This window comes from Spartinivicinus ruber, assembly GCF_011009015.1.
Classification (GTDB): Bacteria; Pseudomonadota; Gammaproteobacteria; order Pseudomonadales; family Zooshikellaceae; genus Spartinivicinus; species Spartinivicinus ruber.
Genome location: NZ_CP048878.1, coordinates 1 through 115343, shown reverse-complemented (window position 1 = coordinate 115343; position 115343 = coordinate 1). Strand labels below are relative to the sequence as shown.

At 39.5% G+C, this 115343-nt stretch carries 117 protein-coding genes (1 of these 117 running past the window's edge); 82 read left to right on the top strand and 35 right to left on the bottom strand.

Going from position 1 to position 115343, the window contains the following annotated elements; translation table 11 throughout:
- Positions 1–213: the 5' portion of a helix-turn-helix transcriptional regulator gene (locus tag G4Y78_RS00585; protein WP_163830756.1), read on the bottom strand. Its footprint begins 228 nt before the window's first position; 213 of the gene's 441 nt are visible here — the first part of the coding sequence; it begins with the start codon at positions 211–213; the stop codon falls past the left edge of the window.
- A gap of 245 nt (positions 214–458) precedes the next feature.
- Positions 459–878, bottom strand: a complete 420-nt coding sequence (locus tag G4Y78_RS00580) for a helix-turn-helix transcriptional regulator (protein WP_163830755.1) — start codon at positions 876–878, stop codon at positions 459–461.
- 590 nt (positions 879–1468) lie between these two features.
- Between G4Y78_RS00580 and G4Y78_RS00575 the strand changes: the two genes are divergently transcribed.
- From G4Y78_RS00575 to G4Y78_RS00505, 15 genes are all read left to right on the top strand, one after another.
- Positions 1469–1999 carry a helix-turn-helix domain-containing protein gene (locus G4Y78_RS00575; protein WP_163830754.1) on the top strand — a complete coding sequence of 177 codons (531 nt, stop codon included), beginning with the start codon at positions 1469–1471 and terminating at the stop codon, positions 1997–1999.
- Positions 2000–2003: 4 nt separating this feature from the next.
- Complete coding sequence (locus G4Y78_RS00570; protein WP_163830753.1) at positions 2004–2315, top strand: DnaT-like ssDNA-binding domain-containing protein; 312 nt, start codon at positions 2004–2006, stop codon at positions 2313–2315.
- Positions 2316–2317: 2 nt separating this feature from the next.
- Positions 2318–3046 carry a replication protein P gene (locus G4Y78_RS00565; RefSeq protein WP_163830752.1) on the top strand — a complete coding sequence of 243 codons (729 nt, stop codon included), beginning with the start codon at positions 2318–2320 and terminating at the stop codon, positions 3044–3046.
- Positions 3047–3170: 124 nt separating this feature from the next.
- On the top strand, positions 3171–3581 hold the full coding sequence (locus G4Y78_RS00560) for a hypothetical protein (RefSeq protein WP_163830751.1): 411 nt from the start codon (positions 3171–3173) through the stop codon (positions 3579–3581).
- Positions 3582–3729: 148 nt separating this feature from the next.
- Positions 3730–4365 carry a hypothetical protein gene (locus G4Y78_RS00555; RefSeq protein ID WP_178124445.1) on the top strand — a complete coding sequence of 212 codons (636 nt, stop codon included), beginning with the start codon at positions 3730–3732 and terminating at the stop codon, positions 4363–4365.
- Positions 4366–4725 carry a Ref family recombination enhancement nuclease gene (locus G4Y78_RS00550; RefSeq protein WP_163830750.1) on the top strand — a complete coding sequence of 120 codons (360 nt, stop codon included), beginning with the start codon at positions 4366–4368 and terminating at the stop codon, positions 4723–4725.
- On the top strand, positions 4722–4985 hold the full coding sequence (locus tag G4Y78_RS00545; protein WP_163830749.1) for a hypothetical protein: 264 nt from the start codon (positions 4722–4724) through the stop codon (positions 4983–4985). The genes G4Y78_RS00550 and G4Y78_RS00545 overlap by 4 nt, the downstream gene beginning before the upstream one ends.
- Before the next feature lie 139 nt (positions 4986–5124).
- The gene (locus G4Y78_RS00540; protein ID WP_222937614.1) at positions 5125–5478 is read left to right on the top strand and encodes an endonuclease domain-containing protein; all 354 of its coding nucleotides are present in this window, start codon (positions 5125–5127) and stop codon (positions 5476–5478) included.
- A 239-nt stretch (positions 5479–5717) separates the two neighbouring features.
- Complete coding sequence (locus G4Y78_RS00535; protein WP_163830748.1) at positions 5718–6275, top strand: hypothetical protein; 558 nt, start codon at positions 5718–5720, stop codon at positions 6273–6275.
- A 95-nt stretch (positions 6276–6370) separates the two neighbouring features.
- Positions 6371–6760, top strand: coding sequence for a type II toxin-antitoxin system RelE/ParE family toxin (locus G4Y78_RS00530; RefSeq protein WP_163830747.1), 390 nt, complete (start codon positions 6371–6373; stop codon positions 6758–6760).
- A 153-nt stretch (positions 6761–6913) separates the two neighbouring features.
- On the top strand, positions 6914–7234 hold the full coding sequence (locus tag G4Y78_RS00525) for a helix-turn-helix domain-containing protein (protein WP_163830746.1): 321 nt from the start codon (positions 6914–6916) through the stop codon (positions 7232–7234).
- Between the two features lie 174 nt (positions 7235–7408).
- Positions 7409–7582 carry a YodC family protein gene (locus G4Y78_RS00520; protein WP_163830745.1) on the top strand — a complete coding sequence of 58 codons (174 nt, stop codon included), beginning with the start codon at positions 7409–7411 and terminating at the stop codon, positions 7580–7582.
- A 2-nt stretch (positions 7583–7584) separates the two neighbouring features.
- Complete coding sequence (locus G4Y78_RS00515; RefSeq protein ID WP_163830744.1) at positions 7585–8007, top strand: N-acetylmuramoyl-L-alanine amidase; 423 nt, start codon at positions 7585–7587, stop codon at positions 8005–8007.
- Positions 7991–8170: a hypothetical protein gene (locus G4Y78_RS00510; RefSeq protein WP_163830743.1), complete on the top strand. Its 180-nt coding sequence runs from the start codon at positions 7991–7993 to the stop codon at positions 8168–8170. The genes G4Y78_RS00515 and G4Y78_RS00510 overlap by 17 nt, the downstream gene beginning before the upstream one ends.
- Positions 8139–8531: a hypothetical protein gene (locus G4Y78_RS00505; RefSeq protein ID WP_163830742.1), complete on the top strand. Its 393-nt coding sequence runs from the start codon at positions 8139–8141 to the stop codon at positions 8529–8531. Before G4Y78_RS00510 ends, G4Y78_RS00505 begins: the two co-directional genes overlap by 32 nt.
- Positions 8532–8602: 71 nt before the next feature.
- Here G4Y78_RS00505 and G4Y78_RS00500 read toward each other — a convergent pair whose 3' ends face one another.
- The gene (locus G4Y78_RS00500) at positions 8603–9760 is read right to left on the bottom strand and encodes a reprolysin-like metallopeptidase (protein WP_163830741.1); all 1158 of its coding nucleotides are present in this window, start codon (positions 9758–9760) and stop codon (positions 8603–8605) included.
- A 316-nt stretch (positions 9761–10076) separates the two neighbouring features.
- Here G4Y78_RS00500 and G4Y78_RS00495 point away from each other — a divergent pair, with 316 nt between their 5' ends.
- The 8 genes from G4Y78_RS00495 (at position 10077) to G4Y78_RS00460 (ending at position 16993) form a co-directional block, all read left to right on the top strand.
- The gene (locus G4Y78_RS00495) at positions 10077–10298 is read left to right on the top strand and encodes a phage holin (RefSeq protein WP_163830740.1); all 222 of its coding nucleotides are present in this window, start codon (positions 10077–10079) and stop codon (positions 10296–10298) included.
- A 71-nt stretch (positions 10299–10369) separates the two neighbouring features.
- Positions 10370–11104 carry a phage antirepressor gene (locus G4Y78_RS00490; protein ID WP_163830739.1) on the top strand — a complete coding sequence of 245 codons (735 nt, stop codon included), beginning with the start codon at positions 10370–10372 and terminating at the stop codon, positions 11102–11104.
- A 154-nt stretch (positions 11105–11258) separates the two neighbouring features.
- Positions 11259–11624, top strand: a complete 366-nt coding sequence (locus tag G4Y78_RS00485) for an HNH endonuclease (RefSeq protein WP_163830738.1) — start codon at positions 11259–11261, stop codon at positions 11622–11624.
- Positions 11625–11785: 161 nt separating this feature from the next.
- Entirely contained in the window at positions 11786–12244 is a 459-nt protein-coding gene (locus G4Y78_RS00480; RefSeq protein WP_163830737.1) for a phage terminase small subunit P27 family, read from the top strand.
- Positions 12241–13935 (top strand): terminase large subunit, encoded by a 1695-nt coding sequence (locus G4Y78_RS00475; RefSeq protein ID WP_163830736.1) that lies wholly within the window; start codon positions 12241–12243, stop codon positions 13933–13935. The genes G4Y78_RS00480 and G4Y78_RS00475 overlap by 4 nt, the downstream gene beginning before the upstream one ends.
- Entirely contained in the window at positions 13932–15140 is a 1209-nt protein-coding gene (locus G4Y78_RS00470; RefSeq protein ID WP_163830735.1) for a phage portal protein, read from the top strand. The genes G4Y78_RS00475 and G4Y78_RS00470 overlap by 4 nt, the downstream gene beginning before the upstream one ends.
- Entirely contained in the window at positions 15127–15777 is a 651-nt protein-coding gene (locus G4Y78_RS00465; protein ID WP_163830734.1) for an HK97 family phage prohead protease, read from the top strand. Before G4Y78_RS00470 ends, G4Y78_RS00465 begins: the two co-directional genes overlap by 14 nt.
- 4 nt (positions 15778–15781) lie before the next feature.
- Positions 15782–16993, top strand: a complete 1212-nt coding sequence (locus tag G4Y78_RS00460) for a phage major capsid protein (protein WP_163830733.1) — start codon at positions 15782–15784, stop codon at positions 16991–16993.
- A 46-nt stretch (positions 16994–17039) separates the two neighbouring features.
- Here G4Y78_RS00460 and G4Y78_RS00455 read toward each other — a convergent pair whose 3' ends face one another.
- A complete protein-coding gene (locus G4Y78_RS00455) occupies positions 17040–17231 on the bottom strand; it encodes a hypothetical protein (protein ID WP_163830732.1) in 192 nt (63 codons plus the stop codon).
- A 144-nt stretch (positions 17232–17375) separates the two neighbouring features.
- Between G4Y78_RS00455 and G4Y78_RS00450 the strand changes: the two genes are divergently transcribed.
- The 22 genes from G4Y78_RS00450 to G4Y78_RS00345 all read left to right on the top strand — a co-directional run bounded on the left by G4Y78_RS00450 (position 17376) and on the right by G4Y78_RS00345 (position 33365).
- Positions 17376–17684, top strand: a complete 309-nt coding sequence (locus G4Y78_RS00450; protein WP_163830731.1) for a head-tail connector protein — start codon at positions 17376–17378, stop codon at positions 17682–17684.
- On the top strand, positions 17681–18001 hold the full coding sequence (locus G4Y78_RS00445) for a phage head closure protein (protein ID WP_163830730.1): 321 nt from the start codon (positions 17681–17683) through the stop codon (positions 17999–18001). The genes G4Y78_RS00450 and G4Y78_RS00445 overlap by 4 nt, the downstream gene beginning before the upstream one ends.
- Positions 17991–18401 (top strand): HK97-gp10 family putative phage morphogenesis protein, encoded by a 411-nt coding sequence (locus G4Y78_RS00440; protein ID WP_163830729.1) that lies wholly within the window; start codon positions 17991–17993, stop codon positions 18399–18401. Before G4Y78_RS00445 ends, G4Y78_RS00440 begins: the two co-directional genes overlap by 11 nt.
- Entirely contained in the window at positions 18394–19254 is an 861-nt protein-coding gene (gene gp17, locus G4Y78_RS00435; protein WP_163830728.1) for a tail completion protein gp17, read from the top strand. The genes G4Y78_RS00440 and gp17 overlap by 8 nt, the downstream gene beginning before the upstream one ends.
- Positions 19229–19801 (top strand): phage baseplate assembly protein V, encoded by a 573-nt coding sequence (locus G4Y78_RS00430; protein WP_163830727.1) that lies wholly within the window; start codon positions 19229–19231, stop codon positions 19799–19801. Before gp17 ends, G4Y78_RS00430 begins: the two co-directional genes overlap by 26 nt.
- 86 nt (positions 19802–19887) lie before the next feature.
- Positions 19888–20145 (top strand): hypothetical protein, encoded by a 258-nt coding sequence (locus G4Y78_RS00425; RefSeq protein WP_163830726.1) that lies wholly within the window; start codon positions 19888–19890, stop codon positions 20143–20145.
- A 70-nt stretch (positions 20146–20215) separates the two neighbouring features.
- Positions 20216–20551, top strand: a complete 336-nt coding sequence (locus G4Y78_RS00420) for a GPW/gp25 family protein (RefSeq protein WP_163830725.1) — start codon at positions 20216–20218, stop codon at positions 20549–20551.
- Positions 20548–21444 (top strand): baseplate assembly protein, encoded by an 897-nt coding sequence (locus G4Y78_RS00415; RefSeq protein WP_163830724.1) that lies wholly within the window; start codon positions 20548–20550, stop codon positions 21442–21444. Before G4Y78_RS00420 ends, G4Y78_RS00415 begins: the two co-directional genes overlap by 4 nt.
- A 27-nt stretch (positions 21445–21471) precedes the next feature.
- The gene (locus G4Y78_RS00410) at positions 21472–22083 is read left to right on the top strand and encodes a phage tail protein I (RefSeq protein ID WP_163830723.1); all 612 of its coding nucleotides are present in this window, start codon (positions 21472–21474) and stop codon (positions 22081–22083) included.
- 8 nt (positions 22084–22091) lie between these two features.
- Positions 22092–22622: a phage tail-collar fiber domain-containing protein gene (locus G4Y78_RS00405; RefSeq protein ID WP_163830722.1), complete on the top strand. Its 531-nt coding sequence runs from the start codon at positions 22092–22094 to the stop codon at positions 22620–22622.
- Positions 22622–23392, top strand: a complete 771-nt coding sequence (locus tag G4Y78_RS00400) for a hypothetical protein (protein WP_163830721.1) — start codon at positions 22622–22624, stop codon at positions 23390–23392. Before G4Y78_RS00405 ends, G4Y78_RS00400 begins: the two co-directional genes overlap by 1 nt.
- 64 nt (positions 23393–23456) lie before the next feature.
- Entirely contained in the window at positions 23457–24617 is a 1161-nt protein-coding gene (locus tag G4Y78_RS00395) for a phage tail sheath subtilisin-like domain-containing protein (RefSeq protein WP_163830720.1), read from the top strand.
- On the top strand, positions 24607–25110 hold the full coding sequence (locus G4Y78_RS00390; protein WP_163830719.1) for a phage major tail tube protein: 504 nt from the start codon (positions 24607–24609) through the stop codon (positions 25108–25110). The genes G4Y78_RS00395 and G4Y78_RS00390 overlap by 11 nt, the downstream gene beginning before the upstream one ends.
- A gap of 60 nt (positions 25111–25170) precedes the next feature.
- A complete protein-coding gene (locus G4Y78_RS00385; protein ID WP_163830718.1) occupies positions 25171–25443 on the top strand; it encodes a phage tail assembly protein in 273 nt (90 codons plus the stop codon).
- A gap of 226 nt (positions 25444–25669) precedes the next feature.
- Complete coding sequence (locus tag G4Y78_RS00380) at positions 25670–27670, top strand: phage tail tape measure protein (protein WP_163830717.1); 2001 nt, start codon at positions 25670–25672, stop codon at positions 27668–27670.
- On the top strand, positions 27667–28074 hold the full coding sequence (locus G4Y78_RS00375) for a phage tail protein (RefSeq protein WP_163830716.1): 408 nt from the start codon (positions 27667–27669) through the stop codon (positions 28072–28074). The genes G4Y78_RS00380 and G4Y78_RS00375 overlap by 4 nt, the downstream gene beginning before the upstream one ends.
- The gene (locus tag G4Y78_RS00370) at positions 28043–28246 is read left to right on the top strand and encodes a tail protein X (protein ID WP_163830715.1); all 204 of its coding nucleotides are present in this window, start codon (positions 28043–28045) and stop codon (positions 28244–28246) included. The genes G4Y78_RS00375 and G4Y78_RS00370 overlap by 32 nt, the downstream gene beginning before the upstream one ends.
- A 214-nt stretch (positions 28247–28460) precedes the next feature.
- Positions 28461–28928 carry a tail fiber domain-containing protein gene (locus G4Y78_RS00365; RefSeq protein WP_163830714.1) on the top strand — a complete coding sequence of 156 codons (468 nt, stop codon included), beginning with the start codon at positions 28461–28463 and terminating at the stop codon, positions 28926–28928.
- Positions 28929–29097: 169 nt separating this feature from the next.
- Positions 29098–30030, top strand: a complete 933-nt coding sequence (locus G4Y78_RS00360) for a contractile injection system protein, VgrG/Pvc8 family (protein WP_163830713.1) — start codon at positions 29098–29100, stop codon at positions 30028–30030.
- Between the two features lie 246 nt (positions 30031–30276).
- Positions 30277–31320 carry an ABC-2 transporter permease gene (locus G4Y78_RS00355; RefSeq protein WP_163830712.1) on the top strand — a complete coding sequence of 348 codons (1044 nt, stop codon included), beginning with the start codon at positions 30277–30279 and terminating at the stop codon, positions 31318–31320.
- A 122-nt stretch (positions 31321–31442) separates the two neighbouring features.
- The gene (locus G4Y78_RS00350) at positions 31443–32027 is read left to right on the top strand and encodes a hypothetical protein (RefSeq protein WP_163830711.1); all 585 of its coding nucleotides are present in this window, start codon (positions 31443–31445) and stop codon (positions 32025–32027) included.
- Positions 32028–32123: 96 nt separating this feature from the next.
- Entirely contained in the window at positions 32124–33365 is a 1242-nt protein-coding gene (locus G4Y78_RS00345) for a restriction endonuclease (protein ID WP_163830710.1), read from the top strand.
- A gap of 279 nt (positions 33366–33644) precedes the next feature.
- Here the strand turns inward: G4Y78_RS00345 and G4Y78_RS00340 are convergent, their stop codons facing one another.
- The 4 genes from G4Y78_RS00340 to G4Y78_RS00325 all read right to left on the bottom strand — a co-directional run bounded on the left by G4Y78_RS00340 (position 33645) and on the right by G4Y78_RS00325 (position 35546).
- A complete protein-coding gene (locus G4Y78_RS00340; protein WP_163830709.1) occupies positions 33645–33953 on the bottom strand; it encodes a hypothetical protein in 309 nt (102 codons plus the stop codon).
- A 60-nt stretch (positions 33954–34013) separates the two neighbouring features.
- Complete coding sequence (locus tag G4Y78_RS00335) at positions 34014–34385, bottom strand: hypothetical protein (RefSeq protein ID WP_163830708.1); 372 nt, start codon at positions 34383–34385, stop codon at positions 34014–34016.
- Positions 34364–34552, bottom strand: a complete 189-nt coding sequence (locus tag G4Y78_RS00330) for a hypothetical protein (RefSeq protein ID WP_163830707.1) — start codon at positions 34550–34552, stop codon at positions 34364–34366. The genes G4Y78_RS00335 and G4Y78_RS00330 overlap by 22 nt, the downstream gene beginning before the upstream one ends.
- 106 nt (positions 34553–34658) lie before the next feature.
- Entirely contained in the window at positions 34659–35546 is an 888-nt protein-coding gene (locus tag G4Y78_RS00325; protein WP_163830706.1) for a LysR family transcriptional regulator, read from the bottom strand.
- A gap of 197 nt (positions 35547–35743) precedes the next feature.
- Between G4Y78_RS00325 and G4Y78_RS00320 the strand changes: the two genes are divergently transcribed.
- The 3 genes from G4Y78_RS00320 to G4Y78_RS00310 all read left to right on the top strand — a co-directional run bounded on the left by G4Y78_RS00320 (position 35744) and on the right by G4Y78_RS00310 (position 38905).
- Positions 35744–36679, top strand: coding sequence for an IS1595 family transposase (locus G4Y78_RS00320; protein WP_163830705.1), 936 nt, complete (start codon positions 35744–35746; stop codon positions 36677–36679).
- A 713-nt stretch (positions 36680–37392) separates the two neighbouring features.
- Positions 37393–38634 carry an ABC transporter substrate-binding protein gene (locus G4Y78_RS00315; RefSeq protein WP_163830704.1) on the top strand — a complete coding sequence of 414 codons (1242 nt, stop codon included), beginning with the start codon at positions 37393–37395 and terminating at the stop codon, positions 38632–38634.
- A gap of 55 nt (positions 38635–38689) precedes the next feature.
- Positions 38690–38905, top strand: coding sequence for a hypothetical protein (locus tag G4Y78_RS00310; RefSeq protein WP_222937612.1), 216 nt, complete (start codon positions 38690–38692; stop codon positions 38903–38905).
- 134 nt (positions 38906–39039) lie between these two features.
- On the opposite strand, the gene aroE is transcribed toward G4Y78_RS00310, so the two are convergent.
- From aroE to G4Y78_RS00280, 6 genes are all read right to left on the bottom strand, one after another.
- Positions 39040–39858, bottom strand: coding sequence for a shikimate dehydrogenase (gene aroE / locus G4Y78_RS00305; protein ID WP_163830703.1), 819 nt, complete (start codon positions 39856–39858; stop codon positions 39040–39042).
- Positions 39859–39874: 16 nt separating this feature from the next.
- The gene (gene hemF, locus G4Y78_RS00300; protein WP_163830702.1) at positions 39875–40783 is read right to left on the bottom strand and encodes an oxygen-dependent coproporphyrinogen oxidase; all 909 of its coding nucleotides are present in this window, start codon (positions 40781–40783) and stop codon (positions 39875–39877) included.
- 235 nt (positions 40784–41018) lie between these two features.
- Positions 41019–41573 carry an L-threonylcarbamoyladenylate synthase gene (locus G4Y78_RS00295; protein WP_163830701.1) on the bottom strand — a complete coding sequence of 185 codons (555 nt, stop codon included), beginning with the start codon at positions 41571–41573 and terminating at the stop codon, positions 41019–41021.
- Positions 41574–41585: 12 nt separating this feature from the next.
- Positions 41586–42092: a 5-(carboxyamino)imidazole ribonucleotide mutase gene (purE, locus tag G4Y78_RS00290; RefSeq protein ID WP_163830700.1), complete on the bottom strand. Its 507-nt coding sequence runs from the start codon at positions 42090–42092 to the stop codon at positions 41586–41588.
- Positions 42093–42213: 121 nt separating this feature from the next.
- Entirely contained in the window at positions 42214–43398 is a 1185-nt protein-coding gene (gene dprA, locus G4Y78_RS00285) for a DNA-processing protein DprA (RefSeq protein ID WP_222937611.1), read from the bottom strand.
- Between the two features lie 63 nt (positions 43399–43461).
- Positions 43462–44490 (bottom strand): LysM peptidoglycan-binding domain-containing protein, encoded by a 1029-nt coding sequence (locus G4Y78_RS00280; protein ID WP_163830699.1) that lies wholly within the window; start codon positions 44488–44490, stop codon positions 43462–43464.
- A gap of 598 nt (positions 44491–45088) precedes the next feature.
- Here G4Y78_RS00280 and def point away from each other — a divergent pair.
- The 5 genes from def to G4Y78_RS00255 all read left to right on the top strand — a co-directional run bounded on the left by def (position 45089) and on the right by G4Y78_RS00255 (position 50867).
- Entirely contained in the window at positions 45089–45598 is a 510-nt protein-coding gene (gene def / locus G4Y78_RS00275) for a peptide deformylase (protein WP_163830698.1), read from the top strand.
- Positions 45599–45696: 98 nt separating this feature from the next.
- Positions 45697–46671 (top strand): methionyl-tRNA formyltransferase, encoded by a 975-nt coding sequence (gene fmt / locus G4Y78_RS00270; RefSeq protein WP_163830697.1) that lies wholly within the window; start codon positions 45697–45699, stop codon positions 46669–46671.
- Positions 46671–47978: a 16S rRNA (cytosine(967)-C(5))-methyltransferase RsmB gene (gene rsmB / locus G4Y78_RS00265; RefSeq protein ID WP_163830696.1), complete on the top strand. Its 1308-nt coding sequence runs from the start codon at positions 46671–46673 to the stop codon at positions 47976–47978. Before fmt ends, rsmB begins: the two co-directional genes overlap by 1 nt.
- 48 nt (positions 47979–48026) lie before the next feature.
- On the top strand, positions 48027–49400 hold the full coding sequence (trkA, locus tag G4Y78_RS00260; RefSeq protein ID WP_163830695.1) for a Trk system potassium transporter TrkA: 1374 nt from the start codon (positions 48027–48029) through the stop codon (positions 49398–49400).
- A gap of 18 nt (positions 49401–49418) precedes the next feature.
- Positions 49419–50867 (top strand): TrkH family potassium uptake protein, encoded by a 1449-nt coding sequence (locus G4Y78_RS00255; RefSeq protein WP_163830694.1) that lies wholly within the window; start codon positions 49419–49421, stop codon positions 50865–50867.
- 77 nt (positions 50868–50944) lie between these two features.
- Here the strand turns inward: G4Y78_RS00255 and G4Y78_RS00250 are convergent, their stop codons facing one another.
- Together G4Y78_RS00250 and G4Y78_RS00245 are read right to left on the bottom strand one after the other, a co-directional pair.
- Positions 50945–51307 carry a diacylglycerol kinase gene (locus G4Y78_RS00250; protein ID WP_163830693.1) on the bottom strand — a complete coding sequence of 121 codons (363 nt, stop codon included), beginning with the start codon at positions 51305–51307 and terminating at the stop codon, positions 50945–50947.
- 59 nt (positions 51308–51366) lie between these two features.
- A complete protein-coding gene (locus G4Y78_RS00245) occupies positions 51367–54159 on the bottom strand; it encodes an FAD-binding and (Fe-S)-binding domain-containing protein (protein WP_163830692.1) in 2793 nt (930 codons plus the stop codon).
- Positions 54160–54293: 134 nt separating this feature from the next.
- Between G4Y78_RS00245 and G4Y78_RS00240 the strand changes: the two genes are divergently transcribed.
- Entirely contained in the window at positions 54294–55166 is an 873-nt protein-coding gene (locus G4Y78_RS00240; protein ID WP_163830691.1) for a type 2 periplasmic-binding domain-containing protein, read from the top strand.
- 21 nt (positions 55167–55187) lie between these two features.
- On the opposite strand, the gene G4Y78_RS00235 is transcribed toward G4Y78_RS00240, so the two are convergent.
- The gene (locus tag G4Y78_RS00235) at positions 55188–55850 is read right to left on the bottom strand and encodes a substrate-binding periplasmic protein (RefSeq protein WP_163830690.1); all 663 of its coding nucleotides are present in this window, start codon (positions 55848–55850) and stop codon (positions 55188–55190) included.
- 406 nt (positions 55851–56256) lie between these two features.
- Here G4Y78_RS00235 and G4Y78_RS00230 point away from each other — a divergent pair, with 406 nt between their 5' ends.
- Positions 56257–57021 carry a substrate-binding periplasmic protein gene (locus G4Y78_RS00230; protein ID WP_163830689.1) on the top strand — a complete coding sequence of 255 codons (765 nt, stop codon included), beginning with the start codon at positions 56257–56259 and terminating at the stop codon, positions 57019–57021.
- A 195-nt stretch (positions 57022–57216) separates the two neighbouring features.
- Positions 57217–57588 carry a DUF4870 family protein gene (locus tag G4Y78_RS00225; protein ID WP_222937610.1) on the top strand — a complete coding sequence of 124 codons (372 nt, stop codon included), beginning with the start codon at positions 57217–57219 and terminating at the stop codon, positions 57586–57588.
- Positions 57589–57650: 62 nt separating this feature from the next.
- Here G4Y78_RS00225 and G4Y78_RS00220 read toward each other — a convergent pair whose 3' ends face one another.
- Complete coding sequence (locus tag G4Y78_RS00220) at positions 57651–59267, bottom strand: long-chain fatty acid--CoA ligase (protein WP_163830688.1); 1617 nt, start codon at positions 59265–59267, stop codon at positions 57651–57653.
- Between the two features lie 103 nt (positions 59268–59370).
- On the opposite strand from G4Y78_RS00220, the gene G4Y78_RS00215 reads away from it, so the two are divergent.
- Positions 59371–60438, top strand: coding sequence for a TRAP transporter substrate-binding protein (locus tag G4Y78_RS00215; RefSeq protein ID WP_163830687.1), 1068 nt, complete (start codon positions 59371–59373; stop codon positions 60436–60438).
- 56 nt (positions 60439–60494) lie between these two features.
- On the top strand, positions 60495–61985 hold the full coding sequence (locus tag G4Y78_RS00210) for a glucosamine inositolphosphorylceramide transferase family protein (protein ID WP_163830686.1): 1491 nt from the start codon (positions 60495–60497) through the stop codon (positions 61983–61985).
- Between the two features lie 584 nt (positions 61986–62569).
- Here G4Y78_RS00210 and G4Y78_RS00205 read toward each other — a convergent pair.
- Entirely contained in the window at positions 62570–64048 is a 1479-nt protein-coding gene (locus G4Y78_RS00205) for a YopT-type cysteine protease domain-containing protein (protein WP_163830685.1), read from the bottom strand.
- Between the two features lie 205 nt (positions 64049–64253).
- Between G4Y78_RS00205 and G4Y78_RS00200 the strand changes: the two genes are divergently transcribed.
- The 6 genes from G4Y78_RS00200 (at position 64254) to G4Y78_RS00175 (ending at position 71438) form a co-directional block, all read left to right on the top strand.
- Positions 64254–64571 carry a tetratricopeptide repeat protein gene (locus G4Y78_RS00200; RefSeq protein WP_163830684.1) on the top strand — a complete coding sequence of 106 codons (318 nt, stop codon included), beginning with the start codon at positions 64254–64256 and terminating at the stop codon, positions 64569–64571.
- A 219-nt stretch (positions 64572–64790) separates the two neighbouring features.
- Entirely contained in the window at positions 64791–66197 is a 1407-nt protein-coding gene (locus G4Y78_RS00195; protein WP_163830683.1) for a sodium-dependent transporter, read from the top strand.
- A gap of 861 nt (positions 66198–67058) precedes the next feature.
- Positions 67059–67877, top strand: coding sequence for a mechanosensitive ion channel family protein (locus G4Y78_RS00190; protein ID WP_163830682.1), 819 nt, complete (start codon positions 67059–67061; stop codon positions 67875–67877).
- 420 nt (positions 67878–68297) lie between these two features.
- Positions 68298–69686, top strand: coding sequence for an ATP-dependent RNA helicase DbpA (gene dbpA / locus G4Y78_RS00185; protein WP_163830681.1), 1389 nt, complete (start codon positions 68298–68300; stop codon positions 69684–69686).
- Between the two features lie 218 nt (positions 69687–69904).
- Positions 69905–70072 carry a hypothetical protein gene (locus G4Y78_RS00180; RefSeq protein WP_163830680.1) on the top strand — a complete coding sequence of 56 codons (168 nt, stop codon included), beginning with the start codon at positions 69905–69907 and terminating at the stop codon, positions 70070–70072.
- A 523-nt stretch (positions 70073–70595) separates the two neighbouring features.
- Entirely contained in the window at positions 70596–71438 is an 843-nt protein-coding gene (locus G4Y78_RS00175) for a substrate-binding periplasmic protein (protein ID WP_163830679.1), read from the top strand.
- Positions 71439–71641: 203 nt separating this feature from the next.
- Here the strand turns inward: G4Y78_RS00175 and G4Y78_RS00170 are convergent, their stop codons facing one another.
- Both G4Y78_RS00170 and G4Y78_RS00165 read right to left on the bottom strand, forming a co-directional pair.
- The gene (locus G4Y78_RS00170; RefSeq protein ID WP_230425669.1) at positions 71642–72508 is read right to left on the bottom strand and encodes a siderophore-interacting protein; all 867 of its coding nucleotides are present in this window, start codon (positions 72506–72508) and stop codon (positions 71642–71644) included.
- Positions 72509–72558: 50 nt separating this feature from the next.
- A complete protein-coding gene (locus G4Y78_RS00165; protein WP_163830678.1) occupies positions 72559–76890 on the bottom strand; it encodes a non-ribosomal peptide synthetase in 4332 nt (1443 codons plus the stop codon).
- 249 nt (positions 76891–77139) lie between these two features.
- On the opposite strand from G4Y78_RS00165, the gene G4Y78_RS00160 reads away from it, so the two are divergent.
- The 4 genes from G4Y78_RS00160 (at position 77140) to G4Y78_RS00145 (ending at position 80440) form a co-directional block, all read left to right on the top strand.
- Positions 77140–77775, top strand: a complete 636-nt coding sequence (locus tag G4Y78_RS00160) for a Vat family streptogramin A O-acetyltransferase (protein ID WP_408022105.1) — start codon at positions 77140–77142, stop codon at positions 77773–77775.
- 11 nt (positions 77776–77786) lie between these two features.
- Entirely contained in the window at positions 77787–78479 is a 693-nt protein-coding gene (locus G4Y78_RS00155) for an aspartate/glutamate racemase family protein (RefSeq protein WP_163830676.1), read from the top strand.
- Positions 78480–78887: 408 nt separating this feature from the next.
- Positions 78888–79445: an NADAR family protein gene (locus G4Y78_RS00150; RefSeq protein ID WP_163830675.1), complete on the top strand. Its 558-nt coding sequence runs from the start codon at positions 78888–78890 to the stop codon at positions 79443–79445.
- A 413-nt stretch (positions 79446–79858) separates the two neighbouring features.
- A complete protein-coding gene (locus G4Y78_RS00145; protein ID WP_163830674.1) occupies positions 79859–80440 on the top strand; it encodes a PhnA domain-containing protein in 582 nt (193 codons plus the stop codon).
- Positions 80441–80572: 132 nt separating this feature from the next.
- Here the strand turns inward: G4Y78_RS00145 and G4Y78_RS00140 are convergent, their stop codons facing one another.
- The 3 genes from G4Y78_RS00140 to G4Y78_RS00130 all read right to left on the bottom strand — a co-directional run bounded on the left by G4Y78_RS00140 (position 80573) and on the right by G4Y78_RS00130 (position 84026).
- Positions 80573–81532 carry an FHA domain-containing protein gene (locus G4Y78_RS00140; protein ID WP_163830673.1) on the bottom strand — a complete coding sequence of 320 codons (960 nt, stop codon included), beginning with the start codon at positions 81530–81532 and terminating at the stop codon, positions 80573–80575.
- A complete protein-coding gene (locus tag G4Y78_RS00135) occupies positions 81520–82785 on the bottom strand; it encodes a S1 family peptidase (protein WP_222937609.1) in 1266 nt (421 codons plus the stop codon). The genes G4Y78_RS00140 and G4Y78_RS00135 overlap by 13 nt, the downstream gene beginning before the upstream one ends.
- Before the next feature lie 80 nt (positions 82786–82865).
- Positions 82866–84026 carry a TIGR00266 family protein gene (locus G4Y78_RS00130; RefSeq protein WP_163830671.1) on the bottom strand — a complete coding sequence of 387 codons (1161 nt, stop codon included), beginning with the start codon at positions 84024–84026 and terminating at the stop codon, positions 82866–82868.
- Between the two features lie 173 nt (positions 84027–84199).
- Here G4Y78_RS00130 and G4Y78_RS00125 point away from each other — a divergent pair, with 173 nt between their 5' ends.
- On the top strand, positions 84200–85345 hold the full coding sequence (locus G4Y78_RS00125; RefSeq protein ID WP_163830670.1) for a phosphatidate phosphatase App1 family protein: 1146 nt from the start codon (positions 84200–84202) through the stop codon (positions 85343–85345).
- Between the two features lie 209 nt (positions 85346–85554).
- Here G4Y78_RS00125 and G4Y78_RS00120 read toward each other — a convergent pair whose 3' ends face one another.
- The 5 genes from G4Y78_RS00120 to G4Y78_RS00100 form a co-directional block, all read right to left on the bottom strand.
- Positions 85555–86508: an aldo/keto reductase gene (locus G4Y78_RS00120; protein ID WP_163830669.1), complete on the bottom strand. Its 954-nt coding sequence runs from the start codon at positions 86506–86508 to the stop codon at positions 85555–85557.
- Between the two features lie 198 nt (positions 86509–86706).
- Positions 86707–87066 carry a PilZ domain-containing protein gene (locus G4Y78_RS00115; RefSeq protein ID WP_163830668.1) on the bottom strand — a complete coding sequence of 120 codons (360 nt, stop codon included), beginning with the start codon at positions 87064–87066 and terminating at the stop codon, positions 86707–86709.
- A gap of 51 nt (positions 87067–87117) precedes the next feature.
- Complete coding sequence (locus tag G4Y78_RS00110) at positions 87118–87819, bottom strand: cupin domain-containing protein (protein WP_163830667.1); 702 nt, start codon at positions 87817–87819, stop codon at positions 87118–87120.
- Positions 87820–87876: 57 nt separating this feature from the next.
- Positions 87877–89634, bottom strand: coding sequence for an asparagine synthetase B family protein (locus G4Y78_RS00105; RefSeq protein ID WP_163830666.1), 1758 nt, complete (start codon positions 89632–89634; stop codon positions 87877–87879).
- A gap of 7 nt (positions 89635–89641) precedes the next feature.
- The gene (locus tag G4Y78_RS00100) at positions 89642–90490 is read right to left on the bottom strand and encodes a hypothetical protein (RefSeq protein ID WP_163830665.1); all 849 of its coding nucleotides are present in this window, start codon (positions 90488–90490) and stop codon (positions 89642–89644) included.
- Positions 90491–90884: 394 nt separating this feature from the next.
- On the opposite strand from G4Y78_RS00100, the gene G4Y78_RS00095 reads away from it, so the two are divergent.
- Positions 90885–91307 carry an arsenate reductase ArsC gene (locus tag G4Y78_RS00095; RefSeq protein ID WP_163830664.1) on the top strand — a complete coding sequence of 141 codons (423 nt, stop codon included), beginning with the start codon at positions 90885–90887 and terminating at the stop codon, positions 91305–91307.
- A 176-nt stretch (positions 91308–91483) separates the two neighbouring features.
- Here the strand turns inward: G4Y78_RS00095 and G4Y78_RS00090 are convergent, their stop codons facing one another.
- Positions 91484–93022 (bottom strand): flavin-containing monooxygenase, encoded by a 1539-nt coding sequence (locus tag G4Y78_RS00090; protein ID WP_163830663.1) that lies wholly within the window; start codon positions 93020–93022, stop codon positions 91484–91486.
- Positions 93023–93271: 249 nt separating this feature from the next.
- On the opposite strand from G4Y78_RS00090, the gene G4Y78_RS00085 reads away from it, so the two are divergent.
- The 12 genes from G4Y78_RS00085 (at position 93272) to G4Y78_RS00030 (ending at position 107302) form a co-directional block, all read left to right on the top strand.
- A complete protein-coding gene (locus G4Y78_RS00085; RefSeq protein ID WP_163830662.1) occupies positions 93272–94213 on the top strand; it encodes a universal stress protein in 942 nt (313 codons plus the stop codon).
- Positions 94214–94421: 208 nt separating this feature from the next.
- On the top strand, positions 94422–94862 hold the full coding sequence (locus G4Y78_RS00080) for a YtoQ family protein (protein WP_163830661.1): 441 nt from the start codon (positions 94422–94424) through the stop codon (positions 94860–94862).
- A 364-nt stretch (positions 94863–95226) separates the two neighbouring features.
- A complete protein-coding gene (glyQ, locus tag G4Y78_RS00075; RefSeq protein WP_163830660.1) occupies positions 95227–96180 on the top strand; it encodes a glycine--tRNA ligase subunit alpha in 954 nt (317 codons plus the stop codon).
- Positions 96180–98270, top strand: a complete 2091-nt coding sequence (gene glyS / locus G4Y78_RS00070; protein WP_163830659.1) for a glycine--tRNA ligase subunit beta — start codon at positions 96180–96182, stop codon at positions 98268–98270. The genes glyQ and glyS overlap by 1 nt, the downstream gene beginning before the upstream one ends.
- A gap of 241 nt (positions 98271–98511) precedes the next feature.
- Positions 98512–99063 (top strand): D-glycero-beta-D-manno-heptose 1,7-bisphosphate 7-phosphatase, encoded by a 552-nt coding sequence (gene gmhB / locus G4Y78_RS00065; RefSeq protein WP_163830658.1) that lies wholly within the window; start codon positions 98512–98514, stop codon positions 99061–99063.
- Between the two features lie 10 nt (positions 99064–99073).
- Entirely contained in the window at positions 99074–99790 is a 717-nt protein-coding gene (locus tag G4Y78_RS00060) for a lysophospholipid acyltransferase family protein (RefSeq protein WP_163830657.1), read from the top strand.
- A 122-nt stretch (positions 99791–99912) separates the two neighbouring features.
- Positions 99913–101181, top strand: a complete 1269-nt coding sequence (locus tag G4Y78_RS00055; RefSeq protein ID WP_163830656.1) for an NAD(P)/FAD-dependent oxidoreductase — start codon at positions 99913–99915, stop codon at positions 101179–101181.
- A 102-nt stretch (positions 101182–101283) separates the two neighbouring features.
- A complete protein-coding gene (locus G4Y78_RS00050) occupies positions 101284–101850 on the top strand; it encodes a lysophospholipid acyltransferase family protein (protein WP_163830655.1) in 567 nt (188 codons plus the stop codon).
- 261 nt (positions 101851–102111) lie between these two features.
- A complete protein-coding gene (locus G4Y78_RS00045; RefSeq protein WP_163830654.1) occupies positions 102112–103362 on the top strand; it encodes a hypothetical protein in 1251 nt (416 codons plus the stop codon).
- A gap of 43 nt (positions 103363–103405) precedes the next feature.
- Positions 103406–104434: a hypothetical protein gene (locus G4Y78_RS00040; protein WP_163830653.1), complete on the top strand. Its 1029-nt coding sequence runs from the start codon at positions 103406–103408 to the stop codon at positions 104432–104434.
- A 6-nt stretch (positions 104435–104440) separates the two neighbouring features.
- Positions 104441–105616, top strand: coding sequence for a hypothetical protein (locus G4Y78_RS00035; RefSeq protein ID WP_163830652.1), 1176 nt, complete (start codon positions 104441–104443; stop codon positions 105614–105616).
- A gap of 45 nt (positions 105617–105661) precedes the next feature.
- The gene (locus G4Y78_RS00030) at positions 105662–107302 is read left to right on the top strand and encodes a hypothetical protein (protein WP_163830651.1); all 1641 of its coding nucleotides are present in this window, start codon (positions 105662–105664) and stop codon (positions 107300–107302) included.
- Between the two features lie 36 nt (positions 107303–107338).
- Here the strand turns inward: G4Y78_RS00030 and G4Y78_RS00025 are convergent, their stop codons facing one another.
- The 5 genes from G4Y78_RS00025 to dnaA form a co-directional block, all read right to left on the bottom strand.
- Complete coding sequence (locus tag G4Y78_RS00025) at positions 107339–108610, bottom strand: LSm family protein (RefSeq protein ID WP_163830650.1); 1272 nt, start codon at positions 108608–108610, stop codon at positions 107339–107341.
- A gap of 306 nt (positions 108611–108916) precedes the next feature.
- Entirely contained in the window at positions 108917–111325 is a 2409-nt protein-coding gene (gene gyrB, locus G4Y78_RS00020) for a DNA topoisomerase (ATP-hydrolyzing) subunit B (RefSeq protein ID WP_163830649.1), read from the bottom strand.
- 87 nt (positions 111326–111412) lie between these two features.
- Entirely contained in the window at positions 111413–112498 is a 1086-nt protein-coding gene (recF, locus tag G4Y78_RS00015; protein ID WP_163830648.1) for a DNA replication/repair protein RecF, read from the bottom strand.
- A gap of 40 nt (positions 112499–112538) precedes the next feature.
- Positions 112539–113642, bottom strand: coding sequence for a DNA polymerase III subunit beta (dnaN, locus tag G4Y78_RS00010; protein WP_163836337.1), 1104 nt, complete (start codon positions 113640–113642; stop codon positions 112539–112541).
- Between the two features lie 53 nt (positions 113643–113695).
- The gene (gene dnaA / locus G4Y78_RS00005; RefSeq protein WP_163830647.1) at positions 113696–115243 is read right to left on the bottom strand and encodes a chromosomal replication initiator protein DnaA; all 1548 of its coding nucleotides are present in this window, start codon (positions 115241–115243) and stop codon (positions 113696–113698) included.
- Positions 115244–115343: the final 100 nt, after the last annotated feature.

Here is a 115343-nt window from a genome sequence, read left to right as displayed (position 1 = left end):
TACTAAATGCGCTCGATTAGCAGTATTAAGCTTGTAATGTACATTTTTTATTCTGCTGCTCACTGAGCGAGGTTCAATCTCATGATCGCGAGCTATTGATTTATCTGTCTTCCCGGATAGTAGTCCTAAACAGTACAACGTCTCGCGCGGTGCTAGATACGGATTGTCTAAGTGAGCTTCCCAGGTTCCATCTGTGATTGTATTACCGTCCATTGGTAGTGCCTGTAAATTTCTGATCGCTACACTTCAAGATTGTCCTAAGCTGAACATTATGTCAAGCAAAACAATTAAAAAGGTTATGTAGCTTAACCTAGAGCATTAAGAAATATTGGAATAGAGGGTTATTGAAATCGGCTGGGTTGTGAGCCCAACTTCACTATCAGGGGAATTAGGAGACTAGAGAACAGACTAGTTCTGTAGCTATCGTAGAAACAGCATGCATAATTTAAAGCTATGCGTTACTCAACTTTTTTCAATATCTTTGATAGTAAAGTAATTAGCTGAGCTGATTCCTTACTCATTTTACCTTCTGTTGCCATATCATAAAGATCCATTAAAGATTCCTTAGCTTCTAGCAACTCTTCTTTTCTTTCATACTTAGCAATCCTTTCCAGGTCTTCATCACTGTACTCAGCATTAGACTTTAGCCAAGCAGGATTAAACTCTGCGTCATCATCAAGAAACCAGTCTGCTGGTACTCCAGTAATTTGAGAGACCATTTGAATTGTCGGTTTTCTTGGAACAGATCGTTTACTTTCCTCTTGCTGCTCCCACATGATTACGGAAGTACGTGATATTCCTAGCTTTTCAGCAAGTTGAGCTTGAGTAAGTCCTGCCGCAACTCTAGCAGCTCGAACCTTTTGCCAAAAATTTTTCATCAGTAATAGTTATGTAACTTAACGTTAGTTCTTGACATGCAACATTAGTTGATTAAACATATATATGCATGTGGTGTTTCAAACAACAAAAGACCGGAACCCCAAAAGGCGTCCCGGCCAACTAAATAAACCCGAATCAACAAAGTGCTAGGGGGGGATGCCAAGTGGCATGCAGCCTGGAGTGAGAGCTAAAGGAGTAAAGGCTCTCAACCTTCACCCCTAACGCTTTGTTGTATTGAGAAAATATACCTAAACCACGCAGTCTTGTCATTAAGCTTTGTACTGCTGTACACAAGTACAGTAATACAACAAGGAGAGCATAAATGGATATCTCACTAGCCACGTAACTTAACAGTCACTTACCAATACAACATGTTTACTACCTGATTTAGCAATTAATTAGTTTTGCTGACAGGGTATTTTTGCGCGCTGATTTTTCAGTTTTAGATTAGCGGGGATAAATTTCAGGTATAAAAAAACTGCTTTACCCAACCAAGAGAAGCAGTTTTTTTAACAACAAAGGATGTAGATATTATGCAGAAAACTGCCGAAAAAATCAACATCAATGCAGTATTTCAGGAGGGGTGTTTATGAGTGTACAGGCGATTGCTTGGGCGTTTACCCTCTCAAACCTTGAACCCAATAAAAAAATAGTTTTATTAGCGTTGGCAGATAATGCGAATGATCAGGGTTACTGCTGGCCGGCAATGGATACAATTGCCGAAAAAACATCATTATCACGTTCAACAGTCAAACGACACATCAAGTCTTTAGCAAAATTAGGTGTATTAACAAAGTTTGAACGAGCCGCTGCTAGTGGTGCAAGCACATCCAATTATTTTTATTTACATGTGGGCTGCCAAATTAATTTAGATAATCCCCCTGAAACAGAAGAAAATAAGGGGGATCAAATTGAACCACCCTTGAATATTGAGGGAGTTCAAAATGAACCACCTGAAAATATAGGGGGTTCAGCAGTGAACCGGGAGGGGTTCACCTGTGACCCCCAAACCATCATTAGAACCATCATCTACAACTACAACAACTGCGCGCGAGGTCAAAAATTCAGAGCCAGATATTTTTCAAAAAAAATACGAAACCCGAAAAAAACCCCAGGGTGATCCCATGATGGAGGATTGGAGTCCTGACTGGAAACGAGTAAAAGCCAGTTTAATTCGAGCAGGCATTAATCCTGACTTTGCCAATTTAAAACTTGATGAATTTAAGCTCTACTGGATTGGTCGTGGTGATCTGCATCCAGCTTGGACAGCCCGTTTTATTCAACATTTGGTAGATCAATGGCCACGCCATCAAAGGCAACAACAGCTTGATCAAGCTTTGGATCAAAAAACCGAGCAGCAAGTAAAACAAATCCAGAAGCAGTGCGAAAACATGCAGTCAGGAGAAGGCTGGATCAACGACTTAGGAGACTTTTAGTCATGGAACAAGTTAACCAAATCGTTTCAAAAATCAATTTTAACCCTGTGCAACAGGATATACACCACAACCAGCAACAAACAATCAACCGAGACCAAACTGAGAAAATCATTAATCAGGTTTTTGAGCGAATGAAATCCATCAGACCCGCTTGGCGGTTGTCATTGCCTGATGATCGAGCAGAGGCCGTTGCTAAAAAAGAATGGACCAAAGCATTTATCAAAAATGGCATTTTGAGTTTTGAGCAGTTACGCCATGGATTTGATAAAGCTCGGTCAATTGATGATAAATATTTTCCTGCTCCTGGCACGTTCATCAGGTGGTGTACACCTCAACCTGAAGATTTGGGATTACCTGAGCCAGAAACGGCTTACCTTGAAGCATGCAAACACGCTCATGAGCTTAACCCTGGCAAAGCTAAATGGTCACACCAAGCTGTATACGAAGCAGCAAAACAAACGGGTTTCTTTGAATTAAAGTCAATGGCAGAAAAACACATACTGCCTGTCTTCACGAGAAACTACGACATTATCACCAAGAAAATACTCAAGGGCGAGCCCATCAGTGATATACCCAAAGCGTTACCCGGCCAAGTACAACAAACCATTGCTGAACGAAACAAGGCTTACCACGATCAACAGCAACAACAATCCATTCAACAAGCAGGCTTAAGTCATTTAAACAATAATACAGATGCAGTGGCAGCGATAAAGGGAATGTTAGGCAGATGAAAAAAAATTGCTTCGCCAATCGATTGTTGGTCGGGAGTAAAGCGGCGAAGCAATATGATCAAAGGTCGTACATCTATAAGAATAGATATACATCAACACTTTTACAATTTTTTTTAGGGATAAAATGACTAACAAAGCTAAACACCAGCGCCTTGAGGCAGTAAATGAACTAATTAAAGTTATTGCCACCTGTGGCCGGTGCTTTTTTTCAGAAAATGGAGATAAACTGAATAAAGTTGAAAACCCTTTTATTTCAACAATGGAAATCGACAGCCGTGGAAAAGTGTGGTTTACCGATTCATACACTAGGAAACGTATTTATACCCACTATCAATATGACTGGAAAGGTTTTACCCACGGGGGAACATTAAAGCGCCTCGTTGAATTCTTCAGAAATCATATAACCAGAGGAGTCCAAATTAGATCAGATTATTTTGACCCTAATGGTTCTTACATTGGTGAGCACCCGTGGGATTACGGTGACGACATATTAATAGTTAAAGAAGCAGCACTAAGACTGGGAATTGCCAAATAAAAAAAGCACTGCTTCGCCAACGCTGGTTTAGGGAGTAGTAGGTAAAACGAAGCAATGCACACGGGGGCTACCGTGTAATCAGTATGACTACAGCCCATTAAAGAAGTTCACCGCTAACGACGTATATCAATTACCGCAAAGGTAAATTATGAATAAAAACGCACATACCGAACTATGCCAGATAGCCAAACGCTGGTTACTCAATACAGTGGGCTGCTCCTTTGCTTTCTCTGAATTAAGAGCAAGAGCATTTACCTCTGAAGAACCTGATGCCATTGGCTGGAAGCAATCAGGTAGCGAATCTTACCTCATTGAAGTCAAAGTAAGTCGTAGTAATTTTCATGCAGATAAAAAGAAATTTTTCAGATTAAATCCTGAATTTGGTGTTGGTAGATTCCGGTATTTCATGACACCACCCAAGCTATTAACTGTGGATGACCTGCCGCCTGGCTGGGGCTTGCTGGAAGTACAGGGAAAAAAGCAAATTAAAGTTGTTCACGGCTTTCACCCTAAAAAACGTGATGGTGGCCAAGAGTTTGTATTTCAAATTAATGCTCAATCCGAGTTGGCAATGATGGCCTCAATGCTTAGGCGAGTAAAACTAAGAATCGGTGACCTGCAGGACTTTACTTCTAAAGACGTTCTTGATTATGAATCGAGGGTAAATAAATTAAAAAAAGAAATCAGGGAGCTAGAGCAGAAAAAGAAGCAGGCGTGTCAGCTAGTTAATTATGAGCAAAACACATCACAAGCGGGATTACGTGAATACACCCAGGTATTTTAAATGCTAGGCCGTAGCGTAACCAAAGAACAAAAGCAGTTTCATGACGCCCTGGCAGAACACGTCGGCTGTATTGCCTGTAGAAAAGCAGGTTGCCACAACAACTGGGTATCAATCCACCACATAGATGGCAGAACAAAAAGCCATGCTCATTGGTATGTATTACCCCTATGTGCTGGCCACCACCAAGACGGCACTGGTCACCAGCTATTAAAAGGCTGGGCAGTCCACCCATACAAAGCCCGATTTGAAAAACGCTACGGCACCCAACACCAGTTGTATATCGAATGCTTACACCTACTTGCTAAAAACCACTGTCCTCTACCAGAAGGATTAAAAACTTGGATAAGGGAAACAAAATGACAAGCATCAACTTGCCACTCATAAAACAGCAGTTTCCAAAATCAATGTTCAAGCAGTTAGCCAAACCTGCAGTCAGTAAAACTGCAATAAACGTAAAGCCCGGTCAATGGGTATGGGAAGACGGACAAGGCAACACATACAGCCTAGATGGAGTAGTTGAATGGCATACCCGCAGTGGACCAGATAATGAAGCTCAAGCTATGTATGAGGTGTATTTAAAACTAAGCCAGTTATGTGGTCATTCGATAGAGCGATGTTAAAAAAAAAGCATTGCCTCAGTGTGAAGTTCAGACGAACAGAGGGAAGACTGAAGCAATGCACCATAACGAGTGGTTTTAAGTGTCTTATACAAATCGAGTAAAACAATACAACATGTGAAGTCTACTTGGCTAGCAATAAATGAACGGCAAGTCAGAAAACAACTTGGAGTTTGATATGAGTCAATTGGAGTTAACCTTAGAATTTTACTTAAAAGCTTACAAGCTCCCTATGCCAGTAAGCGAATACAAGTTCCATCCCACAAGAAAGTGGCGCTTTGACTTTGCCTGGCCAGATAAAAAGTTAGCCGTAGAGGTAGAAGGCGGTGGATGGGTAAACGGGAGACACACAAGGGGTAAAGGCTTTGCTAACGACATGGAGAAATACCACGAAGCAATGAGCCTCGGCTGGAACATCTACCGCTGTAACAGCGAGCTAATCCACAGTGGCCGAGCGGTAGAACTCATACAAAAGCTGTTGTCTGCTAGTTCCTAGTAGGCGTGCTAGAGAGCCTGAGACCGAATTAGGGGGTGAGACACACAACAAACTAAGTACGACGCATTAAGCCTAAATCAGCCGCTAATACCTGAATTAGAGCGGCTAACACCAAATTAACAAGCATATATAAAGAGCACCAACAACAATAATAAAGCCTCCAATTTGCCGCTACTTATCTTGCTAGAGAGGCTAAGACCATATTAGTAAGAATGAATAAACCCTTGAAGGAGTGAAGCATGGTAAATGCAAACGTAATGGCATTATTAGCCCATGGCAGTATCAATTATGAAGGTGTGCCTGGTGGTACTCCAGAATTAACCGCTGAAGATGTTGCTGGTGCATTAGGCATGGGCAACCTACCACGAGAAGCGTACTTATTAGGATTGTTAAAGTATGCAGGTGATAAAACAGTATTACATGAGTTGGATACCCTGGTTCAAAAGTATGTGATAGGTGTGGGGGTGAAAGAGAAATGGCGCGAACCATGGCCAAATGAAAAAAAGCGTTCCCTAATGTTCTTTAAGCAATTCGCCAGGCTAATGATTAATGAAATCGTTGATGAAAACATTTGTAAGTCATGTAATGGTACTGGAATATACCAGCGCTCAAAAATGACTCGAAAATGTAATTGTACTAACGGTAAAAAAGCGTTATCTAAACTTAAACAAGCAAAGTTCTGTAACATCAATCATCAAGCATGGAATGAAAGATGGTATGAGAGATACAGCCACTGCCTTAAACAAATTCATGCATGGCATGCTAGTGTAATTTTTCATCTTATTAACCATATTTAGCTAAGTTCTTTACAAGGAAAAATACATCAACTTCACTTACCTAAATTGAGGAGCTAAGAACAATATTGTAATTTCATAACCAAAGGGAATTGGTGATGAGTAAGCCAATCAGTTACTTCGGAAAAACTCAAAAAGAAATTGATGAATGCCCTGAAGGTATAAGAGAAAGAATAAACTTTGAACTCGTTGCACTACAAGAAGGACAGCCTTCTTCTTTTGAGCACCATACTTATAATGATCCAGAAGAAGATAGCAAATACCCTCCTGTAGTACATAAGAATATGAAGGAAACAATTGGTAAGCATGCAAGACAGTTTACAATAAAGAGTCAGAATTCATACAGAATTATTTATGTCGCAGAACATGAAGAAGCGATTTATGTTTTACATTTCTTCAAAAAGAAAACTGAGGGGGTGAGTCAAAAAGAGTACAACACTGCCTCAGAACGTTACAAAAATCTTGATCAGTATCGTAAGTCTCTATAGTGAATAGCTATTAAACCTAGCCATACTAATATAAAACAAGGCTATGCATAATTCTGCATATTATGTATGCTTAACAGTAAGTAGATTTACTACTAGTTTGTAGTTTGATTGTTTAGCTAGCTGGATGCTAGTGATAGAGATGAGGATCATCACATGGAATTTGTAACAGTTCGAAACCCTTACCTCTCCTCTTCTAAGACTGAAGAAGAAGCAGTTGACAAGCTCATGAGGGCACAGTTACTTGTCGTTTTACGTAAATTAATCATTGAACAAGGATTGACACAGACTGATGCTGCAGAAGTTTTAGGAATTACTCAACCACGAGTAAGTGATATTATTAACGGAAAAATATCTGTTTACACCGTCGAAAAACTAATGTTCCTTCTCTTTAAACTTGGTTGGCGATTTGACTTTAGTTACGAAAATGGAAAAGTTAGTATAGAAAGTGAAAAAATAAACTCACAAGTAGCATAGTTTTTTGCTTATCTTTATTGACATGGTAGAAGCATAGTTATATATTAAATCCAGAATGTATTTTTGTGCCTAAACTAAAGTACATTCAATTATAGAAAGTTTCGGGAAAAGCCTCATCATTCGATGGGGCTTTTTTTATACCTGCAGAAAACCACTTCCCTACTAGATATCACTATGGATACTACTAGCTTATATGCTGGCTCGCTTGTTAGATTAAAATCAGGCGGGCCGGTGATGACCGTTATTAATGCAAACACTTCAACTGTCGAATGTCGTTGGTTTGATGGTGCTACCCCACATAAAACTGTATTCCCTAAATCCGCTTTAGAGCAAGTTAATTCTTTTTAACTATGGAAATCACTAAACTCGTTGTGCATTGTTCTGATACACCGGACGATAGAGATATATCAGCTGAGGATATCCATTGTTGGCATAAAGAACGGGGGTGGGATGGCATCGGTTATCACAAAGTCATTAAGCGTGATGGCACAGTTGAAAATGGACGCCCTGAGTTCTGGCCTGGCGCACATGTTAAAGGCCATAATCATTGTAGCTTGGGTGTTTGCTTAATTGGCCGTGATTGCATTACTTCCGGTCAGTTAATTAGCTTAGGAAAAGTAATTGATGACTGGCTATTGAAATACCCTGATGCTGAAGTGGTTGGGCATTGTGATTTAGACTCGGGAAAAACCTGCCCTAACTTTGATGTGCCTGAGTGGTGGGTTTCGGTTAAGGATATTAGGAAATATAGCCAGAATGGAATTTACGATTAACTTTTTCATTATTCTTGCAGCCACCTTTATTGGTACTGCATTACCCGCCCTTGGTTTATTAATTTATTGTAATCATCAACGTAGCAAGTATTCCCAAGACTACTTAAACAGAAAGCGCAAACCAAAACAAAATGATAGCCACTATCGTCACAGCCGTCAGTAGTTTATTTCAATCGTATTTAACCAATAAACAACATAAAGCCGAGCTCAAGCAAGCCGTCCACCAAAAGCAATTAGACGAAATTCAGAAAGGTAATATCAGTGCTTCAGAGCTTGATTCGTTAAGCATTCAATCACGAGGCTGGAAAGATGACTTTTTGTTGATTATTACTGTTTTGCCATTAGTCATTTGTTTTTTGCCTGGCATGAGTATTTATATTCAGAATGGCTTTGATGCCTTAAAAGCTAGTGTGCCTGAATGGTACTTATACGCCTTAGCCCTTGTTTTTATTGATACTTTTGGATTTAGAAGAATACTACGTAGTGTGTTAGTTCAGTATTTAACGAAACGACTTGGTAAATAACCGCATCCCCTCGGTAAACATGAGTAGGTGAAAACATTTATACTTACTCACGCTTACTGAAGGGACACGCTTTATTTGGTAATTTTGGCTTGTAACGTTACGCCGCTAAACGGTGTTACAGCATCAACCATAATGTGGTAATACCTATTTTGTGGTAAATTGTTTAAACGAATTCTCTCATTATTTCCATTCGACACTGAGCGATAGCCATAATTTGTGCGTGATGGCCAACCAGGCAGTCGAATATATAAATCAGCATTACCTCTACCGCCAGTTAATGATAAATCTAAATGTTTAGCCCCTGCTGGAAAATGAATATAGTAATAGCGAGGGTTATTTCCTGAACTAGCCAAATTAGTCTTTGGTACACAGCTAAGTAACTCGTGTGCGTTATGAGGATAAGACTTAGTTTTTAAACAGTTAGTTGGTGTGGTGGGTGGTTTTGGCTTGTTCGTAGGTGGTTTAGGTTTGTTCGTGGGTGGTCGAGTTGGAACCCTTGTTGGTAGATAATTAGCTATCTGAGCACCTATTGCATTCAGGTTTCGTGCACTATCAGCATAGTTAGCAACTCCACAAGACATTCTCATACAGTGGCCGCGTAAACCAGGATTAGAAAAATATTGTAAACCTTTTGCCCGATAAAACCATGGATAAGCCATCACAGTTGCAAACTTATTATATTCAGCATGTCCACGAGCCCAATACCAAATGCCTCCATTACTTCCTTGTCCTGCAGAATGGCCAAGCCCCATATTATGCCCTAATTCATGAGCAAAGGTGCTATAAGTGCAATTAGTAGCAACAACACTAAATCCATACCCTTTCGCACCCCGGTAAAACTTACCGGTTTGGTAATCACCACCAGGAACCCAACCAACACCACATAAGCCGCCTGATCTTGGAGCTAGATAACTCACCAGGTCAGCTCCATACTGCTCTCTTAACCGAGCAATTTGCCTATCTCTAGAAACTTTATTTAATGCATAACTACTAACAGAGCCATACCCATTAATAGCTTGAACATGAACTAAGTTTAACTGAATATTTACACCACTATTATAGAATGCTTGGTTTGTCCACGTTACCATAGAAGATGCGAGTGCTTTTACATCTTGACCAGTGTTGTAAGGATGAACAACGAGTACATCAATCGTAGCTGCATGCGTAGCTCCAATAAAAAATAAATTAAGCAATACACCTTTTATTACAGTCAGCCAGCTAGTTTTCACTATTGTCCCCTTACTCAATAATTATGTGAAGATTTAGAATTTTTTTACGTATAATTGTCTAATGGGACTGATTAAATTGCTTTTTAGACTTGAAAGAAAGGGGTAGTTGAAAAAAATATGCAACAAGTTCAAAACTATTCTTGAATAATTAAAATATTTTAAATGTTGTCACTAAATATTTGATTGTTCATTTTTCTGTTATGTAGACAAGCTTCTTTGTCTGTTATTCCACCACAAATCCTTAGCCAAGGTATCGAGCAGCATTGTATAGGGGCCAGTGGTTAGTAGCCCCCGTATAGAAGGTTGAACTCATCAAATGGTAACTGAAAAAATCATCTCCAATGCGCCTTATGTCGCCAGTGCTGGGACTGTTATTGCAGGCATGGCAATCAAAGACTGGGGTGTCATTATTGGTATTGTTCTTACTACTATTACCGTTGTGGTTAACTGGGTATATAAGCACAAGCAGGATAAAAGAGAGACAGTTTTGTTTTATCAGCAGATAAATGGAGGTGGTGCTGATATAGATAAAGAGTAAGGCTTCCTACAACCCCCAACTTTGCCCACGCCCTGTGGTTTTTTTTAAACAATAAAGAAGATAGGTAATTTATGAATATTATTCCTTTCGAATTTAATCACTCATCAATTCGTGTTATTGATAAAAATGGCGAGCCTTGGTTTGTAGCCAAAGACATTGCTGAAATACTGGGATATTCAAAAACGACTGCTATGACTCGCAGTTTGGATGCAGATGAAAAAGAGGTGCATAATCTGCACCCCTTAGGAAGTGGCCAAGAACTAAACATAATTAATGAATCTGGCCTTTACTCAGCCATCCTTAAAAGCCGTCGCCCTGAAGCAAAAGCTTTCAAGAAGTGGGTGACAAATGAAGTGTTGCCCAGTATTCGCAAAACAGGCAGCTATGGACTAACTCAAATTGATTGGTCTAATCCACAACAAATTGCAGGTATCTTGGTTCAATCAATGGAAAAAATACAAGAACAAAGCCTGCAAATTGAAGTAATAAAGCCGCAAGCAGAGGCCTATCATCGCATTGCTGAATCCGATGGTGCGCTGTGCATTACTAATGCAGCTAAAGACTTACAAGTGAGGCCAAAAGATTTATTTAGTTGGTTATCTGAAAATAAATGGATATATCGCCGGACCGGTAATACCAACTGGATAGCGTATCAGGATAAAATTCAACGTGGCCTGTTAGAGCATAAAGTGACTGAAGTATACCGCTCCGATGGAACAGAAAAGATAGTTGAGCAAGTTAGGGTTACCCCAAAAGGACTAACATTTCTAGCAAAACAGCTGAATCAAGTATTATTAGTACATTAATTTAGCCAGTAAATTCAAAAGGAAGCTTGCCCACTTCGGTGGGCTTTTTTTTAGGTATTTATTATGCGATTCATCTTATTAGTCGTTTTAGTTTCTTCACTATTTAATTACTCACTGGCTACTACCAATGTAGATAGCAACACTAAAGAACATCATGCCTAAGCGCACACCTCGTCCATGCCGTGCATTGGGTTGCAGTGGTTTAACCCGAGAACGACACGGCTATTGTGAGCAACATAAACAACAGGCATCAGGCTGGACACAGTGGCAAAAGAACAAAGGTAATCGTCACCAGCGTGGCTATGGTAAGTCATGGAAAAGACTACGTAAGCTAGTATTAGCGCGTGATACTTATCTATGCCAAGTGTGTTTATTAATGAATAAATACACACCTGCGAATAGTGTTGACCACATTAAACCCAAGAGCCAAGGCGGTAATGATGTGCTTGAAAACTTACAAGCCATCTGTCGTGCTTGTCACCAGAAAAAAACCGATCAAGAAAAAAATTATCGTCGCTAAGACTATCTGAGAGCCTTTCTAAGCAACGCTAATGATGATTAATGTCCCGCTATTAAATTCCTACAAGGGGAGGGGCGGGGTTAATCTCTTGGGCTTGTAGCTAGGTATCGAGCGTTTCAAGATTTTTTTTATTCCCGCGAAATTAAAAATTACAACATGCGATGGCTAGAGGTCGAAAACCAAAGCCCACCCAGCAGAAGTTACTCGCAGGGAATCCCGGCAAACGGGCTTTAAATCAAAATGAGCCGAGTTATGGTGCGCTGGCCAATGTTGACCCACCCGCCTGGTTGGATGCTACTGCTACAGAGTTGTGGGGCTATCTAGCCCCCAAGTTAATCAAGAGTGGTGTGTTAACGGAAGTCGATTTTCATAATCTGGAAATCTTTTGTGTGGCTTATGCCCGCTGGCGGACGGCTGAAGCCGCGATAGAACAACACGGCATTATGGTCACGGATATCAACGGTAACTTTAAGAAGAACCCGGCATGTACCGTGGCGAATGAAGCCATTAAGCAAGTGGATAGCTACGGGGCCAAGCTAGGGTTAGACCCTGCTAGCCGTACTCGATTATCTACCCCCAACTTAAGCGAACAAGAAGAAAACGAGTTTGAAAGCTTATGAGTTATAACCTAGCCCATCGCTATGCCAAAGCTGTCGTGGCAGGTGATATCCCTGCTTGCCAGTATATAAAACAAGCTTGCCAGCGGCATTTAAATGATTTGTTGAAAGTCAACGACCCTGACTTTCCTTATTATTTTGACCAAAATAAAGCGAATCGTATTTGCAAGTTTGTACAGCTATTGCCGCATACCAAAGGCAAATGGGCCTCTAAGCGCGAGCGCATCCAGTTAGAGCCTTGGCAGTGCTTTGCGTTTGGTGTGCCGTTTGGTTGGTGCAAGAAAAAAGACCACACCCGCCGTTATCGTGAGGTGTATTACGAAGTCCCCCGTAAAAACGGCAAGTCCATTTTGGCGGCAGGCGTTGGCTTATATTGCTTTGCCATGGATGGTGAGTTTGGTGCGGAAGTGTATTCAGGTGCCACCACTGAAAAACAAGCCTGGGAGGTGTTTCGACCGGCCAAAATCATGGTCGAGAAAAGGCCAAAGCTGCAGGAACATGCGGGCATTCAAATCAACGCCAAAAATATGCATATCGTATTAGATCATGCCCGCTTTGAACCGTTGATTGGTAATCCAGGTGATGGTGCTTCACCCAGTTGCGCCTTAATTGATGAGTATCACGAGCATCAAACCAGTGATTTATACGACACCATGCGCTCGGGTATGGGGGCACGAGAGCAACCGTTATTATTTGTGATTACCACAGCAGGTTTTAACATTGCTGGACCTTGCTATGACAAACGGCAAGAAATGATTAATGTGCTCAATGGTTCCGTGACGAATAATGAGTTATGGGGACTCATTTATACCATTGACGAAGACGACGACTGGACCCTGCCTGAAGCCTTAATTAAAGCGAACCCTAATTACAATGTGTCAGTATTGGAGGACTTTTTATTAGCCGAGCAAGCCAATGCTATCGCTAATGCCAGTCGCCAAAATACCTTTAAAACAAAACATTTAAATGTGTGGGTGAATGCCCGTGAAGCTTGGATTAATTTAGAAGATTGGAACCGCTGTTGTGATCCCACCCTGTCTATGAATGACTTTGCAGGTGATGAGGTGGTTTTTTCCATTGATTTATCATCACATATTGATATTTGCTCATTTGTGCAAGTCTTTACCCGTGAAATTGATAAAAAACTGCATTATTACGCGTTTTCTCGGCATTATTTACCAGAAGACACCATTTTTGATGAGAACAATAAAAACCATTCGGCTTATCAACAGTGGTTAAATGATGGCTTTTTAATTAAAACCGATGGGGCTGAAATTGATTACAGCCAAGTCAGACAAGATATTCTAGAACTATCCGAGCAGCATCAAGTCAGGGAAATTCCCCATGATCCTTGGGGCGCGGTACAACTGGCACAAGAACTGGATCAATACCATTTAAATCCGGTTAAATTTCCCCAAACCACCTCTAACTTTTCTCCGGCGATGAAAGAGTTAGAGGCAGCGATAAAAGCGCAGCGTTTACACCATGATGGCAACCCGATCTTAACTTGGATGATGTCTAACGTCACCGTGAAAGAAGACGCTAACGAAAATATCTTTCCGCGCAAAGAAAAACCCCATAATAAAATTGATGGTGCCGTCGCATTGATTATGGGTATTGGCCGCTCCATGCTCGACGATGACAACCCCTCATTAAATAAAGTTTACGAAAACCACGGCATTCGTTTTCTATGAGTTTTTTTAAAAAACTGTTTACCAAAAGTCAGGCGGTCCCATTTGATTCGCATGCTTTGCTGCAAGCGTTAGGCATGGGTTATGAAACCGATACCAATATCACGGTTACGCCTGAGAGTGCTATGCGTTGCTGCACGGTGTTTTCCTGTATTCGGGTATTGGCTGAATCGGTTGGCCAGTTACCGCTGAATTACTTTGTGCAGCAAGGTGAAAAACGGGTAAAAGCCACTGGGAGTCGTCTTTATAGCCTACTTAAACTGTCGCCGAACAGTTATATGACGTCCCAAGAGTTATGGGAGTTGTGCATTACTCATTTATGTTTGCGAGGTAATTTTTACGCCTATAAAAATACGGTAAAGGGTGAGCTACGGGAACTACTACCCTTAAACCCAGATAACGTAGAACCCAAATTACTGGACAATTACACCCTGGTTTATGATGTCACCTTCGCTAATGGTAGCCGCGACATTCTTACCGCCGATGAAGTCTTCCACGTAAAGGGGTTTTCCATTAATGGCATCAAAGGCGTGTCACCCATTAGCTATGCCCGCAATGCTATTGGGTTGGGTTTAGCCACAGAAAAACACGGTTCGAAATTATTCAGTAATGGGGCGCGTCCTGGGGGCATTTTAAGCACGGATCAGCAGTTAACGGATGATGTGGTTAAGCGGGTTAAACAAAGCTGGGACGATCAATATCAAGGCTTAGATAATGCCCATAAAGTCGCGATTTTAGAGGCTGGCTTAAAATGGGTGAGCGTGGGCATGACGTCCGATGATGCCCAGTTTTTAGAAACCCGCAAATACCAACGCTCGGAAATTTGTGGATTATTTCGCGTGCCACCCCATATGGTGGGTGATTTAGAAAAAGCCACGTTTTCCAATATTGAACATCAAGCCCAAGAATTTGTGGTGAATGCTCTGGTGCCGTATTTAACCCGGATTGAGCAACGTATTCAGGTGAGTTTAATTCCTGAAGTCAAACGTGCCAGCCACTTTGCCAAGTTTAATGTGAATAGCCTGTTGCGAGGGGATATGAAATCCCGTGCTGAGTTTTACACCAAGCTGCAACAAACCGGCTCACTATCGCCCAATGAAATTCGGGCACTGGAAGATTTAGACCCAAGGGAGGGCGGCGATATTTATTTAACCCCGATGAATATGCTGATTAATGGTAAAGAGCCAGAGAAAAATGAAACTCACTAAGATTGCTAAACCGTTTGAAATTAAATCGGTGGACGAGTCAGGGGTATTTGCAGGCTATGGCTCGGTGTTTGAAGTCGAAGACAGTTACGGTGATGTGGTTGAAAAAGGCGCTTTTTTACAATCACTGAATCAGTGGCAACAGAAAAATAAATTACCGGCTTTATTGTGGCAGCACCGTTATGACGAGCCTATCGGCGTCTATACCAAAATGGTGGAAGATAACCACGGCCTGTATGTGGAGGGGAAATTATTAATTGACGATGATCCCTTGGCAAAGCGGGCTTATGCCCATTTAAAAGCCGGTTCCGTCACTGGGTTATCGATTGGCTTTACACTTCCCAAAGGTGGTGGCGAATGGGATGAAGACACCGACACCTATCGTCTAAAGCAAGTGAAATTATGGGAAGTGTCCTTAGTGACGTTTCCTGCTAATGAATCGGCCACGGTGGATGGCGTTAAATCCGCCATTGACGGTGGCCCAAAAACCTTTGAGCGATTCCTGCGCGAAGCCGGTTTATCGCGAGCCCAAGCCAAAGGCTTAATGGCCGATGGTTATCACGCCTTGAATCAGCGAGACGTTGAGTTATCAAGTACCGTGAATCAATTGCAATCCCTTATTCAAACCTTAAAAGGATAAATCCATGGCTTACGCTGAAGAGATTAATAAGACAATTGAGGCATTAGGTGGTGCCTTTAATGAATTTAAAAAAACCAATGATGAACGCTTAACGACCTTAGAAAAAGGTGATGCGTTGGATGGATTGGTGGAAGGCAAACTGAAGTCAATCAATGACAAACTCTCAGAACTGGAAAAGCTCAAAGGTCAGTTTGAAGAATTGGAAACCAAAGCGAATCGACCTGGCAGCACGTTTGGGGGTAAACAACAAAACGCCGAATATGAAAAAGCCTTTGATCAATTTGTCAGAAAAGGTAAAACCGACCAGATCGATGATTTAAAAACCAAAACCATGCAAACCGGCAATGATGAGGATGGCGGTTATGCGGTACCGGAACAATTAGACCGGCAAATTATCGATTTTGGCCGTGATCAAGTGGTGATGCGTTCGGTTTGCGCCAGCCAAACCTTATCGACACCTGAGTTTAAAAAACTACGCAAAGAAGGCCGAGCGACATCGGGCTGGGTAGGGGAAACCGACCCAAGACCACAAACGGATACCCCTAAACTCAAAACGATTACACCCACCTGGGGAGAGATTTACGCCAATCCTGAAGCCACGCAAACCATGCTGGATGATGCCTTTTTTAATGTACAACAGTTTTTAGTGGGGGAAGTTGGCGAAGAATTTAGCGAACAAGAAGAAATTGCTTTTACTCGCGGTGATGGTAATGACAAGCCAAAGGGATTGTTTGCTTATCCTCGCACCCTAGAAACCGACGACAAAAGAGCGTTTGGCAAATTGCAGTATTTGGATACCGCCACCGCTAAGCTCGAAGCAGATGACCTGTTAAAGCTGTTGTACGCTTTAAAACGTAAATACCGCACCGGTGCTCGCTGGATGATGAACAGCACCAGTGTTGGGCAAGTACGGCTGATGAAGGATAATGACGGTAATTATTTATGGAGCCCTGGTTTACAAGCCGGTGAGCCGTCGAAACTGCTGGGTTATTCGCTGACGGAAAATGAGCAAGTCGATGACATTGCTGCGAAAAAAGCGCCGATATCCTTTGGTAATTTTAAGCGGGCGTATTTGATCTTAGATCGGATTGGTACACGGGTATTGCGCGATCCCTACACCAATAAACCCTTTGTGTCGTTTTATACCACCAAGCGGGTGGGGAATATGTTGTTGGATAGCAATGCTGTTAAGGTATTACAAATTAAAGCGGGATAATTAGAGGCGGGGATTCCCGCCTTTTTTAATCGCCCAGTGCATATGGTTAGTATTTGCATGTACTTCCCTCATAATCCCATGCGCCACCCGCATCTAAACAGGCATCAATTTGTAATGCGTTGGGATCAAAATCATGGAGCGCATAAATAATACCTGTCGCGGCCAGCCAAAAAAGAATAGCCATACCGCCCAAAACGGCAATAATAATTAACAACTTCATTTTGATGTTTTTACTCACAGTACAAAGAGCCTCACCAGACGTTTAAATTATCCATCTCAATATACTACTGGTTATTGAAGCAATTGGTGTGCATTAAATTTGCAAATTTTGTGCAGAAAGGCCCTTTATTTATTGTTGCGCGGTTAATATTAGGCAATCACTATGCTTGAACTCAACCTAGTTAAAAAACACCTGAATATTGATGAAGAAATAACCGAAGATGATGCCTATTTACAGGTATTAACCGAGGCGGCTATCGCTCATTTTGAAAGCACGACACAACGCTTGCTAGTGCAAGAAAACCTCACTGATACCGCCGTGGTGATCACCCGTGAAATTGAAATTGGTTTACTCATGCTCATTGGCCACTGGTATAACAACCGGGAGTCTGTAGTGATTGGCGGGGTTGTCAGTGAATTACCGTTATCTACCCAAACGATTTGGAATAAATACCGTTTTAAATCCCTATGAGAGCTGGACGTTTAAAACATCGTATTACCATTGAAAAACCTGAGTTAACTAAAGATGAATTTGGCCAGCCCACTAAAACTTGGGTCGTGGTATGTACAACAAGAGCCGCCATTGATCCCATATCAGGTAAAGAGTTTTTTGCTGCCCAGCAAATTAATAACGCCATTAATTACAAAATAACGATGCGTTATCGGCCAGGCATTAAGCCGCAGTGTCGGGTGAAGTATAAAGATCGGCTTTTTGACATTCACGCAGTACTCAACCCCAAAGAAGCCAATCGCGAATTACAGCTGATGTGTGAAGAACATGGAACTTAATCTGAATTTAACCGATGTGGAAGAGTTAACCGAGCAGTTTCGTGATGTAGAAGAAAAGCTAATTAATCGGGCGGTACGGCAAGGCTTGTTAGAAATTATTAAGCCGGTTAAAAAGCAGATGAAGCAGAATGCACCGGTTGATACGGGTGAACTAAAAAAAGCGATTAATCATAAATCCTTTGCTAAAGACCAATTTGCGGTGGTTTATTCGGGCATTTCGCAAAAAAAGCATCAGCCATCCGTCGTACAAAAAGCGTTAGCCATGGAATATGGCAACAACCGGCAAAAAGCTAAAAAGCCCTTTATTCAACCCGCTGTTGATCAATCCAATTTTTCCAACGCTAAGCAGGAGGTTATCGAGCTGATTGAAAAAAGGCTTGATGAATTGCTAAATGATTGAAATTAAAATCCAACAAGCCTTGTCCGCATTAGTGGATGATCGAGCTTACCCAACCATACTACCTGAAAAAGCCAAATACCCAGCCATCACTTACCATCGGGTGAATGCAGCTCAAGGCAGTGGCCGTATTAATACCACTGAGATCAGTGGACAAAACAGCGTATTTCAGGTGGTTGTTTGGAGCCAAAATTATGGCCAAGCACATTTGCTACAAAAGCAGTGTATAACTGAGTTTGCAAGCTTGGGGCTGCAACTGATATCCAGTGCGGATGGCTTTGAACCCGAAAAAATGCTGCACTCGGTGATTATGGAGTTTGAATGCTGGGGTGATTTAGCCTTAGTGGCAGATCGGCAAAGTACACCAGATAAAAGCCCAATTAAACAGTTTTTAAATAACGTACAGCAGCAGCTGTCTACGGTTTCCAATACCGCGCTGACTGATTACCAACTAGTTCAGCCGGTATTACCCGCCATTGTCCTTAAGCTACGACAAATTAAGCCTGCTAACGATTGGAGTGGGCCGGGCGCAGTAGAATGTAACTTAACTGCCTATTGCTGCCACCAAGTTGGCTACGCTGGGGATTTGGCGACTCAAGTATCATTACTGATTAATGCAAATCAATGGGACTTAGGCGACGCGCTGGACTTCCCGAAAAACATTACCGCTGATCAAGAAGTTATGTCACTGGGTGAGACACCCTACGAGCGCTGGCAAGTGAATTGGCAACAGCGCTTGTACATTGGCGATTCTATTTGGCTAGATGAAGGTACCCCACCTACAACCGTTTTATGCAGTGATGCCCCTGAGATTGGAATACCACACAAAGATGACTACCGAGTTGTTTCGCGTTAATGAGCTTTACCGGCTTTTAGTTAACTTAATTCGCCCTGGCACCATTTACCAAGTCGATCACCAACGGACCCGCGTCAGGGTGCAAATCGATCAACTAACCTCTGGTTGGTTACCTTGGTTAACCACCAGAGCAGGCCATGACCAAAGCTGGTGGGCACCAGAAGTGGGGGAGCAAGTCATTGTGTTATCCCCCAGTGGCGAATTAGCCAATGGTTTTGTGTTACCGGCTGTCTATCAAAACAAACACCCATCCCCTAGCCATGATCCTGATGAGTCCGTGTGGCAGTTTAAAAATCATGCCCGTTTTAGCTACCACCGAGGCAGTGATGAATTAATTATTGAGTTAACTGGTGCAGGTAATACCAAATTAATTAGTCCCGAAGGTATTCATTTTGTAGGTGATTTATTGGTTGAGGGAAATATTAAAGCGACCCAAGAAATAACCGACCACACGCGAAGTATGCAGGGAGATCGGGATATTTATAACGGACACAAACATGATGTTGTCGGCCACAGCACAGCTGTGCCGACGGGTAACAATCAGTAACTTTTTTCCATATTTAATAATCGACACTAATGTAGATATTAGCTATACCTGATAGTACTGTAATTAAGTTGTAAGGAAGGCATATCGTGAAAAAAAATAAACTAAGCCTTTTTAATCAAGCGCTCGAATTAATGAGTACTCGAACCTTAATAGATGGAGGTATTGGCGCAAGTATAGCACTTCTATCTACCTTTTTTGGTTCAAGTGTTGGCTTAAGTGGAACTGGTATTTTGAGTCACTTTTTTTTGATGATAATTGCTGGTTGGTTTATCGGTATTAGCTTGGGTCTGCTAACGGACTTCTATGAAAATAACTTAGAAAAAGTTAAACAAGAGAATGAATAAACCCTATGGTTTGTTCAGTTATTATAACTAATCACTTTAAATTTAATTAAAATAGAAAACCTCATACCACATGAAAGGCACTCACCGACAAACCGGTAAATCCCTTTCTAACCTCGATCATCTCCGCCAATCCATCACTGACATTCTGACCACCCGTATTGGAACAAGACTAATGCGGCGTGATTATGGCAGTCGTTTACCTGAATTAGTGGATCGCCCCATGAATGGTCAGTGGTTAGTGGAAATCTATGCAGCGACTGCTGAAGCCTTAATCCGTTGGGAACCCCGTTTAAAGGTTACCAAGGTGCAAGCGTTTCGTGGTGAACCTGGCGAGTTATTGATTGCGTTAGAAGGGATTTATTTACCCGAAGGCAAACCCATTACCTTGGATGGCATCATTGTATGAGCGAATTTACCGCCATTGATTTATCACAATTACCTGCACCGGATGTGATCGAGCCGATTGATTACGAGGAAATCCTCGCTTCCATGCTGGCCGATTTACAAAAGCGCGATAGCAGCTTTACCGCCTTGGTCGAATCTGACCCGGCCATGAAGATTCTAGAAGTTTGCGCTTATCGTGAAATGTTGAAGTGCCAGCAATTTAATGAGCGGACTAAAGCCGTCATGTTAGCTTATGCGCAAGGTTCGGATTTAGATCATTTGGGTGCGAATTACGGCGTTAAGCGTAAAGTCATTAAACCGGCTGATGATAATCAAGTGCCACCCACACCTGCTGTGATGGAATCAGATGAAGACTTTCGTCGTCGTATTCAATTAGGCCCCGAAGGCTATTCAACCGCTGGTCCGGTTGGTGCTTATTTAGCTCACTCGCATAATGCCCATGATCAAATTGCCGATGTGTCGGTGTATTCTGATCAGCCAGGCGAAGTCATCGTTACTTTTTTACGGCGATCCTTAGCCGATGAAGCCGATATGGCACCGGACGATGAAATAAAACAGGCGTTGTTAACCGCATTAAATGACGAAGATGTCAGGCCATTAACCGATCATATTAACGTGCAAGCGGCGGAAACTATCGACTATGCCATTAATGCCAAGCTACATGTACAACAAGGGCCGTCTTCTAAAACCATTATGGATACGGCAACGGCTGCCTTAAATGGATATGTTGAGCAGTGCTATAAACTCGGTAAAACCGTGGCACTTTCGGGTATTTATGATGCGCTCCATATGGGAGGCGTTACCCGCGTAGAATTGCTGTCACCCATAGCCGATATTCAAGCCAAAGTTTTTCAAGCCCCTAAAGCCACATCGATTGCTATTCACCTCGCGTAAACAATTCATTTTATTCTACTTATTCTAATGAGTTTATTACCCAATAACGCCAGCCTATTAGAGGAAGGGTTAGCTGATAGCACTCGTCGTATGAGTGACATACCGGCTTACCCTAATCACGTCTGGCATCCTGATACGTGCCCGGCCAATTGTTTACCCTGGTTGGCCTGGGCGTTATCGGTGGATGTCTGGAATCCAGACTGGCCTGAGTATGTAAAACGACAAACTATTGCCAATAGTGTGGTGGTGCATCGCATTAAAGGCACAAGAGGAGCACTCAAAAAAGCATTAGATGCCTTAAATGTGCAAACTGAAATTAAAGAATGGTTTGAATACCATGGTGAGCCCTTTACTTTCCAAGTCACCGCTTATGCTAATGATAATTTAAATACCGATGGCGATATTTTAAATAAAAAATTAATTGAGCAAATCCAAACCACGATTCAACGCACTAAGAATGTACGCAGTCATTTTAGTTTTCAGCTGGGGGCTAAGTTTAATACTGGTATCGCCGCTGGTTGTGTGACTCGGAATATCAACAGCATCAGAGTCACCAGTGTGGGTCGTGTTGAACAGCAAAACACGCTGGGCATTTGTGCGACGGCGGTTGTACGGCCATTGACCATTATTCGTGTATAGGAAAAACCATGCAAATTAATCCTATGATTACTGATGTCGGCTTGCAGGCCATATTCAATGCCAACAATGACGGCTTACAAGCCACCATTGCCGAAATTGCATTGGGTGATGGGAGTTACCTACCTGATGCCAAACAAACGCAATTAAAAAGTGAACAACTGAGACTCCCTATTTCAAAAAGCGAGCGGGCGGGAAAAAACCATATTATTTTAAGTGCCATCGCTGATGGCGACTCAGAGTTTTGGATTAGAGAGTTTGGCATATTTTTAGAGGATGGCACTTTATTAGCCGTTTGGTCATCGTTAGAGAAAGCCTTGCAATATAAAACCGCCAGCGCGCCTTGTTTTTTTTCTACCGATTTTATGTTAAGTGGCATGCCTGTCGATGCCATTACTGTCAATGACCAAGGGGCAGATATTGCTATTGCCTTATTTTTAGAACAGTTTGCCATGTTGAGTCAGGCGCAAATGGATCAAATGCGCCGTCACCTGGAATTATTATTTGCATTGAATCAACACGAAAAAACAGTGAGGAAATAATGACAATCGAACAACGCTTAGCCGATGCGGTTCAAGCCAGCAATCAACTGACAGAAGTCGTGCAAAATAAAATCCATGATATTAATCAGCAACTGAAAGCCGCTGAAGCGAGATTTAATACTTTTATGTTGGAGGCGCGTAAAGAAAGACCCTTTTACCGACAATCTAAAAATCAGTTTGGTAATTTAGTCGATAAAATGTTAGATGGGTTTGATAAAAGTAAAGCATTTTCCATTGACGTGTCATTATATCGAGAAATTAAAACAGGCATTGATTGGGAACAACGCGATAACGAGGAAAAAGAAATACTGACGTGTATGGGGTTAAAAGGCCATACGTTTTTTCAGCCGAAGATTCGTATTTTACGAATGGTGTGGAGTGGCTATGATCAAGAGAAACATAACAGCAACTGTATTTGGCCCATTATTCCCGCGAACCGTTCTGTTCCTGTCACTGCTGGTAGTTATGCAAAATTAATCTCGGGTGATATCCGAAGTACCTGGCTTAATGGGGTTAACCATGAGTGGGGGGTATGCGGTGCAAACTATGAAAGCCAGCCTGGCTTATATTTTCATGCCCACCCTTATGTGTATTCTCCGGCAGGTGAAGTGTTATTTTTCTGGCCTGCTGTAGTGACAGGCTATGTGCCACTGGATCGAGATAAGCCACTTTGGGGTTATTATCCTTCCATGCATGGCGAAAACCCTTTTGATACGGACCCCGTCCCTAACATGGATCGAGAAAATCGACGCGCAATCGAACGATCATAATTAGTCATCTCATTTCCCTCATTTTTAATCCCACTCTATTTATTCGCCCCAAAAAGGAAACCCCATGCCTGAAGAATTTCTCCATGGCGTCGAGGTCGTTGAAATTGACAGCGGCCCACGCCCAATACGAACCGTTAAAAGCAGTGTGATTGGTTTAGTCGGCACAGCCCCCGAGGCTAAAGACGACGTTTTCCCTTATGACACACCGATTTTATTAGCGGGCAGCTTAAAAAAAGCGAAAGCACTGGGTAAGCAAGGGACGTTACCTACAGCCTTGCAAGGTATTTTTGATCAGATTGGGGCGATGGTCGTGCTCATTCGAGTGAAACATGATGCCGATGAAGCCAAACAGTTAAACGCCATTATTGGCCAGCAGGGGGAGCCCAATACCGGTATATATGCATTGCTCGATGCTAAAAGCACGGTACATGTCGAACCACGCTTAATCATTGCCCCTGGTTATTCGCACCAGGAAGCCGCTGGTAAAGCGATGGTATCCACAGCTGAGCGGTTAGGTGGAATTGCTATTATTGATGGCCCCAATAAAACGGGTGAAGACGCGATTAACTACCGTAAAAAGTTTGGTGCCCGTTATGCCTATTTGATTGATCCGTGGGTAAAAGTGTGGAGTACTGAGCAAAGCAAGATCGTGATTGAACCGGCTTCCGCCCGCGTGGCGGGATTAATGGCCAAAATCGATAATGACCAGGGTTTCTGGCATTCGCCTTCGAATAAATTAATTAATGGCATTTTAGGTACGGCCCGACCGATTGATTTTAAATTGGGGGATAAAAACTGCCGGGCGAATTATTTAAATAGCGAAGAAGTCACCACCATTATTCAAGAAGACGGCTACCGTCTCTGGGGTAACCGGACCTGTAGTGGTGATCCGAAATGGGCGTTTGTCAGTGTGGTGCGTACCGCCGAAATTATTTATGACTCACTGCAACGGGCACACCTGTGGGCGGTGGATCGTAATATCACGAAAAACTACATCGCTGATGTCACTGAAGGGGTAAATAATTATCTACGTCGGTTAAAAAATATCGGGGCCATTTTAGGTGGCACTTGCTGGGCTGATCCCGAATTAAATACCCCTGACGCCTTAGCGGATGGTAAGGTGTATTTTAATTTTGATTTTACCCCACCGGCACCAGCGGAACACATCACCTTTAATGCCACCTTAACCGACGATTATTTTAAGGAGGTGTTTAATGCACGCTAATCACGTCGCTTATGCCACGTTATTTATTGATGGGGCCAGCCAAGCGGGACGGGTTCAATCCATTACCTTGCCCAAGCTTACCCTTAAAACTGAAGAGTTTAGAGGCGGTGGTATGGATGGGGTAACCCATTTGGATTTGGGGATGGAAGCCATGGAGCTGAGTTTTACCATCGACGACTGTAATACCGACGTCCTTAAGCATTTTGGTTTCCAAAAAGGCAAACAGGTGCCATTTAATATAAAAGGCGTCCTGCGCAATCCTGGCCAGGGTGAACAAGGGATTGATGCGGTTTGCCGGGGTTTAGTCAGTGAACTGGATTTTGGGGAGTGGAAACAAGCGGAATTATCCAGCTTAACCGCCACCCTCAAACTGGATTACTACAAACTCACCATTAACAACCAGCTGATTTATGAGATTGATGTGGTTAACCATGTGCGTAACGTGGAAGGTACTGACCACATGCAGAATATTCGTGAATTATTAGGCTTATAAAAAAAACAGCTATCTCAACCAGCTAACAAGCAAACAAACACACAACACAATAGGTACACCATGAGCGAAAATATTACTTTACATTACCCGATCGAAATCAATGGCGAAGTCATTAACGAAGTTACTTTACGCCGCCCTAAAACCAAAGACATGAAAAACATTGAAAAACGCGGTGGCGGTGAAATTAGTCAAAGCATTCATATGATTGCGGATTTATCCGGCTTGGATATTAACACCATAGAAGAGCTGGACGCTGCAGACTTTCAACGCTTGAATGAGGTGGTGGCTGGTTTTTTAGACTCGACTGGCGATCGGTCCAGCAAATCTGCCTAAACCTGTCTTATTACTTGAGAGGCACCCCATTGTCAGAGCTGTTAGACATGGACCTCGACGACCTGCTTGATTGGTATCAATCCCTTCCTAAACAATAACCATGATAATCAAAGGGAATCGTTTTTAGGGGCGGCATCAAATGATGAAGCGAAGGCGCTTATAAAAAATAAGTGACTGAGCTGAAGAATGCAGATAACAAACCCTAAAAATTATTCACGAAGAGTATATGGCGAATAAACTCAACATTGCTATCGGCGCTTATATTGATAAGTCGCTGGCGAAAAGCTTTAAAAAAACCGAATCTGCTACCAGTAAATTAGGTAAAGCCTACCGGGAAACCAATAAAAAGCTGGCCGCTGTACGACAGGTAGATCGGTATCGCCAACGCTTGGCTCAATTACGTCGGCAACAGCAACAAGCCGGGGGAAGTAATCAACAGTTAGCCAATGCGATTCGGCGTACTGAGCAATCCTTATCGCGTGCTTCTCGCTCTGCACAACGCTATGGGGTGAATTTAAATAACCTGGCCCGCACCCAGCGACAGTTGCAGCGTACTGCTCGTTTTCAAGGACTTCAGCAATCAGGGATGCGACGGCTTGGCCAGTTAAAAACTGCCGGTAAATGGGCTGCTGGAGGCTTAGCCGGGGCAGCGGGTGGACTGTTAGCCATGGTAAAATCCACGGCGGATCGAGGTGACCCAATTGCCAAACATGCCGCCAAATTGGGATTTACTGTTGAAGGACTTCAAGAGTATCAATATGCCGCTGAGCGTTCTGGGGTATCAACAGCACAGTTTAATACCGCCTCACAACGGATGGTACGACGGGTGTCGGAAGCCGCTGCTGGGATTGGTAAAACCGGTAAAGCACTCAAAGAACTAGGGCTGGATGCTAAGTGGCTAAACTCGCTGAAACCTGAAGAGCAGTTTGAGCAAATCTCAGAAGCAATGAAGCATATCCCCAATAAAGCGGATCGTGTACGCCTAGCCATGAAGTTATTCGATACCGAAGGTGTTGGGCTGGTGAATATGTTGAATGGCGGAAAAGCAGGCTTAGAAGCATTAAGAAAAGATGCCAGAGCCACCGGTAATATAATTTCTAAAGAAGATGCTAAAAATGCCGAGGATTTTCAGGATGCGTTTTTAGACTTTAAACAAATCATTGGCAGTGTCAGTAAATCCTTTGGCGCTAAGTTTATGCCCTTGGTTACCCGTATGATGATTAAGTTTAAAGCCTTTCATGAAAAATACGGTGCTCGCTTTAATCAACTACTAATCCACATGGCGGATTCCTTAGTGAATGTGGGTCGCTTTATGTGGAACCTGGGTTCAATGGTTATTACTGTCGCTGGCAAAATAAATCATTTTATCGAGACTACCATTGGTTGGAAAAATATAGCCGCTGTCGTTGCAGCTTTGGTTGGGGTGAAATTAGTGGGAGCGGTATTAGCCGCCGGTACGGCCATAATGGCATTAATTCCAGCCATTAAAGCGGTGGGCTTAGCGATGATGGCCAATCCGATTGGCTTAATTATTAAACTCATTGCTGTTGGCGCGACGTTGATTTATACCAATTGGAGTACGGCTTCTACTTTTTTAGGGGATACCTTTGATTCGATTTCTAATGCTTGTAGTGAAGCATTTGAAATAATTAAAAAATACTTTCTCAACTTCACGCCGCTTGGTTATATCATTTCCAACTGGGATGGTATCAGTGATTTTTTTAGTAACCTTTGGGATAAAATTAACGAGGCATTTGATGGTGGTGTAACGGGTATTGCCAAAAGCTTTTTAAGTTATTCGCCTTTAGGATTAATGATGAAAATCTGGCAACCGGCGATTGATTGGCTACGCAGTAAATTTAAATGGATTAATAACGCCATTGAAAAGCTTAAAGGCATTAAGCGCTGGTTTACGGGTGATGATGAGGAAGACAAGCAAACTGTTGCAGGCAAAGTCAATCAACGGATGCAACAACGCCGAGCCGAGATACAAGCGACACAAGGCATCAATGCCAAGCAAATCGAAAGGCGGCTGCAGCAAATCAACCAACAAAAAAACATGAATGCTACCACCCACATCAATGCACCGATCACAATTCAGGGGGCAACAGGCCTATCCGCTGAAGAAATTGCCCAGCAGGTTAATGCCAAGCTAGAAGAGCGTGAACAGGAAGCCGAAGCCCGACAACGCAGTGCTTTATATGATATGGATATGGCGACCCTATGAGCTATACACTGCTTAAGCTGGGTGATTTCATCTTCTCGATCAAAACAGCCAGTTACCAACAGTTGCGCCAACAATGGCAATTTAAATGGGCTAGTCAGCCTATTATTGGTGGTTATCCCCAGCAGCAGTATACCGGAGAAACCGTCCGAACCATGACTTTAAGTGGCGTTATGTACCCTGGCCAATATGGCAGCCGTGATAGCCTGCTTCATATGGTAGAGCTGGCTGGTACGGGTGCGCCTTTTATCCTGGTAGCGGGTACTGGAGAAATACTCGGTTACTGGTGTATTACCCAAGTAAACGAAAACGGTTCTTACCCAGATAAAGAAGGCAAGTGCCGTAAAATTGAATTCAGTGTGAGCATAACCTACTATGGCGACAGTCTACCGAACCAAAGACGGTGATACCCTGGATTGGATTTGTAAGCAGTATTATGGTGATGAAAGCTTTGTACTGCAGGTGTTAGATGCTAATCCGAGGTTGGTGGAGCAAGGACCAGTTTTATCAGCGGGTATTGAAGTGACATTACCTGAAGTTAGCAGAATATCTCATATAAATGAATCACTGTTCCTGTAATATATTGACTTAATGAATTAATACTCATAGCATGTGACGCAGGGTAGAGTGTAGAAGTCCTAGCTAACTACATCTTTAGCTATGTTGACCTACAGCGAGTCACTCCAGATGCCCCTCTTGCTTGCAACTGGTCCAAGCACCAGATTTAGTTATAACTCAACCTATTTAAGCTTTACCAAGATCAACTCCCAATAGACTAATTTAAGAGCCTATAATGAAGTTAAGTTTGATACCAATTTTATTAGCCGGATCCCTATCAGCAACGCTGAGTTTTGCAATAACATTAGAGGATACTGCTGATAATAAGTGTAAAGTATTTAAGGATGGAGAGCTTTATGAAATTCGCAATCAAAGTTGTGAAATAACTTTAAATGATTTAACAAACAATGGTCTAAGATGGAGTGACCTTGCTTTAAAAAGCCATATCAATCCCCTCAGTAATGAAATCATGGCAGTTACCAGCATAAATACTTACCACTATCAACTTAATGGACCCAAGTATGGAGTTATGGCCCAGGAACTGGAAGAAATCTATCCTGATTTAGTTGAAACAACTAGTAGTGGCTTAAAAAGAGTAGATTATATAGGGTTGAGCACTCTTACATTACAAGCACTGAAAGAAGCTAATGAAAAAATTAAGCAACTAGAAAGACGTATAGAGTCAATAGAACAAAGTAATTAAGGTGTAACTGTTGGTAGCTCGTTGGTTCGAATCCAGCCCCCGCTACCAACCGATTTAAACTCACTTCAATTTTATTCCTCTAAAAAAATCCTTTTTTAAATATTTTCTATTTCATTCACCGCATTTTTTAAAACATTCCTTTATCAATATAATAATACTGCTACCAACAGTGATTAATTATCAAATCAAAATTAATTCTCAGTTAATAGACTTCAGTCGTCACCTTATTAGCCTCGAACTCACCGACGAAGCGGGCATAAAGTCTGATAGTGTTACTCTTAAGCTTTCTGACCCTGGAGGTAACTTACCCATACCCACCAAAGGCACCAAGCTATCAGTCGCCATCCAGAATATTCATATGGGTGATTTTATTATTGATGAGGTGTCACTCTCTGGGCCTCCCAACCAAATGACCATTCAGGCCAAAGGGGCTAACCTTCGGGATCAGCTCCGTAGTCCTAAATCACGTTCATGGCATAAAAAAAAGTTAGTAGATATTGTGACTACAGTGGCTAATGACAATGGTTTGAAGCCTAAAATTGCAGAAGTATTTACTTCTATTGTCATTGATCATATAGACCAGACAGAAGAATCTGATATTAATTTTTTAAGTCGAATTGCGTTAGATCATGGGGCAATTGTTAAACCAATGATGGAACATTTAGTGTTTGTCGAACGAGGGAAAACCAAAACAGCAACCGGTAAACAATTGTCTGCAATAACAATTTCAAAAATTAATAAATGGAATTTAAAATCCCCTGACAGACAATATTATAAAAGTGTGATGGCTAAGTATCACAGTGCTGAAGGTGGTAAGACAGAGCATGTAAAGGTGGGTAATGGCGAACCAATCTATACTATTAAAATGGTATATCCAACCAGGGAAGCAGCTAAAGCCAGTGCTAAAGCCAAGTTAAGTGGATTAAATGATACAGAAGCCAGTTTAAGTATAACCACAGTGGGTAATCCTGAGTTAATCGCTGAGCGACCGGTGGTTATTCAGGGAATAAGGACTGGTGTTGATGGCCGGTGGGTGGTGAAGCAGGCAAAGCATTCTTTAAGTGCTTCGGGGTATGCGACGAGTGTTAGTTTAATTAAATGAAGTATAAAGAGAGTTATACGTCAGCATGACGCAATATATTACGTCACTCCGACGTATAACAGAAAGCTAAAAACCATTCAAATTGTTAAAAATCAGCTATTTATAACGAATAGCTAAATATTAATCTGGGTATAAAACTGTGAATTTGATCAAATAATTTGGAGTATTATACGTCACTACGACGTAATGTATCACGTCAGAGTGACGTTCATTAATAGTTAGGAATACAAATACAAAAAGGACTTCATGGCCAATATTGCAATAGCTTCAAATATCTCTAGCGGTGACAGTAGAGGTAACGAATTTTCTTGTGAATTGCAAATTGAAAATCGTGCAAGCAGCCCAATTGAAATTATAAGTATTAATCCACGAATACCCGATGGGGTTGATATCCAGGAAATTCATGATACCTCTGTAGCAGAATATCAACGTGAACATCAAAAGATATGTTCTGAAATTGCACTACTGCTTGATGAACACAATTTTTCAAAGTCTAGAGAGTACAGGCAAAAAGTATTTAAAATTGTCAAAGAAGATTTGCAAGAAACATTTAAATTGAAAAACGTTGCTAACGTATATTACAGAATGATCACGGGACAGCTAGAGGAAATGCAGAAAAAGCGTCTAGAGAAATATGCAAGCTTTTCATTGACAATACACAATAGCACAGAGGCGGAATCTGCTATTAATAAATTTTTAGGCGAAGATACTGAGGATGAGAAATTCTTGTCTAATTTTATAAGGATGAAGCTGGATAGGCTGCGGGAGTTAGAGAAGAAGAATATAGTAATCGGTAGTGACACCCTGTTGTCAACTATCGGCCCCTCAGAATCTTTTGACCGCACTTATGTATTTAAATGTGAAAGAGGTGCATTTAACTCCAAGTCCTACAATTTGAGCTTTGATTGCTCAACCAAAGAACCTGAAGCTCTAGAACCTAAGAACGATTCAGTTTCAGTAAATATAACTGTATCACCAAACCCAGTCGCTTTAACACTCGTGGCGCTACTCGGCGCCTTTCTAGGAGTTATTTTAAAGGAATCAGTTAATCCTGTCCCGAATGGCGTTGAATACGTGGCTTATTGGAGTAGCATGTTTAGCACCTCAGCGCATAAGTTTGTAGCCGCATTGGTTTCTGCGTTGATATTCTTTAATATCTATGAGCACACAGAACTCGGCAAAAAACTAAATCAAGGAATTAGCTGGAGAAGTGTGTTAATGATAGGAGCAATATGCGGTTTACTAAATGACCGCATTATTGCGGCGTTAACAGGCTTGATAACTGGTTAACCTTGATGAAATTCCTAACAATTGCATGCATTCGGACAGCAAAAAGCGCCGCTCGTTCCTCTCTATGCTTTTTGCTGCCGGTGATGCGAGGCGTTATGCAGTAATACACATGGAGGGAAAACATGGGTAATAATAATCAACAAAACTGGCTACAAAAATTCGCGCGAGAACATCCGTTCCAGCTTGGCGCCCTAGCAGTTTCTTCTTCTGTATTTCTTTGTTCCTGTATTGGGTTTTTCAGGGAATACCTTCTACTTAAACGATTTGGAATAAATGTGGCAACATTTGCGGAGGTGAATGATTTCCTTGTCGCCGGTCTTAAAGATCCAACTGTTTTGGCAGTTTTTCCGGTCATGGGGATAGCAATAATTTACTTATCTTTCAAGGGGCATATTTTCATTAGAGGTAGACCGATAGGAGTAATGGTGCTGGTGGTTTGTCTTTTGTATCCATTTGGCGTAGCTCTAGCCTATATACCATTTTATGAAGTAAGAAAAGAAACGGATGAAATTGTAGAGGGCAAAAACCCAGTTACACTGCATCTGAGAGACAAAACAACAATTGGTAGTGAGTCAGAGCCACTCACTATTATATCAACCACCGAAAAGTATATATTTTTATATCAATATAAATCAAAGCAACCTCTTGTAACCCCAACTGCTAGCGTTTCTTATATCAAGTATTTATTGGAATATCCAGATTCATGAAATTGCATAACAAACACATCAAATTCGCTCCCTTCGGTCGTTGGACGTTCGCAATCTATCTTCCGTTAGCATTAAAAAGATATTGATAAAGCCATTATGAAAGATTATTTATGGATATTCATAATTATAGGTGCAGCTATTATCTGGGGAATAATTTCTTGGATTATGGAAATTGCTTCAGATTCTAAAAAGTATTTAGAATTAAAGCCGAAATTAGATAATCTGGAAAATTCGATAAAAGAGCATGAACTCAAGCTCAAAAAAGATAGAGAAGAACTAGAGCTAAAAATAAAAAAGTGGAATGAAAAAGTAGAAAATGATAAACAGGAAATTAAAAAGATTGCAAATCAAAAATCTATGGGTTTTCCATGGCTCGCAGAAGCATATGCAGATTATTTTGCTCTGAAAGATGGTGAAATAGAGAAGTATCTAAGATATAAAAAAAGTCCAGCATACAAGGCAGCTGAAAATGTAAAAATTATAAAGGAAGAAAAGAAAGAATTAGTCAGAGAGAATAAAATAATTAAATATAAGATAAATTATTTTGTAAAATTGTTTCCGTGGCTTTTAGATTTAATAGCCGAGGATGAGGGGGAAGAGATACCTGTTCGGGTTGAAGGCAATATTGGGAATGGCAAATCAGAAGATAGGGTTAAAAACTATCTTACGCAAGAAGAATATCAAAGTCTACCTTCTGTTGAAAGAAATCAAATGGCTTTAGATAGGTATTTGAGAAATCGTCACAAATCGAAATGGGCAATAGGTAGAGATTATGAAATGTATGTTGGTTATTTATATGACCAAAAAGGATATTCGATAGAGTACAAAGGAATCATTGATGGTTTTGAAGATTTGGGTCGTGATATTATTGCAAGAAAAAAGGATGAAGTTTGTATTATTCAGTGTAAGTGTTGGGCTCAGTATAAGGAAATTCATGAAAAACATATATTTCAACTGTTTGGTACAACAATGGAATATTGGATTAAAAATTTTAAGATTCATAAAAACTCAAAAAATTTTGATGAATTTTCTGGTTTTTTAAAAGAAGATAAACTTAGACCCGTATTTTTCACCTCAGCCAGTTTATCCACTAAAGCAAAGGAAATGGCACATGCATTAAATATTGAAATTGTGGAAAATGAACCGCTCGGTGAATTCCCAAGAATTAAGTGTAACATAAATAATGATAAATCTCGACAGAAAAAAATTTACCATTTACCCATGGATCAACAGTACGACAGAACAGTTATTGGAAATCGATCAGGAGAATTTTATGCTTTTACAGTTAAAGAAGCAGAGGATGCTGGTTTCAGAAGAGCTTTTAAGCATAGATTTTAAATGGTAGAAATATACTGTAAATATTAAATTATAATACTAACAAATCACTGTGCTGGGTTTTCACTCCGCTGACCTTCTTAAAAAACCAGTGAGTTCAAACGTTAGTCTCATAATAAACTCTTATCTTAATAATTTTCATATATTATCTGCCTGCCTCTACTTTCAGTACACTTATAAGTAGTTTTCCCTTGAAGAAGTATACATAATGTCTAAGCCTATCTTTGCATGGATGGGCGGCAAGCGCCGTTTAGCCTTGCCACCTGGCGGAAGTATTAACAGCTATTTGTATGTACGTAACTCAGTAAAACTACTATATTTAGTGTCATATTCTCCTATATCAAACATCATAGTCATGCCATAACGAACAATATATCCATTAGGCTCCCAATGGATTCCAGTCGCTTCTGGAGCGTCAATAATTGGACTTTCTGCAATAAATACTCCTGATTCATTGTCGTATAGTTTTGCGAATACGGTATATTCCGCTACACTGTAAAGTATAATTTTAAATTTTTTATTTGGGCTCAATTCTTCCCAGTAGGGTACTGATAAACCTTTTTTGGCCCAATTTACTAAGAATAAATCCACTAATACACAATGCAACAAATAAACAAAGTATAAAGAATATCTTTTTCATTGAGCTGATAGCTATTTAGTAAAACTATTATACTTTGTATCGTATGCGCCAAGATCAAAAAGCACCTCCATGCCAAAGTAAACCCTGTAGTCTTCGCCAAATCGTCCCCAATGTAGCCCGCCTGCACCTTCAGAGACAACAATTTCACTCTCTGCTATAAACTTACCTGTTTCGTAATCATATAATTTTCCGAAACTTTCTACTAGAGAGTCTGTTATGTGAAGCTTGGCTGCATTATAAACCACTACTTTAAATTTTTTGTTTGGGCTTACTTCTTCATAAGCTGGTGATGCTAGCCCTTTTTCAGCCCATTTCGGAAATACACAAGTTACAGCTAAAGCTACAGTAGCTATTAAGGCTACTAACTTAACTTTTTTGGCCATTGATCTGATTGCTGTTTAGTATCATAAGCACCAAGATCAAAAAGCACTTCCATACCAAAGTAAACCCTATAGTCCTTGTTAAATCGTCCCCAATGTAGCCCGCCCGTACCTTCAACTACCGTATTGCCGCCTGAATTTTGATCACTAATACGTCCCCATTGAATCATTGTACTGCACCACTACTAGTTACTGTCTTCTAATTGGTAGTTTAGACGGCACTAGTAGGATGTGCTGGTACTGAGTCAGGTTTAAGTTTTTCACATCAAGTAGAGCTTATTCGTTTTTATTACCTTCTAATGCACGATCCAATCCTTCTTTTAAGTATTTACTGGACTCAATGATATGGGGTAAACGCTCCTTCTGCTTATCTAAATAGAGGTAAACACCCAATGTTCCTACTTCCTTTTCATCTATAACTTTAACTAAACGAGGTTCATTTACCACAAAACAACAAGGAAATAATGCTACACCCATACCGCTCAATACAACTGCTAAGCGTGCATAAGGGCTATTACTACGAAAAGATCGTTTCATTTTGGCAGACTTTTTAAACCATGCACTAGGAGCAATATGCTCCCCATTCTCTTCAAAATCGATCAGTACGTGGTCTTTGAGCTTGATATTATAGTTGTCACCACCTTGAGCAGCGTCTAAATACTTTTGTGTTCCATAAACGGCAAATGGTGAAGAATACTCAGCCAACAGCCTATAATTCTCTTTATTGCTTTTAGTCCACAATATCGAAAGATCCGTCTGCCGAGCAGCTAAAGCTGCTAATGGACTAGCTGTAAATAAACTGGCAGTAATGCCTGGATGTGCATTGTGCAATGGAACTATTGCTTCAGTTGTTAATAGAGGAACTATAATTTCAGGTACAGCAATGCTAACCGACCCCATTAACTCTACATCATCATGCACAGCCTTTGGAATACTTGCCATCATATATGAAATTTCTTCAGCCATGGGGATTAATTGCAATCCTGCGGCAGTTATCGTATAGCCTTTACGATCTGCCTCAAATAATTTTACTCCTAAAGTTTTCTCAAGCTCATTAATTTTACGCCAAACTGTTGACTGTGATACGCGTAAAACCTCTGCGGCTGCATTTGAGCTACCTAACTTAACAACAGCAAGAAAAAACTGGACGTGATCCCAATTCATACTACTCCTCCAACAGCTCAAAATTTTTATTCAAATATGAATAGCCATTTAAAAGCGTTATTCAAAATTGAATAACAACTATTTTCAATTAGGTATTTATAAATCATTTTAAATAGTTTCCTAATTATCACTATACCTAAGCCATTAACTGCTGTATATTTGAACAGCATGGAAACTTAATTGAGAAGGTATAAATAATGGCTATCAACAAAGTTCAATTTCAAAAAGGCCTGAGTTTAAACGAGTTTCTCAAACAATATGGTACAGAAGAACAATGCTTTAATACCTTATACAAATTGCGATGGCCAGAAGGTTTTCAGTGCCCCAATTGTGGATACGACAAATGCTGTCAACTCACTACTAGAAAGCTTCAGCAGTGCTATAAATGTCACCAGCAAACATCTGTAACTGCAGGTACTATCTTTGAATCAACCAAATTACCATTAAAGACTTGGTTCCAAGGGATGTATTTGATCTCCCAAGACAAAAAAGGTATATCAGCCATAGAATTACATCGCCATTTAGGTATTTCCTATCAAGCTGCCTGGAGAATGAAACATAAGCTCATGAAAGTGATGCAAGAAAGAGAAGGCACCAAGCAATTGTCGGGTTTTATTGAAATTGATGATGCCTATCTTGGTGGTGAGCGTACAGGTTGCAAAAGAGGTAGGGGAGCAGATGGGAAAATACCTTTTGTAGCAGCCGTAGAAACAACAAAACAAGGTCAACCGACACGAATTAAACTGAGCATTTTAAAAGGGTTTAATAAAGAAGAGATAACGGCTTGGAGTAGGCAGAATTTGGCCAAGGGCAGTACCGTAATCTCCGATGGACTGGCCTGTTTTAATGGTGTCATAGAAGCAGGTTGTCTTCATGATAAAATTGTATGCGGTGGTGGTCGTGCATCAGTAGAGGAACCTGAATTTTATTGGGTTAACACCATCCTTGGAAACTTAAAAAGTGCTTTACGTAGTACTTATCATGCTATTCGCGCTAAATATGCACAACGTTATCTTGCTGAATTTCAGTATCGATTTAATCGAAGATTTAGCTTAGTAGAATTTATTCCTAGGCTAGCATTTGTAGCACTGAGAACACCTCCACTACCAGGTAAGCTACTAAATATAGCTTAGGTATGATGATAATTAGGTAAAATTATCAACTATGACTAAACTGTGCCTAAGTTTCAAAAAGTACTTGTCGATTGCATCTACACATTTTAATAGGTAGCTTGGATTGTATAGTGCATATACTCCTTTTGTAGAACTTTGTACAAAATAAACACAATAAAATATAGCTTTAGACCTGTGTCACTCTTCTTCGGACTTTCTTATATTGAGCAATCTATACATCAGCTTGTCTCTGTTGAATACTTTTTAAGGCTATATTTTGTAAATCATAAATTAGGCTACTCCGATTACTAAGTCTTTTAAAGATTACTCATCACTCCCAAACATATTAGGCACCATCACAGGACAAAAAAATAATCAGCAGATATTGATGTGACAGCACAAAATGTTGAAGAAATATTTCCAGAGCTTGTAAGCACTTCAGCCGCAACAGGTTTAAACAGGTTAATTATTCAAGAATTATTGGAGTAGAAGTTACAAAAAAAACTAAAGCAAGAAAATGAAGCATCAAGGCAAGAGATAGGATTGAGTTATAATCCTTAACCAAACTCAATGGGCAAGGAAGCAACAGTGCTAATAATTATAACAGATATAAAAATACTGAAGACCTTGATATTACTGAGCTATATCCATAAATAATAGTTTCTTAAGATAGATTATTTTCAACTATACTCAAGCAGAAAAATAGCCAGTAAAAAACACAAAGGTAATTCCCTATGAAGTATTTTTCTGCTCTTTGTTCCTTTAGTATATTATCCCTAGTATTAGGTACCCCTAACACATCAGTGCATGCAGAAGGAGTAGGTGTTTCCGCAGATAAAATCAAACTCGGTAGCGTACTCGCTCTCAGAGGCCGGGCTAGAAGTTTAGGTTCAGGAATGAGGGATGGTTTAGAAGCCGCTTTTTCAGGTGTTACTGTTAAAGGTAAAACCATTGAAGTAGTTTTTGAAAATGATGGTTATGAGCCAGACCAAGCCATTAAAGGTACCAATAAACTTATCAAAGAAAATATATTTTTGATGATAGGAAATGTTGGCACACCCACTGCTAAAGTGACATTACCTATTCTGGCCAAACATAAAGTACCAGCAGTTGGCTTTTTTACTGGGGCAGGCCTATTACGACCAGGCCCCGGCCCCGTTGTCAATTATCGAGCCAGTTATGTCCAGGAAACCGCAGCTGTTATCAAGGCAGCTTTAACACATGGCCTCAAGCCCACAGAAGTATGTGCCTATGTACAAAATGACGCCTATGGCATGGCCGGTTTAACAGGAATAAAGCTAGCTTTAGAAAAAGCCAATGCCGGTTCTAAATTACTTGATACACTTACGAAAATTATAGAAATGTCGGGGAATAACCCTCCTCGAAATAATGTTGGCCCAGTAGGTGTTTACAAACGTAATACCCGTGAAATAAACCCTGGCTATAAGTCACTGAAAAGTTGGGAACAAAAGAATAATAGTAAATGTCGCCTGGTCGTGACCGTTGGTGCTTATGACAACATTTCCCAAATGGTTCGCTTGGCAAATAAAACCAATAACGAAAACTGGATTTTTTCTGCAGTTTCCTTTACTGGTGCCAATGTATTACAAAAAAAGCTAGTTGGTTTTGGTGTAGATGAGCGAATTATCATGACCCAGGTTGTCCCCCTACTAAACTCTGACTTACCAATCGTGCAAGAGGCCAAATCAGCACTTGGTAATAAGTTTGGCTTTGTTTCACTAGAAGGCTATATAGTGGGAAAAATGACAGTTAAACTATTTGAAAAAATGCCAAGTCCAATTACCAGAGAAAATTTCATAAAGCATGCCAAGTCAGCAAAGTTTGATTTAGGCGGAGTTGCTATTGACTTTACTAAAAATGGTTATCAAGGCTCTGACTTGGTAATTCCCAGTTATCTAACCAAAGAAAGTTATGTTCAAATGACAAAATCCATTTGGGAGTCTATTATTAAATAAACATTGTTTTAACTCGAGTATTTCTGTGACCTAATAAAATTTCGGGTTATTCCTATTGGCTCAATATGGATTCCTGGGGGACTATGCTCGGGATGAAGATGGTGATGGTTTTCATGAAATTCATGTCAACACAGTAGAAGGTTGCTGGTCACTGCTGACCTCTTGGCTTAGGCCACATCGTGGTATATCACAAGAGAAACTACCTTATTATTTAGCATTGTTTGAGTTTGTGTATAATTTAAAACGTCGTGGTAAAGGGATTATTAAATGATTTGGTAGGGCTATTAATCTAGCCCCCAGGAATCCATATTGAGCCAAGAAGAATATCTTTCAGCTGGAATGAACGATTATCTAACCAAACCAATTAAACTAGAGCAGTTGCAACAAATATTAAAGCGCTGGTTGTTATAAACCAGCTCTTATTTCTTTGATAATACCTTTAGTTGTTGGATTTACCTCACGCCAAATATGAAAAGCTGCGGCAGCCTGTTCTACTAACATTCCTAAACCATCAATCTGTTTTTGTGAGCCCTTTTCTTGTGCCCACTGATTAAATGCAGTTTGCTCTGCACCATACATCATGTCATAGCATATTGTTTGCGAGCCAATAACTCGATCTGGTAACGGGGGAAGATCACCCTGTAAGCTCGCTGAAGTACCATTAATAATAATATCGAAAGTTTCGTTCAATTCAGTAAAATTAGAGACTTCAATTGCCATTAAATCAGCAAAATCATCAGCTAACTTATCTGCTTTAGATACAGTTCGATTAGCAATGGTAATGCTGGCTGGTTGTTTAGTAATTATTGGTTCTAAAACACCTCTTACTGCCCCACCAGCACCTAGAATCAATATTTTCTTATTAACTAATAATACTTGCTGATTGATTTCCAGATCAGTTACCAGTCCTACACCATCTGTATTATCACCACATAATAAGTTTTCTTCATTAAGCCAAAGAGTATTAACAGCCCCAGCCTTTTTAGCCGCTTCAGTTAACAGTTGAGAATAATGCCAGGCATTTTGTTTAAATGGCACAGTTACATTTAAGCCTTTACCTCCTTCATTAAAAAAGTCACTCACTACTTGTTCAAAGCCGTCTAAAGGCGCAAGTAGTGTTTTGTAGGCTAAATCCTGATGAGTTTGTTCAGCAAACAATTGGTGAATAACGGGCGATTTACTGTGTGCAATAGGGTTACCAACAACTGCGTATTGATCTGTCATAGCTTTTCCCTTCCCTCTATACCCACTCTTTATGAATTAAAAATTTCTCATAAAGCTCAGCTTCCAGGCTATCTTGCTCTGGATGCCAGTTATATTCCCAACGCACTTTAGGAGGCAATGACATTAAAATGGACTCAGTTCGACCACCAGACTGCAAACCAAATAGCGTGCCTCTGTCGTATACTAGATTAAACTCTACATAACGACCACGACGATATTCCTGGAAAGCCTTTTGTCTTTTGGAATAGGCCAGGTTTTTACGTTTTGCCAAAATTGGCTGATAGGCTTGAATATAGCTATCGCCTACGCTCTGCATAAATTGAAAGCTTTTTACAAAACCCCACTCATTTAAATCATCAAAAAATAAGCCACCAACACCTCTTGGCTCATTACGATGCTTCAAGAAAAAATATTCGTCGCACCACTTTTTGTAGCGAGGATAAACCTCTTCTCCAAAAGGATCACAAGCTTGTTTTGCTGTTTGGTGCCAATGTTTACAATCTTCTTCAAACCCATAATAGGGAGTTAAGTCATAACCGCCTCCAAACCACCAAACCGGTTCAGCCCCAGGTTTTTCAGCCATAAAAAACCGGACATTAGCGTGAGAAGTCGGTACAAAAGGGTTATGAGGATGAATCACCAACGAAACCCCCAACGCCTGAAAACTACGACCAGCTAATTCCGGCCTGGCAGCAGTTGCCGACGCAGGAAGGCCTGCACCAAATACATGGGAAAAATTAACCCCTCCTTTCTCAATCAAGGCGCCGTCACTGATAACACGGGTACGACCACCACCGCCTTCTTGTCTCTGCCACTCATCCTGCTGAAAAGTAGCTTCACCATCCTCCTGCTCTAATGCACGACAAATGTTGTCTTGCAAACTAAGGAGATAATTTTTAACGGCTTGAATATCTGGCTGAGTCACAATAGCATCCAATATCGAGAGGTTCTTACAGGAAGTATATTTAATCGGAAGGAGAAATGACCATCAAGGTTTTATTTATTGTAAACCCTAGGTATCGCAAAAGTCCTAAAAAATGAAGTAATAGGGTATTCTGGCTAAGACAAGATGTCTTTTTAGGTTTTGATAAGCTATGGAAGCACTCTCAAAAGCTGCCAGAAGAATAAGCCAGCTATTTCATATCAAACACTCAAAAGGCTTATCGTAATATTTGGTTAGTAATCAGGTCCCTAATCTGCGAAGGCTTAGTCTGATTACCCAGCTCTCCAGGAATAATTGCATCCAGCTGATCATCAAACTGCCGCCTGACTGCCTGCTCTGTTTTTAGTTCTGGCTCACCAGCTAAATTAGCAGAGGTGGAAATAATTGGCTTACCCACTTTATGACAAAAAGCTTTCACAATGGGATGATCACTGACTCGAACTGCCACAGATTTATACCTGCCTTTCACCCACTGGGGCACCCAATTATCAGAATCAGGAATCAACCAAGTGACCGGACCAGGCCAACTTGCTTTGAGTTGTGCTAATTGTTCAGAAGTTACGGATTTAAGTAATGGCTCAATCTGGTTTATATCAGCTGCAACCATAATTAGCCCTTTTTCCACAGGACGCTGCTTCAGCTTAAGAATTCTTTCTACGGCTGACTGCTGCCAGGGGTCACAACCCAATCCCCATACAGCTTCAGTAGGATAAGCAACTACACCGCCGTTGAACACAGCACTTACGGCGGCCTGAAATACATCAGTTGTCATAGAAACTGCTGGTTAGCTGTTTAACTGTTGTTGTAGTGCTTCATTTTTTGCTAACACAGCCTTAGCATTTTCTTCACGATCTGTTTTTAAACGTTCAGCTAAATCTGCATCAGAAACCGCAATGATTTGCGCAGCAAGATAACCAGCGTTTTTAGCACCTGCTTTACCAATCGCCACTGTTGCAACTGGAATTCCACCAGGCATTTGTACAGTAGACATCAAAGCATCTAAACCATCCAGTGGGCCAGCATCGATTGGTACACCAATTACTGGCTTAACAGTCAAAGAAGCAACTACACCAGCCAAATGAGCAGCCATACCAGCACAAGCGATAAAAGCAGCACAACCACGCTGATCAGCACCAGTTACATATTGGTGAGTAGCATCAGGAGTCCGGTGAGCGGAATGAACACGCACTTCATAAGGGATTGACAGTTTTTTCAAAACCCCAATCGCCGCTTCAACTTTAGGAAAGTCTGAATCTGAACCCATTAAAATGGCCACAAAAGGCTTAGCCATAATGAACACCTCATTAGCTAGTCAGCAGAAGAAAAAAAGCGCAAGTTACCCCAGCTATAAAGGGGATGCAAGGTTAACCGATCGGTTAGGTTCTGCTGATAAAAATAATCTAACCAGCTATCTAAAACTGCTGAGTGGGATTACGCACTACTCCGCCAGGCACTGCGGCAACAAAGCCTTGCATTTCCAGCTCCAAAACCAGGTTATTCACATCACTTGCCGATAATCCAGTACGCGCCATTATCATGTCCATAGACGTGGTTTCATCACCAATCGCCTCTAAAACCTGCTGCTGATTAGGGTCTTCTAACAATAATGACTGAATTGCCAATTGCTCTTCTTCCCCTTGAACAGTTGAAGCCTGGTTCAACTCATTACCAATAGCATAAGTATGTAAGCTATGTTTTAGTTCTTCCCATATATGCTCAACACTATCAACCAGCTTAGCGCCTTGCCGAATTAATTGATGGCATCCTTTGCTTAAAGGGTTATGGATAGAACCAGGAATAGCAAACACTTCTCGCCCTTGCTCTGCAGCGAGACGCGCCGTAATTAGTGAGCCGCTTTGTAATGCGGCTTCAACCACCAGCACCCCCAAGCCTAGACAGCTGATGATACGATTCCGACGTGGAAAGTTACTTGCCTGCGGTTTGGTGCCTAACGGAAATTCTGAAATCAATAAACCACTTTGGCTAACTCTCTCAGCCAATGCCTTATTTTTTGCTGGATAAACTAAATCCAACCCCGTACCAACCACTGCAATAGTGTACCCCTCTGCATCTAATGCACCTTTATGGGCAGCTGCATCAACCCCATCAGCCAAACCACTGGTAATAGTAAATCCCCCTTTCGCTAGGGTGTGAGCAAAGTGGTAGCTATTCTCTTCTCCGCTTTTCGAAGGATGCCGACTCCCCACGATAGATAGTTGCGGCATTTCCAGCAGATTAGTATTACCCACTGCAAATAGTAAGGGAGGAGGGTCAGACAGGTGAGTAAATGCAGAAGGATAATCCTCAGCAAAACAGGGAATAATATGGTGATTAGAGTGCTCTAGCCATTGCTCCGTTTTAACCAGCAATGACTCTAGCTGGTCATATTCCTTTCCAGACCGTTGCTGAATCTCTCGTATTACTTCAATACTTTTAGCTGGCAAGTAGTCAGCTAGCTTACTGGCGGATTGTTGTAGTGCCAGCGTAGGGCTACCAAACCGCGCAATGAGCTGATTAAAGCGGCTAGCTCCTACACCTGGTACTGCATGCAGCAGCACCCAGTCTGACAGTTTTTGCCAAGTTATTTGTTTAGACACTTTCGCTTTTCTTTACTAGGGAGGGTGGGGCAATATGCCCCAGACTTTATGAAATTACTATCTTCAAGGATTGATGACACCATCCCCTGTTTTTATAGGCTGAGTAGCTTTTAACACCACCGCATAACTTACCTTCTCAAATGGGCGATACACCATCAACAACCCCACTTCATCAGGCGGCATTTCTACATGTTGCTTAGTAACATGGTCTTTAATGGTTAGCTTTTTGGTAATAGTCATAATATTACCCGTCTCTAAACCATCACGCGCACCACGGTTGATGACCACATTATCAAACTGTCCAATCTGATTAACTCCGCCCACTACAGCCAAAATTTCCCCTTCTACATCTTTTTTCGGTGAGCTGGGGTGAAACACTGGCTGTAAGCGCCGCTCTTCAGTTTCCAGCATGCGGTCACCAATTCGGACTTCACTGTTACTCTCATTAATATTGACTGTGGCAATGTCATTAGCTACATCTTTAACCTCACCTACACCAATATCCAACACCATAACGCCTAAAAACTCATTGGTTTTTGGATCAATAAATTTCTCAGTGCGACGAAAAATACCATAAGCCGATACATCCTCTTTAAACTCGCCACGGGCATAGATAGTGTCATTGGCCCCATTAACGATCCGCTCTTGTCGGCTAGCAATCACATAAGGAGCTTTTTCGATAACCTCCTCATCATCAATTACTCGGCTACGATCAAGAAAGCTGTTAATCGCATTTAGTGGAATAGATGGAATTGCAGACTTAATTGGTGTCTTACGGATTTTCGGGCTCAGCTTAATCACTCCCCCAGCGCCTCTCTTACCAATTGTGAGATAAGGCTTACCATCGATATAAACCAAGTTAATCTGATCACCTGGATAAATAAGGTGAGGATTTTTAATAATTGGATTCACATGCCAAATGGCAGGCCACATCCAAGGCTTGGTCAGAAAGCGGTTAGCGATATCCCACAACGTATCACCTTTTTTCACGGTGTAAGAGTTAGGATGATCAGCTCTGATGGGATTTTCAGCAGCCACGGTGGAAAAGCTGACCAGGCAGGAAAAAACAACCCCAAGAAGCGATTTCCTCATGGTGTTATCCTTTATTGTTACTTATCATGTTGGCATTCACTGCCCACTTAAGCCTTCTGAAAAATGGTTAAGCAAGCAACATTTATTATTCAGTTGTAACCCACTAGCTGCTGTAAAAACTACTCAAGCTTAGAACGAAGAGTCCCCCTGCCCCAAGCCAATCACTGCTCTGTTTAACCACAACAGTCAGCTAAGATATTGCAAACTTGTTTTGAACAGCACCCAGTTTCACATGCAAACAGCAACTTAAGCTTACTTATTAAAGAAATTTGTCAAACAATATACCAACTATCTATAACAAGTCTCTTCTAGCATTAGAAACTGTTCACATTCTCTATGCGCAATATAGCGCACTCATTGAAGGAATACAGGGTATCAACAGCAAATTTTGTGAAATAAGCCACTCTTATAAGCTGGCATAATTACATATTAGCAACAGATATAGTGAATAGTACTCTAAACTTTAGAATTTCTAATAAGTATGAAAAATCAGTTAACAACAAGCTCTCTGAGACTTGGTGTTCTCTTTCTAACCATTGCCAAGCCAACTTATCAGCAATAAAATTACCTATAACGTTTTTCGAGGATATCAAGCAGAATGGCCGTTTTAGATATTTTAGAGTTTCCTGATTCGCGCTTAAGGATTAAAGCCAAGCCCGTTGAGGAAGTTGACGACTCTATCCGTAAGTTAGCAAAAGACATGCTGGAAACTATGTACCAAGCACCTGGCATAGGACTGGCAGCAACCCAAGTCAATGTTCATAAGCGGCTAGTAGTTATCGATATCTCAGAAGATAAAAGCCAACCCTATGTGTTAATTAATCCAGAGTTTGAAGTGATCACTGACAAACTTGATCACATGCAGGAGGGCTGTTTATCAGTACCAGGCTTTTATGAAGAAGTTATCCGCCCAGACCGAATTAAATTAACTGCGTTAAACCTCGACGGTGAGCAATTCACTATGGAGTGTGAGGGTTTGCTTGCGGTATGTGTTCAGCACGAGATCGACCATCTAAATGGTAAACTGTTTGTTGACTATATTTCACCTTTAAAACGCAACAGAATTAAGAAAAAGCTGGAAAAACAGCACCGCTTACAAACGGCATAATATGTTGCTATATGAAGCTGTCTTGATATAAATTTACCTGTTTAGGGTTGTTGCCAAGCGACAACCCTTTTTTATTTGTTGATATCAATAAAGATTCCATGAGCACAGAGCCACTACGCATCGTTTTTGCCGGCACCCCTGAATTTGCTGCTACCCACTTACAAGCCTTACTGGATAGCCCTCATCAAGTCATTGCCGTTTATACACAGCCAGACCGTCCTTCAGGGCGTGGTCGAAAGTTAACCCCAAGTCCCGTGAAAATACTGGCTGAGACTCACCAAATCCCAGTGTTGCAACCAACCAGCTTAAAGTCTCCAGAAGCACAGGTTGAGTTAGCAGAACTTAATGCAGATGTTATGGTAGTAGTTGCTTATGGTTTGTTATTACCACAGCTCATTCTAGATACACCTCGCTATGGTTGTATTAATGTTCATGCGTCTTTATTACCAAAATGGCGTGGTGCGGCTCCTATTCAACGGGCTATCGCTGCAGGTGATAAAACTACTGGTGTAACTATCATGCAAATGGATGCTGGGCTTGATACTGGAGATATGCTGACTATCAATGAGTGTGAAATAACCAACCAGGATACAGGCGGTTCATTACATGACAAATTAGCTGAAATTGGCCCACCTGCATTACTAACCACATTACAGCAAATATCTACTAATCAGTTACAACCTCAACAACAAGATCATGCACACGCGAGCTACGCACATAAACTTTCCAAACAGGAAGCTCATCTAAACTGGCAGCTTTCAGCTAGTGAGCTTGATTGTATAATTCGTGCTTTTAACCCTTGGCCAGTCGCTTTTACTGAGCTTGATGGCCAACGCATCAGGATTTGGGAGGCAGAGCCTTTAGCTAGTAATAAAGAGCCTTTAGCCGATTCACCTTCTGAAACTTCTGGCGGCACTATTATTTCTGCAGGCAAAGAGGGGCTAGACATTGCCTGTGGTAGCGGCATGTTACGAATTAAACAGCTCCAGCTTCCAAACAGTAAAGCCGTGGGTATCCAAGAGCTATTAAATAGTCGTAAAGATAAGTTTCAACCGGGAGTTAGATTAAGCTAATGTCAGACCATCAGCCGGTTCGAATGGTTGCAGCTAAAGCCATTAAAGAAGTCATTAACCAGGGCCAGTCACTTAGCCAAATACTTCCTCAATTTAGCCAACAAGTAGCACCGAGAGACCGTAGTCTACTACAGGAGCTGTGCTACGGAACGCTACGCTGGTATTTTCGGTTATCGTCGTGTAGCAAGCAATTACTGGAAAAGCCGTTAAAAAGTAAAGATGCCGATATATTTGCACTTATTTTATTAGGCTTATATCAGCTAGTTTATACCCGGGTTCCTGCTCATGCAGCAATTAGTGAAACAGTCAGTGCCTGTCAAACACTTAAGAAAAACTGGGCAAAAGGCTTGGTTAATGGAGTGTTAAGGCAGTTTCAACGCCAGCAGCAACAACTACTAGAGCAAGCTGACCTAACTCCAGAAACCTTAACTTCACACCCTGACTGGCTACGCGAATTACTAGTTCATCATTGGCCTGATCATTGGCAGCAAATTATCGAAGCTAACAATAGCCACCCTCCAATGACTTTACGGGTTAATCTAAATAAAACAACTCGTGAAGAGTTTATCAATCGTTGCGACCAAGCCAATATTGAAACAACTCCATGTCGGTTTGCCCAATCAGCCGTCACCCTGAAGCAGCCAACACCTGTACAACAAATCCCAGGCTTTAATGAAGGCTTAGTCAGTGTGCAAGACGAAGCAGCCCAGCTTTCAGCCACCTTACTGGACTTACAGCCTGGCCAGCGAGTGCTTGATGCTTGCGCGGCCCCAGGAGGCAAGACTTGTCATATTCTGGAAATGGAGCCAGAGCTAGCTGAGGTCATTGCTTTGGATCTCGATAGCCAGCGCTTAAGTAAAGTAAAAGAAAACTTGCATCGACTTGACCTAAACTGCCAAGTAATAGCAGGTGATGCCAGCAAGCCTTTCAGCTGGTGGGATGGCCGAGAGTTTGACCGTATTTTGCTAGATGCACCCTGTTCAGCAACTGGGGTGATTCGACGCCACCCAGACATTAAGGTACTCAGGCGCCCAGAGGATATCGATAATTTAGCCGAAACTCAGCACAGCATTCTATCGTCCTTGTGGCAATTGCTTAAACCTGGTGGTCGACTGGTTTACGCTACATGCTCCGTCATTCCTGAAGAAAATGCTGAAGTAGTGCTAAATTTTCTTGAAAATCATGCTGATGCTGCACTGAGTCCCATCAATGCTAATTGGGGTATAGAGACAGGCACAGGCAGGCAACTGCTACCACAAGTCGAAGGCCAGGACGGTTTCTTTTACGCTTGCCTGTTAAAAACCTAGACTTGCTGTACCAACTAACTGTAATAACAACGAATAAGCTTTTAGCAAATGAAAATCATAATTTTGGGGGCTGGCCAGGTTGGCGCCACATTGGCAGAAAACCTTGCTAGCGAAGCTAACGATATTACCATTGTCGACACTAATGCCGAGCGGCTACGCGAGCTTCAAGATCGGGTAGATATTCGCTCGATCACAGGGCGAGCCTCTTTCCCAAACGTGCTGAAGCAAGCTGGTGCAGACGATGCCGATATGCTGGTGGCTGTCACAAATAGTGACGAAGAAAATATGATTGCCTGCCAGGTCGCTTACACTTTATTTCGCACCCCCACCAAAATTGCTCGCATCCGCCAGAATGCTTATTTATCTCATCCAGAATTATTTCAAAATGACGTCATTCCAGTTGATGTGATTATCAGCCCAGAGCGTATTGTTACTAACTATATCCAGCGGTTAATTGAGCACCCTGGCGCATTGCAAGTGGTAGATTTTGCTGATGGAGCATTGCAGCTGGTGGCAGTGAAAGCTTATTACGGTGGTCCATTAGTTGGACAAGAACTGCGTTATATTCGCGAGCATATGCCCTCAGTTGATACACGGGTAGCCGCTATTTTTCGTCGAGGTACCCCTATTCTGCCAGAGGGAACCACCGTTATTGAAGCTGATGATGAAGTGTTTTTTATTGCTGCAAGAAAACACATAAGAGATGTGATGAGCGAAATGCGCCGTCTCGATGAAAACTACAAGCGCATTATTATTGCTGGTGGTGGCAATATTGGAGAGCGATTAGCTTCAAACATTGAAACCCATTACAACGTCAAACTCATTGAAAAGAATATCGAGCGTTGCCATCAACTCTCTCAACGCTTGGACAAAACCCTAGTCTTTAATGGCCATGCCTCAGATAAAGACTTACTGTTACATGAAAATATTGAAGAAACAGATATTTTTTGCTCGCTAACAAATGATGATGAAGCCAACATCATGTCAGCCATGCTGGCCAAAAGAATGGGAGCAAGAAAAGTAATGGCACTTATCAATAACCCCGCGTATGTGGATTTAGTGCAAGGGGGGGAAATTGATATTGCTATTTCTCCACAAACAGCCACCATTGGTAGTTTGCTAACCCACGTGAGACGAGGTGATGTTGTCAATGTCCACTCATTGCGACGTGGAGCTGCAGAAGCCATTGAAGCAATTGCCCATGGTGATGAAAAATCTTCTAAAGTGGTTGGAAAAAAAATCGCTGAAGTCCCACTACCAGAAGGTACCTCTATTGGTGCCATTGTTCGTAGTGGTGAAGTGATTATTGCCCACGATCATATTGTGATTGAGTCTGACGACCACGTAATTATGTTTTTGGTTGATAAGCGCCGAATCAAAGAAGTTGAACGTCTGTTCCAGGTCGGCCTAACATTCTTCTAAGTCAGGAAATTCTTACCCATGCACTTTTCTACTATTTCAAAAGTGTTAGGCATCTTATTAATGCTGTTTAGTATTACCCAGCTACCTCCCGCAATTGTTGCGTATATTTATGGAGAAAATGAAGTAGCAGTTTTTCTTGACGCCTTTCTTATTACATTAATCAGCGGGTGCTGTATATGGTTACCTGTTATTCGCTCAAAAAACGAACTGCGTACTCGTGATGGTTTTTTAGTAACTGTCTTATTTTGGACCGTACTGGCCAGCTTTGGTGCTATTCCACTTTACCTATTAGATGAACTGAACTTATCAGTGACAGATGCTTTTTTTGAGTCACTGTCTGGTTTAACCACCACTGGCGCAACCGTTATTACCGGGCTTGACCATCTACCAAAATCAATTTTATTTTATCGCCAACAACTCCAGTGGTTAGGCGGCATGGGTATTATTGTATTAGCAGTGGCTATCTTGCCCATGCTTGGCATTGGTGGTATGCAGTTATACCGTGCAGAAACACCTGGCCCCATTAAAGATGCCAAGCTCACTCCCAGGATAACCGAAACAGCAAAAGCACTTTGGTATATTTATCTCAGTTTAACTGTCGCTTGTTGTCTTGCCTTGTGGCTGACTGGTATGGATTTGTTTAATGCCATTTGTCATAGTTTCTCTACTGTTGCTATTGGTGGATTTTCAACTAGGGACGGTAGTGTTGGAGATTTTAATTTAGTCGGTACAGAATTTGTTATCGTAATTTTTATGATAATTTCAGGCATTAACTTTGCGTTACACTTTTTTGCCTGGCGCCACCGAAGCATTAAGCATTACTTGTCTGATCCAGAAGTAAAAGCTTACTTTTTTGTGCTCACCAGTACTTGCTTGATAACGGTACTTATTTTATTTACGACAAACTCCTATGATTTTGCTCACTCATTAAGATACGGTATTTTTGAAGTCGTATCGGTTGCCACTACTACAGGTTTTGGTACTGCTGACTTTTCTGTGTGGCCGGTGTTCCTACCATATATGTTGTTATGGCTCAGTTTTGCTGGTGGTTGTGCTGGCTCTACAGCTGGTGGTATGAAAATGATTCGGGTCCTGCTTATTTTTAAACAAGGCCTTCGGGAAATTAAATTACTACTTCACCCTAATGCGATCATCCCAGTCAAGTTAGGCTCAAATGCCATCCCAGAACGAGTAGTAGAAGCGGTTTGGGGATTTTTCTCGGCTTATGTATTTTTATTTATTGCCTTATTTTTAGCAAACGTGGCAACTGGGCTTGATTTAAAAACCGCTTTTTCCACTGTCGCCTCTTGCATTAATAACCTTGGGCCAGCTTTAGGTGAAGCAACTGTCAATTACAGTAATTTACCAGATGCTTCTAAATGGATATTAAGCTTTGCGATGTTGTTGGGACGGTTGGAGATTTTTACTTTGTTGGTACTACTAACCCCAACATTCTGGCGACGCTAATTTTAACCTTCCCGAATAGTGCTTCTGCTTTGGATAACACATAAATGATTTAGCTTTTTTATTCAATTCCACATATGCTACCCCACCAACACCCCCAACCACACTAAGCCAGCACACACCAAAGCGACTAGCACTGCAGCAGACCCCATATCTTTAGCACGGCCTGAAAGCGGGTGTCGTTCTTCTGAAACTCGGTCTACTACTGCCTCAATTGCCGAGTTTAGTAACTCAACTATCATCACCAGTAGGATACTGCCAACTAGCAGCACTATTTCTAATGCATTACCACCAAGCCATATCGCTAAGGGAGTGAGCACTAATAACAACCAGGTTTCCTGTTTAAATGCCTGTTCATTTTGATAGGCTACTTTTAAACCCTGCCAGGAATAGAGTGTGGCTTTTATCAGTCGGTTGATGCCTGTCGGCTTAGTGTCGTTCATTAAAATAATCCGATATCTACAACATTTGATATTTAGGGTACCTTTCAAAATAGTAATTTTTAGGGATTCCCTTGTACCATTGCTTCATTTACTAAATACAACAACGACCGATAAGGTATACCACTGTGATGGCTTAAGCCAATTTCACAGGTTAAACTGGTGCTATAACCTGCATCACAGTCAGCCACTTGTTCAGCCAGGGAGGCTAATGATGAGGCATTTAAATCAGGTTGAGTAAAACCTTTATCACCCGAAAATCCACAACAAGTGATACCTTTTGGCATTACTACTTCTTCTGCACATTGCTCAGCTAACTTAACAGCTTTATCTACCAAACCCATTCGTTGAGTAGAACAAGTGATGTGTAAGGCTATTTTTTGCTTAACAGGTTGAAACCTAATGTGTGGGTTAAGTTTAGCCAGAGTGAACTCTATTGGTTCATAAAGCGTAAATGCGTCTGTTTCTCTCACCTTTAATGCGCAAGGGCTGGTGTCTGCCAATATTGGGTAACGCCCATTAGCAGAAACTTCGAGCAGTGCTTGTTCCAGCTCTTTTTGCTTGTTAGTTGCAACCTCCGCAAACCCTTTACTGGCAAACGGTTGGCCACAGCACAATTGTTGGTCATCTAACTGTAAAACATTAAAACCAGCTCTATTTAACAGACTTGGGATTAGCTGTATTAAAGGTGGCAAACTACTGTCTTCTACTACCCCCATGGCCTTGCTCACACAGCTCGGCCAATACACCACTGCTTGTTCATGAGTAGAACTAATAATAGCTGCTGATTGGTTCAATTTAGGGGATTTAGGTGTTGTTGGTAACCACACTGGCGTTTTAACGTACTGATGTACTTTTTCAGTTATATTTTGCAGTCGCTCTCCACCTATTACCCGCTGGGTAAAACTCATTAGCTGTAATCCAGCTCTTGCTGTGTTTAAGGTGAATTTAAAGTGGTTGGCTGTCCAAGCTGCTACAGTATGCCACTTTTGATTAGAGCTACCTCTTATTTGTCGTATTAAATCGCCAGTATTTATATTGACAGGGCAACGATCAGCACATAAACCAGTTGCTGCACAAGTATCTACACCTAAGTATTGATATTCTTTCTCAAGGATCTCTGTCGCTTCACCTATTGCTTTTCGGCGATTAATTTCACGCCACATTGCTATACGCTGTCTGGGCGAAAAACTTAAATTTCGAGAGGGGCACACCGCCTCGCAAAAGCCACACTCAATGCATCGATCAATAATAGGGTTAGCTTTCGGTAGTGCTTTAAGGTGCTTAACATGCACTTTTGGATCTTTGTTTAAAATAACACCGGGATTTAAGACATTATTGGGATCAAACAACTTTTTTAGTTGCCACATTATCTGATAAGCCTCACTGCCCCACTCCAGCTCAACATAAGGTGCTACATTTCTACCAGTACCATGCTCCGCTTTAAGTGAGCCCTGATATTTCACTGCTACCATTTCACAGACATCATCCATAAAATACTGATAGCGTTGTACTTCTTCTGGGGAATCAAATCCTTGGCTAAATACAAAATGTAAGTTGCCTTCCAGGGCATGGCCTAAAATAATTCCTTCATCATAGCCGTACTGCTTAAATAAGGCCTGTAAATCTCTTACTCCTACAGCTAAATGTTCAATAGGAAAAGCAACATCTTCAATAATGACCGTCGTACCAACAGTCCGGATAGTGCCAAGGGCAGGAATAAGCCCTTTACGGATATCCCACAGTTGATTAATCCTTTCTAAGTCAGTGGTAAACGATAAGTTTTCAATCACTTGATGATTTCTAAGTACATTTTCTATTGCATTGATTTGTATAGTTAGTGTAGAAGCATCTTCAGCACGGGTTTCAATTAGTAGCGCTGCAACGTCTTCCCCCAATTGATCAAGCTTAGGCATTCCTGGCTTGTCAGCCACTGAGAGTAAGCTACGGTAGTCGAGCAGCTCCACTGCATCTACTGGCTGTTTTTTTAAATCAATAACCGCTTCGCTAGCGGCCTCTACTGTAGAAAAAAATACAAAATTCGTCGCTTTATTAGCATGTTCAGGAACGGTATGTAATGCTACTTCTGATACAAAACCGAGAGTCCCCTCTGAACCAATCAACAAGTGAGATAGCATATCAATAGGGTCAGTAAAATCTACTAAAGCGTTAATGCTGTAACCCGTCGTATTTTTTAAGCGATATTTATATTTTATTTTTTCTAATAATTGTTTATTTGTTTGAATAGTTTCTGCAAGCTGAGTTAGTTCATTTAAGAACTCACTATGAGAGCCCCTAAATGCTTGTACACTTTCAACACTTCGAGTATCGAGTATAGTACCATCAGCTAATACCACACGTACACCAGCCAAAGTATGATAGCTGTTCTGCGCTGTACCACAACACATTCCACTGGAGTTATTAGCAATAATCCCCCCTAGTTTACAGGCATTAATTGAAGCAGGATCAGGGCCAATTTTACGCTGAAATGGTGCAAGTAAACGATTAGCTTCAGCTCCAATAATACTTGGCTGTAAATGAATTAAATCACCATTATTTTCTATTCGATAATTGGTCCAATGCTCCGTAAGCATAACCAATACGCTATCAGTAATTGCTTGTCCGGAAAGGCTGGTTCCAGCAGTTCTAAAAGTAATAGGAATACCGTGTTGACTTGCAGCTTGAATGAGCTTAACTAATTCACTTTCTGTATTAAGCTTAATCACTAGCTTTGGTAGAAGCCTATAACAGCTTGCGTCAGTGGAATAAGCAAAACGTCGTATTTCATCTTCGATTAGTTGTTCTTCGTGAAAAATATCACTCACTTCTCTCCTAAATGCCTGCCATTGGCTCATAATCAGTCACCAACCTGCCCATATTGTTTAATGCTTAAATAGACCTTATCTATCATTTTTGTATTTATAAGACTACAGTAAACTCCTATGTGCTACTCTTTATGAATAGTATTCTAACTAAAGCAAATCATACAATGAGAAAGTTATGGTTTCATTTATTATTACTTAGCTTATCCCCCTTTGTTGTAGCTGAGCTAACCGTCGTTAAGTATCTTAAAAATGAGGAAAATGCTGCTCGATATAGCTATTACTACGAGCTAGTCGATATAGTGCTCGAAAAAACCAGGGGTAACTTTGGTGACTACAAAGTGGAACCACTAATAGGGGAAATGACTGCAGCCAGATGGAACCAGACAGCAATTGAAGGTAAGCTTCTAAATTTGTTATGGAGCCCTGCAGGAATGGAGGGATTAGATGATCATATGATTCCAGTGCCCATTCCTTTGATCAAAGGGCTTACAGGGTACCGAGTATTTCTGATTCACAAAGATAATCAACCTCTATTTTCTCAAATTAAAACACTAACAGACCTTAAGCACCTTACTGTAGGACAAGGCCAAAATTGGGGGGATATTCCTATTTTCAAACATAACGGAATTGAAGTAGTAGAAGGATCAACCTATGAAGGGTTATTTGGGATGTTGTCTGCCAAACGATTTGATTACTTTTCAAGAGGCTTGAATGAAATTATCCCAGAATTTAAAGCAAGAAAGGTAAAATACCCATCAATGACTATTGAGCAAGAAATATTATTATTTTACCCCTACCCTTTTATATTTTTCGTTAGCAAAAACAATCCTAAACTGGCCAAACGGCTAGAGTCAGGTTTAACAATAATGGTTAAAAATGGTTCTTTAGATAGACATTTTAACCAATATTACCAAGAGACACTACAAGCATTAAACTTGAAAAAACGCAGGCTAATAAAAATTAGCAACCCGTTTCTACCCAGCTATATACCAGTTAATAATAAAACTTTATGGTATAACCCGTTTACTAATGATTAAGTAATCCAGATTTTACAGTGATTAATAATTACCGACTGCAGCCTTTTTCAGTGCAAAGGCAATTTTATATACTAAATTTTTATGTTTTTTATGTATATAATGATACAATCGACTTTTTTGTAATGGAGGTAAAAGCATTTTAATTTCTTTATCGCCTATTTTATCAACATAGCTTTTTCCTATAATAGGTGGAGCAACTACAACATCTACTCGACCTATTGCTAGCATTTGAAACCCATGCTCTGGTGCATCCACAAACGAGACGTTGAAACCTTTGGTATTTTGCTCAGCTTCCTTATAGCCAACCAGAATAGCTATTCTATAAGGTTTAAGACTTTCCCACCCCTTAACTGCAAAATTTGTGGACTTAACAAAAACAACTGAACTTGAGTTAATATAGGGATATGGTACTTGAATTAAGTTAGGATATTGTCTGGCTAGACCTTCCTTTCGAAATAGCTCTCCATCAATCATGCCTTTGTTAGTCAACGCCAATGCTCTTTCAGCGGGCAGTTTAATAAATTTTACTTTAATTCCAATACTATGATATGCCGTGCGAAGAATTTTTTTAGCACTTACAGTGACAGGGTCTTCACCAGTTATTTGGGCAATAGAAAAAACTTGTTCTGCTTCAACAGTATAACTAACAGCTAATATGATCAATGCTAACGTTATATTGTACATTTAATAAGAGTTAAGCTAAAAATGTTATACTTGCTCACTATTCTTCATGCATAGTCTCTTATACTGCTACCCATAAATAATAACAGTCTAGATTATCTAGACCCAATATTTCATCAAACTACAAATAAATACATGTAGCCTAGTGAAATCCGAGGCTTTAGCATTTTTGTGGCGTTATAAATTGTGCCTAACCCTGTTTATCAAATTTTTAAACCTTCTGCCAAGGCCATTTTTCATGGCATGGAGAGCCTACACCAAGAATTGACACAGAAAAAAATAAATAGAGAAAAGCTGGTATATAGTTTTTACGCATAAACACTAACCTCATCAATCTGACTCATTCTGTACTAGGCTGTTAGAGTAGTTTTAGTAAAATGGTGTTATTTTTTGTTCTTACAGGTAATATATGAAAAAGCTGCTTAGCTCGATACTCATAACCTATGCAGGCTTTATTCAGTCCAATGAAACCATAACGTTGGTTGGTGGAGAATGGCCTCCTTATGTTTCTGAGTCATTAAAATACCTTGGCATTACTCCAAGAATTTTGACAGAAGTATTTGCAACTGAAAATATTAAAGTAAATTATCGGTTTTATAATTGGGCTAGAGCGCTAGAAATGGTAAAAAAAGGAGAAGCTGATGGTACTTTTTTATGGTCAAAAACCACCGAAAGAGAAAAATATTTTTTTTATAGTAAAGAATCTGTGGGCACCATTAGTTATGTATTTTTTCACCTTAAAGATAGCCCTTTTACATGGAGTAGTTTAAAAGAGTTACAAGGAGTGAGAATTGCAGCCACTATTGGCTATCATTATAGCGATGAGTTTGATCGCCTTGATAAAGAAGGATTTCTCAATGTTAATCGTGTTAAATCCGACTTACAACTACTAAAAATGCTTTTTAAACAAAGAGTTGATATTATTCCTCATGACTTAACAGTTGGCTATTATGAGATAAATAAGCACTTTCCAGAAAGTATGAAAAAGTTATTTACTAACCACCCACTTCCAATCAAGAAAAAGCCTGCTTATTTATTAATGACAAAGAAAAACAGCAAAAACAAGAAAATAATTGAAATTTTTGATAAATCGCTAGCAAAGTTCAAGAAAGCAGGAAAATACGACCAGTATTACTTTGACGATTTATTAGCAAACAAATATAAAAAACCATAAACTTCAAACTAGTTATTACTATACGCGAATACAATAACCCAAGCCTTCTGTTCTTGAAATAATTTCCAACAAAAACAAACCTGGCGCTATGGCATATTTAACATGTTTATGGTTAAATTTCATATACTTTTATCAAACCTTAACACGGCTTGTTTACCCAGCATATTCTTATACCCTACTAAATTTATTGGAAAAATGATGACAGACCCTTACAAAACTCCAAGCAGCAATGGCAATTATACCAACGATAATAATAATTCAGCAAAATCTACTGCTACCCTCGTTTATATTTTACAAGCTGCTTCCTTTATAATTGGTATCACTTTCTTTGTTGCTATTATTATAAATTATGTGAAACAAGATGACGTAAAAAATACCATTGTAGAATCCCACTTCCGTTGGCAAATACGCACCTTTTGGTTTTGCTTGCTATGGACAGTGTTAGGTATAATTTTATCTATTATATTAGTTGGCTACCTGGTGCTAGCTGCAAATGCCATTTGGTTTATCTACCGAATTGTGAAAGGCTGGATTTACCTAAACGACAATAAAACCATGTATAGCTAATAAAGCATATGCCTCAGACGCTACTGAGGCATATGGCAGTTTTTCTTGGCCTTATAAAATTTTCACAACAAATATTCCTGATACTGTTCTCGTAACTCCACCTTTCTTAATTTACCAGTGCCTGTTAAAGGTAATTCCGTTACTTGAATAATCGCATCCGGAAACCACCAAGATGCAACATGCTTAGCAAGCTCCGATCTTAATTGTTTTTCATCAAATTGCAGATCAGGTTTAACCACAACCAACATGATTGGTCGCTCCCCCCATTTAGGATGTTTTGCAGCTAAAACACATGCTTGCTGTACAGGCTCATAGTGTAATGCAGCATTTTCTAACATGGCTGATGATATCCATTCTCCGCCCGATTTAACTAAATCCTTACTTCGATCAACTATTCGCAAATAACCTTGGCGGTCTATCGTGGCAATATCACCAGTATCAAACCAGCCTTCTTCATCACATGCTGTAGTATTACTGTTAAAATAGCGTTCTACTACCCAAGGCCCTTTCACCTTTAAATGACCACAACTGTCGCCATTGTGAGGTAAGGGATGATTTGCTTCATCAAAAATTTCAATTTCTATACCGAATATTGGTTGCCCAGCAGAGCTTTGAATATCCACCCGTTCGCTAAACGGTAAATCCATTATTCTGGGCGTAGGTATAGCTGTTGTTGCCAAAGGGCCTGTTTCAGTCATTCCCCATAACCCCATCCAGTAAACATCATATTCTTTTGCATATGCTTCAACTAAAGCTGGTGGGGAAGTTGCACCACCCACTGCAATTAATTTTAAACTGGGTACCTTTGCATGGGATTGCTGCAAATAATGATGCAAGTTTTGCCAAATAGTGGGCACCCCAAATGCTTTATCAACCTGCTCTTGCTCAATCAGCTGATGTAACGAAGCTCCGTCTAACTGAGAGCCAGGCATCACCAGTTTACATCCATATAAAATACCTGAAAAAGGGAGCCCCCAAGCACATACATGATACATCGGCACTGCAGGCAACGCAGAGGTATAGGTGGATAAATCTAAAAACTGCGAGCTGCCAGTAATAGTAGCGTGTAGCACACAAGCATAATGCGTATATAAAACACCTTTAGGATGTCCGGTAGTACCTGATGTATAACAAAGTGATGAAGCTTGTTGGCTATCAAACCGTTGCCAAGTAAATTCTGGTGAATACTCACCGATTAGCTGCTCATAAGCAATTACATTAGGTAACTTTGTATCAGGCAGCTCACTCTGAGTTGTATTAACAATGTAGCCTTTCACATGGGGTAATTCTTGATAAAAACTTTCAACTAATGGAATGAACTCTGGGTCAATAAACAAATATTGGTCTTCTGCATGATTAACAATGTATTTAATCTGCTCAGGAAATAACCTGACATTGATAGGATGTATCACTGCACCAATGCCAGAAATTGCATAATAACACTCAAGGTGTTGGTAATGGCTCCATGCTAATGTGCCAATACATTGACCAGAACTAATATCCAATGTAGTTAAAGCATTCGCTAACTGTTGAATACGCCGATAAGCGTCACTATAAGTGTATTGATGAATAGCACCAGAATAAGTACGAGAAACGATAAGCTGGTCTGGACTTAGCTCTACGGCCTTACGAAAAATGTCGTGAGTTAATAGAGGATAATGCATAATATTCCCTTGCATAGGTGCTCCTTTAATTTTTATATTTATATACTCTTCACGAATGGCTTTTACACCTTAAAATGAATGGACTCGTCTGTTTACTTTGTTACAGGATATAACAAACATGCAATGCTTTTCTAAAAAAATAATAATCTCTACCACTGTCGCCGTTAGCCTATTAGTTAGCACGCAGTCACTTGCTGAAAAAAAGGTTCTATTAAAAACACCAATTGCTTTTAGTTCGTCATTGCCTGCTCTCGGTACCCCTATTAAGTGGGTAGCTCAGCAATTGCCTTTTATTTCTAGTGGAACAATTAAAATGAAGCTTTACGAACCTAATAAACTCGTCGCGCCATTTGAAATTTTAGATGCGGTATCCAGCGGCAAAGTCAATTCAGGTTATACCACTGCTGGTTATTGGGCAGGTAAGATCAAAGCAGCAAGTTTATTCTCATCAGTACCATTTGGCCCGGAAGCACCAGAATATATGGCCTGGCTATATTATGGCAATGGCTTAAAGCTATACCAGGAAATGTATGATACTGCTGGTTATAAGGTTAAAGTTCTACCCTGCGCTATCCTTTCCCCAGAAACATCTGGCTGGTTTAAAAAACCTATAAATTCAGCAGAAGATTTTAAAGGCTTAAATATTCGTTTCTTTGGTCTTGGTGGTGAAGTATTACAAAAACTAGGTGCATCCACCTCTTTACTACCTGGTGGAGAAATTTTTGGTGCACTAGAAAAAGGCGCCATTGAAGCAACAGAATATTCACAGCCCGCAATTGATGAAAAACTAGGTATTTACAAAGTAGCAAAACATAATTATTTTCCAGGTTGGCACCAGCAGTCCACAATATTTGAGTTACTAATTAATCAAAAACAATGGCAAGCCATGAGTAAAAGCCAACAGGTTCAGTTATCAGCAACTTGTATGGCTTCAGTGACCAACTCAATTGCAGAATCAGAATACATTCAGTTTGATGCGCTAATTAAAAATGAACAAGAGCGTGGTGTAAACATGCATAACTGGGATAAAAAAATGTTAGCCACTTTTAAGCAGGCATGGAAAGAAGTAGCAGCAGAACAAAGCAATAAAGATCCTATGTTTAAAAAGGTGTATCAAGATCTTTCAAACTTTAGAGAAAAATATTCGGTTTGGGCTAAGCGAGCTTTTTTACCAAGAAGTCTTTGATCAATGCCTTGCTCACCCACTTCAGAAACAGTTAATTTTAGTATAGGAAAGATAGCATGGAAAAAAATATAGCAATTCTAACCGCCACTTTGGCTTTTCCGATAATCAGTTCATCAGACACAATTTATCCTGATTGGAGTCATTTTGATAAGATACCCATTGAATTTAAAGTGCCTGAAGGTGTAACAAATCCTGTTTTAACTGCAGCTGATGTGACGGATGTTAATGCTGAGTTTGTTGCAGACCCTTTTCTTTTTAAAGATGAAGGAGGCAACAACTGGCTTATGTTTTTTGAAGTGCTCAGTAAAGATAGTAATCAAGGTGAGATTGGCCTAGCAAAAAGCACTGATGGATTACACTGGCAATACGACAAAATAGTGCTAAATGAACCATTTCATCTTTCTTATCCATTTGTATTCAAACACAATCATGAATATTACATGATACCAGAAACCTTCGAAGCCGACAGTATTCGCTTATACAAAGCAACAAACTTTCCTTACGGTTGGCAGCATGTCAGCACACTGGCTAATGGCCATGACTTTGTTGACCCTTCAATTTTTTATCACAATAACCGCTGGTGGTTATTTGTTACCAACACTTCAAACTCCGTTATGTATTTATATTCTTCAGAAAATTTATCCTACGGATGGGAACAACATCCTGCAAGTCCAGTTATTTCTAACGATGCAAGTATTGCCCGGCTAGGAGGACGCAGTTTTACCATTAAAGGTAATAAGGTCATTCGAATAGCCCAAAAAGACGATGTATTTTATGGCGAAGCAGTCCGCTTGTTTGAAGTATATGAATTAACTCCTACAACCTATGCAGAACGAGAAATAAAAGACAGTCCTGTACTTTTTCCAACAGGTTATGGATGGAATGCAAAAGGAATGCACCACCTTGACCCTTGGTGGACTGGCGATCGCTGGTTAGCTGTGGCAGATGGTTATGGACAAACCTATTCCATTGGCATGTATGAAGCCAAAGGGCAACGGATTGACCATACTGAAGAAGCTGTTTCCAATAAGTTTGCTGAAATCACTCATATATATGGTGATAACGATAATACAGATTCCAGACTTGGTACGGTATTAACGAATTTAATTGAAGGACCTGGTGTAGGTTTTCACCCAACAGCGCCATATGAGCGCATATCCAGTCAATCCTGGTCAACTAAAACAGTTGGCTATTCAAATAGTTACTTTCAAGTTAAGCCTAAGCCCATTGTTATAGACTTTAAACTAAAAAATCTTTCAGATATTAATGCAATAAGCTTATGGCAAAATAAATATGCGAAAGGAAATTCAGTTCGCAGCTTTAGATTATCTTTTTCAACAACGGGAAACTCAGCGGGTTTAGGCAAATCTCGCTACTTTTTTACCAAAAAAACATCTGTGGATAAACCAGTTACCTTAACTTTCACCAAAACAAAAGCCAATTTCATTCGTATGGAAATACAAGACAACCTTCATCGTTTACCTTACGGAGGAGATCGCGTAGGCTTACAAGAAATAGCATTTCATTTAACAGATCCCACTAACTAAGCTACCTCGACACTCTTTAGCGAAACATACTTTGTTGTATCAGGCCTTCACAGTATTTAAGGCCTGATAACAAATATTGTCATCTTTATTAAACAAACCTATAGAACCAATAGATAAACAATAATTGATAGCATCTCAAATCAATGTGGCTATTTAGCCATGTTAATCATCCGTTTAAATAAATATCCATGTACCTTACTAAAATGAATAAGCGTTTTTTTGAGTCTTTAGGTTTTTTAATATTATTTTATTTACTAAAAAGTCGGTAGCAAAGGATACTTCTGGGTAATAACAGTGATTCAAGAATACTGTATTTATAGTGTTTATAGCTTTTTCTCACACACTGATGGTATTCATTTCATCCGACTTTATAGTAATAATTGGTATTGGCTACTTGTTGTTTAGCTCAATCTATCATTTCAATGTCTATGGAATAATAATTGGTCTTGTTGGAGGGTTCTTCAGTTATAAAATATTAATGAAATTTGGTGATGATGGCCCTACCTCAGACTAGTGAGGCACATTTGTGTAATTTAATACCAGCCAGAGCTTTAAACCCTGACTGGAAATTTTACAGTGTATAACTATTTAAAGCATAGTACAAAGGAAGAATCTGTTAATTCAGGATATCTTTCATTTACTAAATTATGTACATAACTCTGAACTTGATTAATATTTTTAAACTGTGCTTCTCCGTAGTTAGGATCAAACAACGTAAATACTTTTTGCCCCCAATCTCTGCCACTGTTGACAAGCTCAACCTTAGCAGCTAAAGCGTGACCAGAGGCTTGTCCATTACCATTAATTGCAAGAAAATATAGTCCAGGCTGGTTAATCTGACTAATATTTAGCTTGTCGTTATCAATCCCAGACTGATTTTCATCTAATTCTAAACCATAATTTTCTTTAAAGTATTCAATTAGTTTTTCTGCTCTATTTTTACCAGTAGCACTCCAGTATTCATCAGCTGTATGTGCTCGGTTATTATCACTATAATACTGTATAGCCAGACTCATCACTTCTTCTTGACCATCGGTTAATTTAGATGCTGAAAGCCCATCCATAAAACCAATATCTTGATAGAAGTTATCCTGGATATGCTGAGAAGCCATCCATTTCGCTGATAAAGCTGCACATATTCCTTTTTGTCCAATGGATTTTTCACCAATAAAACGAGATTGTTGAAATGGCGTAATTAGAGCTGCATCATTTTTTTGTGCAATCACAACACCGGGATTAACAAGGCTCTCTAAAGCGCTTAATGAAGATGTGATTTTTTCCAACTGAACAGGTCCATCTTCTTTAAGCTCAGGGCATTTATTCAGTACATAGTTAACTGTTTGCTCTGAGAAAGTATGATGAATTGCAGCTCGAATATCAGAATTAAATCTAGGTAATGACTTAAATTTCAGGCCTAAATGATTTTCTAAAACATCCTTAATAACTTCTGCAGTTACTTTAGTCATCTTTTGCTGCTTTATAATATGTTTCAGCTCTTTTTTTCTATCTGTAATAAGCTGTCTAGCATGCTTTCTATATTCAGGGCTGTTCTGCTGTTGATAGCTTCTTCTGTCTTTTGGTAACGTTGCCAATTCTTCTCTTAACTCTACTTTTTTACCCTGCTCAAAGTCTTGATAACGAGGGTCATTCAACTGCTGTTGTTCTTTTGCTTCAGCTTGCCTTTGGTTTGCTTCAACCGTATGTTGCTGTTTTAAGCTGCTCAACTCTTTTTGTAGTTCAGGTACATGCTTGCTTCTCTTGGAATACTCTTTTGGATGGTTTTCTTTCCATAAAGACAATGCATCTTCAACTTTTTTAAGCTGCTCTGGCCCTTGATTCTTTTGCAGTAACTTAATCTCTTTTTGTAATACCTTAAGCTCTGAACTTTGGATATGTAGCCCACGCCTGTATACAGAATTGCTAAAAGTATTATTACCCGACTCAAGCAGATTCAACGAACGCCCCTGCCAACTGGCTTGTTGGTCATTAGTTGTTGGGACTGGTTGATTAGCAGCCAAATTTGCTGCTGGTATTGAGTTGCTTATGCTTGAAAAATTGTCCATGAGGTATCCTATTCTAATAGTCTTGGAAGTTTGTAAATAATAACCTCATGCAATCGTTTAACTTTACTAATATTAAGCCATTTTTTTATATAAACGCGTAAGTATTCACTCACCAAAATACGTATCAATACCAACACAATTGGTATAAACATAGAGAGGTGTATAGTAAGCTACTCTTGTTGCTTACTACTTATGGTGATTTATTATGATCGAAAAACTAGAACAAATGCTAAAACAAGGTCAAGACAACGCCATGCTACGATTTGGGCTAGGTAAAGCTTATCTAGATAGTAAGCAACCCGACAAAGCAATAGAGCATTTTCAAGCTTGTTTGCAACACGACAAAAATTATTCAGCCGCCTGGAAGTTACTTGGGAAATGTTATGTAGAACTAAAAAACTGGCAGCAAGCAGCAGAAATTTACCAACAAGGTATAAACATCGCTAACGAAAAAGGTGATAAACAAGCTGAAAAAGAAATGCAGGTATTTTTAAAGCGCTGTAATAAACAACTAAATAAATAACTCTTTTAAATTTTCCTGGTAATTTTTACCATAACCAATAGCCAGAAAAAACAGCCTATATACAGAGTTAAATTATAGGTGCCTTTTAGCTTAATCAAAGAATCAGATTTTCTGGCTACATTATGATCAGTCGGCGTCTTTTGTTGAAATCTAGCGGCTAGCCACTTAGCATCTCTTTCCATAATCAATTTGGGTGTGTCTTATCATTGGAACAATTATATGTCTGGAAGTAGCTCAATTTTATCGGCTGGCTCTTCTTTAGAAGCCGCGGAGAAACAGCCATCCACTCAGCTGCAGTGGTCAACTCGGTTATCATTTATTCTGGCCGCCACTGGCTCTGCCATTGGCTTAGGAAATATATGGAAGTTCCCATATATCACAGGGGAAAACGGTGGTGGCGCATTTGTCTTGGTGTATCTGGCCTGTATTTTGGTCATAGGTATACCACTGATGATGGCTGAAGTAATGATTGGTCGTCGAGGCCAGCAAAGCCCTCCAAATGCCATGGCTGCTCTAGCCAAAGAGGCTGGCACAACCCCTATCTGGAAAGTAATCGGTTGGATGGGAGTAATTGCAGGCTTTCTTATTTTAAGTTTCTATACCGTCATTGCTGGCTGGGCTGTGTCTTATATTTCAGTCGCTGCGGATACTACCTTTGTTGGCAAAACGCCAGCCGATATTGGTGCCATGTTCGAAGGGATGCTGAGTGACCCTGTCAGGCTACTTTTCTGGAGCACTTTAGTCATAGTTACCACTCTCTTTATCGTGGGTAAAGGTGTTAAGTCTGGCTTGGAAAAAGCGGTAAATATTTTAATGCCTTGCTTGTTGGTATTAATTATTGTGATGGTAGGTTACGCCATGACTACTGGGTATTTTATGCAAGGTGTTGGCTTCTTGTTTAACCCAGATTTCAGTAAATTAACCAGTAAAAGCATTTTAGTTGCATTAGGCCACGCATTCTTTACTTTAAGTCTGGCTAGCGGCGCCATCATGACGTACGGCTCTTACCTGCCAAAAAGCGTGTCTATTGCAAAAACCAGTATTTATATCGGCATTGTTGATACAGCAGTTGCATTACTAGCAGGCCTAGCTATCTTCCCTATCGTATTTGCTAACACGTTGGAACCAGGTGCAGGCCCAGGTCTTATTTTTGTTACTTTACCCATTGCCTTTGGGCAAATGCCTTTAGGAACCTTGGTAGGTATTTTATTTTTTATCATGCTATCAATTGCAGCATTAACCTCTGCTATTTCAATGATAGAGCCCAGTGTTGCCCGAATGGTAGAAAAATTTAATATTTCCCGCTTCAAAGCTTGTTCAATATTAGGACTCGCTCTGTGGCTACTCAGTGTTGGGTCAGCCCTTTCCTTCAATTTATGGAAAGAAGAAAAATTATTTGGCCGAACCTTTTTCGACACAATTGACCATCTAACCGCTAACTGGATGATGCCACTAGGCGGGCTAGCAATTGCCATATTCAGTGCGTGGATAATCAGTAAGAAAGTCTCTCAGGAAGAATTAGGGCTAGGTAATGGAACAATGTACAACATCTGGCTATTTACCATGCGCTTTATTACTCCTGTAGGTATTATTATTGTATTTCTTAATGCATTGGGAATTGTGTAGCAAAACCCAAAGTGCTTGAAGTAATTGGGATAAGCAGACTAATTTTTGTATAATTATTAGTCTGTTTTTGAAGTTTAAAAAATCGATTTGCTGGGTAATCCTTGTCTTTTAACTTGAAAATTCAACTTTGTTTAAAATCGTTTCAAGTTCTTCTCATTCCTCTTCAGACGGAAAATCTTAATATAAACTTAAGCACATAGTCATTTACTTTCTTAGCATAATAGTGCTGCTGTACAGTAATATCATATATATCAATTGTGAACTCCATAACATCAAATGAAACACCTGATATATCTTTAGATATACCACTTGGGAACTCATATTTCATTATTCATGCTTTTAGCAGTCTCTTAACATGAAAAAATAGTCTGCACCTTGTTTAAGGTGAAAACCATATAAACAAAAGTTCCGAGATCCGCAAAAATAATTAATTTTCAACACTTGGAAATAATTTTTTTATCTAGTTATGCCTACCTATAAAGAGCAATGAAATCATAGGGGGCAATTATGGTAATAAGCAACAAAAATGCGTAATAGAAAATGACCAATATCTCAGGAAGTATTCACACTTTCACGAAACAAAAGCTTTCGAGTTAACTGCCACCAGCGAGCCTACAAGCCAGACAACCTACTAATCCTGGGCCAGCACGTGACTTGTTGAAGGTTGCCCAATCGTTTATCCATTGGCGAACGCTATTTGAGACGGAATCAAACTAGGGGCTGTTTGTTGCTTAATCCTGCTTATTTGATCACTTTTCTTGAAAAAATATTATATAACCAATTACCGTCTTGATGTATTTGGATATACTGAGCAGCTTTTAATCTACTCTTCAAATCTTCACCTAGTCGTAAGGAGGTAAAATGGAGTCTGCATTAAATTGGGTGAATGAAAACTCAGACCTTTTAATTGAGTATGCAGTACAGATCACACTAGCTTTTGTCGTCTTATTTATTGGGATTCGAGTTGCTAAGTTATGTGGCAAATTAACCGAAAAAGCTTTTAATAGTCGTAAGGTTGATAAAGCTGTAGGTTCTTTCGTTTCAAGTATTGTCTATGCCATTGTTCTTGCTGCAACAGTCTTGATGGCTCTTTCTCAAGTAGGGATTGAAACCACCTCTTTTATTGCCATTCTAGGTGCTGCAGGTCTTGCCGTTGGCTTGGCTTTACAAGGTTCATTATCTAACTTTGCTTCGGGTGTTTTGATTATACTTTTACGTCCATTTAAGTCAGGAGACTATATTGAAGCTGGTGGTCAGTCAGGTACCGTAACTAAAATAGAGATTTTTTCAACGGAGCTGCGTACTCCTGATAATAAAGTCATAATAATGCCTAACTCATCAGTTATGTCTGATGCTATTGTTAATTACTCTAGAGAGAAAACCCGTCGTATAGATTTGGTGATCGGCGTAGGCTACGAAGCTGACCTTAAGGAAGCCAAGCAGGTGCTTTCTTCAATACTTGATGCTGATGTGCGTGTACTTAAAGAGCCTGGCTATACAGTAGCTGTATTGGAGTTGGCAGACTCAAGCGTTAATTTTGCTGTTCGCCCATGGGTTAATACAGTAGATTACTGGCCCACTTATTTCGATTTAGTAGAAAAGATTAAGCTCGCCTTGGATGATGCAAATATTTCAATTCCTTTTCCACAAATGGATGTACATCTTCATAAGGATAAATAGTTAGTCTATATTGCTGTACAGTCTACCCTCAGACAGTATGTGTAAGTACTAAAAATATTTTTAGTACTGCATGCTTGCTGAGGGGTACGTTAATTTCACACCATATATTAATACCTGCTACCGGGTATTCTCTAACTAACTGATGCCCCAAAAGCATATAAATGGTGGCATCAGATCTAGAACAGTAATAGTTGTATCACTCAATGTTAGGAAAATTAAAAGCATTGAATGCTACTAAGCCGACCCCGTAGATTCTCTAAAAGCCATTGCGCCATTTACAGACAGTTCTGTTACAATGCCACCTTTGTGACTGATACTGATCCCCCAAAGCAAAGGGTATAAGGTTAACCAAGGCTACATCGCCATAGCACCAGCAGTATTAGGCCAAGTCAGCCAACGTTGTAATTCAGGTAATTGTTCATGAACCAAGCCTCCTTTGCCACCCTTAAGCTAACCCCTGAACTGCTTAGCAACCTTACATCACTTAACTATCAAGTTATGACGCCAATTCAGGCACAGAGCTTACCAGCTATTTTGCAAGGTAAAGATGTTATTGCGCAGGGTAAAACCGGCTCAGGTAAAACCGTAGCGTTTGGTTTGGGGCTATTAAGCAGTCTTGATGTAAAGCGTTTTTGTGTACAGTCTCTAGTGCTTTGCCCTACCCGGGAGCTGGCCGACCAAGTAGCAAAAGAAATTCGCAAACTGGCCAGAGCTATCCACAACATTAAAGTGCTAACCCTATGCGGCGGTATGCCATTTGGTCCACAAATTGGCTCACTAGAACATGGGGCTCATATTATTGTGGGCACACCTGGGCGCATTGAAGAACATTTACGTAAAAGAACATTACAGCTAGATAATTTAACTACACTGGTGCTGGACGAAGCAGATCGCATGTTAGATATGGGCTTTCAAACGGCTCTTGAGGCTATCATTGGTCACATTCCTAATCAGCGCCAAACGTTATTATTCAGCGCGACTTATCCTGATCAAATTCAAACAATTGCGGCTAATATCATGAGTCAGCCAGTAATGGTGCAAGTAGCTGCAACTCATGACAGTTCCAGTATCAAACAGTATTTTTATAAACTAGAAAATAATAAGCAACGCAACACTGCACTACGCTTGCTGATACTAAAATATCGCCCCGAGTCTGCGGTAGTGTTTTGTAATACCAAACGTGAAACCCAGGAAATCGCTAACGAGCTATGCAGCCAAGGCTTTAGTGCGCTGGCTTTACATGGCGATTTAGAACAAAAAGCCCGGGATCAGACCCTGGTGCGCTTTGCGAATAAAAGCGCATCTATTCTTGTTGCAACTGATGTTGCCGCTCGAGGGTTGGATATTGACGCCTTAGATGCAGTTATCAATTATCAGCCTGCTCGCGATAGTGAGGTACACGTACATCGCATTGGACGAACAGGTAGAGCTGGTAGCAAAGGTATAGCTTGCACCCTGTATAGCGATAATGAAAGCTACAAAATTGCGCAATTAGAAGACTACCTTACCCATACAATTACTCCTGAGCCTTTACCGCCATTCAGCTTATTAGAAAAAGATGTTCATAGGCCATCAATGACAACTTTGCAAATTGACGGCGGCAAAAAACAAAAAGTAAGACCTGGTGATATTCTTGGTGCACTAACAGGAAAAAATGGTATTGCAGGCAAGCAAGTTGGTAAAATTCATATTTTTGATTATTGCTCCTATGTAGCAGTAACTAAAGAAGCAACTAAGCCTGCTTTAAAAAAATTGTCTGAAGGTAAGTTAAAAGGACGTTCCTTTCGTGTAAGGCGGATACGGGGTTAACAACCCACCGTCTTTTGCAACACTCCAATTTCACCATTCACCCATTAGAACTATTAACCAGTGAACTTAATTGCTCAATGGAAGCAAACATTCGCTCCCATTGAGACTGCTCCTCTGTATTCGAATAGAATGTAGTCTCGTAAGAAACAAACAGGGTCACCCCCATGTTTTACCCTTAAAAATTCTGGTTTCATTAACACTTTATGCTGGAATTGCATGTGGATGAACAACGTAATGTTCTGTTCTGTGCAAAATTATTAGCAACAGGTAACCCAGAATACCCACCTTATTTATGGCAGGAATCAAAGAACTCCTCAAATTTGATAGGCGCTATCGCCATAGTTTTAATCAATTTAGTCGTCAACTTAGGGTACTTATTGATTTAATATATACTGGGCCATGATCAAGGACTCACAGGAAAACTTGCTAAAATTGAAATAGATTTAAAGAATAGTAGCGCAACAGAAAAAGCCTTAGAAAAAGGACTCGCGCTTTGGAGAGAAACTTCAAAATAAAATTGTAAGGATTAATTTATTATTTTTTTTTATCCCACAAAAATATAAAAGGCGATGACTCAGCCTACCGAACAAAAATCAACCTATAAACTAATCTACAAAAAGTATCACTAGATATCATAAGTCGTATTATATTACCAATTGTATAAATAGCAAACTTCTAATAATTATATAGCAGCCATAGCGATCAAAAAAATGATGAGGAATTAGCACTTAGTTAATCATATTGACTTACAAACAAACAACAGGACAATAAGAACATTTGATGGAAAACTTGATTGCAGACATTTTTACAGCCTATAAAGTGAGCTGCTAAACAAGTTGTTAAGTCTCAGCTATGTGCTATCGTAAGCTGTAGCAATGTAACCAGCTCTTGTAAAGTATAAAACAGACAGTGTTCAAACAACTCTTACCCATATTAAGTTGTGTGATTGCCTTAAGTTCCACTCACTCACTATCGACTGAGGTTATTGATGTAACGATCCTGGCTGACGATAACTACTACCCTTATAGCTTTGTAGAAGATGGAATGCTAACTGGTGCTTACACCCAGATAATCGAGCGTATAGTCAAAGAAATGCCTAATTTCCGTGTACAACTTGTGCCAGTACCTTGGAAGCGAGGCTTAAAACTATTAAAAAGTGGAAAGGCCTTTGCTTTGTATCCACCCTACCTAAAAAAACAAGCTCGACCTTATATATGGCCAGTATCCAAGCCTATACTTGATGAAATTACTTCAGTTTTTTGTCGCACAGATATTTTAACCACCCCACGACCCAACTGGCCTAATGATTATATCGGCTTAACCATTGGCAATAATCATGGTTTTCAAATTGCTGGCAATCGCTTTTGGCAACTGGTAAAACAAGGAAAGATAACCGTTAAAGAGTTTAAAAATAATCAAGTGAATCTAACAAAAATGTTAATTGCCAAAGAAACTGACTGTTATATGAATGATAGAGAAGCAATACTACTTTCATGGCACAGCCTAATTAGCCAAACTAAGTGGAAACATAAAGTAATGGCAATGACTGAAGGTGCTGTCATTTCAAAAGAGCAAGGACATTTGGGTTTTACCAATAACGATCAGGGATTTTATTACTATAAAAAAGACTTTTTAATAAAATTCAATAAAATTCTGGAAAAAATTAAACAATCAGGTGAGCTTGAAGAAATTATCAACCAATATTGGCAATCTTTGCGAGAAATTCATTCCAGAAACATAGATGCTAATTAAATATCCCCTCCCTTCGTTTTTCCCTCTTTATATACTCTCACGACTCATTTTTAGGTGTTAAAAAAAAGCAATAATACCCACAGCGAAGGGCATTTTAGGCTAGGCCATCGAGTGATGAATCCCCAGGAGTTTAGACCAGCTAAATGACTGGGATGAAGAGCGACGATAACAAAGCCTAAAATTCATTCGCGAAGGGTACAATTTTAATACTCTTCGTCCATAACCTTATGCCTATCCTCATGATAGCCTTCTTCATCAAAGCCATCACGCCAATAAGGAACAGCGTATAAGTTTTTCCTGGTAAGCCCATACTTAGCTTTTAAATAGTTGCGGATATTGACTACTGCATTATTTTCACCAGCAACCCATGCTGAAACAGCCTCTATATTTTCTGGTTTGTCTACTTGCTTAATTGCATCCAACTGTAGGGTACTTCTCCCAGCAGTCAGGTTACCTCGATATAGCCAATGAATTTCCATCACTGATCGAGTAGCTAATGGCTGCCGTTCAGACTCATCTGTTACCTCTATAAACACATGCCCTGACGTATATTCTGGCAACTCTTCAAGCAACGCGGAGATTGCTGGTAACGCCGTCATATCACCTGCAATAATATGCCAATCAGCAGGTGCCAACAGTGGATCTGGCCCACCAGGACCAGCTATTCCTAAAAAATCACCTGGTTTAGCTTTAAGCGCCCAACCAGAAGCTGGGCTATCATGACCATGTAATACAAAATCTACTTCTAGTTCTTCCTTCTCACGACGATATTTACGTACACTATAAGTGCGTGTAATGGGTTTTTCTTCTTTCGGTGGCCATATAATCCCTTTTGGGCCTAATGTAGGCAAAACGGGTTTATCCTGATGAGCAAGCGGTAAAAAAACTTTTATATGCGCACCATTTCTATCCTCAGGAAAATCCTTAATAGCGTCACCAGAAAGTGTAATACGCTGCATATGAGGCGAAATGCACTCCGTTTTTACAACCTGCAAAAGCCTCGGTGGTGTACGTTTTGGCCCATTGTGGTTTATAGCAAGCTTTGCTGCTTCAGCAGTTTGATTACTCAAGTTTTTCCCCTTAACAAGATTTAAAATACTGATTTGCCAAATATTAATTTCTATACCCTTTGAGCATCACTGTTAGGGGTTGAAATCAGTTGATTGTTTACTGCATATTGTAAATATTTAAACAACAACTGTTTATTAATAACTGGTTGAGCTAACCCTGTTTGTTTAAGAGCTTGTTTGAATTGAGCATTAGCTATTCTGAACTCTGTTTCGGAAGGCTCTGCTTTTGTACTAACAGCAGACTCTCGCATATCAAAGAATGCCATTGTTGCTAAGTCCTGATCAGTGGATTGTTTCTCAACTTGTTGCTTCCATTCAGGAAGTGGTAAAGCCTTCATTTCAAAGCCAAACTCTTTAATCCATTGAAATAAAACTGTCAGGCCTACTTTTTCATCTAAAGCGATATTGAAAACCCTGGTAGTTAAACCTTGGGTTAACGAAATACGACTGATCGTTTCTGCTACAAAATCAACAGGCGTCCACACTTCCGCTACATTAATGCTTGGGAATGCCTTGGCAGGTAAACTTGCATGAACAATTCGCCAAAAAAAATCCTGACTATTAACAAAGCCCGTGGTCTCAGCACCGGTTACTCTGCCTAGTCTATATAGTGAGACTGGTAGCCCTCGTTCGCCTGCCTGTTTAACCAAATATTCTGCCGCCCACTTACTTTGCTGGTAACCATCAAGTAAGCCGGAATGTCTGTCGATAAAAGTTTCCGGCAAAGAATCCATTATCTTGGTAGGGGCACCGACAGCCTGAGTAGATATATGATGAAAAGGTACAGTTCGAATACTGGCTGCTAATTTAAGTAGCTCTTTGGTCGCTATAACATTAGCTTCACGTAAGCTAGAATACTCTCGAACCACACTAACAACAGCACCATTGTGATAGATTGCATCACACTCTGTGGCTAAAAAGCTATATTCTTCATCACTCAAACCAAGTTGAGGTTTACTTAAATCACTAACGACAGGTATAACCCTTTGTTCAATGTTTTGCACTGCTAGTTGTTGTTGCTCTAATGCTGCCTGCAAACGTCGCATGGCATGCTGCTGGTCATTTGCTCTCACCAAACAATAAACATCAGCTGAAGTATTCATCAATAACTTATAAAGCAGCTGAGCTCCCACAAAACCAGTAGCACCAGTTAGTAGTACTTTGTTAGGTTTTGGATTGATAACTGCATCCTTAAGCTTACTTGGAACAAGTTCTTCTGCTAGCTGAATATCTTCTAACATCATTTGTTCAAAGCTATTAGTCACCAACTCTTCTGTATTACTTTCCAAAACAGCAGCCAGATCTGCCGCAACAGGAAATTTAAAAATATCCATCACCGCTACTTCTCGACTCAGCTCTATACTTAATCGATTAGCAATTTGGATCGTTTGTAGTGACTGTCCGCCTAATTTAAAAAAGTCATCTTGTGGACTTAACTGAGTTTGACCCAACACTTCTGACCAGATATTAAGCACTTTCTTTTCTAAGGGCGTTGTTGTTATAGCTACTGACTGTTTCGAGTCAATTTTTGCATATAGCTGTTTAAGCTGCTTTCTATCAATCTTTCCTGATGTTGTTTTCGGTAGTTCTTTTAGAACTTCTATTATTGAAGGCACCACTGCTGGCGGTATTTCTTTCAACAGAATCTGGCGGATTTTTTCAGGCGTAACTTTTTTAGTTTCATTTTGCAATGGTACTATAAATGCCACCAACCGCTTGCTACCATTTGGCAATATCTGGCCAACCACTGCTGCATCTTGAATTATATTCTGTTTTATAAGCGTATTTTCAATTTCTAATGGATTTATCCTATAGCCGCTGATTTTAAATTCATCATCAATTCGTCCTAAATAGATAAGTTCTCCACTGTCACTTAACTTAGCTCTATCTCCTGTGCGATACGCTTTCGGTTTTTGGGGTAAATTATCAAGCCTAATAAAACGTCGCTCATTAATATCAGGCCTATTTAAATAACCATCAGACAAACTGTTACCTAACAGAAATAGCTCACCTTCCCCTATCGCCGGTGATAGCTGATCATCTAACACAACAGCCTGTATACCAGGCAATGGCTTACCAATAGTTAGCGGCTCTTCAGTAATGTCACAATTAGAAATATCTGCAAACGTGGCTACTACTGTTACTTCTGTTGGCCCATAAGTATTGAGCAATCGAATCTTGTTACCGACACTTTTTTGCCAATGGATCAGGCGTTCAGGTTGAGCCGCTTCACCTCCAATAATCACTGTTTTTAAAGTTCCAGGGAGATTCTCTTTAGTTGCAATTAACGTCAGCTCATGCCAATACGCCGTTGGTAAATCGAGTAAAGTAATTTTATTTAACTCACAAGCTGTTAACAGTTGCTGTACCGAGTTGATCATTTCTTCTGTACGCAGCACAAGGGTGCCACCATTACATAACGTGAGAAATATCTCTTCTACACTGGCATCAAAGTGTAATGGTGCAAACTGTAAGACTACTTCAGTATGATCGATACCATAACTTTGAGAAGCAGCTGTTATAAAATTGGCTAATGCTGCATGACTAACTGCTACTCCATTTGGTTTTCCCGTTGATCCTGATGTATAAATAACATACGCTAAAGATGAAGAGGGTATTTCAGATAACAGGGTTATTGAATTCTGAAGCTTTACCACACTTTCTTCTGCAAGTTGATCAATAAAAACAAACTTGTTCTTATCATAAGAAACAGTTGGTTGATACTTCTCATAGCTAATTACTAAGTCTGGCTCAGAATCATTTAATACTTCATTATTTCTTAATTCAGGTCCTTCTGGGTCTAAAGGCAAGTAACCGGCCCCAGCCATTAGAGAACCTAAAATAGCACTAATTGCATCCAAGCTTCTTGGTAACATTATTGCGACCAACGGATTAGATTTATTGCAACAACTTATAATTAAATCTGCAATCTGTGCAGCTTTAACATTCAACTCCCGGTAGGTCAGCTCATTATTTTCATGCACCAAAGCGACTTTATCTGCATGCTGTTTTACAACCTTAGAAAACTGTTGAATAACTGTTATTTGAGCTGCTGCATTTTCACCACCATCAATAAACTGTATAGTGTGCGAGTGCCTGCGTACTTTAGTAGAAGGGTTCTCTATTAATATCTCAATCAAGGCTAAATACTTTACCAGTAGCCCTTGAACCGCTTGATCGTCATAGCAAGCTGGGTTGGCATCAAGATTAATATACAACCCCTGCTCTATTGTATTAGTTAAGATACCAAGCGAAATATCTTCAACTGGGCCAGCAGAAAGATTATGAGTAATGCCTTTAATACCTGCAAAACTTAAATCGGCTTCAAAAGGCATAATATTGATAACAGGACCAAACAAACGCTTGTTACCCCCTAATAGGTTAAGATCCCGCTTCATATCTTCATAACGATACTTCTGATGTCTTTTAGTCAACCTGACTTCTTCTTTAACTAAGTTGATAACATCAATAAAGGTATCATCCTTATGAATAGTCAGCCTGATTGGAATAATATTCATCTGCATACACGGCACACGTAGCGAGGCAGATCCTAAACGATTCATCACAGGTAAACCCAATACAATATCGGCTGACTGATGTGTATGTCGGTTAATAAGAACTGCAAAAGCAGCCATAAGTAAATCAGCCCAAGAAACATTCAGGTGATTTGCTAGTGATTCAATACGACTAAATAGTTGCTGATCTAGCTTATTCGTTTTTCTAATAAAGCTTAATGAAAAACTAGCTGTATTTGCTGAAAAACTGGCAACTTGATTTAAATTGCTCATTCGTTCTTGCCAAAAAGCTTGATCCTGTAAAAACTTTGCAGAATTTCTATAAGCTTTATCTTCTTCTATCACTCTCTCTAAATCAGCAAACGGCTTAGATGTAGGATTGCTATTGGTAACAAGGGCTGTATATAAGTCAGCCACTCGTTTGCTAAATAATGAAAAACCATAACCATCTATCGCTACATGGTGAATACGTTGATACCAATAATATTTGCCAGCTGATAATTTCAATAACACCTGATAGCAGGGAAAGTCCGTTGATAAGTCAATTGACTCTTTTATGTGCTTTTTCATCCATTGCTCAGCTAATAACTCTGGGCTGTCTTTAGAAGAAAAGTCAATGACAGCCACTGAACACTCTGTTAACGGCTGAACAGTTTGGCGGGGTGTATTATTTTGTTTAACAATTCTTACTCTAAGCGCCTTCGCTTCTTGCCAAGCCATGTGGATTGCCTGCTTCAGCACCTCTTCCTGGACTGGGCCAACAATTTCAACAAACTCAGCTGTATTATAAACGGCGCTTTCAAGGTTTAATTGCTGTCCCAACCAAATGCCATATTGTGCAGAAGACAGTTGAAGCTGTGTTAGCATTCCGTACTCCAGTCAAGAAATAAGCCCATAACGGTTTTCCTCAGACTAAAGCAAATGATAACTATTCGCAACTATGTTTTCAGTAATATGCTACATATAGAGGGCATCTCTATTTCATTTAACTAAAGTAAGATGTTCGACATACTATAGATTAAGTATGATTCTAGTTATCTAAGTTGAAATGCACTACAACATAGCATATAGCGGTAGCGTGCCTACTGATCAATACACAATCAGAATGAGGAGGTAATATTGAAAGGCCCAGACCCAAATGATAAAGAGCCAATGAAAGGCTTTCCACAAGTTGGCTACCTGAAAAACTATATTACTTCCGAACAGATTATTGTTGGGGATTATACCTATTACGATGACCCTGACGGCCCAGAAAGATTTGAGCAAAATGTGCTCTATCACTTCCCTTTTATTGGAGATAAATTAATCATCGGAAAGTTTTGTGCTATAGCTAAAGATGTAAAATTTATAATGAATGGAGCAAACCACAAAATTTCTGGTTTCTCTACCTATCCTTTTCAAATTTTTGGCAATGGCTGGGAAAAGGTAATACCCAAAGAAGGGGAATTGCCTTACAAAGGTGACACTATTATAGAAAATGATGTTTGGATAGGATATGAATCAACCATTATGCCGGGAGTTAAAATTGGCAGCGGATCAATTATTGCCAGCAAGTCCGTTGTAACCAATGATGTTCCTCCATATAGTATCGTGGGAGGTAATCCAGCAAATATTATAAAATATAGATTTAATAATGATACTATAAATCAATTATTAGATATTGCATGGTGGAATTGGAACCCAGAAAAAATCACCAACAATTTAGAAGCCATTGTAGGCTGTGACCTAAGCTATTTACAAGAAGTTCAATAATAGGAGTCAGAATGAAAACTATTGGTATGCTTGGTGGAATGAGCTGGGAATCGACTGCAGTTTATTACAAGCTTATTAATGAAGAAGTAAAAAATAAATTAGGTGGGTTACATTCCGCAAAAATCTGTTTGTATAGCGTTGATTTTGATGAAATAGAAAAGCTTCAACACCAAGGTAGCTGGCAAGCAACAGCCAATATTCTTGCTGATGCAGCGCAATCAATTGAATCAGCAGGCAGTGATTTTTTAATTATTTGTACTAATACAATGCACAAAGTTGCTGCTGAGGTTCAACAAGCCACTTCAATCCCTCTATTACATATAGCTGATGCGACTGCAAATGAATTAAAAGCAAATAAAATTAATACGGTTGGTTTACTTGGCACACGGTTTACAATGGAACAAGACTTTTATAAAGGTAGACTGCAAGATAAACATGGAATAAAGGTTGTTGTACCTAAACAAACTGATCAAACCATTGTGCATGATATAATCTACCATGAGCTATGCCATGGTAAAACCAATACTCATTCAAGAGAAAAATATTTAGAGATTATTAATAAACTTCATCAACAAGGAGCAGAAGCGGTTATCTTAGGTTGTACCGAAATTTCTTTATTAGTTCAACAACAATACACTCCTGTCCCGTTATATGATACTACAGAGATACATGCCAAGGCAGCAGTTAAACATGCCTTAAAATAAACAGGAACATAGAATATGTATAAAGCAACTTGCCATTGCGGTAATGTTAACATTACAGTTAAAAATTTACCCTCTGTTGTACCAGCTGTAATTGTTCAATCTGTAACCGAATTGGGTCTTTGTGGGCTTATTATCAGCCTGAAGAAGTGAAAATCAGTATAAAAAATGAGCCTACGAGAACCTACTTTTGGGGTGATAAGCTCCTTAAGTTGCATCATTGCAGCATATGCGGTTGTACAACCCACTATACATCAACTGAAAAATGTGAAGAACAAAGGGTTGCAGTTAATGGAAGAATGTTCAACCTTGAAACAATTCAATCTATTCCAATCAAAAAATTTGATGGCGCCAACTCTTGGCAATTTGTTGACTAATTACTAGTGCTAGTATTTTATTTGATGCGTTATAATGAAAATTTACAATAAACAACAACTTATCGACTTCATTAATCATAATGGCAATGTAAAATATTTATTTTTTTGGGGACATAGAAAAACAAAATCAGCTATTTCTAAAACATGCTTTAGTCAGTGGTATGAGTGCTCATTTATAGTTAATAATATTGAATACCCAACAGCCGAACATTATATGATGGCAGAAAAGGCCAGGCTATTTAATGATCACGAAACTTTACAAAAAATTTTGGCCGCAGAAAGTCCAGGAGAGGCAAAAAAGCTTGGCCGTAATGTAACAGGGTTTGATGAAAATATCTGGATTAATAAAAGATTCAGTATTGTAGTAAAATCAAACATAGCTAAATTTAACCAAAACCCTAATTTAAAAGAGTTTTTATTAAATACAGGAAATAGAGTGCTAGTTGAAGCAAGCCCTGTGGATAAAATATGGGGCATAGGATTGCCAGCTGACTACCAATATATAGAGAACCCCTATATGTGGAAAGGGCTAAATCTATTGGGATTTGCATTAATGGAAGTACGTAACCAACTGAAAACAAGTAGACTATGAAAGAATATTAAAAAAATTCCTTCACCTCGACTACTCGGCCGCAAGCAACCGAGTTTACGCCGACCTGATTGACCTTCGGTCAAACGGAATTTTTACAGTTACACTCGGGAGCAAGCTCCCGAGATATCTTTCTTTATATAAAATAATAAACAGTTATTTCAAGTTTATTCAAAAGCATTTTGCAGTTTTAACTCTAAAGAAATTATCAATTTCTATGCCCCTTCCCCTAGTTATTATTTATACGGAATCTGGTAGCATTATTGGTTTTAGAAATGACGAACTTATAAAAAACATAGATAAACTGCCTAATATTTATCAGCATTTAGTTTACTAGGCCTCTAACTTAATAAGAAGCAACTAACCTATAATTTGCTGTATAATATAGTTATTTAACAATCTATATAGAGCAAATAATGAACACTGAGCAAGCATTACATGCCCGTAGTGAGTCTAAATGTGAGTTGTGTGGTACATCTGAGCAGTTAGGCGTGTATGAAGTTCCTCCTAGTTCAAATGGTAGTGCAGATGAATCTATTCTTGTATGCATCACCTGCCAAAGCCAAATTGAAAACCCAGAGTCAGTTGATGCTAATCACTGGCGTTGCCTGAATGAAAGTATGTGGAGTCAAATACCAGCGGTACAGGTAATGGCGTGGCGAATGCTGACTCGCTTAAGAAGTGAAGGCTGGCCTCAGGATTTACTGGACATGTTATATCTGGATGATGAAACCTTAGTTTGGGCGCAAGCTACTGGAGAAGGAAGCAGCGACAATGATTCGGTTAAGCACCTGGATAGTAATGGTGCTGTATTAGAAGCAGGTGATACTGTAACGCTAATAAAAGACCTAAATGTTAAAGGCGCTAATTTTACAGCAAAACGTGGTACTGCTGTTCGGGGAATTTCTTTAGTACCAGACAATCCAGAACAAATTGAAGGTCGTGTCAGTGGCCAACAAATTGTTATTCTGACCAAGTTTGTTAAAAAGTCTAAATAAATACTCTAGGGCCTGTTAATACTAATTAAATATCAGTGGTGATTCAGATAGTGTTAACAGACCTTAGTACCCTTGAGTTTCTAATGGTTTACCACAATAAACTGGATGATCAACCATTAGTTCGACTCTAAGTCATAAGTTGGTATTATTATACTCTAATTCCAGCTGCTCAAACTCCCCTTCTAATGTCTGAAAATACTCATCTATTGTGCTGTCACCACTAATATGTGCAAACGGTGCTTTCAACACACTTGAGTATTCAGGCCTGCTGCTATAGTCAGCTTGTTCCAAATAATTTATTGTATAAAGAAAAATTATAGCGCCTACACTTACGACTAATGCAGTAGTTGTACTCCTTATGATATTAGTTGCAAACATCAGATTAAACTTTAGTAATCCAACTAATACTACCAAGATAAAAAATATCCCAAAAATTTCGCTAACCAGCATACTATTAGTTGCATATTCTGCGTACCTGTCTATAGGCTCTAATAGCGTATAAACCCCAGCTGCCACACTAGTTATTAACAACTGGCTTGAAAAATGATGCTCATGCCTTAATAGCCTACCTGCTATTGACCAAATCGCAGCCCAGACAACAATGATAAGTGCTGAAATTAAGGAATAAAATGTATATTCTTTCCACTCATAGCTGGCAGATACTTGTAGAAAATCAATTCCTGCGTCTAACAGACATACACCAAGCAAAATGAGCATGGGCAAGGTTAGCCCTAAATTATCATGATGCAACCAACCTGAGAGTAGTAGTTTTCTTGTGGGCTCAACTTGATGATTATCGAAATATATCATTAAGCTGGTTCTCCCCACTCTCAGTCTATCCCCTGACTGCACCTGGGTATTATCAACTATCACTTGTCCATTAATTAATATAGAGTTTGTCTCATCTACAATATCAACAAACCAGTCACCATCCCGTTGTTTAAAACACAATTGATTTTGAGCAATATAAGGATCTACTAACACTAGATCATTATCAAATCCTCTACCAATCGATAATGATGCGTTACTGCTTTTTACAACTTCTGCAACCCGACCATGGCGGATACCTGTTTGAATAATTAGTTCTGCCACTCTATTGACTCCATAAATGTTTTAAAGAGCAATATTGAATTTTTTTTACTAATACCTGAAGCACCCATTTTTACAATAGCTGCTTTATCATTTCGGTCGACTAAAGCCATAAGTAAAAGTGAGTCATATAAATCTTTATAGTTTTTATAAGCGCGAAAACAGCTGGAAATTTTCCATGAACTACCGGCAATCTTAACAAAGTCAGAGTTACAGCGGTAAGCAGTAGTGTGCTTTTTATTTGATGTATTGTATAGTTTAATTTGATTATATCGTTGCTCTAAAGCATCATAAAACTGTAAGGAATTCAGCTCATCACTGGTCAACCACTCATAGTCATAAACAAAATCACCCGTGTAAAAATCACCACTTATATAAATTTGATCATCTAACTTACAGTGTTGGTGAAAACTGTTGTACTTTAAGTCATCGTTGTCAATAGAGTGTCCCCAGCAGTTCAGAACTGGACTTAATTTAGTTGGCAGTTTTAAGTCACCAAAATTATCCGTTTGTATTGGTTTACTTAAAATATTTTGATAAAAATCATCTTGATCTTTATGCAGTGTTGTTTCGATGATTTGTTGAAAGTCTTCTGGCTTTTTCTCACTGGCATTGACTACTTCTGTTGTTTTTACCTGCTGCATCAATTTGTTTAGATACTGCACAGGCACTAAAAAGCTTAGCTGCTCCCCTCTTGTTGCTTTTGATACATTAATCCCAATAACTTTACCATTTATATCAATAGCTGGACCACCACTCATGCCTGGGTTGAGCGAACCAGAAAACAGGATCTTCTTAAATCGAGAGGTTTTGATTAAACCATTGTAGTTACCTTCTATAATGGTCATCCCTAAGTCTTGGGGGTTACCCATAGAAAAGATACGATCACCTTTAGCAATAGACTGAAGCCTTAATTCAAAATGACTGGTTGCCAACTTCTCTGCTTTTAATATTGCCAAGTCATGAATGACATCAATTCCCTTAACTTGTAAAGAGCCAGTAATCCCATTATGGCTTACATATTCAAGCCGATACTTTTCAGGCTCATGAATAAAAGAAGAAACCACATGAAAGTTAGTAGCCACATAGCCGCTTGCACTCACTTGAAAGCCTGAGCCTATACTCGATTTGTCACCAGAGGCAATATCAATTACCCGAATTTGGTAAACTTGCTTGTTAACCTCATTAAATAACTGCGTAGCCCTACCATCTGGATTAACCTTTTCAGCTAACAGGCTTTTTGGTAAAAATAACAAGGACAGCAATAAAAGTTTAATTATAATATTTGATCTCATTGAACGGATAATGATGTTGCCTCCATTTTACGTATGAACTACTAACGACCACTGTCGCCAAATATATCACCTAAACCACCGAGCAGAGACCCTTCACCTTGAGAGCGACCACCCCCACCCGGTGCAGCTGCCAACATTCTGCCAGCTAATCTGGAGAATGGTAAGCTTTGCAACCAAACCGTACCAGGACCTTTCAAAGTGGCAAAAAAGAAGCCTTCTCCGCCAAATAACATGGTTTTAATACCACCTGCCCGCTGAATATCGTAATCCACACTTTCTGTCATTGCAGCTAAACAACCAGTGTCCACATGTAATGTTTCGCCTACACCCAATTCTATTTTGTGGACAGTACCTCCCATATGGACAAATACCAATCCATCTCCTTCCAGCTTCTGTAAAATAAATCCTTCGCCACCAAATAAACCAGTTAATATTTTCTTTTGAAAATGAAGGCCTATCTCGACCCCCTTAGCACCAGCTAAAAAGCTATCTTTTTGACAAATTAATTTTCCATGATAGTCCGATAAAGCAATCGGCAAAATAGTACCAGGAAATGGTGCACCAAAAGCAACCCGTCCCTTGCCAGAACCAGTTTGAGTGAAAACTGTCGTAAATAAACTTTCCCCTGTTATCAAACGCCTGCCAGCACCCAGTAATTGATTCATAAAGCCTGAGCCTTGCTGTTGGCTACCATCACCAAAGATTGTTTCCATTTCTACGCCTGATGTTTTATACATCATGGCACCAGCTTCGGCGACAGCACTTTCTTTTGGGTCTAGCTCTAACTCTACAAACTGAGTTTCTGTACCGTATATTTTGTAATCAATACCTTCAGTATGTTGTGCACTTCCAAAACCTGCTGATGCATGAGTAGACTGGGTAATAGTTTGGTTTGAAGGCTGTGACTTAGCCAGTGGTTGTGATTGTACTGTTGATTGACTAACTGGGGCAGATACTTGTCCTGCTACTTGAGGTAATGAAGTAGGTTTAGGTGACATCATGTTAGCAGGTGGTGGTGGAAAAGGTGTAACCCCATCCTTTTTCATACGACGTAATTCAGGTACTTCGTACACTGGTAACCAATCACTAAAACCTTGCCTCCAACAATAGGAACCAGGGTTTTCTCTTACTATTACCTTAGCCATAGCATCATCAATAGGCCCTGACTGTTTTCCATCTATCGAAAAGTACCATTGATTCACAAGCCGCCTCCTAACGTGGGTTTGGTTAAATCATAATGCTAAAATAGCAACAACACTTTTACAGGCATTTTGTACATTGTATGAGCACAAACCAGCTTCACACAAGTTGTCTTATATCTTCATTATTCAAGCTTATGACAGCCACAGTAATAAAGAGTTTTTAGGTAATCACTATGTTTAATACCAACAAGCTATATACAACACTAGTGTTAGCTATTTATAGTTGCTCTGCATGGTTTGCTCCCTTAGGTTATACAGCTCCCACTGGTAGCTCAGCCACTTTGGTGAATGATCATTTAGTTTCCAATATTAAGCCTGATGAAACTATACAGTTTTTCCACACCTCTGCCTGGTATGATGAGACATTACAATTATGGCACATCCCTATTCATGGTTGGGTTTATGAGCCAGAAGAAAGTATGGTCCGCAAACAGATAATCGCAAAAACTTTACAAGCCAAATACAACCTGAAAGCCACGTCCAAACACAGTGAAAATAATTTTGCTAAGCGCGTTAATCTATTGATTGCCGATAACGAAAGAAATAAACAGGTTATCATCGTTATAGGAAAACAGCGTTATGCCTTGCCTAAATCTGCAGCCAATGGGCACTTTAAAGGAATTATCACTCTCACGAAGCCTCAAGTTGACCATATTAAAGAAAATGGTCAACTTGATTTTTATGCAATTTTAAGCTCGCAAGACCAGCGACGCTTTTCAGGCAAAGTAGCGCTCGTAAGTCCAGAAGGAATATCAGTTATCAGTGATATTGACGACACTGTAAAGGTCTCTCAAGTGACTGATCATACTGCTTTAATGGATTATACTTTTTTCCAGGATTTCATAGCTGTGAAGGGTATGTCTGCTTTATATCAAAACTGGTCACAGCAAGGCGCCATGTTTCACTTTGTCTCTTCCAGCCCATGGCATTTGTATCAACCATTAGTTGAATTCGCTAAAACTGCTGGTTATCCCTGGGCAAGCTACAGTTTAAAAAATATCCGCTTTAAAGATGAAACCATATTTAATCTATTTAAAAAAGGCACTGAAACCAAACCACAACAAATTGAACCTATTTTACAAGCCTATCCTAAACGACACTTCATTTTAGTAGGTGACAGTGGCGAGCAGGATCCAGAGGTTTATGGTGAATTAATGCGAAAGTACCCTGAGCAAATAACCAAAATACTTATTCGCAATGTAGATAACTCTTCAACAACAGACAGCCGTTATAAAAAAGCTTTTTCTAATGTAGCAGTAGATAAGTGGCAACTGTTTATTAGTCCACAAGAAGTAAAACTCCTAATAAAAAACAAGTGATTAGTTTAAATACCGTCAGCTAACTCTGTTGTCAAAATTTTATTCGACAACAGAGCTTGACAATAAATATTATTTCAGAACTATCGTATGTTAAACTATCCGCAACCTGATCAGGAGAAGCCTCAACACTCAACTAAGTGATATTAGTTTTACTAAGGCCTGTTAACACTATTTGAATATCAATTTTTAAAATAAATAGCACTTTAATTTTATTCATCCCAAATATTTTTCATCGTATAAGGGCTTCCTTCAATCGTCCAAAAGCCGCCTGATGCATATCGATAATGTTTATCCAAACCAGCAATTTGCTGTTTGGCTTCTTCATCTAAGTATATCTCATTAGCTCTTAAATTTTGCTGCATTCTTAGTGGGTTAATCGATTTTGGGATGACAGAAGTCCCTCGTTGAAGAGCCCAGGCTAACACCACTTGTGCAGGGGATATATTCATTCGATTCGCAATAGCGCAGATAATTGGATCTTTTAACAAAATGGGTTCATTCGGCTGCTTTATCATATCAGGGCGGCCAAAAGAGCCTAAAGGGGAAAAAGCAGTAAGGTGAATATTATTCTGCCAACAAAATTTCAGCATGTTATTTTGCTGTAGGTATGGGTGCAACTCAATCTGGTTAGCAAAAGGTTTAATACGAGCGCTATCAATCAGTTTTTGCAATTTATTTATACTAAAATTGGCAACACCAATATTTCGACACAAGCCTAACTCAACTGCTTTTTCTAACTGTTGCCATGTGTCACTAATTGGTAGACCATCCAGTGGAATAAAATCATCTGCTGTTTTGGGGATAACTACTTCCTTGCGATGTACTACAGGCCAATGAATCAAATATAAATCTATGTAATCTAAGTTAAGATCAGTTAGTGTTTGCTTTATAGTAGGTATAACATCTTCTGGTGCATGGGCATTGTTCCATAGTTTGGACGTTATCCACATTTGTTCACGAGTAACTATGCCAGACTTCATACTATCAGTTAACGCAGCACCTATCTCAGTTTCATTATTATAAACCGGTGCACAATCAATGTGACGATAGCCCATTTCTATTGCATTTTTTGTAGCAGTATATACTTCTCCTGGCGCTGCCAGCCAAGTCCCTAGCCCTACCAAAGGAATACTACTATCACCATCTACCATTTCTGTTTTCATAATGAGCTAACCCCTTATTAGTTACTGCCTTCTCACTCGCAATGTATATTTTCTTAATCTTAAAATAACCTCATCTTAAATGAAATAAAAATCATTCTCAATTAGTATATACACCTTCTGCAGTAAAACTCACTATATAGTCACAGTTTTGATAGGTAATTAGCATATCATGCTTATATGATAAGCATTTACTAACTTTTAGTTAGGTAGATAGTCAGCCTGCAGGTTAGCTGATATAAAATCCGATATTAAATCTCTAAATTTTGGTGAAATTTCTTCAAAAGCTAATATCAAATTATATTTAAAATGGCTTACTCTAATTTGCTTCACTCTAGTTTTAGCATAAATGACAGCTTTTTTTTCATTAAAATCGCAATTTAATATCAACATAACATGCTGATTTGGTTTCACTTTGAAAGATGAAACAGCCATTATTCCTTGTACGGAAATATCAACTGCTGTTACATTAATAACATGATCACGGTATTTAATAACACCTGGCCATTGTACTTTTACACGAGGGTAACGCCGATGATCATTTAGCTTTAACTTTTCCATCGCACTAACTCCAAATTTATATACCCTTCTCACATGACTATTATTTCATGATTAATGCGTTATTTTTCTACCATCCACCCAAGTACGATTAATCATTGGATGTTCTTCATGGGTGGGTCCCCAGTCACTATCCGGATGATAAGCAATTACATCCATACTTTGTTGCCTTATTGTTTTAAAGTGGTGTATGGCACCTGCTGGAATCATAAATACCATTCCTTCCTGTAAATCAATTGCATCTTTAGCTGTGCAACATACCCCACTTCCTCTTGCAATAATTCCTGCTCGCATGCTGGGGTGAGTATGTTGGGTTTGGATAATATTAGGTGGAAAATGCAGCAAGTTTAAACAAGGATCACCCTCCAGAGGGGGACTGCAAAGCAATGAATCTGTGCAACCATCTATATAACGAAGCCTCCCCGTTTGCTCAATAGGCCCTCCCATCACATGCATGCCTCTATAACCAAGCCGCTGACAAATAACCACTTTGGAAAAAGGTTGTAATATCAACTGACAACCCGCAGGTAGGTGAAACCACTGCTCACGCTGCAACTGCCAGCTGACTAAATTATCCAATATTGTTAACTGGCCTGAATGAATATAACCAAAGCAGGCGCCAGCATTATCTATTTGTACTGCAACAGGTTGATTTTTATCGAAAGTTTGATAGCCAAATAATCGTGAAGGGAAGTTACCTTTACTGTCATCAAACAATAAACCAAAATAGTCATTCCAAATTATTACATCTTCCATGTTTTATACTCCTACTCTTCACAAATAATTAATACTACAAAATAGATAATTAATGATCTAAATAGTTTGTTTTTCTATCACTAATCTTCGCCATATTTCAAAGCTTAATAGCATCCATAGTTTAATGCCAAACCGGCCGTTATGTTCCCCTGTATCATAGTTTATTAATTGCTTAAGCCTTTCGTAATTAAAAATACCTGCTTGGGTTACTTCCTTTTTGGAAAAGATATGTTTTATATATCGCTTCATTTCGCCTTGACACCAAAATTGAACAGGTACACGCATACCACTTTTTGGTCTATTGATTACAGCTTCTGGTAATAGGGATTGATAAGCGCGCTTCATTACCAGCTTTTCATCACCATGGCTTATTTTTTGGTTACCTGGTAAACGGAAACTGAACCGTACAATTCGCTCGTCGAACAGAGGTGAAAGCTCATGTAAATTATTAGCCTGCAACATACGTTCAACTTTTGGTAAAATTAAGTGTGCACCTTTTAGGCGAATATTCATTGCCATGAGTTTGTTTAACAAAGTATCAGGCATTGTGGTATTAAAAAATGGTGATAGCACGCCTACCAAGTCTGTTTCATGAGAAAACAGCCGCTTTACATCTGGGGTCAACAATTTATCCAACTCATCATAAGCACGCTGAAATGATTTTAGATAAACTACTTCTCGTGTTTGCCTAGCTATTCCCGCCAAATCAGTTCCATACCAGTGACTTAACAACATTCCATAATTCTTTGGTCCACCAAAACATGGATCACCACCTTCACCATTAAAAATCCACTGGCTATAGTTACTGGCATATTTAGCTAGCTCAAAATTAGGTACAGTTATAGGATCGCCAATAGGGTCATCCAACAGCCAAATAATATTTCTTAAGCGGCGCAGGAAATGCTTAGGCTTAATATAAACTTCGTGATGATGAGTACCATGTTTATCAGCAACTTTTTTTGCATATTCCAACTCATTTGGGTATTTCTTTCCAAAATGGATCGAAAATGTATCAATTTTTTTCGGATATAAACTCGCCAGCTCTGCAGTTACTACACTGGAATCTAATCCACCAGATAAAAAAACACCTAGTTCTCTATTAACGGGTAATCTATCTAGTACTGCTGAAGCTAATAATTTTTTAAACTGTCTGGATGAGTTATCAACATCTTGATATTGTAGATTTTGTTTAGCAACCTCCTGTTCAAAAATAAAATAACGCTTTAATGAATATTGATTATTGCTCCAGGTAAGATAATGACCCGCAGGTAGTTCATATAACCCTTCAAGCATAGTATTACAGCCAGGTACAAAGCTAAAACTAAGATATTGAGCCAGTGCAGCACTATTAATTTGTGGTGAGAAAATTGGTAACTGGTGAATAGCTTTTGGTTCAACGGAAAAAAACAAACTATGGTTTAGTTGGCTAAAATATATCGTTTTTTGACCTGCACCATCTCTTATTAAGTAGCCCGTATCAGACTGTTTATCATATAAAATAATAATAAAAGCGCCTTCTAGATTACATATTTCGTTTACCCCATTACGAAAATAACTTGCTATCATATCTTGTGGCTTTGTATTATAAGACTCACCTGTAAAAAATCCATTTATTATTACAATCAAATGGTCTTTTCTCCATACCCCTACATGATAATTTTGATTAGCATGTTCAGGAGTTGAACCAACAGCTGCTGTAAATAAATCTGATGTTACTTGTTGTAAACCATTATTAAAACGATGTTCTAATTGGTGAGCCATTCTTTGAATTATTTCACTAGGCTGCATACCAAAATAACCGACAAGCCCTGTCATATATATTTTACCCAAAGTCATCAGCAAAAGAAAAGTTTACATAAGCAGATGTAGCAGCGGCTGTAGCTCCCAATACCAACATATCTTGTAGTTGTGATTTATCTTTACTCATTAATTGCGTAGAAAGTGGGTAAGGCAACATATCTACGGCACATTTTGTTATTCTCATTCTCTTATATAGAGATTTAGTCTGTTTTATTTGTTCCTCATAATAACCTATATCATATACTTGTTTTTCGGCTAACTTAACATTGAAATTACTTTCAATTGCCTGCACCATATTTTGCTTATTTTGATTAGTGCCATGTAATAAAATCACAGGTAAGTTATCAGCCTGCTCTAATAATTTCTTAAACTGTTCTTTCAAATAATGAGGATAACCATCTTGTGATACAATCAAGGCCTTTGAGCGCATATGCTCATCATTTAATATTAAACAATCTACAAATAAAGGATCATCAACTACAACTATACGGTCAGCTCCATAATCAAAAATATCAGTTTCCTGGTATTTATCTGGAGGGCTTTTCAACTTTGTTTTATTAACCAAATAATCATTATTTCTTCTAGTACTTACCCAACGTTTATAGTAGTCAGAAAAATCTTCTATACTCATTGGTTTATTGGCTTTAATCATTAGTTTAATTGCTATCACAAAAATAAATACAGCAATAATTAATCCAATATAAGACAAGAATCCAATAAATATTACAGAAAAAATACCACAAAAAACTATCACTAAAATTAGAGGTGCAATAAGCGACTTGGCTGATGCTTTTAAAAACACACTGTACAACATGTTCTTAGTAAAATAGCGAGTATTGAAAGCACTAGCCCTCAATTCTAGTTTTTTCATCTTGTTGTCATTAAATGGTTCTGTTTTAGCTCGAAACACAAACTTATAGCCACATGAACACTGTGTGTTATACCCTTTTAAAAAACGTTCACATGATGGACAAATCATTGTGTTGTGCCCTTGCTACCATTTTTTAATAAAAATGAAATGCTCTTCGTGAATGAATTCTATAAATGCCTTCCTGGCATTTAGCTTCGGCCAGCTAAAGTTATTCCAATTTGATACAGTCAAACTGGTTTGGCTTTTTTACTATCACTGAACACCTTTTATTTAGGTCATCTGAATTTCTAAGGCTTCATCGTTCAGATGACTTAACCTAAACTACCCTTCACTATGAGTATATATTTTGCCTTTACTGTACTACCATTTATAGCCTAGCAGGACTCATCCAAGTATGACACGTGTTCTATTTTTATGTACTGGCAATTCATGCCGTAGCCAGATGGCTGAAGGCTGTTTAAAGCTCTTAAGACCGAATGACTTCAAAGCTTACTCAGCTGGTATTGAAGCTCATGGGCTAAATCACTATGCAGTTCAAGTCATGGCAGAAGCAGGTGTCGATATTAGCCAACAACTGTCTCAAACGATTGATCAATTACCAGAAAGTCAGTTTGAATATGTTATTACCGTTTGTGACCATGCTAACAAAGTATGTCCAATGCTCCCAGCAAGAACCAAGTTAATCCACCATAGCTTCGAAGACCCACCCAAACTGGCAGCCAAAACGTCAAATCAAGAAGAAGCACTGAACTGCTATCGAAAAGTATGTGATGAAATTAAACAATTTATTAAAAAAATAGATATGATTTTGACATAAAATATATCTTTCACTTTGAATAAAAAGAGCTGTTTTCTTTGAGATAAGCTATTTACTTTTAACATTCCTTGCCGCTATCTTGTAGGAATTTATTAAGCTAAAGGTAAGCATGCCGACTTCTCCAAATTTACCACCCTGCTAGAATAGGTTGTTATAGTCTAATCCTCTGATATCGCTTAACCTTTTAAAACCAACTTCTTTCTTATGCTGTTAATTATTGCAATTAGGGATAGTACCACACTCCTTCGCCAAGTCTGTGCCACAGGCAAGGCATTAATGATGGCTTTCATTTTTTCTGGTTGAGCACCTGGCCCTTGTAGTCGGTAAAAATAAGATAAGTGGGAGCCATACCAGTACTTTAATAATAACCCAGGTCTTTTAAGGAGTTGATGGTTTGGTTGGCAACCAATTAAACCAGCCATTTCGCGCATGTATTGATGATAATCAACCAGTGATTTTAGCAAGATATTTTTTTTAAAAAAGCTTTCTTCATAGAGCCTATCTTGCTCTATACGACTATTTAACTGTTGCAGCATCAACCAAGGTTTTTTACCTGCTAACAACAACGCCAAATAACGTGCCTGCATTTCTGACATAACAGGTACGCCACCCTGAGTCGGCCTAGCCCAGCCAATTAAAGCTAACTTTGTTTGTAGTTGTGGGTGTAGCATATGCTTGAACAGATCTCGTACATTGCTCAGCAGATGATTACAATCAATAAATGAGAAGTTATTTTTATAACCTGTATTGCACACAATAAAATCAAAACAGTCTGTCGTTCCATCACAAAAAGTAACGACATTACCGTCAATGTTTATAATTTCAGATTGTTTCATGGTTAACTTGCCACTAACTATATCTTCAATAAAAACATCGTTTTTAGTTAAAAATCTATCACTAAAACCTCCTTTTTGATCTTTAATTAATTTAAAGTAACAACGTTCCTTTTTACTATATTTTTTGCTAAATTTTAATTTTATAGCCGCCTGATATTTCATAAACCAGTCAACTCCCGCTTTACCTGCCGCCCCAAGAATCTTGGTTGTTAACGCATCATTAGTATGATTATGGGCATAACGTCTTACTACTGAGGGCAGATTTCTGACCGCAACTGTACAACTATCTGTTTGTTGTGCGATTAAATGGCAAACATCACTGCCTGTCTCTCCAAGCCCAATGCAAAGTACTCGTTTACCCTGATAATTATACTGATCAAACATTGAAGAATGGATAATTTGCCCAGTATAATTTTCCTGCCCATTAAATTCAGGTATATACTCACTTGCATTAGCACCACTACAGATAACTACATAATCAAATACTCTGGTTTCCATCACCCCACTATCATTTTGTACTGTTATTGTTGGAAGTTCAGTTTCGGTGTTAATGTTGATAACTTGATGGTTAAACTTAATGTGTTCAGTCAACTTGAAATAACAGGTATATTCATTGAGGTAGTTGATATATTCCTGAGCAGACCAGTAGCACCGATTTTCAACAATACGAGGGGGGAATGATGAATAAGCCATAAAATAGTTAGATATAGTTAACTGCATTGTGCGATAAGCTTTACCTCCTTCACAAGCAGTCTTAAAGGCTCCACCAATGGTATGTGCTGCTTCATAGCAGGTAACGTTATGATTTTGTTCCAATAATTCCTTTAAAGTACATAAGCCCGAAATACCAGCTCCTATAACACAAACATCCTTGTTCATGAATAAAACCCACCTAAAACAGATAAAAATAAGACTTTATATCAATTAAGTAGATAGTTATATAGTGTTTATGAATAAAATTTATTGTCTTAAAATAGTCATGTAATAGCAACTCAAATATAATATATTTATATCTTAAACTACTGGTAGTCCTCTCCTACTGAATTTGTTAATTTTTGCTATAACCATACTCAAGGTAGGGTATACTGAGAAATAATAATTCATCACGCTACTTGTAAGGAGCTACCAATGAAGGAGTTTACAAATATCCTTGTTGCCATCACTCATACTCATTACAGCAGTGATGAGTTTATTAAAGCAATCGAATTAGCATTAGCTAACGATGCAAAGTTAACTATTATAGCCATTGATGATCCTATTACTCGTTTTGCTGAAAAAACGATGCTTGGTAAGCTTAAAGAGCTATTTACCAAGCAGCTACAAGAAATTTTAAATGACTTCAAAGACCAAGCTGAAAAAGCCAACGTCCGTTCAGTTTCCACAGAAATTCGCTGGGGTAAATCCTATATCGAAATATTAAAAATGGTGCAAGAACAAAACTTTGATCTAGTGATTAAAATGGCTGACCCTTTTGTTAATTTTAGTCGACGGCGTTTAACTGGTGATGATTTGCATTTATTAAGAAAATCTTCCGTTCCTGTTTGGTTGATAGTCGACAATGAAAGGCACCCAGGAAAAATTAATAAAGTTCTAGTAGCAGTTGATTCAGAATTTGATGACCCAGAAAGAGTTAAACTAAACCGCAAACTGCTTGATTATGCCGACAGCATTAGCCAAATGGAAGATGCCCAATTGCATATTTTACAGGTATGGAGCCTGTATGGTGAAGAGCGCCTGCGAGGCCCATTTATAAACATGGCTGAAGATGAAATAGACCAGTTGCTTACCAAAACACGCACAGAAAATGAAAAGGCATTACATGATTTACTTATTACTCAACAGTTAGAGCGTGATGGAGTATTTCCCCATTTAGTCAAAGGTAAAGCATCAGAAGAGATTCATAGAGTTGCTGAAGAGTTAAATATAGACATGATTGTTATGGGAACAGTAGGGCGCACTGGGTTAGCAGGTTATGTTATTGGTAATACGGCAGAGAATGTATTGAGTGAAACCAGCTGTTCAATTCTAGCTATTAAACCAGATGGGTTTAAAGCAGAAAAAATTAAATAATCTAAATGAAATAAATATGTTATTAATTTCCTCCCAACTTTAATTTCACCCATCATCATAAAATGACTTGTGGGTTGTATTTAGAGCCGATTAAACTAAGCTGTCCTAAACACAAATTTTTGGTATTGATTTTAGGACACATCTTAAAATTATTAATAAGTATAAATTGTATACAGTCACTCACGAGTCAAAGATGGGGAGAGATACTATGAATTACACAGTCTATTTATCTGGAGAGATACATACCGACTGGCGTGATAAAATTAAAGCTGGTGTTAAAGAGCACAATCTCCCTATTACTTTAGTTGGTCCAGTTACTGATCACGAAGCCAGTGATGAAGTAGGCAGCCGTATTTTAGGCGCTGAGGATAAGCCATTTTGGAAAGACCATAAAGCCAGCAAAATCAATGCTATTCGTATCAATAAATTGCTTAACAATGCAGATATTGTCGTGGTTCGGTTTGGTGAAAAGTACAAACAATGGAATGCAGCGTTTGATGCTGGGCAAGCTGTTGCATTAGGCAAGTCACTTATTGTTATTCACTCACCAGAACATACCCACCCCCTAAAAGAAGTAGATGCCCAGGCACTCGCGGTTACGGAAACTCCTGAGCAGGTTGTTGAAATACTCCTATATATTTGTCAGTAAGCATCAAGTTTTATTTTACTGGTTATTTATTGAGCCCCTCTTGATTAAGAGGGGCTTACACCCACCACTGAACTTTCTACTACACCTGTTTTTTAGCTGCTAACCCCTGTTATTTCGTGTTTTGATGAAATATTCGGGTTATAATCCTGCTCATTTTTCGATTATTTAGCCAAAGTGAAGGGCTTTTAAGCAAGGCCATCGAGTAATGAAGCCCTAGGAGCTTATATACAAATAAGTGACTAGGATGAAGGCAGATAAGTGTTCCTGCTTGATCTGCATTCCCAACATCCTTGATGGTCACACGAAGATAGCGAAGCTTAAAAGTCATTCTCGAAGGGTAAAAGTGCTTATTTGAGGTGGCATTGTGACTACAGAAAATACGCCAGACATAAGTACCTTCCAGGGACTTATTCTCGCACTGCAGGACTATTGGGCCAACCAAGGTTGTGTCATTCTTCAGCCATTGGATATGGAAGTAGGAGCCGGTACCTTCCATCCAGCCACCTTCTTGCGCTCAATTGGTCCAGAACGTTGGAGTTCAGCCTATGTGCAGCCTAGCCGCCGCCCTACTGATGGCCGCTACGGTGAAAACCCCAACCGGCTACAACATTATTATCAGTTTCAGGTGGTGATAAAGCCATCCCCAAAAAATTTCCAGGACCTTTATCTGGGCTCACTGGAAGCCATTGGTGTTGATAACAAAGTTCATGATATTCGGTTTGTAGAAGATAACTGGGAATCTCCAACTCTTGGTGCCTGGGGCCTAGGCTGGGAAGTTTGGTTAAACGGTATGGAAGTTTCTCAGTTTACTTACTTCCAGCAGGCAGGTGGTATTGAGTGCTACCCAGTAACAGGTGAAATCACTTATGGACTGGAGCGGCTTGCCATGTACATTCAGGATGTAGATAACGTCTATGATCTGGTATGGACAGATGGTCCATTAGGTAAAGTCACTTATGGCGATGTGTTTATGCAAAATGAAGTGGAGATGTCCACCTTCAACTTTGAAAAAGCAGATACAGGCACTTTATTCCAACACTTTGATTTTTATGAAGCAGAAAGCAAGCGGATGATTGAAGATAACCTGCCCTTACCCGCTTATGAATTTGTGTTAAAAGCTTCACACACCTTTAACCTGCTGGATGCTCGCCACGCAATCTCTGTAACAGAGCGTCAGCGTTATATTTTGCGGGTGCGTACCTTGGCTCGCGAAGTAGCTAAAGCTTACTTTGATGCAAGAAAGCGGCTTGGTTTTCCTCTGGCTGATCCAGAGATTAAAGCAGAGGTTATGGCGAAACTGGCAGAGGAGCAGCAATAATGGCAAGCCAAGACTTTCTGGTTGAAATTGGAACTGAGGAATTACCTCCAAAAGCACTTAAGCAATTGGCTACTGCACTGGCTGAAGGTATTACCAAAGAACTGGATGGCGCTCAACTAACATACGATTCCAGCCAGTGGTTTGCTACTCCTCGCCGGCTTGCGGTTTTAATCACGGGGCTTGTGGATAAACAACCAGACCGCACGATTGAACGTAAGGGACCAGGCCTTAAGGCTGCCTATGATAAAGAGGGCAAACCAACCAAAGCTGCTGAAGGCTTCGCCCGCTCTTGCGGTGTTGCAGTGTCTGAGCTAGAGACTCTTGAGCAGGGCAACAATGCTTGGTTGGTTTACCGCTCTGTAGAACCTGGTAAAGAGACTGTTCAGCTACTTCCAGAGGCTGTGGATAAGTCTGTGAACAACCTGCCGATACCTAAGCGAATGCGCTGGGGTAGCAGCCGCGAAGAGTTTGTTCGACCAGTGCAGTGGTTAACTGTTTTATTTGGCAGCCATGTTGTTCCTACTAGCATTCTAGGGGTTGAAGCAGACAGGGTTAGTTATGGCCACCGTTTTCATCATAATGAACCAATCAGTATCGAAAGCCCAAGAAGCTACGTACGTCAGTTAAACAAGCAAGGTAAAGTGCTTGCCTGCTTCGAAGAGCGCCAGCAACAAATTAAACACCAGGTTGAACAACAAGCTGAGCAGTTGGGCTGTAAGGCCGTCATTGAACAAGATTTACTGGATGAGGTTACTGCTCTAGTAGAGTGGCCTGTGGCCTTAACCGGTAAGTTTGATGAAGCATTCCTCAATGTGCCAGCTGAAGCATTAATCTCCTCAATGAAAGAGCATCAAAAGTATTTTCATGTGGTAGATAAAGCAGGCAAGTTAGTTAACTATTTCATTACCATCAGTAATATTGAAAGCACTAGCCCTCAGACAGTTATTTCTGGTAATGAGCGGGTAATCAGACCACGCCTGGCAGATGCAGCCTTTTTCTATGATACCGATAAGAAAACCAGCCTCGTTGAACGCCGTGAGCAGCTAAAAGCAATTATTTTCCAAGCCAAGCTGGGTAGTGTTTACGATAAAACGACCCGCATCAGCCAGTTAGCAGGCCATATTGCTGAGCAAATTGGTGGTGCTGTAGGCCTAGCAAAACGTGCTGGTGAGTTAGCCAAGTCTGACTTGGTAACTGACATGGTGCTGGAGTTTCCTGAACTACAAGGAATCATGGGCCGTTACTATGCAGAGCATGATGATGAAAACCCAGAAGTTGCAGCTGCACTCGATGAGCAATACATGCCCCGGTTTTCAGGCGACCAAGTCCCTACTACCTTAACCGGCTCTGCAGTTTCAGTTGCTGATAAAATTGATACATTAGTTGGTATTTTTGGGATCGGCCAGCCCCCCTCTGGAACCAAGGATCCTTTTGCCCTGCGCCGTGCAGCACTTGGATTGTTAAGAATTGTTATCACTAATGAGTTATCTCTGGATATAAAGGTCTGTATAGAAAAATCTATCAGTGCCTACCAAGTAGCTGGAGTAAAACTTGCGGCCATTGATTCGCTTGTTGATACCGTGCTGGACTTTATTTTAGAAAGGTTCCGTGCTTGGTATCAGGATGAAGGGCTACCTGTCGAAGTGTTCATGGCAGTTAAAGCGCTACGCCCTGTACAACCGTTAGATTTCGATCAGCGGGTTAAGGCTGTTGAGCACTTCCGCCAATTACCCGAAGCAGAAGCCTTGGCAGCAGCTAATAAGCGGGTTTCCAATATCCTAGCCAAGCAAGGTGATGCAGACATTCCTGCAGCAATCAATGATAGCTTGTTAAAGGAAGATGCTGAGAAAGTTCTAGCCAATCAAGTCGCTTTGATGGCCCAAGAAGTGAGTCCTCTGTTTGAGCATCGTCAATACACATTGGCATTAGAGTTATTAGCCCAGCTTAAAGAAAATGTCGATAACTTCTTTGATGATGTGTTAGTGAACGTAGACGATAAAGCCGTCAGACAAAACCGTTACGCACTATTACAACAGTTGCGGGATTTGTTCTTGAAAGTAGCAGATATTTCGTTGTTACAAACTTCATAGTGCTCTCCTTTCCCGAGAGTATCGCGAAAGGAGATTGGAGAATAAATATAGAGTAATAGGGTATTCTTCCACCGCTCTAAAGGCCATCTATCGCCTTTAGAGCTTTAGCTGTTTCTGACAGCAGACTCAAACCCCCTATCACTCCATATTCCCCCGCTTTTGCGAGAATCTCATAAGAGGTAGGAACTTAGTTTTAGTAGTAAATGCGTAGAAATAAATTAACTGCGCCAGGATTAAATAAATGCCTTTAGTCATCCTTGATCGTGATGGAGTAATCAACCAAGACTCCGATGCCTTTGTAAAATCTCCCGAAGAATGGCTACCTATTCCTGGCAGCATTGAAGCTATTGCCAAGCTTTGTCAGGCAGGGTTTCAAGTGGCTATAGCAACGAACCAATCAGGCATCGCGAGAGGTTATTTCACTGTAGAAACTCTTACTGCTATGCATAAAAAAATGGAGCAGTTAATAGGTCAAGCAGGCGGTAAAATTATAGCTATTACTTACTGTCCTCATGGCCCAGAGGATAACTGTGACTGTAGAAAACCTAAGCCAGGTTTGATCTATCAATTAGCCAAACAACTGCAATTTAACCCACAAGAAACCTGGGTGGTTGGTGATTCACTAAGAGATCTCCAAGCTGCTGAGACTGCAGGCTGTAAACCAGCACTGGTTACAACAGGAAAAGGCCAAAACACGCTAAAAAAATTACCCGAACTGTCTTATGATGTGCCGGTGTATAAAGACCTAGCAGAGTTCACCGAAACTTTGCTTAAACAGGATCAGAGTAAATAAGGCTGTTTGAATGCTGAGGATTATTAATACAGGACTTTTTTATTTGTTATTAAGTACCTGGACTATGTTCTGGTTTATTTTTTGTTGCGTCAGCTTACCAATATTACCCGCCAATCGTCGTCATCGGGTTATCGTCAAACCTTGGTGTCAAACAGCCTTATTCTTATCTAAGCACTTATGTGGTGTTCACTATCGAGTGATTGGCGCAGAAAACATCCCAAACTCAGCTGGCGTAATTATTAGCAACCACCAAAGCACTTGGGAAACATTTTTTCTACAAACGGTTTTCAGCCCACAAACCCAGGTTATCAAGCGTGAACTCTTATTCATTCCTTTTTTTGGCTGGACCTTTCGACTGCTAAACCCTATTGCCATTAACCGGCAGGATGTCCGTGGCTCATTAAAAGTAATCATTAACAAAGGAACCTCCCTATTACAACAAGGCAATTGGATTTTAATTTTTCCTGAAGGCACCCGTAAACCTTGTGGTAAGTTAGGGAAATACTCCTCTGGTGGTGCAGCTTTAGCAATCAATGCAGGTAAGCAAATAGTACCTGTAGCCCATAATGCGGGTAGAGTATGGCCAAGTCATCAGTGGTTGAAAAAACCTGGAACAATTACCGTGATTATCGGTAAACCGATTGATACCACAGATAAAAACCATAAGCAGCTAAGTAATGAATTACATGCTTGGACAGAACAACAGTTAGCTAATATTGATAAATAATATTCTCACTTAGCTTTTTTAAATACATATAACCAAAGCGAAGGGTTTTTAGGGATAGCCGTCGAACGACGACAAAAAACCCTAAAAGATCATTCGCAGAAGAGATAGCAAAGGAATGCATTATGAGTCACCTTATTGCCAACCCAACTATAGAAAATAAAGCCTCACATTATGATGTTGTTGTAGTGGGTGGGGGTGCTGCCGGTATAGCAACTACAGCCAGTTTATTAAGCCGCGAGCCACATTTAAACATTGTTATTATTGATCCCGCCAATTGTCACTACTATCAACCTGGCTGGACATTAGTCGGTGCTGGTGTTTTTAAGCCTCAGCAAACAGCAAAGCCAATGGCTGATGTTATTCCCAATAAAGCCAGCTGGTTAAAGCATGCAGTTAAATATTTTAACCCTAAACAAAGCCAAGTCATTCTTTCCAACAATCAAGCTCTCAACTACCGGATGTTAATTGTTGCTGCAGGCATTAAGCTAGACTGGGCAGCAATAGAAGGGCTACCACAAGCTTTAGGTAGACAGGGAATTACCTCTAATTATTCATTTGAGTTAGCCCCTTATACTTGGCAACTGGTGACTCAACTTAAATCTGGCCGTGCAATTTTCACCCAACCACCATTGCCTATTAAATGTGCTGGTGCACCACAAAAAGCTCTTTATTTATCAGCTGATTATTGGAAACAACACAAAAGGCTAAGCAATATTGATATTGCCTTTTATAATGCAGGAGATGCTTTATTTGGGGTTAAGGAATACGTACCTGCTTTAATGCAATATATACAAAAGTATTCAGTTAGTCTTCACTTTAAACATAATTTAACAGCCGTTGATGCCAACAGTAAAACGGCTATTTTTACCCAAACAACAGCCGATGCTTCTCAAAAAATCATTGAAAAATCCTTTGATTTATTACATGTGTGCCCTCCTCAACTGGCACCAGACTTTATTCGAAATAGCCCTTTAGCTGATAAAAATGGTTGGCTGAGTGTATATCCAGATACATTACAACACACCCAATATTCAAATATCTTTGGTGTTGGTGATATCTGCTCTACCCCTAATGCAAAAACTGCCGCAGCTGCCCGAAAACAAGCCCCAGTGGTAGCTGAAAATGTTATTCATTGCCTAAATGGAAATAACCCTACTGTTGCTTACAATGGTTATGGTTCATGCCCATTAACAGTAGAAAGAGGAAAAATAATCTTAGCTGAGTTTTTATATGGTGGTAAAGTAGCCCCCACTTTCCCTGGTTGGCTCAATGAAGGTACCCAACCCAGTCGTTTAGCCTGGCACTTGAAACAAAAAGTGCTCCCAGCTGTTTACTGGCATGCCATGCTAAAAGGCAGAGAATGGCTAGCTAAGCCATCAAAAGCGAAGTAAACTCTTTAGCCTGAATGTCTAGAACCTTTAATATCTAATGAAATATTCAGGCTACTCTATGGTAAACTGACAGTAGATGAGTAATTACTTTAAGTCATTTGCATGTTAGTAAAAAACCAGAAAACCATTTTTGATCATGTTAATCTTTGCCGCTATTTAGGCAAATTTGCTGCTGTTCTGTTTCGGTTGACTAAATGGTCTATCGAAGGCTCTAAACCTAATCAGACACAATCTGTTGTAGTGGCCGCACCCCATACCTCTAACTGGGATTTTTTTATTACTCTGGGAATGGCTTTGAGAATGGAAGTAAAGGTACGCTGGCTAGGTAAGCAATCTTTATTTAAATGGGGAATGGGACCAATAATGCGTTGGTTAGGGGGAATTCCTGTCGATCGTTCCAAATCGTCAGGGTTAGTAGAGCAAATTGCAAACTATTTTAAAACCGGAGGCCAGTTCTCTTTAGTAATATCCCCTGAAGGTACCCGTAGTAAATCCAAACAATGGAAAACAGGCTTTTACTATATAGCTAAACACGCCAATGTACCAATTAATCTTGCTTTTATTGATCACAAAAAAAGAATTGTAGGATTTGGATCTACTTTTCAATTAACAGAAAGTCCAGAGCTTGATTTGAAAAATATAAAAGAATTTTATACACCCTATCTATAGAACTATTCTAAAGCATCTTTATAGATGCTTTTATTTTCTTCCGTTTATAATAAATAATTTTTTAATTACCCTCATAAAGAAAAAATTAACTCAACAGAAAAAGCGATTAGTAACTAACTAAATTATTTTTTCTTAACTCTATCAAAATTAATACCTTGGTCTTAACTTAGACTTTTGGCTGATTGTAATAAATCAGCCGTTTATTATTATGTCCTAGCTTCAAACAATACTAACAAAACTCACATAAAAATGGAGTCAAGGATGCAAAAAAAAGTCCTCGCTTTAGCAGTAGCAGTTGCTGCCTGTAGTGCAAATTTTGCTAACGCTACCCCTATGGATCCAAGAGATAAACCAGTAACCCAAGAATTCTCTGCAGAGATATTGGCTAACTTTGACTTATTTGCTGATTCAGATAATGATAAAATAGTCTGGTATGTCCCAAAACTAGGTAATATAGCCCTACAAGCAACTCATACGACAGATCCTCGTCCTCGTTTTGCAGCATCTTCTCGTCAAGTTACTCGCGGAATTTTTGAAGGTGAGACCATTGTTAACTTAGGGGGATCATTTTCAACATCAGGGAGTCTAGGTGCATTACAACGCCTAAACAATGAAGCTTCAAGCTATGGCTTAACAGCTCGTGCTGCTCCTGCTAGCAAAGCAGCAGCTAAGTTTATGGTTTCTGCTATTGATGTTGGTGCAGGTAGAGCTGATGTAAAATGTGCAGAAAGTGATGATATTACTGGTTTAGGTTCAGTGGTTGAATGTGAAGTAAAAAGTTTAGATGGCCAATATTATCCAACAGATATGTTATACCGTTTAAACTCCAGAGCCCCACAAGGAAAAAGCACAGTTTCACAAAATATACCCTTTCAAGCCGTTTTACTTCCAGGCTTTGATCAACTGATTCAAGACAAATTAAATGAAGGTGCTCAATGGGATGATTTAATTACTGCTGATGTTGAGTGGGAAATTGGTACCGAGCGTAAAACCCGTGTTGCTCGTGCAAAAATTAAGTGGAAACAAATTTTTGAGCAAGCTCATACCTATATGTCGGTGCATAATTTCGCTTGTGTAGATGTAGAAATTGAAGCATTTTTCCAAAACTTAGCTACTTGTCCTAATGAAGAACAATGCGGGGTAAAACTAGAGTTTCTTCACTCTGATGGTAAGTACTACGATCAGCCTCCAAGCGACGCAGCATTTAATGATGCAGTCAGAGCGTTCCAGAAGGACTTAGAAACAGAGTTATTTAACGAAGTTGCTGTTTATCAAGAATCACAAATTGATCCGCTGAAGAAAAGTCGCAGTGCAGTCTTTACTTTAAAAGCAAATTATCAAAAAATTCTTGTTACAAAAAATGAAACCCGTTATTTATACTGGAACCCTGGCAGAACTGTACAAAACTCAGCAACCACTATGAATATTGGCTGTGTAACTGGTAATTTGGGTGGAAAAATGTCTTGGGATATGGGCGATCCTGCATGTCGCGATATAGCAAATCAGCAGTAACCATTTCAGGTATTATATAATAACAAAATTACTGGGCATCAATATGATAGTTGATGCCCAGAAGCATTTTTTAACATGCTATATTCACGGAGGACTCTTTACCATGAAAAAACTCCTAGCAGCGGGTTTAGCTAGCCTTGCTTGTTTTAGTTATGCCGATAATATTCGTCTTTCTGATCTAGATTGGGATCGAATGGTACAGGATAATGGTATTATTCATGTGCCTGTAAAAGAGTTAAATAAAGGACCAATATGGTATCAAGATTATTATCAAAAAGTGCTAAACCCTACAAGGCTAAATAGAAATACTAAAGTTATCTGGGTAAACCTAAATCCCAGCATTAGAAAAGACAGCAATAATGCTTACTATGATTTTTTAAATAATTATAACGTTGCTGATGCCAAAATAAATCTATTTCCTGATGATGCAAAACTCTGTGAACCAACAGAAGAACTAATACAAGAACTTGAAAGGCTCTATACTGTTCATAAATTGGAAAGCTCTATCAGTGGTTACCCAAGTGTTTGTAAGTTAAAGATTATCTATCCTAGAGATCATTTTGCAAATAGTGGTATTGAACAGGCAGAACAGCAGCTGATTAGTTTTTTAAGCACTAACCAAGTTGTTAATTTTAGTGCCAATATTGTCAGCAAAATTGATCCCGTCATTATCTCTCAGCCAGAAATCATCAGTACTTTAACTAAAGATAACATTCTTGCTTTTAATGAAGAAAAACAAGTTTATACTGGTAAACTAACTAGCTTTTTATATTCTTCCTTAAAACTAGCAATCAATAACCCTACCCTATTTGGAAGTGTTTCTGATCAAGAAACCATGGAGCACTGGCAGGTTTTCTCTAATAATTTCAACCTTCAAGTTATCAATGATGAGCAACCATCAACTGAGGAAGAAACAGACTCAAATGAGACAGAAGAAACTGTTAACGATCCTCTAGTTAGTAGTCCAAACAAACTTGCTGACTTTAATGTCGAAATACACCAAGAAGAAGCCTTTAAGCCCATCGAATTACAAGCAGGCCAAACAATTAGCAGATTCAATATTAATTTTTAATTATTTATGGCTATTGATAAACCTCTTGTTGTTTATTTTTTCAGTCTTGCTATAACGTTTGCCTCCTCTTTTTCACAGCCAGCACATGCTGGCTATGTTGAAGAGTGTTATGGCTGCCATACCTCTTCAAGAGATCAGCCAATTGATGGAGTGTTTCCTAATGGTTTTGGACATTGGCGAGACAGTCAGTGTTATGGCTGTCATAGAGAAATTAATGATATTGCGATTAACTTAAATAAAGGTATTTTTGATAAAAGACTATTTGCATTACCAGTCAGTAGAAAACGTCTTACTCAATTGAACCACTCACCCTTGTCTTATATGCATGCGCCACAACAAGTGGTTTTTACAGTTGATGGAGTGCCTAGATTTGAATTCAACAACTTATTTGCTTTTTTACAACAACCTGTAAGTCTAAATAGAAAAAATAAGCCTTTTACTACAATGATGGCTTACCCAAAATTGACAAAACAACAACTCAAGCAAATTATTAACAAGCTAAATAATCGACAAAACTTACCTAATTCTAGCTTTGAATCAATTAAAACTGATGAAACACAAGCACTAATGATCTGGAACCAGCAATGTAAAAGTTGCCATGAAACAACAATTGCTCCTTATGATAAGCAAGGGTTAAGTCTTTTTTCGGCAGATTGGATTTACAACTATGCCAATGGCCTGGTTAAAAACCCTAATATAAAAAGAACTATGCCTGTTTTAAAATTAACAAAGTCTACAGCTAAAGGATTAAAACAGCTATTTAGCCAGTTCTATAAAACAGCCAAACAGACAATTAAAAAGCAAAACGAAAGTACTCCAGATAAGCTAATAAATACTTCTACAAAACTTAACAATAAAGCTATTTCTTATATTTGGGGACGTTTTTTTCGTGATGGCATGTGCGTACATTGTCATGGAATAGAAGGACGCGCAAAACAATATTTTGATGCAACCAATAATACAACAATAAGTCACTGGCTAAACAATAACTCTCCATGGAAAATTTGGCGTCGCCTGGAACTTAGATCCCTTGAAATTGAGACTGGGATACAGTCCCATACCCCAGGCATGCCAATGTCAGCCCCCGCTCTACCTCAACCAATGCGGCAATTATTTGCAAACTGGATAAGCCAGAACTGTCCTGACTTGTCAGGTAATAATCACTGCAATAAATACAAATAATTTAACTAAGCCAAAGAAGGCTATCCCTGATAAGAGTACTAATGTATGAAAAAACGAGTCAAGCAGCTAGCTCTGTTAGGAGCTATCCCTTTACTTACCAACATTCCAAGTGTTACTAGTGCAGTAAATTTTTCTGTTGATGTACTAAACCAGTTTCACATTATTAGAGATGCTTCACAACCTAAAACTCTCCAGTATATCTCTCGGTATGGTGCAATAGCACAGCAAACTTACAAATTACGTAGTAATGAGTATAGTCACAGCATTAATGCTCCCCAATGGCAAATACCTAGTTTTTACGCTGTTACTTTATTTGGACAAAATCAACCATTTACTGGTGAAGAAATGGTTGGATTTGGAGGTCAATTTACTACTATAGAAAGCCGCCAACTACTCAATAAACTAACTAAAGAAGCAAAAGCCCAAGGATACATAACTATTAAACCTGCCAAATACCAATTTGCTGAACTTAATTTTATGGCAACTGCCTTTGACATTGAAAATGGCCAGTTGGCTTTAGATTGTAAGATTGAAAAAATTCCTATTTCTGGTGGTTCAGACCCTTTTGTGACAATTCCTATTTGTCATTTAAAAGGCACCGACCAAGTTTATGATATTAATATTAACTTACTTTATAGCTTAAATTCTAATTTACCAAAAACAGGTTCAACTCAAAGCTCAATAGTCTTTGATGCTGTTACGTTACCTGGCTGGAAGTCAGAAATTAATAATTTATTAAACCAGGGAGAAGGCTGGGAGCATTTACTTACAGGTGTTGTAGATTGGTCTATTAGTTCAAACCCAATTAAAACATATGATTTAGATGTGGATTGGATAAAGCTTTATAACTTTACTTTTAAAGACTTAAGGAATGGTGTCAACCCACTATTTAATAAAAAAACTGTTCGAAATAAAATGAAACAGTTACTTAATTGTAATGATATAAATCAATGTGGCATCCAGCTTAAACATGCCGCTAGACCTGGTGAGCCAGGTCTTTTACCTGACTCCACCTTACTTCAGGATGCTTTAGGAAGAACTTTATTCACCGAAACCAAGCTTGAGTTCGACCGAAGAACCTTAGCTACTATGAGTCGAGCTAAACGGCATATTCTGGATAACACTGATAGCCATAACAGCCAATTTATCCCTAAAGCTAACTTTCAACAAGTTCTCCAGCAAAAAAAGGGCTCCCTTAATTTAATTATGCCAGACAAGAACATACAAAACTATCGTACTATATTAGATATCAATTGTGTTAAAGGCAAAGTTGATAACAATTTTCGCTGGGATTCATCAGCATCAAACTGCACACCTAACTCATCCTCTAAGTTCTTCAACTATCATTGGAGTGGCTGGAAAAATAACCAAAAACCTAGTTTTATTGGTGAAATTGAAGAAAGGCCTAAAAATTGTGTAAACCCAATTGCAATAATGGCTCGTTCAGCTACAAGTAAAAAAAGCCATTATGCGCTTAAAGAGAGGCTCAGTTTATCACCTAGACAAGGGCTACATTGTTTAAATAAAAACCAACCGGATAAAAAGTGCGAAGACTACGAATTGAATTGGCTGTGCATGGATATTCGCATATCTAGACCACCAGTGATTGAACCACCAATAAGACCTTGGCCTCCTATTGTAGAACCGCCTATTATTGATTGGCCTAATCAACCTGATGCTATGTAAATTAGTCACCCCTCTCTAGGAGGGGTGTACTTGAACCTAGTAACGATATAATGGCTCTGCTTCGTATACTTCAGCATACTTAATTCGGTCATAAGCTAGCTGATAGGTAAATGTATTACCTTGTCGGAGAGTCACTTTTATTTTTATTTTATCTGGACTCACCTCTAACACAGTGCCAATATATTTTTTCCGTTTATCTGTTATTATTAGAACCTTTTTGCCAGCGTACTGCTTAAATTCATCATAAGTCTTTAATACTATTTTTTTCTTCTCTACTATTTTTTCTTTCTCATCAACTTGGTCTAAAGTTTCTTCAGTTTCGACTATTTCATTCTCAGATAACTGGCTAAAAATAGGCTGTATATACTCATCATTAATTGACAGCATGACGTTTTGATAAATAAATAAATCAAGTGGCTCTTTTGCCATTTGTGTCACTTTCATTAATGACTTAGATCCTTCACTTAAATCAATACTTATTTTTAAGCTACCAGAGTTTTTCATATAGTTAGTTATTTTAGTAACAAACTTATCAGAAAACTTTAGTTTATAGTTTCTATTCAATATTTTATTAAATTTATCTATTTCAGCTGATATACATTGATCAATTGAAACCTTATTTTTCTCCTGACAATTCTTTAGCCACAATTTATTATAAGATTCATCAGTATAGCTAATCGTCATTAGTTGCAACTGCGGATCTTGCATCATAAAAGCTGTAGGTTGTAAAGAGCTTACATTCTTTACTTTAAGATTAATATTAGAACTACCTAAACCTTTTACGTTGTAATCAATATTAAAGTCTACCCCTGCAAGATATGAATCATGGGTGTAACCAATAGAATAATCAGTTACTACTTGATTAAGCCCCATTTCAATTGCACTCATATGAAATGGGTATTGTGTATCTGCATTTGGAGTAAACTGTCTCCCTAATCTGTCATTATCTGCAGCAGACAATGTAAATCCTTCTATCTGAAGCTTTAAACTGGAAGGAAGCTCTTTCATATCCCTATAGCCAAGCTGAAGGATATCTAGTAAAGATGGGAACTTGACTCTGACCATGTTGGTTGTAGTGCTAACAGAACCACCTCCATCTGATGCGGGAAAATCCAGCTCTACGTCACTTACCTCTACCGCACCATCATAGGTTGTATGGACATTGCGGTAGGCAAAGTCTCCTCCCATCATTGCAGCAAAACTGCTCGCTTTTTCCAAAGCCTGATCCACCTTATATGAAATGTAGTATTGGGTGCCCCCTACTCCGGCTGCAATTAATACAATTAAAATAATAATTACTTTTAGCATTTTGTATTGCCTTATTTATCAAAGCAGCTTGGCTATTTATATTTATGTAATAAAAAACTTAAAAGTTTAAATAGTATATTAATTGATTAAGAAAACACTATACTTCAAATGTAGTCGTAATTTTCTTTATTTTAAATACTAAACAAATTATGACAAACAGAAAGCTGATGAAGTACTTTAAAAAGTATAAGAAGGATAGGATGGCTGAACAGCAGATTTTTATTATCACCACTTTATTGAAATAAAAAATGGGGCTTAATTAATAGCCCCATTTTTATGTCTCTATAATAAAAGTGTATTTTTTATTTACACATCAAGGTTATTTACCCTTAATGCGTTATCTTCTATGAAGTTTCTTCTTGGCTCCACTTGATCCCCCATCAGCGTAGTAAAGATTTGATCGGCTGCTATAGCATCTTCAATGGATACTTTTAACATCCGCCTTACTTCAGGGTCCATTGTGGTTTCCCATAACTGACCTGGGTTCATCTCACCTAATCCCTTATAACGTTGAATGGTGAAGCGCTTAGTGGTTTCTTTCATTAACCAGTCTAAAGCAGCTTCAAAGCTGACTACTGGTTGCTTTCTTTCACCTTTTGCTACATAAGCTGACTCTTCTAATAAGCCTGTCAGCTTTTCTCCTAGCTTCACCATACTTTGGTAGTCATTGGAAATAAAGAACTCTGTAGAAAGTGGATAGCTATACTCAATGCCATGATGAGTTAACTTCACTACAGGTATCCAAATTTGATGTTCTTTATCGAACTGTACTTCCGCTTTATATAGCTTTCCAGACTTACTCTCTACTTGTAGTGCTTTATCAAGTACAGCTGTCCAGTTAGTCATTAAATGCTCATCTTTCAACGATTCTTCTACAATCTCTTGACTGTAAATAACATTTTTAAGCACTTCAGCTGGGTAGAGCTGTGATAATTTATCAATTGCAGCTTCTATTTTGCGAAAAGCATTTACCAACTCTTCTAAATGAGTACCGCTAATCCCTGGTGCATCTTCATTAACGTGCAAAGAAGCATTTTCCAATGCAGCTTGAGTTAAGTAGTCATTCAGTGCCGCTTCATCTTTAATATAGTTTTCTTGCTTACCACGTTTCACTTTATATAAAGGTGGCTGAGCAATATAGACATAGCCCTGCTCTATTAATTCAGGCATTTGTCTAAAGAAGAATGTGAGTAACAGAGTTCGAATATGAGAACCATCAACATCCGCATCAGTCATGATAATGATGTTGTGATAGCGTAACTTTTCAATATTAAATTCTTCACGACCAATACCACACCCCAAGGCGGTAATGAGGGTGCCTACTTCTGCTGAAGATAACATCTTATCGAAACGAGCTTTTTCGACGTTAAGGATTTTACCTTTTAGTGGCAGGATAGCTTGGGTTTTCCGGTTTCTTCCTTGCTTAGCTGAACCACCAGCTGAGTCACCCTCCACTATATATAGCTCAGACAATGCAGGATCTTTTTCCTGACAGTCTGCTAACTTGCCAGGCAAACCAGCTACATCCAATACCCCTTTACGACGAGTCATTTCCCTTGCTTTACGCGCGGCTTCACGAGCTCTTGCAGCATCTACCATTTTAGAAACAATAGACTTTGACTCCTGTGGATTTTCTAGCAAGTAATCAGAAAGCAGCTTATTCATTTCCTGCTCTACAGCAGACTTCACTTCAGAAGAAACCAACTTATCTTTGGTCTGAGATGAGAATTTTGGATCTGGCACCTTGACTGAAATAATGGCAGTCAAACCTTCTCTAGCATCATCACCTGTTGTATTTATCTTTTGTTTCAGTAAATTTTCTTTTTCTATATAAGCATTTAAAGTTCTGGTTAATGCACCACGAAATCCTACTAAGTGCGTTCCCCCATCTCGCTGAGGTATATTATTAGTAAAGCAGTAGATGTTTTCCTGAAAACCATCGTTCCACTGCATCGCAACTTCTACACCAATGCCATCTTCCCGCTGGGTGGTAAAGTGAAATACTTTGTTAATGGGGTTTTTATTTTGATTAAGGTATTCAACGAATGCTTCCAGCCCACCCTCATATTTAAACTCATCTTCCTTGCCACTACGCTCATCTCTAAGGTGAATGCAAACACCAGAGTTAAGAAAAGACAGCTCACGGAGACGCTTAGCTAAAATATCATAGCTGAAATTAATGTTAGTAAATGTTTCTTCTGAGGGATAAAACTGTACTTCTGTGCCTGAGTAATCAGTATCACCAATAATTGCTAAAGGCTCTCTTGATACACCATGATCATATATTTGCTGGTGTACTTTGCCATTACGGCGAATAGTTAAACGTAATTCTCTAGACAGTGCATTCACAACCGAAACACCCACCCCGTGTAAACCACCGGAAACTTTATAAGTGTTATCGTCAAATTTACCACCAGCATGTAATACAGTCATGATAACTTCAGCAGCAGAAATACCTTCTTCTTCGTGCATGTCTACTGGAATACCACGCCCATTATCTTTAACAGTTACTGAGTTATCTGGGTGAATGATAATGTCAATTTTGGAGCAAAAGCCTGCAAGTGCCTCATCAATTGAGTTGTCTACAATTTCAAAAACCATGTGGTGAAGACCAGTACCATCGTCCGTATCACCAATATACATACCTGGTCTTTTACGAACTGCATCCAAGCCTTTTAAAACTTTAATATTTGATGCATCGTAATTTGTGGTCATACACGATAACTCCTGCTTTGAAGCAATTAGTAAACTAGTAGTGCATCTTATAAATAAGGGCACATTAGCAGGCCATTTTTATCAGGCCTAAACATATGGTCTTACTTGCCCATGTTCCACGTGAAACATCTTTACATCTTTAGTCCATTCATAATTTAGTGATGAATCTTCAACACAAGTTATGAATGCCTGGCAATTCATTGTCTCAATAAGCTGACACAACTTATTTCGCTTATCGTTATCAAGCTCTGCTGCAATATCATCTATTAAATAAATGCTCTTCTGGCTAGTAAACTTACTGAATAAAAAACCTTGGGCTATTTTCAGTGCAGCAGTTACAAGCTTTAATTGTCCTCTTGACAGTATTTCTCCAGCTGGCTGCCCATCAATTTTTACCTTTATATCAGCACGATGTGGGCCATATAAAGTTCGATGTTGACTCTGTTCTTTGTCCAGGTTTGATGTTAGCAAAGCCAACAAGTCCACCTTTTTGTCCCAACCTGGATAATAGGTTAAGGAAAGCATTGGCAATTCAATTAACTGGGAAACTATTTCATTAAAAACCGGTATAAATTGGTCTATATAATACTGACGCAGCTGGTCAATTTTATTGGCCAAATTGGCTAAAGCTTCACTCCAAACCTTTAATTCAGTTGGTGATATTTTATCACGTCTAAGTAGACTATTCCGTTGTTTTATGCACTTTTGCGCTTGCCTCCAGTGTTCCACATAATGATGTTCCACGTGGAACACTCCCCAATCAAGAAACTGTCTTCTTAGCTTAGGACCACCTTCTAATAACTGAAAAGTATCTGGGTTGATAATTTGGATAGGTAGTAGTTGAGCTAGCTTTGCCACCGTACGAATTTTTTCACCTGCATAGCGAATTGTAAGTTCACCAGACAAACTCCTTTTAAGCCCTAAGGGAAGCTTTCGATTATTCTCCGTTAATAATTCAGCAAAAACTGTACACTCTTGTGAATGGGAGTTAATGATTGGCTTAAGCTTGGCACTACGAAAAGAACGAGCCAAGCCAAGCAAATAAATCGACTCTAATAAGCTTGTTTTGCCACTGCCATTTTTTCCAATAAACAGATTAATACCAGCGGCAAGCTCAAGGTTAACTGAGCACAGATTTCGTAAGTTCGAAACTGATAAGCGGGAAATGCTCATGCAACAGCGCCTTTCGAACAAATGTCAGCAGGCACAAAAATTACATTCGCATAGGCATTACTACATAGGTAGAATCTCCGTCTTCCAGCTCTTCCAGCAAAACACTACTGTTAGAATCAGATAGCGTCAGTTTTACTTTGTCGCCAGACAACACAGAGAGAACATCAAGCAAGTAGCTGACATTAAAGCCAATTTCTAGATGCTCAGAGTCATATTGAACATTCACATGCTCTTCTGCCTCTTCTTGATCAGGATTATTGGCAATAATCGTTAGCGCATTGTCATCCATTAGTAATCTAACACCACGGTATTTTTCATTAGATAAAATAGCTGCTCGGTTTAACGACTGACGCAACACTTGACGCTCGCTCACTAAGACTTTATCACCACCTTTTGGTAGCACCCGCTGATAATCCGGAAATTTGCCATCCACTAGTTTTGAAGTAAACGAAAAATCACCTGTATGAGCACGGATATGGTTATTACTCAGGACGATATTTACAGGCTCATCACCACCCACTAGCAAACGAGCCATTTCCAAAATTCCCTTACGAGGCACAATCATCTGATGCAGATCTGCATTATTAATATCTGCATCAACAGTGCACATTGCCAAGCGATGTCCATCAGTAGCAACACCACGTAATGCACCTGGGCGTAGCTCAAGTAGCATACCATTTAAGTAATAACGCACATCTTGCTGTGCCATTGCAAAGGCAGTACGGTCGATTAATCGACGTAGCTTTGCTTGAGATACTGAAAACGAATGGGCACTTTCACCTTCTTCGATATTTGGGAATTCAGTAGCTGGTAATGACGATAAAGTAAAGCGGCTTCGACCAGCACGCACTAACACTCGCTGATCTTCTTGCTTGACTTCTATTTCTGCTTCTTCAGGTAACGACTTACAAATATCCATCAATTTACGAGCCGGTACCGTGATTTCTCCAGACTGAGCAGAAGATTCAAGAGGAACTCGACCAATGAACTCTACTTCCAAATCAGTTCCTGTCAGCGATAACTGATTATCATCAACTACTAGCAGCACATTAGACAAAACCGGAAACGTATGTTTTCGCTCCACCACACCAGCTACTATTTGTAAAGGCCTTAGTAAAGCTTCCCGGGTAATAGTAAATTTCATCATTTCCTTCTCATACAAAAAGTCGTCAACAGGAAAACCACTGTAATAAATTCTTAAGTCGTTAGTGACCGAAGCAAGTTTTTGTAATCTTCTCTAATTTCTGAATCAGTTTCAGTCAGCTCTTTCACTTTGCGGCAAGCATGTAATACTGTCGTGTGATCTCGCCCACCAAAGGCATCACCAATTTCTGGCAAAGAGTGGTTGGTTAATTCTTTCGATAAAGCCATCGCTACCTGTCGTGGTCTGGCAACAGAGCGGCTTCTTCGTTTGGATAAAATATCAGCAATTTTAATTTTATAGTACTCAGCAACCATTCGCTGGATATTATCAATACTGACTTGCTTATCTTGAAGTGCTAGCAAATCTTTGAGAGATTCACGAATCAAGTCGATGGTAATCGGTCGGCCCAAAAAGTTAGCATGAGCAATTACTCGTTTCAGTGCACCTTCTAATTCGCGTACATTAGACCGCACGCGCTGGGCAATAAAGAAAGCCGATTCATGAGGCAGGTCTATTTTCGCTTGCTCTGCCTTTTTCATTAAAATGGCAACTCGCGTTTCCAACTCTGGTGGCTCAACCGCAACCGTCAAACCCCAACCAAATCTTGACTTTAAGCGTTCTTCAAGGCCATTAATCTCTTTTGGATAGCGATCACAAGTCAGAATCATTTGCTGACCACCTTCAAGCAGCGCATTAAAGGTATGGAAAAATTCTTCCTGAGAACGTTCCTTACCAGCAAAAAACTGAATATCATCAATCAACAATGCATCAACTGAACGATAGTATCGTTTGAAGTCATTAATTGCGTTCAGCTGTAAAGCTTTAACCATATCAGCAACAAATCGTTCAGAATGTAGATAAATGACTTTTGCATGACTGTTTTGTTTAACTAAAAAGTTACCAACAGAATGCATTAAGTGGGTTTTACCCAAGCCAACTCCGCCATAAAGAAACAATGGGTTGTATGCAGCGCCAGGGTTTTCAGCCACTTGTCTTGCAGCAGCTAATGCAAGTTGGTTCGACTTACCTTCAACAAAGCTATCAAAAGTAAAATCAACATTAAGCGAGCTGTTATGTTTTAACCCACCTTCTACATCTACCTGTCTTGATGTTGGCACTGATGAAACTTTCTGACTAGAAGTGCTTTCAGTTGTAAGCTCAGCTAATACATCCAGTTGAGTAGGTTCTGTTGTGGTAACTAAATTTTCATCTTGGCTAATACCACCGTTGTTGCTTAATAGTGGATTTACAAAGCTACCTGATGTTTTAGCTATAGTCTGACCAGATGAACGGGTTTCAACAGTTGATTGATTAGCAGTCTGAAGTGATTGGCGAGTGCCGGCTAAAAAACTAGGCTTACGCACAGCAACTTCAAGCATCACCAGTAATGGCAGGTCATCAGCTAAATCATTAAGGATCTCTTCAATTCTGACTAAATATTTTTCCTTAACCCAATCTTTTACAAATCGGTTGGGAGCAAACATGGTCAGTTCATTGCCCTCAAGTTCAACCTTGAGTGGTCTTATCCAAGTATTGAACTGCTGAGAAGGCAACTCATCCTGCAAAATTTCAAGACATCGTTGCCAGACTGTGAGCGACACTAATCTCTCCCCTTTTCAATGTGTCAACAGGCGACAAATGAATACACAACGGTCCATTCTATATCTTCTTAATAAAGTTATCCACACCAATCTTAGATTT

Bases quoted from the DNA above. Each gene is read 5' to 3' on its own strand.
- G4Y78_RS00580 (WP_163830755.1), bottom strand. From the start codon at position 878: ATGAAAAATTTTTGGCAAAAGGTTCGAGCTGCTAGAGTTGCGGCAGGA.
- G4Y78_RS00575 (WP_163830754.1), top strand. From the start codon at position 1,469: ATGAGTGTACAGGCGATTGCTTGGGCGTTTACCCTCTCAAACCTTGAA.
- G4Y78_RS00570 (WP_163830753.1), top strand. From the start codon at position 2,004: ATGATGGAGGATTGGAGTCCTGACTGGAAACGAGTAAAAGCCAGTTTA.
- G4Y78_RS00565 (WP_163830752.1), top strand. From the start codon at position 2,318: ATGGAACAAGTTAACCAAATCGTTTCAAAAATCAATTTTAACCCTGTG.
- G4Y78_RS00560 (WP_163830751.1), top strand. From the start codon at position 3,171: ATGACTAACAAAGCTAAACACCAGCGCCTTGAGGCAGTAAATGAACTA.
- G4Y78_RS00555 (WP_178124445.1), top strand. From the start codon at position 3,730: ATGAATAAAAACGCACATACCGAACTATGCCAGATAGCCAAACGCTGG.
- G4Y78_RS00550 (WP_163830750.1), top strand. From the start codon at position 4,366: ATGCTAGGCCGTAGCGTAACCAAAGAACAAAAGCAGTTTCATGACGCC.
- G4Y78_RS00545 (WP_163830749.1), top strand. From the start codon at position 4,722: ATGACAAGCATCAACTTGCCACTCATAAAACAGCAGTTTCCAAAATCA.
- G4Y78_RS00540 (WP_222937614.1), top strand. From the start codon at position 5,125: ATGAACGGCAAGTCAGAAAACAACTTGGAGTTTGATATGAGTCAATTG.
- G4Y78_RS00535 (WP_163830748.1), top strand. From the start codon at position 5,718: ATGGTAAATGCAAACGTAATGGCATTATTAGCCCATGGCAGTATCAAT.
- G4Y78_RS00530 (WP_163830747.1), top strand. From the start codon at position 6,371: ATGAGTAAGCCAATCAGTTACTTCGGAAAAACTCAAAAAGAAATTGAT.
- G4Y78_RS00525 (WP_163830746.1), top strand. From the start codon at position 6,914: ATGGAATTTGTAACAGTTCGAAACCCTTACCTCTCCTCTTCTAAGACT.
- G4Y78_RS00520 (WP_163830745.1), top strand. From the start codon at position 7,409: ATGGATACTACTAGCTTATATGCTGGCTCGCTTGTTAGATTAAAATCA.
- G4Y78_RS00515 (WP_163830744.1), top strand. From the start codon at position 7,585: ATGGAAATCACTAAACTCGTTGTGCATTGTTCTGATACACCGGACGAT.
- G4Y78_RS00510 (WP_163830743.1), top strand. From the start codon at position 7,991: ATGGAATTTACGATTAACTTTTTCATTATTCTTGCAGCCACCTTTATT.
- G4Y78_RS00505 (WP_163830742.1), top strand. From the start codon at position 8,139: ATGATAGCCACTATCGTCACAGCCGTCAGTAGTTTATTTCAATCGTAT.
- G4Y78_RS00495 (WP_163830740.1), top strand. From the start codon at position 10,077: ATGGTAACTGAAAAAATCATCTCCAATGCGCCTTATGTCGCCAGTGCT.
- G4Y78_RS00490 (WP_163830739.1), top strand. From the start codon at position 10,370: ATGAATATTATTCCTTTCGAATTTAATCACTCATCAATTCGTGTTATT.
- G4Y78_RS00485 (WP_163830738.1), top strand. From the start codon at position 11,259: ATGCCTAAGCGCACACCTCGTCCATGCCGTGCATTGGGTTGCAGTGGT.
- G4Y78_RS00480 (WP_163830737.1), top strand. From the start codon at position 11,786: ATGGCTAGAGGTCGAAAACCAAAGCCCACCCAGCAGAAGTTACTCGCA.
- G4Y78_RS00475 (WP_163830736.1), top strand. From the start codon at position 12,241: ATGAGTTATAACCTAGCCCATCGCTATGCCAAAGCTGTCGTGGCAGGT.
- G4Y78_RS00470 (WP_163830735.1), top strand. From the start codon at position 13,932: ATGAGTTTTTTTAAAAAACTGTTTACCAAAAGTCAGGCGGTCCCATTT.
- G4Y78_RS00465 (WP_163830734.1), top strand. From the start codon at position 15,127: ATGAAACTCACTAAGATTGCTAAACCGTTTGAAATTAAATCGGTGGAC.
- G4Y78_RS00460 (WP_163830733.1), top strand. From the start codon at position 15,782: ATGGCTTACGCTGAAGAGATTAATAAGACAATTGAGGCATTAGGTGGT.
- G4Y78_RS00450 (WP_163830731.1), top strand. From the start codon at position 17,376: ATGCTTGAACTCAACCTAGTTAAAAAACACCTGAATATTGATGAAGAA.
- G4Y78_RS00445 (WP_163830730.1), top strand. From the start codon at position 17,681: ATGAGAGCTGGACGTTTAAAACATCGTATTACCATTGAAAAACCTGAG.
- G4Y78_RS00440 (WP_163830729.1), top strand. From the start codon at position 17,991: ATGGAACTTAATCTGAATTTAACCGATGTGGAAGAGTTAACCGAGCAG.
- gp17 (WP_163830728.1), top strand. From the start codon at position 18,394: ATGATTGAAATTAAAATCCAACAAGCCTTGTCCGCATTAGTGGATGAT.
- G4Y78_RS00430 (WP_163830727.1), top strand. From the start codon at position 19,229: ATGACTACCGAGTTGTTTCGCGTTAATGAGCTTTACCGGCTTTTAGTT.
- G4Y78_RS00420 (WP_163830725.1), top strand. From the start codon at position 20,216: ATGAAAGGCACTCACCGACAAACCGGTAAATCCCTTTCTAACCTCGAT.
- G4Y78_RS00415 (WP_163830724.1), top strand. From the start codon at position 20,548: ATGAGCGAATTTACCGCCATTGATTTATCACAATTACCTGCACCGGAT.
- G4Y78_RS00410 (WP_163830723.1), top strand. From the start codon at position 21,472: ATGAGTTTATTACCCAATAACGCCAGCCTATTAGAGGAAGGGTTAGCT.
- G4Y78_RS00405 (WP_163830722.1), top strand. From the start codon at position 22,092: ATGCAAATTAATCCTATGATTACTGATGTCGGCTTGCAGGCCATATTC.
- G4Y78_RS00400 (WP_163830721.1), top strand. From the start codon at position 22,622: ATGACAATCGAACAACGCTTAGCCGATGCGGTTCAAGCCAGCAATCAA.
- G4Y78_RS00395 (WP_163830720.1), top strand. From the start codon at position 23,457: ATGCCTGAAGAATTTCTCCATGGCGTCGAGGTCGTTGAAATTGACAGC.
- G4Y78_RS00390 (WP_163830719.1), top strand. From the start codon at position 24,607: ATGCACGCTAATCACGTCGCTTATGCCACGTTATTTATTGATGGGGCC.
- G4Y78_RS00385 (WP_163830718.1), top strand. From the start codon at position 25,171: ATGAGCGAAAATATTACTTTACATTACCCGATCGAAATCAATGGCGAA.
- G4Y78_RS00380 (WP_163830717.1), top strand. From the start codon at position 25,670: ATGGCGAATAAACTCAACATTGCTATCGGCGCTTATATTGATAAGTCG.
- G4Y78_RS00375 (WP_163830716.1), top strand. From the start codon at position 27,667: ATGAGCTATACACTGCTTAAGCTGGGTGATTTCATCTTCTCGATCAAA.
- G4Y78_RS00370 (WP_163830715.1), top strand. From the start codon at position 28,043: ATGGCGACAGTCTACCGAACCAAAGACGGTGATACCCTGGATTGGATT.
- G4Y78_RS00365 (WP_163830714.1), top strand. From the start codon at position 28,461: ATGAAGTTAAGTTTGATACCAATTTTATTAGCCGGATCCCTATCAGCA.
- G4Y78_RS00355 (WP_163830712.1), top strand. From the start codon at position 30,277: ATGGCCAATATTGCAATAGCTTCAAATATCTCTAGCGGTGACAGTAGA.
- G4Y78_RS00350 (WP_163830711.1), top strand. From the start codon at position 31,443: ATGGGTAATAATAATCAACAAAACTGGCTACAAAAATTCGCGCGAGAA.
- G4Y78_RS00345 (WP_163830710.1), top strand. From the start codon at position 32,124: ATGAAAGATTATTTATGGATATTCATAATTATAGGTGCAGCTATTATC.
- G4Y78_RS00335 (WP_163830708.1), bottom strand. From the start codon at position 34,385: ATGGCCAAAAAAGTTAAGTTAGTAGCCTTAATAGCTACTGTAGCTTTA.
- G4Y78_RS00330 (WP_163830707.1), bottom strand. From the start codon at position 34,552: ATGATTCAATGGGGACGTATTAGTGATCAAAATTCAGGCGGCAATACG.
- G4Y78_RS00325 (WP_163830706.1), bottom strand. From the start codon at position 35,546: ATGAATTGGGATCACGTCCAGTTTTTTCTTGCTGTTGTTAAGTTAGGT.
- G4Y78_RS00320 (WP_163830705.1), top strand. From the start codon at position 35,744: ATGGCTATCAACAAAGTTCAATTTCAAAAAGGCCTGAGTTTAAACGAG.
- G4Y78_RS00315 (WP_163830704.1), top strand. From the start codon at position 37,393: ATGAAGTATTTTTCTGCTCTTTGTTCCTTTAGTATATTATCCCTAGTA.
- aroE (WP_163830703.1), bottom strand. From the start codon at position 39,858: ATGACAGATCAATACGCAGTTGTTGGTAACCCTATTGCACACAGTAAA.
- G4Y78_RS00295 (WP_163830701.1), bottom strand. From the start codon at position 41,573: ATGACAACTGATGTATTTCAGGCCGCCGTAAGTGCTGTGTTCAACGGC.
- purE (WP_163830700.1), bottom strand. From the start codon at position 42,092: ATGGCTAAGCCTTTTGTGGCCATTTTAATGGGTTCAGATTCAGACTTT.
- G4Y78_RS00280 (WP_163830699.1), bottom strand. From the start codon at position 44,490: ATGAGGAAATCGCTTCTTGGGGTTGTTTTTTCCTGCCTGGTCAGCTTT.
- def (WP_163830698.1), top strand. From the start codon at position 45,089: ATGGCCGTTTTAGATATTTTAGAGTTTCCTGATTCGCGCTTAAGGATT.
- fmt (WP_163830697.1), top strand. From the start codon at position 45,697: ATGAGCACAGAGCCACTACGCATCGTTTTTGCCGGCACCCCTGAATTT.
- rsmB (WP_163830696.1), top strand. From the start codon at position 46,671: ATGTCAGACCATCAGCCGGTTCGAATGGTTGCAGCTAAAGCCATTAAA.
- trkA (WP_163830695.1), top strand. From the start codon at position 48,027: ATGAAAATCATAATTTTGGGGGCTGGCCAGGTTGGCGCCACATTGGCA.
- G4Y78_RS00255 (WP_163830694.1), top strand. From the start codon at position 49,419: ATGCACTTTTCTACTATTTCAAAAGTGTTAGGCATCTTATTAATGCTG.
- G4Y78_RS00250 (WP_163830693.1), bottom strand. From the start codon at position 51,307: ATGAACGACACTAAGCCGACAGGCATCAACCGACTGATAAAAGCCACA.
- G4Y78_RS00245 (WP_163830692.1), bottom strand. From the start codon at position 54,159: ATGAGCCAATGGCAGGCATTTAGGAGAGAAGTGAGTGATATTTTTCAC.
- G4Y78_RS00240 (WP_163830691.1), top strand. From the start codon at position 54,294: ATGAGAAAGTTATGGTTTCATTTATTATTACTTAGCTTATCCCCCTTT.
- G4Y78_RS00235 (WP_163830690.1), bottom strand. From the start codon at position 55,850: ATGTACAATATAACGTTAGCATTGATCATATTAGCTGTTAGTTATACT.
- G4Y78_RS00230 (WP_163830689.1), top strand. From the start codon at position 56,257: ATGAAAAAGCTGCTTAGCTCGATACTCATAACCTATGCAGGCTTTATT.
- G4Y78_RS00225 (WP_222937610.1), top strand. From the start codon at position 57,217: ATGATGACAGACCCTTACAAAACTCCAAGCAGCAATGGCAATTATACC.
- G4Y78_RS00220 (WP_163830688.1), bottom strand. From the start codon at position 59,267: ATGCAAGGGAATATTATGCATTATCCTCTATTAACTCACGACATTTTT.
- G4Y78_RS00215 (WP_163830687.1), top strand. From the start codon at position 59,371: ATGCAATGCTTTTCTAAAAAAATAATAATCTCTACCACTGTCGCCGTT.
- G4Y78_RS00210 (WP_163830686.1), top strand. From the start codon at position 60,495: ATGGAAAAAAATATAGCAATTCTAACCGCCACTTTGGCTTTTCCGATA.
- G4Y78_RS00205 (WP_163830685.1), bottom strand. From the start codon at position 64,048: ATGGACAATTTTTCAAGCATAAGCAACTCAATACCAGCAGCAAATTTG.
- G4Y78_RS00200 (WP_163830684.1), top strand. From the start codon at position 64,254: ATGATCGAAAAACTAGAACAAATGCTAAAACAAGGTCAAGACAACGCC.
- G4Y78_RS00195 (WP_163830683.1), top strand. From the start codon at position 64,791: ATGTCTGGAAGTAGCTCAATTTTATCGGCTGGCTCTTCTTTAGAAGCC.
- G4Y78_RS00190 (WP_163830682.1), top strand. From the start codon at position 67,059: ATGGAGTCTGCATTAAATTGGGTGAATGAAAACTCAGACCTTTTAATT.
- dbpA (WP_163830681.1), top strand. From the start codon at position 68,298: ATGAACCAAGCCTCCTTTGCCACCCTTAAGCTAACCCCTGAACTGCTT.
- G4Y78_RS00165 (WP_163830678.1), bottom strand. From the start codon at position 76,890: ATGCTAACACAGCTTCAACTGTCTTCTGCACAATATGGCATTTGGTTG.
- G4Y78_RS00155 (WP_163830676.1), top strand. From the start codon at position 77,787: ATGAAAACTATTGGTATGCTTGGTGGAATGAGCTGGGAATCGACTGCA.
- G4Y78_RS00150 (WP_163830675.1), top strand. From the start codon at position 78,888: ATGAAAATTTACAATAAACAACAACTTATCGACTTCATTAATCATAAT.
- G4Y78_RS00145 (WP_163830674.1), top strand. From the start codon at position 79,859: ATGAACACTGAGCAAGCATTACATGCCCGTAGTGAGTCTAAATGTGAG.
- G4Y78_RS00125 (WP_163830670.1), top strand. From the start codon at position 84,200: ATGTTTAATACCAACAAGCTATATACAACACTAGTGTTAGCTATTTAT.
- G4Y78_RS00120 (WP_163830669.1), bottom strand. From the start codon at position 86,508: ATGAAAACAGAAATGGTAGATGGTGATAGTAGTATTCCTTTGGTAGGG.
- G4Y78_RS00115 (WP_163830668.1), bottom strand. From the start codon at position 87,066: ATGGAAAAGTTAAAGCTAAATGATCATCGGCGTTACCCTCGTGTAAAA.
- G4Y78_RS00110 (WP_163830667.1), bottom strand. From the start codon at position 87,819: ATGGAAGATGTAATAATTTGGAATGACTATTTTGGTTTATTGTTTGAT.
- G4Y78_RS00105 (WP_163830666.1), bottom strand. From the start codon at position 89,634: ATGACAGGGCTTGTCGGTTATTTTGGTATGCAGCCTAGTGAAATAATT.
- G4Y78_RS00100 (WP_163830665.1), bottom strand. From the start codon at position 90,490: ATGAAAAAACTAGAATTGAGGGCTAGTGCTTTCAATACTCGCTATTTT.
- G4Y78_RS00095 (WP_163830664.1), top strand. From the start codon at position 90,885: ATGACACGTGTTCTATTTTTATGTACTGGCAATTCATGCCGTAGCCAG.
- G4Y78_RS00090 (WP_163830663.1), bottom strand. From the start codon at position 93,022: ATGAACAAGGATGTTTGTGTTATAGGAGCTGGTATTTCGGGCTTATGT.
- G4Y78_RS00085 (WP_163830662.1), top strand. From the start codon at position 93,272: ATGAAGGAGTTTACAAATATCCTTGTTGCCATCACTCATACTCATTAC.
- G4Y78_RS00080 (WP_163830661.1), top strand. From the start codon at position 94,422: ATGAATTACACAGTCTATTTATCTGGAGAGATACATACCGACTGGCGT.
- glyS (WP_163830659.1), top strand. From the start codon at position 96,180: ATGGCAAGCCAAGACTTTCTGGTTGAAATTGGAACTGAGGAATTACCT.
- gmhB (WP_163830658.1), top strand. From the start codon at position 98,512: ATGCCTTTAGTCATCCTTGATCGTGATGGAGTAATCAACCAAGACTCC.
- G4Y78_RS00060 (WP_163830657.1), top strand. From the start codon at position 99,074: ATGCTGAGGATTATTAATACAGGACTTTTTTATTTGTTATTAAGTACC.
- G4Y78_RS00055 (WP_163830656.1), top strand. From the start codon at position 99,913: ATGAGTCACCTTATTGCCAACCCAACTATAGAAAATAAAGCCTCACAT.
- G4Y78_RS00050 (WP_163830655.1), top strand. From the start codon at position 101,284: ATGTTAGTAAAAAACCAGAAAACCATTTTTGATCATGTTAATCTTTGC.
- G4Y78_RS00045 (WP_163830654.1), top strand. From the start codon at position 102,112: ATGCAAAAAAAAGTCCTCGCTTTAGCAGTAGCAGTTGCTGCCTGTAGT.
- G4Y78_RS00040 (WP_163830653.1), top strand. From the start codon at position 103,406: ATGATAGTTGATGCCCAGAAGCATTTTTTAACATGCTATATTCACGGA.
- G4Y78_RS00035 (WP_163830652.1), top strand. From the start codon at position 104,441: ATGGCTATTGATAAACCTCTTGTTGTTTATTTTTTCAGTCTTGCTATA.
- G4Y78_RS00030 (WP_163830651.1), top strand. From the start codon at position 105,662: ATGAAAAAACGAGTCAAGCAGCTAGCTCTGTTAGGAGCTATCCCTTTA.
- G4Y78_RS00025 (WP_163830650.1), bottom strand. From the start codon at position 108,610: ATGCTAAAAGTAATTATTATTTTAATTGTATTAATTGCAGCCGGAGTA.
- gyrB (WP_163830649.1), bottom strand. From the start codon at position 111,325: ATGACCACAAATTACGATGCATCAAATATTAAAGTTTTAAAAGGCTTG.
- recF (WP_163830648.1), bottom strand. From the start codon at position 112,498: ATGAGCATTTCCCGCTTATCAGTTTCGAACTTACGAAATCTGTGCTCA.
- dnaN (WP_163836337.1), bottom strand. From the start codon at position 113,642: ATGAAATTTACTATTACCCGGGAAGCTTTACTAAGGCCTTTACAAATA.